This window comes from Candidatus Magnetobacterium casense (assembly GCF_000714715.1).
Lineage (GTDB): Bacteria > Nitrospirota > Thermodesulfovibrionia > Thermodesulfovibrionales > Magnetobacteriaceae > Magnetobacterium > Magnetobacterium casense.
Map to the genome: position 1 here is coordinate 1 of NZ_JMFO01000002.1, position 115,343 is coordinate 115,343.

95 protein-coding genes and 5 pseudogenes (1 of these 100 running past the window's edge) are annotated in these 115,343 nt (G+C 48.7%); 66 read left to right on the plus strand and 34 right to left on the minus strand.

Features of this window, described 5'->3' with window-relative positions; all coding sequences use genetic code 11:
* The 5 genes and pseudogenes from Mcas_RS18435 to Mcas_RS15990 all read left to right on the plus strand — a co-directional run.
* Positions 1 to 347 (plus strand): annotated as a pseudogene (locus Mcas_RS18435) (IS5/IS1182 family transposase); the annotation flags it as partial.
* Positions 348 to 1,056: 709 nt separating this feature from the next.
* Complete coding sequence (gene leuS / locus Mcas_RS01030; protein WP_040333535.1) at positions 1,057 to 3,579, plus strand: leucine--tRNA ligase; 2,523 nt, start codon at positions 1,057 to 1,059, stop codon at positions 3,577 to 3,579.
* A 191-nt stretch (positions 3,580 to 3,770) separates the two neighbouring features.
* Positions 3,771 to 4,175, plus strand: coding sequence for an LPS assembly lipoprotein LptE (gene lptE / locus Mcas_RS01035; protein ID WP_040333536.1), 405 nt, complete (start codon positions 3,771 to 3,773; stop codon positions 4,173 to 4,175).
* A 503-nt stretch (positions 4,176 to 4,678) separates the two neighbouring features.
* Entirely contained in the window at positions 4,679 to 5,719 is a 1,041-nt protein-coding gene (locus Mcas_RS01040) for an ABC transporter substrate-binding protein (RefSeq protein WP_040333538.1), read from the plus strand.
* A gap of 9 nt (positions 5,720 to 5,728) precedes the next feature.
* Entirely contained in the window at positions 5,729 to 9,445 is a 3,717-nt protein-coding gene (locus Mcas_RS15990) for a PAS domain S-box protein (RefSeq protein ID WP_052566664.1), read from the plus strand.
* An 18-nt stretch (positions 9,446 to 9,463) separates the two neighbouring features.
* On the opposite strand, the gene Mcas_RS01050 is transcribed toward Mcas_RS15990, so the two are convergent.
* The 9 genes from Mcas_RS01050 to Mcas_RS01090 form a co-directional block, all read right to left on the minus strand.
* Entirely contained in the window at positions 9,464 to 10,237 is a 774-nt protein-coding gene (locus tag Mcas_RS01050; RefSeq protein ID WP_156032981.1) for a hypothetical protein, read from the minus strand.
* Positions 10,234 to 11,238, minus strand: a complete 1,005-nt coding sequence (locus Mcas_RS01055) for a VWA domain-containing protein (protein WP_040333541.1) — start codon at positions 11,236 to 11,238, stop codon at positions 10,234 to 10,236. Before Mcas_RS01055 ends, Mcas_RS01050 begins: the two co-directional genes overlap by 4 nt.
* 227 nt (positions 11,239 to 11,465) lie before the next feature.
* Positions 11,466 to 12,281: a type II secretion system protein GspN gene (gene gspN / locus Mcas_RS01060; protein WP_040333542.1), complete on the minus strand. Its 816-nt coding sequence runs from the start codon at positions 12,279 to 12,281 to the stop codon at positions 11,466 to 11,468.
* Entirely contained in the window at positions 12,278 to 12,817 is a 540-nt protein-coding gene (locus Mcas_RS01065) for a hypothetical protein (RefSeq protein WP_040333543.1), read from the minus strand. Before Mcas_RS01065 ends, gspN begins: the two co-directional genes overlap by 4 nt.
* Entirely contained in the window at positions 12,814 to 13,935 is a 1,122-nt protein-coding gene (locus Mcas_RS01070; protein ID WP_040333544.1) for a hypothetical protein, read from the minus strand. The genes Mcas_RS01065 and Mcas_RS01070 overlap by 4 nt, the downstream gene beginning before the upstream one ends.
* Before the next feature lie 5 nt (positions 13,936 to 13,940).
* Complete coding sequence (gene gspK / locus Mcas_RS01075; protein ID WP_268748980.1) at positions 13,941 to 14,954, minus strand: type II secretion system minor pseudopilin GspK; 1,014 nt, start codon at positions 14,952 to 14,954, stop codon at positions 13,941 to 13,943.
* Positions 14,864 to 15,484 (minus strand): PulJ/GspJ family protein, encoded by a 621-nt coding sequence (locus Mcas_RS01080; protein ID WP_040333546.1) that lies wholly within the window; start codon positions 15,482 to 15,484, stop codon positions 14,864 to 14,866. The genes gspK and Mcas_RS01080 overlap by 91 nt, the downstream gene beginning before the upstream one ends.
* A complete protein-coding gene (locus Mcas_RS15995; protein ID WP_052566665.1) occupies positions 15,481 to 15,819 on the minus strand; it encodes a type IV pilus modification PilV family protein in 339 nt (112 codons plus the stop codon). The genes Mcas_RS01080 and Mcas_RS15995 overlap by 4 nt, the downstream gene beginning before the upstream one ends.
* Before the next feature lie 83 nt (positions 15,820 to 15,902).
* Entirely contained in the window at positions 15,903 to 16,214 is a 312-nt protein-coding gene (locus tag Mcas_RS01090) for a hypothetical protein (protein ID WP_040333547.1), read from the minus strand.
* A gap of 235 nt (positions 16,215 to 16,449) precedes the next feature.
* Here Mcas_RS01090 and Mcas_RS01095 point away from each other — a divergent pair, with 235 nt between their 5' ends.
* Positions 16,450 to 18,810 (plus strand): FAD-dependent oxidoreductase, encoded by a 2,361-nt coding sequence (locus tag Mcas_RS01095; RefSeq protein ID WP_040333548.1) that lies wholly within the window; start codon positions 16,450 to 16,452, stop codon positions 18,808 to 18,810.
* A 202-nt stretch (positions 18,811 to 19,012) separates the two neighbouring features.
* Here the strand turns inward: Mcas_RS01095 and Mcas_RS01100 are convergent, their stop codons facing one another.
* Positions 19,013 to 19,330 (minus strand): AbrB/MazE/SpoVT family DNA-binding domain-containing protein, encoded by a 318-nt coding sequence (locus tag Mcas_RS01100; RefSeq protein WP_156032983.1) that lies wholly within the window; start codon positions 19,328 to 19,330, stop codon positions 19,013 to 19,015.
* A 235-nt stretch (positions 19,331 to 19,565) separates the two neighbouring features.
* On the opposite strand from Mcas_RS01100, the gene Mcas_RS01105 reads away from it, so the two are divergent.
* Genes Mcas_RS01105 through Mcas_RS01115 form a run of 3 tightly spaced genes read left to right on the plus strand, consistent with a single transcriptional unit; the run spans position 19,566 to position 22,890 of the window.
* Positions 19,566 to 20,381 carry an ABC transporter permease gene (locus Mcas_RS01105; protein WP_040333550.1) on the plus strand — a complete coding sequence of 272 codons (816 nt, stop codon included), beginning with the start codon at positions 19,566 to 19,568 and terminating at the stop codon, positions 20,379 to 20,381.
* The gene (locus tag Mcas_RS16000) at positions 20,378 to 21,787 is read left to right on the plus strand and encodes an ABC transporter ATP-binding protein (protein WP_052566666.1); all 1,410 of its coding nucleotides are present in this window, start codon (positions 20,378 to 20,380) and stop codon (positions 21,785 to 21,787) included. The genes Mcas_RS01105 and Mcas_RS16000 overlap by 4 nt, the downstream gene beginning before the upstream one ends.
* Complete coding sequence (locus Mcas_RS01115) at positions 21,784 to 22,890, plus strand: polysaccharide pyruvyl transferase family protein (RefSeq protein WP_040333551.1); 1,107 nt, start codon at positions 21,784 to 21,786, stop codon at positions 22,888 to 22,890. Before Mcas_RS16000 ends, Mcas_RS01115 begins: the two co-directional genes overlap by 4 nt.
* 588 nt (positions 22,891 to 23,478) lie before the next feature.
* On the opposite strand, the gene Mcas_RS18440 is transcribed toward Mcas_RS01115, so the two are convergent.
* A complete protein-coding gene (locus Mcas_RS18440) occupies positions 23,479 to 23,628 on the minus strand; it encodes a hypothetical protein (protein WP_162176216.1) in 150 nt (49 codons plus the stop codon).
* A gap of 400 nt (positions 23,629 to 24,028) precedes the next feature.
* Here Mcas_RS18440 and Mcas_RS18445 point away from each other — a divergent pair, with 400 nt between their 5' ends.
* From Mcas_RS18445 to Mcas_RS01180, 12 genes are all read left to right on the plus strand, one after another.
* A complete protein-coding gene (locus Mcas_RS18445) occupies positions 24,029 to 24,451 on the plus strand; it encodes a tail fiber domain-containing protein (protein ID WP_162176217.1) in 423 nt (140 codons plus the stop codon).
* 26 nt (positions 24,452 to 24,477) lie between these two features.
* Positions 24,478 to 26,439, plus strand: coding sequence for an FG-GAP-like repeat-containing protein (locus tag Mcas_RS01130; protein WP_156032985.1), 1,962 nt, complete (start codon positions 24,478 to 24,480; stop codon positions 26,437 to 26,439).
* Between the two features lie 402 nt (positions 26,440 to 26,841).
* Positions 26,842 to 28,647 carry a BatD family protein gene (locus tag Mcas_RS01135; protein ID WP_162176218.1) on the plus strand — a complete coding sequence of 602 codons (1,806 nt, stop codon included), beginning with the start codon at positions 26,842 to 26,844 and terminating at the stop codon, positions 28,645 to 28,647.
* A gap of 273 nt (positions 28,648 to 28,920) precedes the next feature.
* A complete protein-coding gene (locus tag Mcas_RS01140) occupies positions 28,921 to 30,183 on the plus strand; it encodes a DUF262 domain-containing protein (RefSeq protein ID WP_040333556.1) in 1,263 nt (420 codons plus the stop codon).
* Positions 30,183 to 31,250: an AAA family ATPase gene (locus tag Mcas_RS01145; protein WP_040333557.1), complete on the plus strand. Its 1,068-nt coding sequence runs from the start codon at positions 30,183 to 30,185 to the stop codon at positions 31,248 to 31,250. The genes Mcas_RS01140 and Mcas_RS01145 overlap by 1 nt, the downstream gene beginning before the upstream one ends.
* 7 nt (positions 31,251 to 31,257) lie before the next feature.
* On the plus strand, positions 31,258 to 32,151 hold the full coding sequence (locus Mcas_RS16005) for a type II toxin-antitoxin system RelE/ParE family toxin (RefSeq protein WP_052566667.1): 894 nt from the start codon (positions 31,258 to 31,260) through the stop codon (positions 32,149 to 32,151).
* Between the two features lie 24 nt (positions 32,152 to 32,175).
* Positions 32,176 to 32,994 carry a tetratricopeptide repeat protein gene (locus Mcas_RS01155; protein ID WP_081853505.1) on the plus strand — a complete coding sequence of 273 codons (819 nt, stop codon included), beginning with the start codon at positions 32,176 to 32,178 and terminating at the stop codon, positions 32,992 to 32,994.
* 432 nt (positions 32,995 to 33,426) lie between these two features.
* Positions 33,427 to 33,813, plus strand: coding sequence for a hypothetical protein (locus Mcas_RS01160; RefSeq protein ID WP_156032987.1), 387 nt, complete (start codon positions 33,427 to 33,429; stop codon positions 33,811 to 33,813).
* The gene (locus tag Mcas_RS01165) at positions 33,814 to 34,971 is read left to right on the plus strand and encodes a DUF6575 domain-containing protein (protein ID WP_040333560.1); all 1,158 of its coding nucleotides are present in this window, start codon (positions 33,814 to 33,816) and stop codon (positions 34,969 to 34,971) included.
* A 167-nt stretch (positions 34,972 to 35,138) separates the two neighbouring features.
* The gene (locus tag Mcas_RS01170; protein ID WP_081853506.1) at positions 35,139 to 36,656 is read left to right on the plus strand and encodes an ABC transporter substrate-binding protein; all 1,518 of its coding nucleotides are present in this window, start codon (positions 35,139 to 35,141) and stop codon (positions 36,654 to 36,656) included.
* A 151-nt stretch (positions 36,657 to 36,807) separates the two neighbouring features.
* Positions 36,808 to 37,827, plus strand: coding sequence for a tRNA (adenosine(37)-N6)-threonylcarbamoyltransferase complex transferase subunit TsaD (gene tsaD / locus Mcas_RS01175; protein WP_040333562.1), 1,020 nt, complete (start codon positions 36,808 to 36,810; stop codon positions 37,825 to 37,827).
* A gap of 17 nt (positions 37,828 to 37,844) precedes the next feature.
* Positions 37,845 to 38,366, plus strand: coding sequence for a nitroreductase family protein (locus Mcas_RS01180; protein WP_052566668.1), 522 nt, complete (start codon positions 37,845 to 37,847; stop codon positions 38,364 to 38,366).
* A 148-nt stretch (positions 38,367 to 38,514) separates the two neighbouring features.
* Here Mcas_RS01180 and Mcas_RS19090 read toward each other — a convergent pair whose 3' ends face one another.
* From Mcas_RS19090 to Mcas_RS01215, 7 genes are all read right to left on the minus strand, one after another.
* Entirely contained in the window at positions 38,515 to 38,937 is a 423-nt protein-coding gene (locus tag Mcas_RS19090; RefSeq protein WP_353740377.1) for a type II toxin-antitoxin system VapC family toxin, read from the minus strand.
* Positions 38,885 to 39,115 (minus strand): AbrB/MazE/SpoVT family DNA-binding domain-containing protein, encoded by a 231-nt coding sequence (locus tag Mcas_RS01190; protein WP_040333564.1) that lies wholly within the window; start codon positions 39,113 to 39,115, stop codon positions 38,885 to 38,887. Before Mcas_RS01190 ends, Mcas_RS19090 begins: the two co-directional genes overlap by 53 nt.
* A gap of 138 nt (positions 39,116 to 39,253) precedes the next feature.
* On the minus strand, positions 39,254 to 40,063 hold the full coding sequence (locus Mcas_RS01195; RefSeq protein WP_052566670.1) for a slipin family protein: 810 nt from the start codon (positions 40,061 to 40,063) through the stop codon (positions 39,254 to 39,256).
* A 59-nt stretch (positions 40,064 to 40,122) separates the two neighbouring features.
* Positions 40,123 to 41,451 (minus strand): NfeD family protein, encoded by a 1,329-nt coding sequence (locus Mcas_RS01200; RefSeq protein ID WP_200873604.1) that lies wholly within the window; start codon positions 41,449 to 41,451, stop codon positions 40,123 to 40,125.
* An 89-nt stretch (positions 41,452 to 41,540) separates the two neighbouring features.
* The gene (locus tag Mcas_RS01205) at positions 41,541 to 43,841 is read right to left on the minus strand and encodes a hypothetical protein (RefSeq protein ID WP_040333565.1); all 2,301 of its coding nucleotides are present in this window, start codon (positions 43,839 to 43,841) and stop codon (positions 41,541 to 41,543) included.
* Positions 43,842 to 43,843: 2 nt separating this feature from the next.
* Positions 43,844 to 44,863, minus strand: a complete 1,020-nt coding sequence (locus Mcas_RS01210) for a hypothetical protein (protein WP_040333567.1) — start codon at positions 44,861 to 44,863, stop codon at positions 43,844 to 43,846.
* Positions 44,860 to 45,846: a hypothetical protein gene (locus tag Mcas_RS01215; protein ID WP_040333569.1), complete on the minus strand. Its 987-nt coding sequence runs from the start codon at positions 45,844 to 45,846 to the stop codon at positions 44,860 to 44,862. The genes Mcas_RS01210 and Mcas_RS01215 overlap by 4 nt, the downstream gene beginning before the upstream one ends.
* Positions 45,847 to 46,234: 388 nt before the next feature.
* Between Mcas_RS01215 and Mcas_RS01225 the strand changes: the two genes are divergently transcribed.
* The 12 genes from Mcas_RS01225 (at position 46,235) to Mcas_RS01280 (ending at position 57,385) form a co-directional block, all read left to right on the plus strand.
* Positions 46,235 to 47,491: a metallophosphoesterase gene (locus Mcas_RS01225; protein ID WP_040333572.1), complete on the plus strand. Its 1,257-nt coding sequence runs from the start codon at positions 46,235 to 46,237 to the stop codon at positions 47,489 to 47,491.
* Between the two features lie 5 nt (positions 47,492 to 47,496).
* The gene (locus Mcas_RS01230) at positions 47,497 to 48,654 is read left to right on the plus strand and encodes a glycosyltransferase family 9 protein (protein WP_156032989.1); all 1,158 of its coding nucleotides are present in this window, start codon (positions 47,497 to 47,499) and stop codon (positions 48,652 to 48,654) included.
* A gap of 134 nt (positions 48,655 to 48,788) precedes the next feature.
* Positions 48,789 to 49,082 (plus strand): nucleotidyltransferase family protein, encoded by a 294-nt coding sequence (locus Mcas_RS01235; RefSeq protein WP_040333669.1) that lies wholly within the window; start codon positions 48,789 to 48,791, stop codon positions 49,080 to 49,082.
* 81 nt (positions 49,083 to 49,163) lie between these two features.
* On the plus strand, positions 49,164 to 49,409 hold the full coding sequence (locus Mcas_RS19095) for a HepT-like ribonuclease domain-containing protein (protein WP_353740378.1): 246 nt from the start codon (positions 49,164 to 49,166) through the stop codon (positions 49,407 to 49,409).
* A gap of 76 nt (positions 49,410 to 49,485) precedes the next feature.
* Positions 49,486 to 50,718, plus strand: a complete 1,233-nt coding sequence (locus Mcas_RS01245) for a type I glyceraldehyde-3-phosphate dehydrogenase (protein ID WP_040333575.1) — start codon at positions 49,486 to 49,488, stop codon at positions 50,716 to 50,718.
* 194 nt (positions 50,719 to 50,912) lie between these two features.
* On the plus strand, positions 50,913 to 53,246 hold the full coding sequence (locus Mcas_RS16010) for a diguanylate cyclase domain-containing protein (RefSeq protein ID WP_162176219.1): 2,334 nt from the start codon (positions 50,913 to 50,915) through the stop codon (positions 53,244 to 53,246).
* 347 nt (positions 53,247 to 53,593) lie between these two features.
* A complete protein-coding gene (locus tag Mcas_RS01255) occupies positions 53,594 to 54,154 on the plus strand; it encodes an Lcl C-terminal domain-containing protein (RefSeq protein WP_040333577.1) in 561 nt (186 codons plus the stop codon).
* 16 nt (positions 54,155 to 54,170) lie between these two features.
* Positions 54,171 to 54,362 (plus strand): hypothetical protein, encoded by a 192-nt coding sequence (locus Mcas_RS01260; protein WP_040333578.1) that lies wholly within the window; start codon positions 54,171 to 54,173, stop codon positions 54,360 to 54,362.
* 114 nt (positions 54,363 to 54,476) lie between these two features.
* Positions 54,477 to 54,710 (plus strand): hypothetical protein, encoded by a 234-nt coding sequence (locus Mcas_RS01265; RefSeq protein ID WP_040333579.1) that lies wholly within the window; start codon positions 54,477 to 54,479, stop codon positions 54,708 to 54,710.
* Positions 54,710 to 55,135: a hypothetical protein gene (locus Mcas_RS01270; protein ID WP_040333581.1), complete on the plus strand. Its 426-nt coding sequence runs from the start codon at positions 54,710 to 54,712 to the stop codon at positions 55,133 to 55,135. The genes Mcas_RS01265 and Mcas_RS01270 overlap by 1 nt, the downstream gene beginning before the upstream one ends.
* A gap of 239 nt (positions 55,136 to 55,374) precedes the next feature.
* Positions 55,375 to 56,646: an HD-GYP domain-containing protein gene (locus tag Mcas_RS01275; RefSeq protein WP_040333583.1), complete on the plus strand. Its 1,272-nt coding sequence runs from the start codon at positions 55,375 to 55,377 to the stop codon at positions 56,644 to 56,646.
* 52 nt (positions 56,647 to 56,698) lie between these two features.
* The gene (locus tag Mcas_RS01280; RefSeq protein ID WP_040333584.1) at positions 56,699 to 57,385 is read left to right on the plus strand and encodes a glycosyltransferase family 2 protein; all 687 of its coding nucleotides are present in this window, start codon (positions 56,699 to 56,701) and stop codon (positions 57,383 to 57,385) included.
* A gap of 11 nt (positions 57,386 to 57,396) precedes the next feature.
* On the opposite strand, the gene Mcas_RS01285 is transcribed toward Mcas_RS01280, so the two are convergent.
* Positions 57,397 to 58,278, minus strand: coding sequence for a DUF58 domain-containing protein (locus Mcas_RS01285; protein WP_040333585.1), 882 nt, complete (start codon positions 58,276 to 58,278; stop codon positions 57,397 to 57,399).
* A gap of 54 nt (positions 58,279 to 58,332) precedes the next feature.
* Positions 58,333 to 60,099, minus strand: coding sequence for a PAS domain-containing sensor histidine kinase (locus tag Mcas_RS16015; RefSeq protein ID WP_162176220.1), 1,767 nt, complete (start codon positions 60,097 to 60,099; stop codon positions 58,333 to 58,335).
* Between the two features lie 390 nt (positions 60,100 to 60,489).
* On the opposite strand from Mcas_RS16015, the gene Mcas_RS16020 reads away from it, so the two are divergent.
* On the plus strand, positions 60,490 to 62,754 hold the full coding sequence (locus tag Mcas_RS16020; protein WP_052566673.1) for a protein kinase domain-containing protein: 2,265 nt from the start codon (positions 60,490 to 60,492) through the stop codon (positions 62,752 to 62,754).
* Between the two features lie 73 nt (positions 62,755 to 62,827).
* Here the strand turns inward: Mcas_RS16020 and Mcas_RS01300 are convergent, their stop codons facing one another.
* From Mcas_RS01300 to Mcas_RS01310, 3 genes are all read right to left on the minus strand, one after another.
* Positions 62,828 to 63,172, minus strand: a complete 345-nt coding sequence (locus Mcas_RS01300; RefSeq protein WP_081853510.1) for a response regulator transcription factor — start codon at positions 63,170 to 63,172, stop codon at positions 62,828 to 62,830.
* 57 nt (positions 63,173 to 63,229) lie between these two features.
* Positions 63,230 to 65,857, minus strand: a complete 2,628-nt coding sequence (locus Mcas_RS17295) for a response regulator (RefSeq protein ID WP_156032991.1) — start codon at positions 65,855 to 65,857, stop codon at positions 63,230 to 63,232.
* Between the two features lie 174 nt (positions 65,858 to 66,031).
* Positions 66,032 to 67,183: an amino acid ABC transporter substrate-binding protein gene (locus tag Mcas_RS01310; protein WP_040333587.1), complete on the minus strand. Its 1,152-nt coding sequence runs from the start codon at positions 67,181 to 67,183 to the stop codon at positions 66,032 to 66,034.
* A 174-nt stretch (positions 67,184 to 67,357) separates the two neighbouring features.
* Between Mcas_RS01310 and Mcas_RS01315 the strand changes: the two genes are divergently transcribed.
* From Mcas_RS01315 to hisH, 6 genes are all read left to right on the plus strand, one after another.
* Positions 67,358 to 67,648, plus strand: coding sequence for a two-CW domain-containing protein (locus Mcas_RS01315; RefSeq protein ID WP_040333588.1), 291 nt, complete (start codon positions 67,358 to 67,360; stop codon positions 67,646 to 67,648).
* 185 nt (positions 67,649 to 67,833) lie between these two features.
* Positions 67,834 to 68,130 carry a sulfurtransferase complex subunit TusB gene (gene tusB / locus Mcas_RS01320; RefSeq protein WP_052566674.1) on the plus strand — a complete coding sequence of 99 codons (297 nt, stop codon included), beginning with the start codon at positions 67,834 to 67,836 and terminating at the stop codon, positions 68,128 to 68,130.
* A gap of 11 nt (positions 68,131 to 68,141) precedes the next feature.
* Complete coding sequence (locus tag Mcas_RS01325; RefSeq protein WP_040333590.1) at positions 68,142 to 68,501, plus strand: DsrE family protein; 360 nt, start codon at positions 68,142 to 68,144, stop codon at positions 68,499 to 68,501.
* On the plus strand, positions 68,501 to 68,914 hold the full coding sequence (locus tag Mcas_RS01330) for a DsrE family protein (RefSeq protein WP_040333591.1): 414 nt from the start codon (positions 68,501 to 68,503) through the stop codon (positions 68,912 to 68,914). The genes Mcas_RS01325 and Mcas_RS01330 overlap by 1 nt, the downstream gene beginning before the upstream one ends.
* 28 nt (positions 68,915 to 68,942) lie before the next feature.
* Positions 68,943 to 69,194: a sulfurtransferase TusA family protein gene (locus tag Mcas_RS01335; RefSeq protein ID WP_040333593.1), complete on the plus strand. Its 252-nt coding sequence runs from the start codon at positions 68,943 to 68,945 to the stop codon at positions 69,192 to 69,194.
* A gap of 234 nt (positions 69,195 to 69,428) precedes the next feature.
* The gene (hisH, locus tag Mcas_RS01340) at positions 69,429 to 70,061 is read left to right on the plus strand and encodes an imidazole glycerol phosphate synthase subunit HisH (protein WP_040333594.1); all 633 of its coding nucleotides are present in this window, start codon (positions 69,429 to 69,431) and stop codon (positions 70,059 to 70,061) included.
* 38 nt (positions 70,062 to 70,099) lie between these two features.
* Here hisH and Mcas_RS01345 read toward each other — a convergent pair whose 3' ends face one another.
* From Mcas_RS01345 to Mcas_RS19390, 5 genes and pseudogenes are all read right to left on the minus strand, one after another.
* The gene (locus tag Mcas_RS01345; protein ID WP_052566675.1) at positions 70,100 to 70,339 is read right to left on the minus strand and encodes a type II toxin-antitoxin system HicB family antitoxin; all 240 of its coding nucleotides are present in this window, start codon (positions 70,337 to 70,339) and stop codon (positions 70,100 to 70,102) included.
* 205 nt (positions 70,340 to 70,544) lie between these two features.
* Positions 70,545 to 72,485 (minus strand): annotated as a pseudogene (locus Mcas_RS17300) (methyl-accepting chemotaxis protein); the annotation flags it as partial.
* A 15-nt stretch (positions 72,486 to 72,500) separates the two neighbouring features.
* A pseudogene (locus Mcas_RS19385) lies at positions 72,501 to 73,043 on the minus strand (MCP four helix bundle domain-containing protein); the annotation flags it as partial.
* A gap of 308 nt (positions 73,044 to 73,351) precedes the next feature.
* Positions 73,352 to 75,199, minus strand: coding sequence for a methyl-accepting chemotaxis protein (locus Mcas_RS01355; protein WP_435050987.1), 1,848 nt, complete (start codon positions 75,197 to 75,199; stop codon positions 73,352 to 73,354).
* Positions 75,200 to 75,346: 147 nt separating this feature from the next.
* Positions 75,347 to 76,120, minus strand: a pseudogene (locus Mcas_RS19390) (MCP four helix bundle domain-containing protein); the annotation flags it as partial.
* A 685-nt stretch (positions 76,121 to 76,805) separates the two neighbouring features.
* Between Mcas_RS19390 and Mcas_RS01360 the strand changes: the two are divergent.
* Genes Mcas_RS01360 through carA form a run of 3 tightly spaced genes read left to right on the plus strand, consistent with a single transcriptional unit; the run spans position 76,806 to position 80,152 of the window.
* The gene (locus Mcas_RS01360; RefSeq protein ID WP_040333600.1) at positions 76,806 to 77,720 is read left to right on the plus strand and encodes an aspartate carbamoyltransferase catalytic subunit; all 915 of its coding nucleotides are present in this window, start codon (positions 76,806 to 76,808) and stop codon (positions 77,718 to 77,720) included.
* A gap of 27 nt (positions 77,721 to 77,747) precedes the next feature.
* Positions 77,748 to 79,046 carry a dihydroorotase gene (locus Mcas_RS01365; protein ID WP_040333602.1) on the plus strand — a complete coding sequence of 433 codons (1,299 nt, stop codon included), beginning with the start codon at positions 77,748 to 77,750 and terminating at the stop codon, positions 79,044 to 79,046.
* Positions 79,043 to 80,152 (plus strand): glutamine-hydrolyzing carbamoyl-phosphate synthase small subunit, encoded by a 1,110-nt coding sequence (gene carA, locus Mcas_RS01370; protein WP_040333604.1) that lies wholly within the window; start codon positions 79,043 to 79,045, stop codon positions 80,150 to 80,152. The genes Mcas_RS01365 and carA overlap by 4 nt, the downstream gene beginning before the upstream one ends.
* Positions 80,153 to 80,234: 82 nt before the next feature.
* Here carA and Mcas_RS01375 read toward each other — a convergent pair whose 3' ends face one another.
* Complete coding sequence (locus tag Mcas_RS01375; protein ID WP_040333677.1) at positions 80,235 to 80,765, minus strand: Uma2 family endonuclease; 531 nt, start codon at positions 80,763 to 80,765, stop codon at positions 80,235 to 80,237.
* Between the two features lie 196 nt (positions 80,766 to 80,961).
* Here Mcas_RS01375 and Mcas_RS01380 point away from each other — a divergent pair, with 196 nt between their 5' ends.
* The 13 genes and pseudogenes from Mcas_RS01380 (at position 80,962) to Mcas_RS18620 (ending at position 100,777) form a co-directional block, all read left to right on the plus strand.
* Entirely contained in the window at positions 80,962 to 81,231 is a 270-nt protein-coding gene (locus Mcas_RS01380; RefSeq protein WP_040333606.1) for a DUF4160 domain-containing protein, read from the plus strand.
* Positions 81,232 to 81,244: 13 nt separating this feature from the next.
* The gene (locus tag Mcas_RS01385) at positions 81,245 to 81,493 is read left to right on the plus strand and encodes a DUF2442 domain-containing protein (protein ID WP_040333608.1); all 249 of its coding nucleotides are present in this window, start codon (positions 81,245 to 81,247) and stop codon (positions 81,491 to 81,493) included.
* Between the two features lie 299 nt (positions 81,494 to 81,792).
* Positions 81,793 to 82,251, plus strand: coding sequence for a cytochrome c3 family protein (locus tag Mcas_RS01390; RefSeq protein WP_052566677.1), 459 nt, complete (start codon positions 81,793 to 81,795; stop codon positions 82,249 to 82,251).
* A gap of 22 nt (positions 82,252 to 82,273) precedes the next feature.
* Complete coding sequence (locus Mcas_RS01395) at positions 82,274 to 83,680, plus strand: ammonia-forming cytochrome c nitrite reductase subunit c552 (RefSeq protein WP_040333610.1); 1,407 nt, start codon at positions 82,274 to 82,276, stop codon at positions 83,678 to 83,680.
* Positions 83,681 to 83,821: 141 nt separating this feature from the next.
* Positions 83,822 to 85,150 carry an ammonium transporter gene (locus tag Mcas_RS01400; protein ID WP_081853512.1) on the plus strand — a complete coding sequence of 443 codons (1,329 nt, stop codon included), beginning with the start codon at positions 83,822 to 83,824 and terminating at the stop codon, positions 85,148 to 85,150.
* A 50-nt stretch (positions 85,151 to 85,200) separates the two neighbouring features.
* Positions 85,201 to 85,809, plus strand: a complete 609-nt coding sequence (locus Mcas_RS01405) for a hypothetical protein (protein WP_156032993.1) — start codon at positions 85,201 to 85,203, stop codon at positions 85,807 to 85,809.
* A 118-nt stretch (positions 85,810 to 85,927) separates the two neighbouring features.
* Entirely contained in the window at positions 85,928 to 88,087 is a 2,160-nt protein-coding gene (locus Mcas_RS16030) for a DctP family TRAP transporter solute-binding subunit (protein ID WP_052566678.1), read from the plus strand.
* Positions 88,084 to 90,768 carry an ATP-binding protein gene (locus tag Mcas_RS16035; RefSeq protein ID WP_052566679.1) on the plus strand — a complete coding sequence of 895 codons (2,685 nt, stop codon included), beginning with the start codon at positions 88,084 to 88,086 and terminating at the stop codon, positions 90,766 to 90,768. Before Mcas_RS16030 ends, Mcas_RS16035 begins: the two co-directional genes overlap by 4 nt.
* 123 nt (positions 90,769 to 90,891) lie before the next feature.
* Entirely contained in the window at positions 90,892 to 91,206 is a 315-nt protein-coding gene (clpS, locus tag Mcas_RS01425; RefSeq protein ID WP_040333614.1) for an ATP-dependent Clp protease adapter ClpS, read from the plus strand.
* Between the two features lie 5 nt (positions 91,207 to 91,211).
* Positions 91,212 to 93,473: an ATP-dependent Clp protease ATP-binding subunit ClpA gene (gene clpA, locus Mcas_RS01430; RefSeq protein WP_040333616.1), complete on the plus strand. Its 2,262-nt coding sequence runs from the start codon at positions 91,212 to 91,214 to the stop codon at positions 93,471 to 93,473.
* Positions 93,451 to 94,154 (plus strand): annotated as a pseudogene (aat, locus tag Mcas_RS01435) (leucyl/phenylalanyl-tRNA--protein transferase). Before clpA ends, aat begins: the two are co-directional and overlap by 23 nt.
* Before the next feature lie 172 nt (positions 94,155 to 94,326).
* Positions 94,327 to 98,502: a BACON domain-containing protein gene (locus Mcas_RS01440; protein WP_156032995.1), complete on the plus strand. Its 4,176-nt coding sequence runs from the start codon at positions 94,327 to 94,329 to the stop codon at positions 98,500 to 98,502.
* A 391-nt stretch (positions 98,503 to 98,893) separates the two neighbouring features.
* Entirely contained in the window at positions 98,894 to 100,777 is a 1,884-nt protein-coding gene (locus tag Mcas_RS18620; protein WP_052566680.1) for a methyl-accepting chemotaxis protein, read from the plus strand.
* 14 nt (positions 100,778 to 100,791) lie between these two features.
* Here the strand turns inward: Mcas_RS18620 and kaiC are convergent, their stop codons facing one another.
* On the minus strand, positions 100,792 to 102,216 hold the full coding sequence (gene kaiC, locus Mcas_RS01450) for a circadian clock protein KaiC (RefSeq protein ID WP_162176222.1): 1,425 nt from the start codon (positions 102,214 to 102,216) through the stop codon (positions 100,792 to 100,794).
* 172 nt (positions 102,217 to 102,388) lie between these two features.
* Here kaiC and tyrS point away from each other — a divergent pair, with 172 nt between their 5' ends.
* From tyrS to Mcas_RS17305, 5 genes are all read left to right on the plus strand, one after another.
* On the plus strand, positions 102,389 to 103,588 hold the full coding sequence (gene tyrS, locus Mcas_RS01455; RefSeq protein WP_040333691.1) for a tyrosine--tRNA ligase: 1,200 nt from the start codon (positions 102,389 to 102,391) through the stop codon (positions 103,586 to 103,588).
* A 94-nt stretch (positions 103,589 to 103,682) separates the two neighbouring features.
* Positions 103,683 to 103,976 (plus strand): hypothetical protein, encoded by a 294-nt coding sequence (locus Mcas_RS01460; RefSeq protein ID WP_040333620.1) that lies wholly within the window; start codon positions 103,683 to 103,685, stop codon positions 103,974 to 103,976.
* Between the two features lie 10 nt (positions 103,977 to 103,986).
* Positions 103,987 to 104,751 carry a FlgO family outer membrane protein gene (locus Mcas_RS16045; RefSeq protein ID WP_052566681.1) on the plus strand — a complete coding sequence of 255 codons (765 nt, stop codon included), beginning with the start codon at positions 103,987 to 103,989 and terminating at the stop codon, positions 104,749 to 104,751.
* Complete coding sequence (locus tag Mcas_RS01470) at positions 104,741 to 105,361, plus strand: FlgO family outer membrane protein (protein ID WP_040333622.1); 621 nt, start codon at positions 104,741 to 104,743, stop codon at positions 105,359 to 105,361. Before Mcas_RS16045 ends, Mcas_RS01470 begins: the two co-directional genes overlap by 11 nt.
* A gap of 96 nt (positions 105,362 to 105,457) precedes the next feature.
* Complete coding sequence (locus tag Mcas_RS17305; RefSeq protein WP_081853515.1) at positions 105,458 to 106,882, plus strand: TRM11 family SAM-dependent methyltransferase; 1,425 nt, start codon at positions 105,458 to 105,460, stop codon at positions 106,880 to 106,882.
* A gap of 69 nt (positions 106,883 to 106,951) precedes the next feature.
* Here the strand turns inward: Mcas_RS17305 and Mcas_RS17310 are convergent, their stop codons facing one another.
* Both Mcas_RS17310 and Mcas_RS01490 read right to left on the minus strand, forming a co-directional pair.
* A complete protein-coding gene (locus tag Mcas_RS17310; RefSeq protein WP_081853516.1) occupies positions 106,952 to 108,508 on the minus strand; it encodes an FG-GAP repeat domain-containing protein in 1,557 nt (518 codons plus the stop codon).
* A 28-nt stretch (positions 108,509 to 108,536) separates the two neighbouring features.
* The gene (locus tag Mcas_RS01490; protein WP_040333624.1) at positions 108,537 to 109,466 is read right to left on the minus strand and encodes a tail fiber domain-containing protein; all 930 of its coding nucleotides are present in this window, start codon (positions 109,464 to 109,466) and stop codon (positions 108,537 to 108,539) included.
* A 98-nt stretch (positions 109,467 to 109,564) separates the two neighbouring features.
* Between Mcas_RS01490 and Mcas_RS01495 the strand changes: the two genes are divergently transcribed.
* The 3 genes from Mcas_RS01495 to Mcas_RS01505 all read left to right on the plus strand — a co-directional run bounded on the left by Mcas_RS01495 (position 109,565) and on the right by Mcas_RS01505 (position 111,728).
* A complete protein-coding gene (locus tag Mcas_RS01495) occupies positions 109,565 to 109,723 on the plus strand; it encodes a hypothetical protein (protein WP_156032997.1) in 159 nt (52 codons plus the stop codon).
* A 305-nt stretch (positions 109,724 to 110,028) separates the two neighbouring features.
* Positions 110,029 to 110,736, plus strand: a complete 708-nt coding sequence (locus Mcas_RS01500) for a coiled-coil domain-containing protein (RefSeq protein ID WP_040333627.1) — start codon at positions 110,029 to 110,031, stop codon at positions 110,734 to 110,736.
* A 119-nt stretch (positions 110,737 to 110,855) separates the two neighbouring features.
* Positions 110,856 to 111,728, plus strand: a complete 873-nt coding sequence (locus tag Mcas_RS01505) for a type II restriction endonuclease (protein WP_200873607.1) — start codon at positions 110,856 to 110,858, stop codon at positions 111,726 to 111,728.
* A 28-nt stretch (positions 111,729 to 111,756) separates the two neighbouring features.
* Here the strand turns inward: Mcas_RS01505 and Mcas_RS01510 are convergent, their stop codons facing one another.
* Complete coding sequence (locus Mcas_RS01510) at positions 111,757 to 112,224, minus strand: hypothetical protein (protein ID WP_040333629.1); 468 nt, start codon at positions 112,222 to 112,224, stop codon at positions 111,757 to 111,759.
* 18 nt (positions 112,225 to 112,242) lie between these two features.
* On the minus strand, positions 112,243 to 113,196 hold the full coding sequence (locus Mcas_RS01515) for a hypothetical protein (protein ID WP_156032999.1): 954 nt from the start codon (positions 113,194 to 113,196) through the stop codon (positions 112,243 to 112,245).
* Between the two features lie 411 nt (positions 113,197 to 113,607).
* Here Mcas_RS01515 and lsrF point away from each other — a divergent pair, with 411 nt between their 5' ends.
* Complete coding sequence (gene lsrF, locus Mcas_RS01520) at positions 113,608 to 114,492, plus strand: 3-hydroxy-5-phosphonooxypentane-2,4-dione thiolase (RefSeq protein WP_040333631.1); 885 nt, start codon at positions 113,608 to 113,610, stop codon at positions 114,490 to 114,492.
* Positions 114,492 to 115,343 carry the beginning of a bifunctional aldolase/short-chain dehydrogenase gene (locus tag Mcas_RS01525; protein ID WP_040333632.1) on the plus strand. It continues 1,248 nt past the right edge of the window, so only the first 852 of its 2,100 coding nucleotides appear in the window; it begins with the start codon at positions 114,492 to 114,494; its stop codon lies beyond the right edge, outside the window. Before lsrF ends, Mcas_RS01525 begins: the two co-directional genes overlap by 1 nt.

Genomic DNA, 115,343 nt, shown 5'->3' on the forward strand with positions numbered 1-115,343 from the left:
GTCAGGCAGCAATTCCAATGATGAAGATGGCAACAGATAGGGTGACATATTTCTATGACCTCATGGATTCAGCCTACGACGCAAAAACAATATACGATACAAGCAAAAATCTTGGACATGTACCAATAATAGACAAAAATCCTCGCCGTGGCAGCGTTTTACCAATGTCCACTGCAGAGGCTATAAGATATAATGAACGTACTACAATCGAAAGAGTCAATGGTAGATTGAAGACCGAATTTGGTGGAAATAATGTTTTGGTAAGGGGAAGCATGAAAGTAAAGATGCACTTGATGATCGGAATTGTTGTCTTATTTGCCGATCAAATGTTAAAACTGATAACCTAAACGATAAAAGATACCTAAAAAAAGGTTGTTTTAGCGGATGTTCTGCGCAAAAAAAGGCTTACTTCCTTTAAATATAAGGTTTTATAAAAGAAAATGTGTAAACACGTAGACACTAAAACTTGATTTTATTAGTGAGGCATGGTATAATACATTTCATGATAACTTATTAATATAGCAAAGAATTTTAAAATGTAGACACTATCAATTTTGAATAATCGTTTAGTGTCAAGGGGTTACACGATTTTTTACAGTCAAAACCCAGAACATCCGTTTTAGCATTATGAGGGAGAAATGCGTCTAAAATCAGAACAAATTGGCAATTATGTCCGATAAAATAGAAGATTTGGAGATTTTTATGTGAGTGAATAAAATTTAGACCTCATTAAAGATGAGAGAGTAGATATTTGTAGGGATTTTTGATTTCTTTTTGCAAGAGGCTCCATAACATGTACTTTTGCAAGAGGCTCGCTTGAAAAAACTTGACAATAGTACCTCCAGATGTGGTATGGTATTGAGTATGACATTGTCAGAATAAGCTTTAAGCAATATATAAAGAGGTCAAGGAGACTCCATCTGTGCCTCGATACCGCCCAAGTCTCCACAAGTAGGGGGGCTGAGTGGGGGGTGAGGGGGTCGTGTGCGACCTGGAGCGCCAAGGAGGCGGAGTTGCCCCCTTCTCTTTTTTGTAAGTCAGGAGGTTACCTGTACATTGGAGGAAAGATACAAACCAACGACAATAGAAGGCAAGTGGCAGAAATACTGGTCGGATAACAACGTCGATGTCACCGTAAAGGACCCTACACGACAGAAGTTCTACTGCCTGGAGATGTTCCCCTATCCATCGGGCAAGATTCACATGGGACACATCCGCAACTACGTCATAGGTGACGTCATCACACGCTACAAGCGCATGAGGGGGATGAGCGTGCTGCACCCCATGGGATGGGACGCCTTTGGTCTGCCTGCAGAAAACGCCGCAATCCTCAACAACGTCCACCCGCGGCAGTGGACACTGTCCAACATTGCCGCTATGAAGTCGCAGATCGCCTCAATTGGTTGCTCCTACGACTGGTCGCGTGAGCTGACCACCTGCCTGCCGGAGTACTACAAATGGAACCAGTGGTTCTTTATCCAGATGTACAACCGTGGGCTGGCCTACCGAAAGAAATCATTCGTCAACTGGTGCAATAGCTGTGGCACGGTTCTGGCCAACGAGCAGGTCATTGACGACAAGTGCTGGCGTTGTGACGACACGGTGGTGCAGAAGGAACTCGAACAGTGGTTCTTCCGGATCACCGCCTATGCCGAAGAACTCCTTCAGGGATGCGATACACTCAGCGGTTGGCCCGAGCACGTCGTTACGATGCAGAGAAACTGGATAGGCAAGAGCACGGGAGCAGAGGTCTTGTTTGCCGTGGAGGGCAGCGCCGAAACCATCAAAATATTCACGACGCGCCCTGATACGCTCTTTGGGGCAACGTTTGTCTGTCTGGCGCCGTTGCACCCGCTTACCAAAACCCTGACGGCGGACAAGGATGCCCTGAAACAAATCATCGACGCCTACGGCAAACCAGGTGAGACCGACGACGACGAAAAAATAGGCCTCTTCACCGGAAGCTATGCCATAAATCCCGTCAACAACGAAAGGATCCCCATATATATAGCCAACTTTGTCCTGATGGACTACGGTACCGGTGCCATCATGTCGGTACCGGCGCACGACCAGCGGGACTTTGACTTTGCCAGGAAGTATAATCTTCCGATCCGGCAGGTGATCGTGCCCCCTGGTGTTCAACCTGGTGCGGAGCTTACGGCGGCATACGAGGACAAGGGCACAATGCACAATTCTGGTGATTTTTCCGGCCTTGACAGCGAAGAGGTCAAGACTCTCATAACCAAATCACTGGAGAACCGTGGTCTGGGCAAGGCCGTCACCAACTACAAGCTCAGAGACTGGGGCATCTCACGGCAGCGTTTCTGGGGTACACCGATCCCGATTGTCTACTGCGACACGTGTGGCATAGTGCCGGTGAACCAGGATAAACTGCCGGTGATTCTGCCCGAGGACGTTGTCCTTACGGGCACGGGTGTATCTCCGCTTGCCGGGGTTGAGGGCTTTGTAAACACCGCCTGCCCCAAGTGCGGTGCAAGTGCCCGGCGCGAAACGGATACGATGGACACGTTTGTGGACTCGTCGTGGTACTTTATCAGATTCTGCTCACGGGCTGACGAGCCGCCGCTGAAGCAGGACAACATCGCATACTTTATGCCCGTAGACCAGTACATTGGCGGCGTGGAACATGCCGTGTTGCACCTGTTGTATTCGAGGTTTTTTACGCGCGTGTTGCGTGATATCAAGGTCGTCCGGTTTGACGAGCCATTTAAGAGGCTCCTGACCCAGGGGATGGTCTGCAAGGAGACGTGGAAGTGCCCTACGGATGGTTGGTTGTTCCCCGAACAGGTCAGGGATGGCAGGTGTCTGCTCTGTGACAGTGAGGTTGTGCGTGGCAGGACGGAGAAGATGTCCAAGTCCAAGAAAAACGTCGTAACCCCCGACGAACTCACCGCCAAGTACGGTGCTGACACGGCACGGGTGTTTTCGCTCTTTGCCGCCCCCCCCGAAAAGGACATCGAGTGGTCAGACCAGGGGGTTGAGGGCTCCTACAGGTTCCTAAACCGTTTATGGACTCTTATATACAACAACCTCGACTGCTTCACGGTCAAAAGCGCAGAGGCAACGGGCAAGATATTCAGAAAAACGCATCAGACTATCAGAAAGGTGACCACGTCCATCGAAAAGGACTATCACTTCAACACGGCTATAGCGTCGCTGATGGAGCTGCTCAATGAGTTGTCGGCCTTCAGGCCCGCAACGGATGAGGACCGTGCAACCATGGATGTGGCGCTGAGGTCGTTGATCCTGTTGTTGGCCCCGTTTGCCCCCCACGTGTGTGAGGAGTTGTGGGATGTGATTGGTGAGAAGCCGTCGGTCTTTAGTCATCCCTGGCCGCAGTGGGATGAACTTGCCGCCAAAGAGGAAGAGATCGAACTCGTCATCCAGGTCGATGGCAAGCTCAGGGCAAAACTGATGATCAGTGCAGACCTCCCTGACGACCAAAAAAAGGAACTCGCCCTCGGTAATCCAAAGGTTCAGGAGCACATCAAAGGAAAAACCATTAAAAACGTCCTCGTCGTGCGCGGTCGCCTCATAAGCATCGCTACCGGCGGTTAGCGACAGACATGAGAGAAAGAAAGAATGGAGGGCTCTGCTCCCCCTCAGACCCCCTCGTAAGGGGGATTGAGCCAGGGGCGGCTCGCCCCTCACGACCCCTTGACCCCGTAATGCTCACACGGTGTCTGATTATATTAGCCGTATTCATCATCTTACATGGCTGTGGTTATACGATTGTTAATCGAGGGAGTTTGGCTTTTGATACTGTAAGGATTGGCGATATAAGCAATGTTACGGTGGAGCCTAAGTTGCAGGACATGTTGTATTCGGCGTTGACGGAGCATCTTATGCGGCGTGGCGTTCGGGTCTCTGACAGTGCGGAAGCTGTTATTGAGGGCAGGATCAACTATTTTAATGTCTATACATTATCGGAGAAGAAGGGGTATGCCTCCGACTATGAGGTTATAGTCAAGGGGGATTTTACGTTGAAGCGGGACGGCAAGGATGTAAGGACGCTCAAGGGGGTGACGTCGGCGTTTTCGGAGACCTTTGACAGTGCGGAGCGCTTAAACAAGCTGGTGGCAAGCAAGGAGAGTGCCGATGCCAGGGCCATTGACAGCCTTGCCCTGCGCATTGTCATGGAACTGTTATACTAGGGGGATAATACTTAGTAACTGGGCATAAATAACTTACCCGTATCTATAAACTGCGTCTTTCTGTGGATGTTCATTTTCATAACTATATTGCAGTAACTCGTACATAGTCTTACCGACAAATACCATGACAAATATAAGTTTAAAGAGAAAAGTAGGAGAGAAACCTCTTACTTTCTTAAAATTAGACTTTTTATAATTGTCCCTATTTTGTATATAGTAAAGAATCTATCAACATAGGGTTTATGCTCTTGAGACTGTTGTAATGCTGTGTTCATTTTTTATACCTCTATTAGCATTAGTTTAATGTAATACTATTATACAACAAATAGAGATATACTTGTTATGTAATTCCTTATAGATAAAGAATGGATGCCTATTTTTTTAATGCTAAAGTTGAGTGTATATGTTATACTAAATATCAGGTGCAGAAAATGAATCTGTCTTTACGTATAAGATTTATTCTGTCAGTGTTTGTCGCACTGATGATAGGAGTAATTTGCTCATTGGGATTTTCCTATGCCTCATCAGATACTCCTGTTGACCCTCATTACTCGAAGTACGAATTTGTAAAAGGAGAAAACATCATAAACATGGGCGTTCAACCCATGGCATTGCCGGAAGTCATAACCACAGAGACCATGAGCCGTGATGTCGTGCTTTATGACATGCTCAGAGGGATGGGGCTTGAGATCAGATTTTTTCCATTCTTTAAGGGCGCTGATGTAAATCAGTTCCTCTTGCGGGGTGACCTCCAGGTGGGTGTAGGAGGTGATATGCCTGCCATTGTGGCTACTTCTACGGACAAGGTGGTTGTATCGTCTCTGATGCAGTATGGTTTAACCTCAATTGTTGCAAGGAAAAACATGAGGATAAAAGACTTGCGTGGTGCCAGAATAGGTTATCCCTTTGGCTCAAACGCCCACTATACCCTCCTTAGCGCCCTGGCCATAGGCGGCAATACGCCAAAAGACGCCCGACTTGTCAAACTGAATGTGACAGAGATGGTTGATGCACTTAAAACTCGCAAGATAGATGCCTTCTCCGCCTGGGACCCCGTAGTGACAGAGGCCCTGGTTACGCTGCCTGGTGTCGAGATTATCTACAACAAGGTTGTTTCCGGTTATCTCTATTTCAGGAAGGATTTCCGTAGCTCACATCCCGATGCCGTAGACGCCATAGTTGCCTCCGAGCTGAGGGCATTGAGATGGCTGCGAAAGAACAAAAACAACCTGCTAACGGCGGCGAAATGGGCATTAGATAAACAGGCGGCATTCAGCGGTGAGATATCACACGTAACGCCCGAGCAGATAGCCGCAATTGGCTTAAATGACCTGATCGGTATGAAGTCGGACCCAAGTCTGCCAATGGATGAATTTGCAAAGGGCGGCATGTTGCACGATGAGTTTTACTTTCTCAAGACGATAGGGGTTATACCACCCACGGCATCGCTGGATACCGTTTACAGGAACTTTGAGCCGGGCATTGTCGAGAGGATTACAAGCAATCCCACAAAATACAAGCTCAACCAATACCACTACAGGTAAGGCGGCGTTATGATAAACAGCATCCGTTTAAAGATCAGGGATACATTCAAGTTCAGTTTTAACATAAGAATATTCCTTGCGTTTGGTGTATTAATAGTCGTGACAATACTCAGCTCGGTATGCGTATACCTGTTTGGCATACCATATACGGGGATTGAGGGCATTTACAAGAAAAACACCTACCAGGCTGAGGACAACCTTAAAACATTTGCAGACCTGAAAAAACAACAACTGGTAGATTGGATAAATGATCGTATTGAGGATGCAGAGATAATATCCAAATCCTTTTATGCCGGGGCTACGTTGGAAAGATTTCTTCCCAGGATACAAGAATACAGACTCAGGTTCAGCATCCCGCAACTCTTTAAAGAGAAGCTCAGAGAGGATGAGGATTATAGACAACTGACACTATACCTTGATGAAATACAGTCTGTTTATTATGGTTACTATGAGAGTATATACATTGCAGATACGGTATCGGGGACTATCGTAGTATCAACCGAAGAGGACGAGATTGGCAGCCATGCCCATACAGACGAGCAAGACCTTAAGGCAGGGCAAGAGGGGGTGAGTTTAGTGAGAGACGCCCACGGCAATGAAGTTAATTTCGTCATATCCCGTATTATAAACACCTGCGCAGCTCCCCATACACCCTGTGCGGACAGGAGGTTTATGCTGCACATGCATGCCAACTTTAAAGGCGTCCTTGCGCCTGTCCTTGCTGCTAACGAGGGGTTAGGTAAGACCGCAGAGGTAGTACTCGTAGACAGAGGCGTGAGGACGTTGACACCACTGAAGTTTAAGCCTTCCGCCAAGGTGATGGAGTATCAGATTAGTGCCGCCCCGGCCAAACTTGCCGCAAGTGGCAATGAGGGCGTAATTGAGGCCATTGATTACAGGGGTAAATTAGTGTTGGCTGTCTTTCGGCATATATCCATTACGCCAAAAATAGCAATAGGCATGGTAGTCAAGATTGACAAGAAAGAGTTGATGGAACCGGTAGAGGATACAATTATTGCTACAATATGGTTGATGGTGTTTGGGGTGTTCTTGTTTACAGTGCTCACGTACTTTATTGCGCTGAGGATATCAAGGCCGATACTTGGACTGATTAAAGCGTCTAAGAATATCAAGAGTGGCGACTTAAGTATCCGTGCCCCAATTGATGTCTCCGGCGACTTGCAGATACTTGTTCATACCTTTAATGATATGCTTGCAAGCATTGAATATCAGCATAAAACCACGGAAACCATTGCCCATGTAACAAGAACCATACTTGATCCTAAATACGATAAACATGCCATCTCAAGGTTAGTGTACGATGAATCGTTAAGGCTTACGGACAGCAAACACGGTTATATCTCATTGATAGATGAAGGCACGGGCGATAATGGATATAACGCCATGTGGGGATACTCCTTAAATACGGCAGAGGGGTTTTACACAAACTCACCAAAAGAGCACACATCCTTTCGTGCACCAAAGGGGCACATAGAGATTAAGAATTTTCTGTCAGTGCCGGTAAAACTGGAGGACAGGATAATAGGACAGATAGCCTTGGCCGATTCTGCAAAGAATTATACGGAAATGGATTTGTCTGTCATCAACCGTTTGGCATTGATCTACGGTGTTGCCATAGCAAGAAAAGACGTTGAAGAGAGGCTGAGAGATAGCGAATACAGGTTTAGAACCATGTTTGAACAGGCCCCGGTTGGGATTGCCATCATCGCATCTCACACCGGTAATTTCATCCGGATAAATAAGACATATTGCGATATTGTAGGTTACTCTGAAAATGAGATGTTAAGCCTTGCGTTTCAAGAAATAACGCACCCGGAGGATATACAACCGGATTTGGACAACATGAGGCGTCTGATTAGTGGCGAAATATCTATGTTTAAGATGGAGAAACGATATATCAGAAAGGACGCAGAGGTAGTATGGGTGAACCTTACATGCGCCCCCCTATGGGCGGGAGAGGAGAAACCTGTATATCATCTTGCAATAGTTGAAGACATAACCGAAAAGAAGCAAATGTCAGAGACTGTAAAGGTGGAGAGGGATAAACTCAACGGGATAATGGAGACAATGCACGACGGCATATACATAGTAAACAAAGACTATGATATAGAGTTTGCAAACAGGGCAATAACAGAAGAATTCGGAGAGATAAATGCCTGCAAATGCTATGAGTACTTTCATAATGGGACAGGTCAGTGTTCGTGGTGTAAGAGAGATGAAGTGCTTGGGGGAAAGACTGTTACGTGGGAGTGGGATTGTCCAAAGAACCGTAAAATATACTCACACTTTGATACGCCGATAAGAAATATAGATGGTTCAATATCCAAGTTTGCAATCATCCATGACATCTCTGATATCAAGAATGCCCAGATGATAATGAAGAGGGAGCTTGATTTCCAGGCGGCAATAGCGGAGGTATCTGAAGCCCTGCTATCTCCTGGCAGGGACATCGTTGATATATCCCTTATAGTAAACAGACAGGCAATGAGTCTGACTGACAGTGTACACGGATATGTATCTGAGATAGACATAACAACAGGTGATGACGTAGGACATTCCATCACAGCGTTGATGAGAGACGGACAGTGCAACGTGGATACAAGACATAGAAGGTTATTTTTCCCAAAGGGTAAAGACGGCTATAATGCGCTATGGGGACATGCACTAAATACAAAGCAGGCGTTTTATACGAATAATCCTCAAGGACACATTGCATATGCAGGTTGTATTCCGGAGGGACATGTTTCATTAGAGAGATTTCTATCGGTCCCTGCAATCATAGGAGACAGGCTGATCGGCCAGATTGCCCTGGCAAATGCAGAGAGAGATTACATCGATGCTGATCTGGCCATCATAAAACGTCTTGCGTCTCTTTACGCTTTGGCGGTTGAACGTAAACGTATGGAAGAGGCACTGCACAGCTTAAATGACAACCTCAAAACCCTTGTACAGCAAGAGTCCTCAAAGAGACAAATGCAGGAGCAACTGCTGATACAACAATCCAAGATGGCGGCAATGGGAGAGATGGTAGGTCTTATAGCACATCAGTGGAAACAACCGCTAAACGCAATAGGGATAACAGTGCAAGACATGAAAGATGCCTATAGTTTTGGTGAAATTAACGAAGAATATATATGGCATACGGTTGATGTAACAATGGGTCAGGTCAACTTCATGAGTAAAACGATAGACGATTTCAGGAACTTTTTCAAACCATCAAAGCAAAAGGTACTATTTGACGTAAGGGAAGCGATCGATGAATTAATCTCAATGTTCATTGGAATATTTGCCAAGAACGACGTCAATATTAACCTGAGGGCTGACCATGGCTTAAAACTGAAGTCAGATGGCTACCCCAATGAATTTAAGCAGGTGATACTCAACATACTCAACAACTCCAAGGATGCTATTGTCTCTCTGCGAAGCAGCGGCAATAACATACAGGGTCAGATTGCAGTAGAGATAGCAAACGATGAAAGCAACGAGCGAATATTGGTTTCTATAAGGGACAACGGTGGCGGTATACCTGAAGACGTGACAGACAGAATATTTGAACCTTATTACACAACAAAAGGCTCAGAAGGCACGGGAATAGGGCTCTACATGTCCAAGACCATCATAGAAACAAACATGGGCGGCAGTCTTACAGTTAGAAATGTCAAAGATGGCGCTGAGTTTTTAATAACGTTACAGTCGTGTGGCTAAAGCAGCCATTTACAATACTTACCAGTCTTTTAGTACGGGGGGGGGGGTTKGCGTTTCCTTGTCTTTGAGGACGTTGCCTGATTGTTCGTACCGCAGCCCCTCAAGTAGCATTTCGGCCTCTTCCTTTGTCATAGTTCCCGGGGCACGACGGGAGGTGGCAGTGTCGGGGCGTTGGGCGTCATCCTTGCCCACCTGACCCTGCTGCTCATGCCTGGGGGATGAACCCTTGTCTTTACCTTCCGGGGATTTGTCCTGGGATTTGTCTTCTCCGGCGGAATCCTTGTGCCCTTTGTCCTTGTCTTTGTCATTTTGTTCTTTGTCTTTTTTACTCTTGTCGTTTTGAGCGGAGTCTTGTTTGTCCTGTTTTTTGTCTTGCTTTGGCTGGTTCTTTAACTTCTCTGACAACTCCCTTATCTTTTTATCGGTGAGTTCGTAATTGACCTTGGCATCCATGTCCTTTTCGTTAAGCTCAATGGCACGTTTGAAGTACTGCAGGGATTGTCGATACAGAGAAAGCGCATCGGAGGGGGCGGTCTGTTCAAGTCTTTTGCCGGCCATATATTTGGAGTTACCGATGTTGTAGTTTGCACGCATCTCCGCCGTGGGGTTTTTGCTAACGAGGGATTTGGTATAGTGCTCCACCGCCCCGACATAGTCTCCCTTGCGGTATGACTCTGCGCCTAGTCTGAAGTTTTGTACGTCAGAGCCAGTCCCGTCTGCTGTCGTCCCACAGAGAGCATTGCCCGCATACAGCACGACAGCCACAACAACCACGGCAACCCTCCACATCACGGCACCCTCCTGCGCTCCCCCAGCATCGACTCCACAATCAGCAACAGTACGGCCACGGCAAGGGGGATCTGAAAGCGTTCGTCATAGCGCTTTTTCATCTTTTCCTCGACACCCTTTTTTTCGGACTTGGACAGTCTGTCCCTGTAGATAAGGTCAAGGCCAAGGTCTGCCCCCCCTGCCCGGACGTAGGTACCCCCGGTGGCAAAAGATATCTGCTTGAGCGTCTCCTCATCCAGGGCCGTCTTGACGATGCCCCCTGCGGCATCCTTGACAAACGTCTTGCCGCCGCCGTCGTCGGTCACCTGGATAAGCTCACCCTCACGCGTACCGATGCCAATCGTGTAGATGACGATACCTGCCGATTTGGCCTTTTCTGCCGCCTCCAGGGCACCTCCCTCGTGGTCTTCGCCGTCCGTTATGAGGATGAGGGTCTTGTCCTTGGAGGGGTTGCCGGCATAGAGGGTGATGGCCTCGTCGATGGCGCTGCGTATGGACGTACCCCCCACGGGGATCGAGTTCACGCCGAGGTCGTTCAGGGCAAGCATAAAACCACCGTAGTCAACCGTCAGTGGCGAAAACACAAATGCCTCTCCCGCAAACCCGATCAGGCCAACGCGATCCCCCCTGAGTCGTTTGAGAAAATCCCCGATGGCCAACTTTGCCATTTGGAGTCTACTTGGTTTGATGTCGGTGGCAAGCATGCTCTTTGACGTATCCAGGGCGATCAGAATATCGGAGGAATACTGCCTGACCTCCTCAAGGTGAAAACCCCACTGTGGCCTCATCAGGGCCAGCGTGCAAAACACAAGTGCCGCTATCACCAGGGCGGCCTTTGCATGACGCATCCTTGCACTGACGGAGGGAGACAGGCTACTAAGCAGCGCCCTGGCACCAAAGCCGTCAAGCGCCTTGCCCCTGAGTCTCATTGCAAACACGTAAAAAAGGCCCACGCCACCTACAAACCAAAGTGCATGTGCCGCAGCTATATTGTCAAACCTCATCTTGTTTTTTATAACACAAATGCACCATCTTGTCAAGCGGGATTTCATCGGGGGGGTAGTACCACAATCAACCTTGGTTACCAAAGATTTAAGGCACTTTTATATTTTAGTAGTATGTCATTGTCACTGTGCTTAAGCGATCTGATCACGCCGGATTGGAGTGCTACCCAATACTCTATACATCACCCACGGTTGATTGGAGTGCTACCGATGGGTTTTGCCCAGCCTCAATAAAGCCATTTCTTTATCTCTATTGAGTACACACCAGGGGATACCTCATAGTTTTTTATAAGTGCCAGTTTATCTCTGTCCGGAAAGTTGTCATCTGGCATGATGTCTATCTTGATGTTGCTGGTGCCCTTTGCGATCTTGCCTTTTATGCGGGCATAGATGCCTTTCCCGGACAATGTTACAGACTCCGCCGTCAGTTGGGAATTTCTCAGGACAAACAGACCGTTTATGGCTTCAAAGTATTTCAGTGGCAGGTATATGCCGTGACTGTATATGTCGTTAAAGGCGAAGTCCATGATCTTGAATGACAACTCCCCAGTGTCCTTGTAAAAGGTGAAATCCCCCGATAAGGTACCATGCCCTTTTAAAGAGAACTTTTTCAGGTAATTAATCCCGGACAGCTCTATGTCATACATATTGCCACTTATATCTGCCAGGCCATCTTTTATAGTCCCGCTGCCATTTATGTGACCACCGCTTAAGCCGGCGTTAAAGGATACCTTCACGGTATTAAAGGGCAAAAAAACAGGATTGAGCCTTACCGTACAGTCCTGAAGTACAAGGATGTCGCTGTTTTTTGGCAATATCAACCTGATCTCTTTTATTCTGACGGCAAACAAGCCTTCCTTCCTGAGCTCGTTTACCTCTAGGACAAGGGGTCTCTCCACGGACGTCTTTAGCCAATTAACGATGAGTTCATCCGGGATGGCAATTGTCCAGACGCCAAAGAGTATGGCAGCGAATGTCACCGAAACAATTGCAATGCCAATAAATACCTTTGCAGTGAGAGTCATATTTTCAACTCTTTTCATTTCCGTGGCCCGGACGCCTCACTGACGTATGATACATCCACGGTGACGTCAAATTTCGTGGGGTCGGAGAAACCTTTTTTCATGTTCAGCCTCCTTATAAAAAGCCCTGTTGAGCCATGCTCCATTTTATACAGAACGTTTACCAGTTCATTGAGACTTACACCGTTTATCTTAAGCTCGGCATTTTCCTCCCTGAACTCCATAAACGCACGCTGCGCCTGCAGGGCAATGGTTGAACGCTTTTCCTTAAGCCCCAGTGAAGACACGACCTCGCCAATGCCTTGCAACAGCCCACCGGTACCAAGGCGCCTCCTGAGGGTACCCTGATCGCCTCTGAGACGTTCGTACTCGCTCAACAGGGCGTTGTATTGCAGAATGTTATCCTCTGTCCGCTTCAGCACGGACGTCTTTTGGTGCAAGACGTTAAGGGCAAAGATCAACAACAGCAGCAGCAGACATACCACGGCAGGGAGCACAACCACATTGCCCTTGAAATACTCACCCCCAAGCAGGGATGACTTCCATCTTCCCGTCATTGCCCCTGCCCCTCCGTATGCAGATATTCTGAAGTACCGGCGTGTATGCTAAAGATAACCTTGTTGTCGGTGGCAGTCTTGGTCTGCATTACGCTCACCTGCGACAATTTCACTGCAAGTTTGCCCTTGTACTGGTCAACATCGGATATCCTCAGGGCCTCACCCTTGAGTACCATCCCCTGAGACGACATGTCAACTTCGGTTAGCACCACACCGGAAGAACCAACGGAAGACAACACGGACAGATTTTGCAGCGGAGATATGCTTTCAAAAAAAGCCCTCTCTGCCTTGGCCTCCTTCACTTTGGCCTTGAGCTGGTACAACGGGTCAACTACCCTGGCGTCATCGACAAACACCCTCTTGTACGAAGTCTGCATATATGATTTTAACGTTTCAACGCGCTTGTTTACCAGATATATCTTGTAGCCCGTGTGCGATGCCACAAGAACAATAAGAAACGCCATCAGAAACAGGACTGTCCGCACCCCCCTCTGTGTCCTGACAACGTCCCTTGTGTATGCCAGCTCCCCCCGTGCCAGGTTCATCAGGGGGAGGTTCAACTCCTCCTGGCACATGTCCAGGCGCACACCCTCCGACAAACCAATATCATCATACAGGGAGTCAACCGAAAACTTGTTGATCTTGTACCTAAGCTCCAGCGATGTCACCACCTTAGGCTCTACGCCCAGCGCCTTCAACTCCGAAAGACGCCTCTGTAAAATCGCCTTGTCTATGTACACAACCAACACCTGAAACCTCTGACCACTGCCCTGTTGCCCCAGCACGATGCAGTCGGCTACGCAGGCATCATAGCTGCCACGGATAAGTCCCTCTATCGCGTAGGGCAGGGTCTCAAGTATCTTGTCCTTTTCCGAAAATGGCATCTCTATAATCCTGTAATTGAGGCTGTCTGCCCGTAAGCAGAGATAAGTGGTCAGTGTCCTGTCATTGAAGCGCTCCTTGAGTTCCCTGGGGGAATCACCTTCCCTCTGTAGGGTTATCGTCTGTTCGTGCGTGTATACCGATGCCTTGCGCCTGAATATATCCACGACAAGGATTGAGCCGGGGGTCGCTGACCCCGTGGTGTCTGCACCGGAGCTGATAAATGCCGCCTTCATTTTTTTTAAAACTCCTTCCAGTACAGGATCGTTTCCTTACTGCCCCCGATGATGGCCGTGGCCACGACATCCTTGACAATGTTGGCATTGGATGCCTCGGAGGTGATTGAGAAGGTGTCGCTCTTGACCTCGATTCTGCCAATCAGGGTCTTGCCGACGTGTTGCATCCCGGGGACGTTTTGTATGTCGGAGGTGATCGAAAACGGCGTCTTTTTGCGAAACTCCACGACGGCGTTGGCGAGGTTTTCATCGATGTCATCTGACAGACAGTACAGCACGGGTGGTTCTGCCGTGTTGATGTTTATCAGGCCGTCGCCATGGACGGTGATGTAGGGCAGGAGCTTTTTGTACGCATCGGGGGTGAGCTTTTTGATCTGCAACAGTTCGTCGGTGCTGAAGAGGTTTGCGTTTTTGGCGTCCTGTTCGGAGTTTGTGTATCGTTCTTCCCTGTCGGGGTCTATCCAGTCTGCTACGTAGTATGCGATATCCTGGTTGATGTCAAGGCGTTTGAGCAGACGCTTGAAGCATGTCAGGGCAAACTCGTTTGTCTTTCCGTTTTGACTGATCAGCGTGTTGACATTGAATCTGGCGTTTTCGTCCTTTACGCTGATAACGAGGTTGTCATTGCCCTCCGGGGTAGCGTCCTCGGCGGAGGCAATTGGGCCAACGGGGAGCGTGGTGGCATTGAAAGTGGTATATTTGACGGTTCTTATATAGTCCTGGAGGTATTTTATCGCCAACTCGACGCCGGAGGATGCCAGCAGGGAAAGCCTCTGTCCGTCACGATAGTTGTAGAGCAGGTTGGTGCCCACGTAGACGCTGTAGGCAAACTCCACGATCATCGTCAGCAACAGGGTCAGCACCAGCAGCGTCAGGATAACAATGGTGCCCTGGGACTGTCTCAGTGGTTGCGTTAATGCAGAGATGACTAAAACCTCCTGGTTATTCTGGGATAAAAGGTTTCGGACAGGGTCAGAGGGGCACCCCTGAGATAGATGGTAAGCGTGGTCCGGATGTATGTTGGCATTCTGGCATTGATGACCGTATCCCATGTCTTAACGGCGACCTTGGGGTCAGCGACCCCTGGCTCAATGTTTGCGGCACTGTCGTCAAAGACCTCCACCGTAAAGTCCCGTATGTTATCGACGACCTCGACCTTGACAGGGGGTATGTTGACCCCTGAGGGTTGGACGCTTTTGTACAGGGAGAGTTTTTTGTTTGTTTGCTCTTCAACGTAATAAGCCACGTGTTTATAGCTCGTTCCCGCCCCGGCAAACGTCGTCATGTATATGCCCGATGTCTGTTGCGCCCGGATGTCACGGTCGATTACCCTAAACCGTCCCATGTCCTTGTTGGTTGAGTAAAATGACGATTCGACTTCTTTTCGCATTGTCTCAAAGAGTTCCCTACTCTCCTGGAGTTTCCACATGTAATCGTCCATGCCGCCTATTGCCCGTTCAGACAAGAAATATGTATTATAGAGAGCCAGCGATATCACCGAAAACAGAGATACCGCCACCAAGACCTCAACGAGTGTAAAACCTCTCATTGTTTCTTGTAAAATGTCCTTAAAACAACATGTTCCTTTTCTTTCTTCACGATTATCTCCACCACCAGAACATCGGGCACGGGGCTGTCATGATTTTTCAGTTCAAAGGCATAATTGTCAAAAGGCGCAGGGAACCTACCGCTATCCTCTGTCACGTTTAACCTAAGCGATTGAGAGAGCTTCTCCCTTGCCAGCAGAGATGCCACCGTTATCACCTCATGTCGCTGCACAACGAACAGATTGTAGTTTAACGCATGAATCAGCGTAACTAATACGCCACCCAAGATCGCAAGGGCAATTAGTACCTCCAGCAGGGTGAAGCCATCTTTCCTCATTCATTAAAAAGCTGCTAAACTACCTGCTACACCCCCCAATTGACAGAACGTAACCACACAACACCCTTTCGGCACCCTTGATGTTAGACGAACTCTACCGACAGACGGTTGAGATAGTCTGTCAGTTCCGCTGCGACAGTCTTTATCCTGCCCGAATCCTTCAAAGCGGCAGCCGTCTCCAGTGCCTGCCCTAGCTGTGACAGGGCCTCCATGCCAAACCCCTCGGACATCTTCTTCATTCCACTACCAAGCATCTTGATAGAGTCATAGTCACCTTTGCCAACAGAACCGAGTACCTCTGAGATATCCCTGCGTCTTTTTTCAAGGAACGTGTCCACCTGTCTTTTAAACTTGGCCTCTACGCTTACAACAATCTTCTCTGCCTCTGCAGCCATTAAATACCTCCCAAAAAATATATTTCACCTGTATTGTCTCAACATTCAGGTAGGTATTATAACCAAAGCGGTCAAGTTAAAACAACAGAAAAAAACGGGTAGGTGCATAAATTTTTATATGAAACAATTTTGTGGATGTGGACTGGCAATTTGACAAAATGATGACAATTTATTATAGTAGAAGGCCAAACTGTTTATTGTAAAAGCCACTGATATGTAAAAGGAATTTAAGTATATGAATAAAGTAGTAATACACGGTACGAAGGATTCACAGCGGGTCTCATCGAGGGTGCTTGAGACTCGGATACAGGAAGCGGTCAGGGCCGGGGCGCGCGACATCGAGGTCATAGCGGACGGCCAACACGCCATCGGAGGGCGCATATGGCCCCGGGGCGAGACCGTCAGGTTCAGGGTCGAGGGACAGGCCGGGCAGAGGCTCGGCAGCATGGGGATGTTCGGCACGGAGATATTCGTTGCAGGAAACGCCTCCGACGACGTTGGATGGCTCAACTGCGGGGCAAACATAACCGTCCTGGGCGATGTCACAAACGGCGCTCACAATGCCGCCGCTCAAGGACGACTCTACGTTCAGGGCAGCGGGGGGGCACGGTGCGACACCATGACAAAGCACAACCCCAAGTTTGATCCGCCGGAGTCCTGGTACTTCAGGGACGTGGGTGATACCTTTGCCGAGTTCAAGGCCGGAGGGATTGCCGTGGTGTGTGGGGTCAATCCACGCAACCCAAAGAACATACTCGGCTATCGACCATGCGTTGGAATGGTTGGTGGTGTGGTCTATTTCCGTGGCCCCATTGCGGGCTACAGCGAGTCGGACGTCAGACTCCTCGAACTTACCGACCAGGACTGGCAGTGGCTGACGGAGCGCATGAGACCATACCTGGAGGCAATCGACAGAGTCAACTACCTCGACGAACTCACCGCCTCAAAGGGCGATTGGAGAAAACTCCTGCCATATACCGCCGCTGAACGCTCAAAAAAACGACCGTTTAAGATGACCATCGCCGACTTCCGCAAGGACGTCTGGGACAAGGGCGTGGGACAGGGTGGCATATTCGCCCCACATCTTAGTCATCCGCTGACCGTCCTGCCCTACGTGACAAGCGGCGCAGACAGGCGCAACAAACCACTGTGGAACAACAAAAAGTATGCCCCGCCGTGCCAGGCGTACTGCCCAAGCGGGATACCGACACAGAAACGCACGGCGTTGATCAGGGCAGATAAGTTGCACGAGGCCCTGGAGCTGATTCTTCAGTACTCGCCGTTGCCCGCAACGGTCTGTGGCGAAATCTGTCCCAACCCCTGCATGGATGCCTGCACGAGAAAACACCTCGACAGACCTCTGAACATCAAGGGACTTGGCAGGGTCAGCTTTGACGTCAAGGCTCCGGTTGCCGCACCAAAGACCGGCAAACGTGTGGTGGTAATCGGCGGCGGTCCCGGCGGCCTTTCGGCGGCCTGGCAGTTGGCACTCAAGGGACACGACGTAGACCTATACGAGGCCGAAGACAAACTCGGTGGCAAGGTCGAGCTGTGCATCCCCAGGGAGAGACTCCCGCATGAAATCCTCACACACGAGCTGGAACGGTTTAAGTCTGTCGGGATCAACGTGACCCTGAACTCCAGGGTGGATGCCGGTAAGTTTAAAGAGATACATGACACACACGATATAGTAGTTGTGGCCTGTGGGGCACACAGACCGCGCAAGTTAAACATGCCCGGAGTGGAAGACACCATAAACGCCTACGATTTCCTCAAGGCGATAAACATGAACTCACCAGAGCCAACATGTCGTCCCGACCTCAAGGGCAAGAGCGTGGTGGTCATCGGTGCCGGCAACGTGGGAATGGACGTAGCCGCCTCTGCCTATGCCTGTGGCGCTAAAGAGGTCACGGCCATTGACGTCCAGAGGCCTGCGGCATTTGGCAAGGAACTGGAGATCGCCGTGGCACTGGGGACAAAGGTCGTGTGGCCCAAGTTCACTCAGAGGTACGCAAAGGACGAAGGAAAGCTCTACGTTAGTGATAAAGAGGGCAATGAATCATCCATCGATGCCGACGTGGTTATTGTCAGCGTTGGAGACACGCCCGTAACCGATTTCCTGCCTCCGGGCGTACAGGTGGACAAAAACGGCTGGATACAGTCCGATGAGGCAGGCTTTACAAGCGACTCAAAGGTCTACGCCATCGGTGATGCCACACGCCTGGGACTGGTCACCCACGCCATCGGGCATGGCATCAAGGCCGCAGATGCAATAAACACCCTCCTGGCCGGACGCTCCTACTACAGACCACAGTCGAAGTTGCCCATCCCCTATGCCAGGATCAAGGAAGCCTACTACGAGCAGTGCAAGGATGATACCTTTACCTTTAAGGGTGAATCAAACCGGTGCATGTCCTGTGCCGTGTGCAGGGACTGTCACATGTGTGAGGCCGTATGCTATCAGGGTGCCATTAGCCGTAGGGAACCCGACAGCGGTGGCTACGAGTACGTGGTGGATGACAAGAGCTGTATCGGATGCGGTTTCTGTGCCGGTGTGTGTCCGTGCGGTATCTGGGAAATGGTTGAGAATATGTAGATACAGGCTGAATTATAAGAAAAGAAAGAAAGGGGTGGTTTGTGGCAGGGGTGCCCCACCCCCTCCGCCCCCCTTCAGAACCCCCCGCAAGGGGAGGGGCGAGGCGCCCCGGCCACGAAGAAGTCCCCTTGACCCCATAAAAATGCCGTGTGTTTTGTAGTTAATCAAATCGAAATCTACGATATATCATTTCCACTATTGACTATGCATGGTTTGTAATATCTTTCTTTTTTTCTTCCCTGGCTTGTTTAATTTGTTCGTTGACGATCGCCATAACTTGCTCTTCTGATAGATTGGCATAAGGGTTCTCAGAGATTTCATCATAAATCTCGTGGAGTTTTTCAACGACCTGTTTCCTCCTGATTGCTATCTCCACAGGACGAACTATGACCCCTTCTTCGTTTTCAACTACCTCAAGAAAATCACCTTCCTGTATATTGAAACGCTTACGAAACTCAGTCGGCAAGGTAATCTGAAAGTTTCTGTTAACCTTACTTAATGTTGCGTTTTCCTTATTCATAGTCATTTTCCTACAGTTATCGTATACATGATTATTATTGTACATAAGTTGAGCTTTGAAAGGCAAGGGTACTGTTATTTATGAACCAACTTTACTTGAAAATACACTAAATTATAGTGTTCAATATAAATTGTGAAGGGTAAGGATTTGATAAAGCAGCTCGTAAAGGCACCTCCTGCAGGCTGCAGGAGTCTCCTTGACAACAGACGGGGAATAGGTTTATATTCTATACAAAATGATTGGCTGGATAAACCGCTTTGCGGATAAACTCGTAACAAACAGACACATGATAAAATGTCTGGTGGTGCGTGAGCTGAAAAGTCGCTATGCCGATTCGCTCATCGGCTCTTCCTGGGCCATCCTGCATCCCGTTGCAACGGTGGCTACGTACACGTTTGTCTTTTCATACGTGTTGAAGGCCAAACTGGGGCAAGGTGCAGGAACCGGCAATTTTTTATTGTGGCTGCTCAGTGGCATCCTGCCGTGGTTCTTCTTTTCTGAGACCATACAGCGCTCCCTGCACATACTGATCGAAAACAAAACGCTTATCACAAAGAGCGTCTTTCCGGCGGAGCTTTTATTGTTGAGCAACCTGCTGGCCAACCTGGTAAAACACGGGATCATGTTTATCGTAGTAATGTTGCTGATACTGGTAACAGACAGGAGACTGCCGTACATGCTCTGGTATCTGCCTGTGTATGTGGTGCTTTTGAGTCTCTTTACCGTCGGACTGGGGTGGTGTCTCTCTGCGGCCTACGTCTATGTCAGAGACGTCGGACAGGTGCTCAACGTGGTAATTGGTCTGTGGTTTTTCTACACCCCCATTGTGTATGAGCCGTCCAATATTCCCGTGGGATTGCAGCCGCTTCTGAGGATAAACCCCCTGTATCACATCGCAGAGGGATACCGGGTTTCCATGCTGGGGGTGCAGATACCGCCGGAGGGATTTTATGGCGGATTACTATACCTGGGGGTGTTGAGCGTTGTCATCTGTATCGTTGGAGGCATCGTGTTTAAGTACCTCAAGCGGGACTTTGCGGAGATGCTGTGAACGCCGATACCCTCGTGCAAAACCAAAAGGCGATCTCTGTCATAGGTCTGAGCAAAAAGTACAGGATATACGCAAATGCCCGCGACAGGCTAAAAGAGCTGTTAAGTCTCAACAAACGCATCTGTCACCGGGAGTTCTGGGCGCTGAATAACGTAACATTTGACGTAAACCGCGCCGAGGCAGTGGGCATCCTGGGCAGCAACGGCTGTGGCAAGAGCACGCTGTTGCAGATCATCTGCGGCATACTGAGTATGACCTCCGGAGTGGTGATCAAACATGGCCGAATTTCGGCACTTCTGGAGCTGGGGGCCGCCTTTAATCCGGAATTCACTGGCAGATCAAACGTCTACGTAAACGGCGCCCTGATGGGTTACTCCAGGCAGGAGATGGACGCCCTGTTGCCCTCTATTGTGGAGTTTGCCGACATCGGGCAGTTCATAGACCAGCCAATGAAGATATACTCTACGGGGATGTACGTGCGCCTTGCCTTTGCCTGTGCGGTGGTTACGAGGCCGGACATCCTGGTCGTTGACGAGGCCCTGAGTGTGGGTGACATCTTCTTCCAGCAGAAGTGCTTCAGGGCCATACGTCGGATAATAGACGAGGGCACAACGTGCCTGTTTGTCTCCCACGACATGGAGGCGGTACGATTTCTGTGCGACAGGGCCGTGATATTAAAAAGCGGAGAGGTTGACTTCATTGGTCCGGCAGTAGAGGCCATCAATAAATATGCCGCATCTCTCAACGTAAAGAAGACGCATGTCAGCACTGCCCTTGTTACGCCGCCGGAGTCGGAGGCATCCTCCCGTATCGGGGCATTGATGACGCCCGAAGATATCTTGGCACATAACGTTCTTGACGATATATCCGTCGTTGATAATGGTGGCAGGGTTGTCAGACACGGAGCCGGCGGGATGTTGTTTCTTGCCCTGCGTGTGACCAATGAGGCCGGCCTGGATACGCTGGCCGTCGAGCTGATGCGGTATCTGGATTTTCACGTCCTGGTCAGGGCAAACGAGGCGATAGTTGACCCCAATGTGGCGGTTACGTTGTTTGACCGGCTTGGCAATTTCGTCTTTGCCGGCGGTGCCAGACAGGTTGGACACAGGTTGCCGGACATGTCTGCCGGTGATAGCCTGGTAGTGCGTCTGAGGCTGACCTTTACCGTAAAGCCGGGGTACTACACCTTTGGTATCGGGGCGTCAGAGCCATCGGAGTCGGGCGTCTGCCACCATGACAGGTTAGATGGTCTGGGTCCCGTCATCGTGACATTTGACGAAACCAATGAGTTGCCATTTCACGGCATGACAATGATGCCCCTTGAGGTGGGACATCGTGGGCAACGTCACTTTCAACATGGCAGTGCACCGATGCCTGAGATGAACCCAACGGTGTTGAGCCTGTGAGGATACACGTAGCATTTTCAGGGCTTGGCGCCGGAAACATCGGCGACGAGGCAATGATGCAGGGGTTTCTGTCCATACATCCGCTGCCGGAGGGAACCACCATAGAGGTCTGGGACAAGGATGAGCCGGCGCTCAGACAGTTCCCTGCCGGGTTAAGGTTTGTCAACTACAGGGATGAGGCAACGTGCAACAAGCTATATAAATCGGCCGATGTCGTACTTATAATTGGGGCCACGATAGTCAGCGAAATGCAGGGAACGGACTGGCCGCTGAGGATATTGGGGCAAAAGTACAAACGCTGCCACACATTGTCAGTGCCCTGTCATGCCGTGGCAGTGGGGGCAGACCTCATAAAATCTCACGAGGGCAGGGAGCTCTTCACTGATGGCTATTTGAATATAGCATCATGGACGCTACGCAGTACACGGAGCAGGGACAATATAGCAGGGCTTGGTGTTGCAAGGGAGTGTACCTTGGTGGCAGCCGACCTGGCCTGGTTGACCCCGCTTGAGGGTGTTGACAGGGATTGGGCGCAACGCTGCTGGCAGCGGATGGGGTGGACAATGGGCACTCCATTGGTTGGCGTTAACATGGTCAACGAGCGTTGGCATGACAACGACGTCATAAAGACACAGTTTGCACAGGCACTGGACAACCTGGCACAGGCAGACGCAATACAGACGGCGTTTCTGTGCAACGAGGTCCGTGATGAACAGGCTTATGATAAAGCGGCAGCCCTTTCGGTTGCATCCCGCATGAAGTCAAGGCCAATTTTGGTGCCCAATACATACTTTACGCCTCAGCAAATGATAGCCCTACTGTCCTTTTGTGATGTAACAGTTTCGTGGCGGTATCATTTCACGCTATTGAGCTTCCTGGCCGGTGCTTACCCGTTGTCTGTCATCAGGGGGGAGAAGCTGCAGGAGTTGTCTGACGATATCGGTACAATAAGCCTCGGTATACCGGAGTCTGTTACAGCGGAGGTACTTGCAGGCAACATACGTCAATCGCTATGCCGCAACGAGGCATCAATGACCAAACAGGCTGCTGTAATTGACATAATGCGTCAACGCAGTAAACTCAATGACCATTTTATTAAATAAAACGTAATAGATAAGCTATTAAAAAAAGCATGGTAAAATGGGGTCAAGGGGACTTCTTCGTGCCCGGGGTGGCTCACCCCTCCCCTTGCGGGGGGTTCTGAAGGGGCCAGGAGCGTCCTGGAGCGAAAAAGAAGCGGAGCCGCCCCTTTCTTTCTTTTTGAATCGTGCTATACATTATCATCACAGGATTTTTTACAGCAAGAAAAAATTTATGCGCCCATTGTTTTTTTTGCTATTGACTTTTCTGAAACACTTGTTTTAGGATAAGGCCATGATAAGTTTAAAGGACATTAGCAAAGCAAATTTTTTAATGTGCCATAGGTATAAAACGGCGCCTGATATGCCGGGATATCCCAATTTTGGCGCCGTTCTTGCTCTCTCTCTCTCTCTCTCTCTCTAACGCACCTTCAGCAACCTTAAGACTTAATACCCCAGCTTTTTTTCTTTTTCCCGATATTTTTGCGTCCGGTTGGATAACCGTGTATCAACGTCATTGTTTTATCTTGTTTGGCCTTTTTCATCAACTAGAGTAACGATCAAAGGGCGCTCACGCATTTTGCGTGTAAAATCAAAGCAGTTCGGAGGTACTTAGATGAGGTTTAAGAGCAAGGGTTTAAAGAATGTAGTTGGGGCAAACGTGGTAATCATTGCGCTGCTGTTTCTGACGTTGTCGGCATACGCGGGTTCGGTGCCAAACGTCTTCACGTCGGGGACGGTCGCCAAGTCCAGTGAGGTCAATGCAAACTTCACCTACCTGGGGGATCGGTGCTGGGATAAGTCGGGGAGTAATTTGTATTATGGCGGTGGAAATGTAGGCATTGGGACAAGTAGTCCTTTCACTTTGCTTCATGTAGTAGGTGGTAGAATGGTTCTTGAACCTAAGATACATTACTCTCCAAACTATAACTATGTTGATGGGTTAACCATAAACGCAGGTTTTACTGACGGAAGAGCAGGTATTGCAATGCATACACCTGGATCAGGCTTGTTATATTTAGGATACTCAAATGACACATTAGATGGCAAGGATATGGCGATTATAGGTACTGATGACCCATTAAACAGTATTGGATTTTTTACAGATTTAGGGTCAACTGTCGGTGCTGATAATCTAAATATTTCCTCAAAAAATCCTGTAATGGTTATCAAAGGCACAGGTCAAATCGGCATCGGCACACAAACCCCCACCTACCCCCTGCATATGGCCTCTGGTGCCTACGTAACCACCGGCGGAGTATGGACGAACGCGTCAAGCCGCGAGTACAAGAAGGACATCCAGAGCCTCACATCCGAGGACGCAATGCTGGCGTTTAACAAACTCGAGCCGGTCTCCTTCAAATACAAGACCAACGACGAACAACACATCGGCTTCATCGCCGAGGACGTCCCCGATCTCGTGGCCTCAAAGGATCGCAAGGGTCTGAGCACAATGGACGTGGTAGCGCTCCTGACCAAGGTCGTCCAGGAACAGCAGAAGACCATCGCAGAACTCCAAGAGCAGCAGAAGACCATAGTGGAACTCAAGGAAGAGGTCAGGGCACTTAAAGAAAGAACCCATTAGCAACAGCTCTTACAGGAGACGACAGAATGAGAAGAATTGTCTTAACACTAATGATATTGCTGATGGCGTCATCGGTATGGGCGATCAGCACGTGGGATGGCATGACATGGGATACGGGCTATTGGGACGTTTCACCAACGGCAACACCAACGCCCACCCCAACACCTACAGTGACAGCAACACCCACGCCTACACCGACAGCAACGCCAACACCAGCTCCAACGGCCACTCCCACATCAACACCTACTCCCACGTTCACACCCACCCCAACCCCGACGCCCACTCCTACACCAACTCAAACCCCAACCTGTACCTACACACTCACCCCAACAAGCAAGGATTTCCTTGCCGCAGGCGGCACCGGCGATGTAACGGTAAAGGCCTCAACAAACACCTGCCAATGGACGGCAACGAGCGGAGTTGGCTGGATCACCGTAACGTCTGGTAGCGCAGTGACCGGCTCCGGCGTGGTATCGTACAGCGTTGCGGCAAACACGGGTTCAACCACCCGCACCGGTACAATAACAATAGCCGGACAGACATTTACTGTGACGCAAGGCATCTGCACCTACTCAATCACACCAACGAGCAAGCAGATCGGAGGCTCCGGCGGAACCGACAGCGTAAACGTCACAGCAGCAAGCGCCTGCTCGTGGACTGCGACAAGCAACAACACCTGGATAACTATAACCTCCGGCAGCTCCGGTAGCGGCAACGGCTCGGTGTACTATTCCGTAGACGCCAACACAACCTCAAGTTCACGAACCGGCACGCTGACCATAGCTGGACAGACGTTTACCGTTACGCAGGACCCTGGAGGCTTTGTGACCCTCACCCTCAAGATAACTGGCAACGGCAGTGGTACCGTAACACCATCCAAGGGCACCCCCAACTGTAGCAGCGACGGCAAGACATGTCTGACGTCGTATGCTATTGGCACCGAGGTGATTCTCACCGCCACCCCCGCACAAGGCTCAACGGTAAAGGGCTGGACGGGTTGCAATCCAACAGTTACAGGAGGCAGCCAATGCACGGTCACGATGACAGCGGACAAGGACATCAGCGTTGAGTTTTCAGTCCCCATAACGCCGATCTACGATTTTGACGGCGACGGCAAGAGCGACGTCATCTGGCGTAGCAGTCAATCCGGCGATGTCTTCATCTGGCTGATGAACAAGTTCAGCCTGACCGGCGGCGATTACGTCGTCAAGGGTATCACGGCGGACTGGGACATCAAGGGAATCGCCGACTTCAACGGCGACGGCAAGAACGACATAGTCTGGCAGCACAAGGACAAGGGCGATGTCTACATGTACATCCTCAATGGCACGCAGATATCGGCCCACGATTATGCCCTGAAGGGTCTGCCCAAGGAGTGGGAGTTCAAGAAGGCAGGCGACTTCGATGGCGACGGCAAGGCGGACATCCTGTGGCAGAACACCGAATCTGGCGACGTGGCCGTGTGGTTGATGAATGGCAAGGACATCAAGAGCGGCGGCTTTATCGTCAAGGGGATGAGGCCGGAGTGGACGATCAGGGCCGTGGCCGATCTCGATGGCAACAAGAAGGCCGACATCATCTGGCAAAACACCGATGGCGACATCGTTGTCTGGCTGATGGACGGCACAACGATCTCAAAGATGGATTACTCGTCGCGTGGTATCCCAGGCAGTTGGCAGATAAAGGCGGTCGTTGACTTCGATGGCGATGGCAAGGCCGACCTGCTCTGGCAGGACATCACCTCTGGCGACGTTGCCATGTGGCTGATGGACGGGTTCAAGATAGTTGGCGGCGGTCTTGTGAGTCACGGGCTGCCCAACGTCTGGCAGATCATAGCCGTAGCGGATTACGACGGCGACGGTAAGGCCGACATCCTCTGGAAGAACACCGGCAATGGCGACGTCTATGCGTGGTTCATGGACGGCGTGGCTATATCCGACAAGGGTTACGTTGTGATGGGTATGCCCCCGGAATGGCAGGCTAAATAGTGGCAGGCTAAGTAAAAAAGGCAGCAATCGGGGGGAGGAGTATGTCCTTCCCCCTTCAACTAAGCAGAAGAGTATAAGTAGCTATCTATACTTTCGCACTTTTTTATAAACCAGCATTTTATGCAGTTCTTGAAAATGGATTCCCGTTTTCACGGGAATGACAGTAAATGGCGATTTTGGCTGTTCTATGTCATTCCTGCGTAAGCAGGAATCCAGAAAGTGCGAAACCATAGTAGCTATAACAACAGAAGAAAAGAAGGAGGGCGGCTCTTAAAAAAGCATGATAAAATGGGGTCAAGGGGACTTCTTTCCGGTCGGGGCGCCTCGCCCCTCCCCTTGACGCGCCGTAAAAATGCCATGTGTTTTGTATTTAATCCAATCGAAATCTGCTATAATAAGTACATGACAAGAGAGACCTTTATCAAAAACGCAACGGCGGTGGTTTTGATGTTATCGCTCATGTGTGCAAGTGCAATGGCAGAGGACGTATCCTTTGGGATTTCGGTTGAAAAGGAGGAGCTGCACGTGGGTGAGGCCACGCGCCTGAGGCTAACCTTCCAGGGAACCAGGGACGTGCCGGAGCCACACTTTCGGTACCTCGACGGTTTTGAGATCAACTACATAGGCCCCTCCACACGCATCGCCATAACAAATGGCCGCCATACGTCATCCATCACACACGAGTACCTCATAAGACCACTAAAACCCGGGACTTTTACGATAGGCCCCCTGGCCGTTACCTACCAGGGAAACACCTATAAGTCAAACGCTATAAACATCAACGTCCTTCAGGAGACACCCAACGCCCCCGCCAAATCCCCGCAGGAAGAGGTCTACGGCACCAAACCATACAAGAAAACTGAACGGGTATTTATCTCCCTGGTGCCCGAAAAAACCACCGTATACATAAACGAGGCCATCCCCGTAAGTGTAAAGCTCTTTGCACGGGACGCCGGTGTAAGGGACATCGAGTTCCCGGAGCTGTCAAACGTCAATATCTCCATCGGTCAGTTTGACAAGCCCATCTCCCAGCGGGTCAACATCGGGGGAGTACAACACGAGGTCATGGAGTTTAAGACGACGATGTTTGCAACCTCTACGGGGCAGTTCAAGCTTGGACCGGCCTCACTGGAGTGTACCGTGCTGACGAGGCAGGGTCTGCCGCGCCTCTTTGGGGATGACGACTTCTTTAGCGGAATGTTTAACACGGCCAAGCCCGTCACGCTCAAATCCGAGGCGTTGACCATCAGCGTGCTCCCCCTGCCGCAAGAGAACAAGCTGGCGGATTTCAAGGGCGCCGTGGGCAGCTTTGACCTCGAAGTTGGCCTCTCTGCCCCGGAGGCAAAGGTTGGCGACCCCGTGACCGTAAAAATGGCCGTAACGGGCAAGGGCAACCTCAATACGGTGACGATGCCGGCTATCTCAAACACCGAAAATCTAAAGCTCTACGACCCATACATCAAGCAGAACAAGGGTTCAAAAGTCTTTGAGCAGGCCGTCATACCGACAAAGAACTCGGTCAACTCAATTGGCCCGTTCAGGTTCAGCTACTTTGATCCGGCCACTCAGACCTATCACACCATAACAAGGGCTGCCCTGCCCCTGAAGGTTACAGGTTCAGAGGCCGATCTCAGGGCAAAGGCCATCGATGCCCCCTCAAAGGAGCAAAAACAGCACGAAACACTCGGAAGGGACCTGGCCTTTATCAAGGATTCCCACGGCTCCCTGCGAAAAAAGAACGAGCCACGATTTTACCAGAGTCCTCTGTACTGGCTCCTGTATGTGATAGGTGCACTTGCGTACGTTGCGGTGTTTGTGGTTTACAGGAGGCGTCAACGCCTGCAGAGCGATGAGGGTTATGCAAGGAGGCTAAAGGCACCCAAGAAGGCCAGGGCTGCGCTCAAGGCGCTCAAGGTGCTGCTGGATGAGTGCAAGCCGGTGGAGTTCTATGATGGCGTTTTCAGGCTGTTGAGCGAGTACCTTACCGACAAGTTCCAACTCGGTGGCGGTGAAATGACAAGCGACACCCTTGTCACAGTACTACGCGGCAAGGGGGTCAGGGAGGATATACTTACCATGCTTGGGGATATCCTGGGTATCTGTGACAAGGCACGGTTTGCGCAGATCGGCCTTGAAAAGGACAAGATGCAGGATACGTTTCAACTGCTTGAGGGGCTTATGCTCCTGATAGAGAAGGCTAAGTTATGAAGCTAATGATCAGGTATTTGACTATAATTATCCATCTTCTATACTTTCGCACTTTTTTATAAACCAGCCTTTTATGCAGTTCTTGAAAATGGATTCCCGTTTTCACGGGAATGACAGTAAATGGCTATTTTGGCTGTTCTATGTCATTCCTACGTAAGCAGGAATCCAGAAAGTGCGAAACCATAGCCATCTTATTTTATCTGGTTTTTCCTTGACAGTCCTGTTGTCAAAAGGGTAGAATATTAGCAGAAAAATAAAAAAAGGAGCTGTTTAATGGAACAACGTAGGTATGATGAAGAACCAACGGCTGATGGTCGCCCCAGCGGTGTTGAGGCAGAAGAGGAGATACGTAGTCAGGAACCTTTTGACCCAGAACGAATATCTATTGATGTAAAAAACGTGGCAATGGATGTTATTCTACGACGTCTGCTACAAGACTCCATAAGACTTGCTACGTCTTTCCAGAGAAAGGCAGTCTGGGATATTACAAGGAAGAGTCAGCTCATCGAGTCTTTAATGCTCAAGATACCCCTACCGATGTTTTATGTATCATCTGATGAAAAGGGTTACTGGGATGTTGTAGATGGCTTACAGCGGTTAACCACAATCAAGGAATTTGTCCTGGGCAATCAATTTATGGAGACACGCAATGAGGAAGACCGCGGTAAAGGGTTGCAACTTGTAGACCTTGAATTTTGGGGCGCAGAATACGATAAAGTTACTTTTAAAGAATTGCCGGAATTGATTAAAAATCGAATCTTAGAGACTGAATTCAGATTTACCATAATTCATCCAGGGACACCCGAAGCAGTTAAAAGAAACATATTTAAGCGCATTAATACCGGAGGAATGCCGCTGACATCTCAGGAGATAAAACATGCCCTTTACCAGGGAAAATCAACAAGGCTCCTGGAAGAGTTAGTGGAAACTGAGGAGTTTAAAAAGGCCACAGCCAATTCTGTTGATGATAGTCGTATGGCTGCAAGAGAGCTGGTTTTACGCTTCCTTGCCTTTTCAGTACGCAGTTACGAAAGCTATCCGAAGACTTCTGATATGGATACATTCCTAAGCGATACAATGAGACTAACAAATATTATGCCTGAATTAGAAGAAAAGGAATTCAAAAAGATTTTTAAGGATTATTCTAAACAACAAGAACATCTATCAGAGATACGGATCAAAGATATTGATACGTTGAAAAAACGATTTTTTGAAGGAATGAAACGAGCATGTGAACTTTTTGGTGAATACGCATTTAGAAAATCATTTTCTGATGATAACAGACGTTCTCCGATAAACAAGACACTTTTTGAGGTATGGGGAAATCTCTTGGCTGATTTAGATAAAGATAGCTACGAATCTCTATTAAGAAATAAAGCATCCTTTCTTAATGACTACAATGTTCTATTGAACGATCAGAAGTTTGAAAGGACCATATCAAGATATAGTTCGCAGTCTGCCAAAGTCAGAGACAGATATATTGATCTCGGCAAGATAATAGATAAGTATGCTAAACAAGAAGGAGAAAGGACATAATGTTAACTGAAATCAGCCTATCTAATTTTAAATCTTTTCCAGGTAAAACACTTCCTTTACTGCCAATGACATTGCTCACCGGTCTTAACAGCTCAGGCAAGAGCACAGTTCTGCAGGCTATACGGATGCTATGGAAATGGGCAACAGATGGCGAACCAACGCTTCAGGAACATGGTACGTTAAAGGATATGAAAAGCATAAAGGCTGCCGTGTCTGACCCTATGCAGATTGCCTGTGTATTAAAAAACGGGGAAAGTATTGAGATGAATGTAAAATTCACAACTTTAACCCAAACGGAGATAATTCCATGTGAACCGGTAAAATCCAAAATGCCATTTATGAGTTATATAAGTGCAGACCGCTGGGGACCACGTGTTTTCTTGCCTATGCACAATGCAGCAGGAGACTTGATCGACGTGGGGCAACATGGTGAGCACGTCATAGACTTTCTTTGGCGCCATGAAGGGGATATAATACCTCAGCAGCTTAGTCACCCTGACTCCGAGGGAACAACACTATCCTATAACGTAAGGGCATGGCTTAAAGAAATCTCTCCTTATACGGAATTTAAGTACAATGTTGACCATAGAAGGGATGTCTCCTATGCTGAGATTAACGATTTTCGACCAACAAACACAGGGTTTGGGTTGAGCTATACCCTTCCTGTTATAGTTGCCCTATTGGGGATGTCCGCTGAGTGGAATGATAAAGAAAAGCAAACGTTAAAAGAGACTAACGGGGCTATTGTCTTACTGGAGAATCCCGAGGCTCACCTTCATCCAAAGGCCCAGACTGCCATTGGACGATTGATTGCCCTGGCTGCTGCCTCCGGCGTTGAAGTCATAGTAGAGACGCACAGCGAACATCTGATGGACGGTATACGCATAGCGATTAAGGAAGGAGTGTTATCATGCGATATGGCAAAGTTCTATTATTTTTCCGTGGATAAAGACGGAACTACTATTGTTGAAGAACCAAATATCTATACCAATGGTGAGTTAGATTATTGGCCAGAGGGCTTTTTTGATCAGACAATGCACAATACAGCTATATTGGCAAGGGAATAGTGGTTCTATGAAATATTCACTGATGTTCAATCATTTAAGTGCATTGACAGTTGATCAAAACAATGCGTATAAGCTGTTGTTTGATGCATTTCAAGGGATTCTGCGTCTTAAACAAGATAACAAAGACACATTTGAACTGTATTTTGACATGGATAGTCCTGATAACATTAAATTATCTGAAGGTTTTACATACGCTGATTTTAAGGAAAATTTAAAACGTAAAAAACGTGATCTTTTCAGATTCATAAATGAAGCAATAAGACATAGGGCACCATTTCTTTATCATATTGACGAAGTTACTTACGAAAAGTTGTCTATACTAAGTTGCTATTTTCCCAACCGTCCATATGGAAAAAACCTGGATGTTTTCTGTCTGGCATGGTATAAAAATGCCATTATGCTCAGTATGGCAACGGAAGAATTCTGGAAAAAACATCATATTGTGTTTTGCTGCAACAACAACGAAGAAAATATCCCATCTGAGTATAGGGTGTATAACGTATCAAGGAAAGAACATGCGCAACTTATCCTGGCAGACTTAAAAGATAGCATCGAAAGTTGCGCCCCTAATGCTGTCTTCAGTAAACCTTTTCTACATTGGTACAATGACTGCAATGATGCAGATAAGTACAAGATAAAAACAAAAATAAAATATTGCGATGATAATGACTTTGCTTTAGGCCGTCCAATTATCGATACACTTCAAGACTCTCGGTTTACTAACATGAAAGAGATACGGGTTGGAACTCCCCATGCACAGAGGGGGCAGATTCGTATACTGTTTGCCAATGATTCCAACGGAACCCCTGTTATCCTGACAGGATTTATTAAGCACAGCAACGATTATACCGAGCATATCAACCTCGCTGATAAACTTTATTCTGAACATTCGACTAATTAGTAGATAAGCATTTGGACATAAATTATGTATAGCATCAGGGTGAAGAATTACGGAGTCAGGGGGACTTCTTTCTGGCCTGGAAAAGTGTTTATCTTGTTGCTTGTGGCTCTCCTGGTACCACTGACTTCCCATGCCGATGCAGAAACGGCAGCCGAGGTAAAGGAGGTCTTTCAACAGGCGTCGGTCTATTACGCCCAGGGCAAGTACGACGACGCTATTGCCCGGTACGAAAGTCTGCTTGCTACCGGCGTGGAGAGCGGAAACCTCTACTACAACCTCGGAAACTGCTACTTCAAGGCGGGTGACATCGGACGCTCGATCCTGTCCTATGAGAGGGCGATGAGGCTCATTCCCCACGATGCCGATCTGAAGGCAAACTACGAGTTCGTCCTGTCTCAGGTGCCAGGCAGGGATAAGGTTCAGCCGGAAGGTCGGATGAGGAGGTTCTTGGATACGGCGTTTGGTCTGTTGACGATCAATGGTATCTGTGTCATGCTTGTTGCGTTATATCTGCTAGCAATAGTGATCTTGATTGGCAAGCTATACGTTGAGGCAATCAGGCGGTATGCCGTGCTGTTGGTGTCGGTGGTCTTGTTGCTCTTTGTGGCGGCCTCTTATGTGTTATACGTGCGTGTTACGCTGCATGATAGTGAGGCGGTTGTGCTGAGGGATAAGGTGGAGGCAAGGTATGAGCCATTTGACAAGGCAACGGTGTTTTTCACCCTCCCCGTTGGGATGAAGGTGCACATACAACAGGCAAAGGACAATTGGTACAAGGTCAGCCGTCCCGATGGCAAACACGGCTGGATAAGCAAGGAACTCATCGGTGTCGTCAATCAGTAGGGGAACAAAGAGGGCGGCTCCGCCCCCTTCTTGACCTCCCCTGCAAGTGGACCAGTTACCTTGACCCCATACTGCGTAGACTTTAGATTGGGGTAGCGTTTACAGTCTCAGACAGAGAGAAAATATGTAGTTGCCTTATAATCTATATTTGGGCTAATTTGTTCTGTCTGAAGATCAAGATTGCAGGCTGTTTTTTTTTAGAATGACCCCCTCCCTTTTATCCCTCCCACAAGGGGAGGGAAATTTATGAGACACTAGCGCAATCCCCCTCCCTTTATGGGAGGGGCTAGGGGAGGGTGGGATGGGCAACGGCCACGGAGAACAAATTAGCCCTGATAATCTATACTTGGCTATTGACAATATTGTTATCTTTGTGCTAACTTAATTTATGTATTTTCTTTAAAAACTTAAATTGTAGGAAAATAGCATAAAATGGTTGCGAACAGAACAATGGAATATCTTGAGGTTCTCCCTGATGATTGTCCTCCGGATGATGCTTTCGAGCCGGAAGGAAAGGAGTTTTTTCGCTTGGTGAAAACAAATCCGCCAACTGAAACAGATTTCCAATCCCATAGGAAATTGCACCCAAATTATTTCAAAGCTGGCAACTGTCGAGCACATGCAGTGTCTATTTTTGACAAGGCTGAGGCTTGTAAAATACTCTTAAACAATCCTTCCCATAAGGGTAAAAGACTGGCAAAACTCTCGCTTGATTCAAGAAGTGGGAGATTAAAACAGACAGGAGATAATAAACATCATTTTTCATGGTGGATATATTCTGATTTTGTACCACTAGCAGTATGTGAGGTTATAGAGTAAATGAGTCGCTATGTTAAATATATCGAAGATCTGTTTTTTTACGACATACCAGAAGTATTTGTGGGAGAGGATCAGATAGGATGTTTTTATATGTGCTATCTACTGAGCGAGGGGGTGGATGGTTTCAGATATTTATGTACCCCTGTCAGGCGGAAGGACATAAATGACTTTAAATTTGGTAAAACATCACTCAGAGATATTTTTTTAGAGTCAAAGACAAAGGAATACTACACATGTAAAATAATAGATTTTTCACAAGACTCTATCCCAATTGAATTATATAAAGAAGAACTTACTGAAGATATACTTCCAGGTAAAGGGTTTATTCTGGATAATTTTGACACAAGTTCTAATGAATTAGTTACAGAAGCAAAAAAAAGAAATACTGCTTTAATAAAATTAGCAATAGAAGTACCTGAAGCTGAAGAAATACTGAAAATAGAGACTAATAAGTTAAGTAATTTTTTATCACTTTTCCAAAAACTTATTTACTATGCTTACAGAAAAGTCGTTATTACAAGTTCAAACAAAAAAGAAAAAAACGACTTAAACATTTATAGTCCCACAATGTACGTATCAGGATTTGCTAATGGCTCATTTATTGTAGAATTTGAGCCGCTCAAAGAAACCAATCTATTCGGTCAGTCTAAAATTTCAGGAGCATTTAGGAAATTAGATGAAGTGACCTCTGAGATTAAGGAACCGGAAAAAGCATTGGAAATTATTCAAAAAAATAAAGGTCACTTAGCAAATACATACATTAAATTACTTCAGTACATGGTTAAAACTGAAACTGGTCTAAGATATAATTGGGCAGAACCGGCAGATGAGGTATCGCATATGAGAACAATCAACTATAAAGAAATTAATCCTTTATTGAATGCATTGTCTGGTAAGAATGAACTATTAGAAGAGACTGTATCATTGACTGGTAAGATCATTAAGGCTGATTCTAAGAGGAATCAATGGACTATAGCAAATGAAGAAGACGGCAAAGATTATTCAGGCGGAGTCGCTCCTGGTTCTTTTGCTTCCCTGAGTGGTATAGTAATAGATAATAAGAGATATTTACTGGAATGTAAAGAGAAAATTGAAGAAACAACGTGGAACGGAGATGAGAAAAAAACTCTTTATCTGATAAACTATAAAGAAATATAATACGTTAAGTACATGGACATAAATATTTATATAAACTTAGAATTGAGCATTATGGGGTCAAGGGGATTTCTTCGTGGCAGGGGCGCCTCGCCCCTCCCCTTGCGGGGGAGGTTTGAGGAGAGGGTGGAGCCGCCCTCCTTTTTTCTTCTTTACGTGTAAAATTAATTATGGGCAGGTACTTAACAGCGTTGTTGCTGACCGTACTTCTCTGTAGCTGTACCGGTGGGGTAGAGAGGCTTGACGGTTACCTCTATGGCCGGATCGGCACCAACCCTACGACACTTGACCCCGCCTATGTTGTTGACGTCCTGGGGGGGATGATAGCCGCCAAGTTGTACAACGGTCTGGTGCGACTCGATGACGGTCTGCAGGTGGTGCCCGACGTTGCGCGGCAGTGGCGGGTGAGCGACGACGGTCTGACATACACGTTTGCGCTGCGTGAGGACGTCGTGTTTCACAATGGCCGGAGTCTGACCGCCGATGACGTAGCCTACTCGTTCAGTCGGATAATGAGTCCTCAGACGCACTCGCCAAACGCCTGGATGTTCAAAAACGTCGCCGACGTAAAGGTTATACAAACCGGTGAGATAGAGGTCACGCTCAAGACTCCGTTTGCGCCATTTCTAAAGAGTCTGACGATGCCGGCGGCCTACATAGTTCCAAGGGCGGAGGTGGAGAGACTGGGCAAGGACTTTGGCCTGCACCCTGTGGGAACCGGACCTTTTACACTGGCACGCTGGGAACCCGACAACGACATCGTACTCAAAAAAAACGACCTCTACTTCACTCGCCCCGCCAGGATAAACGGGATCGTCTACCGGATAATCCCCGAAGACATAACGGCGGTGACCGAATTCCTCACGAGTAACCTCGACGTCCTTGGTGTGCCGGCATCGGCGTATGCAATGCTCACAAAGGACACACGTTATGCGGGGCTTGTAGCTCACGCATCGGGGTTGAATACGTTCTACCTTGGCCTGAACAATTCCCGCAGACCCCTTGACAACCCCAATCTGAGAAAGGCCATTGCCTGCGCCATTGACAGGAAAAAGATACTCCAGACGTATCTGCAGGGACAGGGTAGCTATGCCACCTCTGCCGTGCCCTCCGTCCTGAAGAGATATGCGGTGGCCGATTATTACCCCTACGACCCTGACAGGGCACGGGCATTTTTGAGGGCATCGGGGATTGCGGCCAGCGTGAATCTGAAGTTTTACGTATCGGCCATCCAGGAGTCGATAGACATTGCCGAAATCATAGCGCACTATCTGCGGCAGGTGGGCATAGGGGTGGAGATTCGTATCCTGGAGTGGAGTGCATACAAGGTGGCTATAAACAATGGCGAACCTGATATGTTCTGGCTCAGTTGGTGGGCGGACTATCCCGATGCCGAGAACTTCCTCTATCCGATGTTTCACTCCTCAAACTTCGGCGCCGGTGGCAATCGCATCAGATACGGCAATCAGAAAGTGGATGCAATGATAGAGCAGGCCAGGAGGACACTCGCAGCGCCGCAGAGAGAGGCAATGTACAAACGCACAGAAGACGCCGTGGCCATCGATACCCCCGCCGTGTTCTTCTGGCACCGCAATGACTACATCGTCACACAGCCCTGGATAAAAGGACTCCGCCTCTACCCCATCTACAACATGGACAAGGCAACGGATATAGAAAATACAAAGTGAGCAGAAGGGTAAGGCTTATTTACGGTGTTGGCTACATGACCACGGTTGTTTGTAACACTACCCCTTATTATGCACCCGTAGCCTACAGGGTGTTTGTTATTTCCGGTCATATAAGGTTATAATAAGGCATGGATATGATTTACTTCAACTGATGTCTGATGTCGGTTGTCTCATTCTTGCAATAGATACCTCCTGTGACGACACCTCAGCGGCTGTGGTCAGAGATGGCAGGGATGTGCTGTCAAACGTGGTCAGCAATCAGAGTGCATTTCACAGTAAGTATGGCGGCATAGTGCCGGAGATAGCGTCTCGCCGGCACGTGGAGCAGATATGGCCTGTGGTGGATGCGGCGATGCAGGAGGCGCAAGTGGGGTTTGGCGATCTGTCTGCTGTGGCAGTGTGTCATGGGCCTGGGCTGATAGGGTCGTTGATAGTGGGGTGTGCCTTTGCCAAGTCTGTTGCCTATGCGTGCGGGCTTGCCCTGATAGGGGTGAATCACCTCCATGGGCACATCTGTAGCGTCAATCTCATTGAGGAACGCCCGATGAAGTTTCCCTACATTTCGTTGGTGGTTTCCGGCGGACACACCAGCATGTACAGGGTCGATGGTGATGGCCTGTACACGCTGCTGGGGGCAACGCGCGACGATGCCGCCGGTGAGGCCTATGACAAGGTTGCCAGGATGCTGGGGTTGGGGTATCCGGGAGGCCCGGTTATCGATACACTGGCCAAAGACGGCAACCCCAGGGCCATCAATTTTCCGCGGGCATACATGCCCGACAGCCTTGACTTCAGCTTCAGCGGCCTCAAGACCTCCGTGATGAACTACCTCCGTACCTCCAGGGAGAAAGCCCCTTTGGAGGACATCTGTGCCTCATTTCAGGCCGCTGTAATCGATTGTCTGCTCCGGAAGGTGCAGCAGGCGCTCGACAGTCAGGGAGCCTCCGCCGTGGCCATCACCGGTGGTGTAGCCGCCAACGATGCCCTCAGAAAAGCTATCCGCACCCTGTCCCCGGAGATCGAGGCAATCATCCCCCCAAAGGCCCTCTGCACTGATAACGCTGCCATGATTGCTGCCGCTGCATACATATCACTCAAAAAGGGTGAATTTGCCGATCTAACACTAAACCCCAAGGCATACATACCTATTGTAAACGGCTCAAAAAAATAAAACGACGTGAGGTGTCTATGGAAAACAAGGCATTGGATAATATCCTGACGCGGTGCAGCGTGAGGGTTTTTAGGGCGGATGCGGTATCCCGTGAGGATTTAACGAAGATTCTGATGGCCGGGATGGCGGCGCCCTCGGCAGTGAACATTCAACCGTGGGCCTTTGTAGTTGTCACCAAGCGGGATACTCTGGATGAGTTGTGTACCAGGCTGCCCTATGCAAAGATGCTCGATAAGGCGACAGCGGCCATCGTCGTCTGTGGAGTCCCCGATAAGGACCAACGATACAGCAGGGACTATTGGGTGATGGACTGCTGTGCTGCAACGGAGAACATCCTCCTGGCCGTGCATGCCCTGGGACTAGGTGCCGTCTGGACGGCAGTATACCCCGAGCAGGACAGGGTTGAAAGTGTCAGGGCAATATTAAACATCCCAAAAAACATCATCCCGTTAAACGTTATCCCAATTGGCGTCCCCAAAAACAAGGGACACGTCACCGACAAGTTCAAACAGGAAAACATCCACTGGGAGACGTGGTGACTATGAGCTTATAGAGCGTTTCGAAGGCGTGCAATACAAGAAAGGGGCGGCTCCGCCTCTTGGTACTCCAGGGGGGTAAAGTACCTCGGCTTCGTGGAGTCGCTCTACCAGCGTTGTTATGGCAGAGAGTTTGTCGGTCATGTTCGTTTTAACTCCTTAGTTTCTTGTCAAATGTAAAAATTGGGATGTTTAAACTCTTAGACTTAGCAAGTAATACGCAGTCAACAATATCAATGTTGCGGTTGGTAAATATCGTTAGCGCTTCAATGAGTTCTTCTCTATCGCTATTTATGATGCCCTTATAATGGAGAAGAGATATTAGACTTTTGCTTACTCTTTCCTTTGGAATATTATAAAATTTAGTCATAACGTAGACACATTCCACGACTACACTCTCAAGTATTATCGCTCTTTGGCGTCCAAGTCTTACCTCCTCGTAAAATACCTTGGATTGCTCGTGAAGCTCAACACTATCACCAATGAGATATCTGAGAATAGTGTTTGTATCAGGGAGTCTGTTAACTAAGACTGCCACGCACAACCTTTTCCCACGTCTCATCTCTTGCAACATCAAATGGTGTATATCCCTCTGAGTACTCGCTAAGAACACCGGAAACACTTTCGACGGGTTTGACAACAACATTACCATCTTTAAGCTCAAACTCCACTACATCGGTCTTTAATATATCCCTTATCTCCTTTGGGATCGTTACCTGCCCCTTTGATGTTATCTTTACAGGTATTGACATAATTATCCATCCTTACTTAATCTTTGATTAATTATATGTTAATACTGTCTGAGGTGTATTGTCAATTTTTAATGGGTTGGCAGTAGTAAGGAGGAGAGCAAGGAGAGGGGTCAGCGCCACCCTCCTTGTCTTTTTTCTTTATTGTTGAGGAGGTCGTGTTGGCAGTTTCACCGCCGGTGCTGGTCTTTCATCGTTGCGCTTGAAGAACTCAAGAAAGGGTGCAATTAAATCTATAGGCAGCGGGAAAATGATCGTGGAGTTTTTTTCGGCTGATATTTCAGTCAATGTTTGCAGATAGCGCAATTGGAGGGTGCCGGACTCCGACGCAATGATCTTTGCGGCATCGGCAAGTTTTTGAGCTGCCTGCTGTTCACCCTCGGCATGGATGATCTTGGCCCTGCGCTCACGTTCGGCCTCGGCCTGCTTGGCAATAGCCCGCTGCATTTCGGCGGGGAGGTCTACGTTTTTTGTCTCCACGGCGGTGACCTTTATGCCCCAGGGTTCGGTTTGCTGATCAATAATCCTTTGAAGCTCGGAGTTGATTTCGTCACGCTTGGACAACAGGTCGTCAAGGTGACTCTGCCCCAGGACGCTCCTGAGCGTGGTCTGGGCTATCTGACTGGTACCAAAATAGTAGTCCTCTATCTCCGTTACCGCTCGTATGGGGTCAATAACCCTGAAGTAGACAACGGCATTGACCTTGACCGTGACGTTGTCCTTGGTTATTATGTCCTGCGAGGGGACGTCCATCGTCACCGTCCTAAGACTCACCTTGACAAGTCTGTCGAGCACTGGCAGGATCAAGACCAATCCCGGCCCCTTGACCGGAACAACACGCCCTAACCTGAAGACAACCCCTCGCTCGTACTCATTCAATATCTTGATTGCACTCCACAGAAAAAACATCACTGCAAATAACAAAAACATTGCATACGATCCTGAAAACATTTATAAACCTCCCTTGTATATTTTTTATGGACTATCCGTCAAGCCCTGATGCACACCTGCTATAGCCGTTGCGGGTACCCGCTCGTACCCGTTTCCGTTACCTTGAGGGTTAACCCTGAGACACCAACCACGGTAATCTCCTTTCCCTTACTGATATGATGCTCACTACAGGCCCTCCACAACTCCCCCCGTATCATAACCATGCCCTCATGTGGCAGGATGTCGGTCTGCGAGCTACCCGTCATACCAATAAGGGTATCAGTACCGGTTAATGGTCTCCGCCTCCATGCCTTGTAGGCAAGCCCTATCAGGACGGCAAAAAATGCCGTCGTTGTCAACACCGCCAGTATCACCAGATGTATCGAGAGCTTTACGAAAGGCGACGACGACTCAAAGAGCATGAGAGAACCTATTGTCATTGAAATGATCCCCCCAATTGTGAGAACTCCGTGCGATGTTACCTTAATCTCCAGCACAAAAAGTATAACGGCAAGGATTATCAGCATCAATCCTGCATAGTTTACCGGCAGGTTCTGCAGGGCATAAAAGGCAAGGATGAGACATATGGCCCCAATGATCCCCGGCAGGATTGCCCCTGGGGTTGTCAGTTCAAAGAACAAGCCGTAAAAGCCCAGGATCAACAGTATATAGGCCACATTGGGATTGGTGATTGTGCTCAGTATAGACAGGCGCAGACCCATCTCTTCGTATGTCACCTTTGCATTTTTTGTACGGAGGGTGATGTCTTTATTGTCGATTTTTATGGATTTGCCGTCTATTTTTTTGAGGAGGTCGTTGACGTTTTCGGCCACGACATCGATGATGTTCTGTGCCAGTGCCTCGGAGGCGGTGATAGAGACGCTTTTTCTGACGGCGTCTTCGGCCCATTTAGCGTTTCTGCCGCGAGCGACGGCAAGGGACTTTATGTATGCCACGGAGTCGTTTGTGACCTTTTCGGCCATGGTGTCATCCATCTTGGATCCCATTGCCACGGGATGGGCAGCCCCGATGTTGGTTCCCGGGGACATGGCGGCTACGTGTGCGGCCATCGTTATAAAGACCCCCGCAGAGGCTGCCCTGGCCCCCGAGGGTGAGACAAATACGACAATTGGTGTCTTGCTTGCGTTGATATCCTTGACGATTGAGCGCATAGACGTATCCAGTCCCCCCGGTGTGTCAAGTTCAATGACAAGCGCCTCGTAGTGGTCTGCCTTGGCCTCGTTGACCCGGGCGATGCTCTTGGTGATGAACTCGGAAGAAACAGGGTCTATCACGCCATTGACCTTGATGGCCATAACCGATTCTCCGGCAAAGGCCGGTGTCGTTAGAATTATAACCAGGACAAGAAAAAAAAACCTCTTCATGCTTAATATTTTACAGTAAGACATACACAAAATTCAACCTCATGCAACAGAATTATTGCCTTTGACCTGGAGGCGTGATTGCAGCAGCAATATCGGGGGCGTCAGTAGGGACTTCAGTAGGGACTTTTGATGTGGTCCTTTATTATATCTATAAATAAGTCATAAACACGCTCATCATAGTACATCACATAGTAATCTTTAATATTATCTATAGTTATATCCTCTGGTATTTTTGAGCAGTCCTTAACTTGTGGTACATACTTATAATAGTGCTTGGCAGCTAAATAGACAGGGTGAGTAAAGCAGGTTATCGTACGACATACCTCGGAATCTAGGCCTAGTATAGAGTCAAATACAGGTAACCATTTTTCAGCTACCTTCTTTGCCTCTTCTTCTATTCCAGGTTCATTATCTTTGCACTGTCTCAGAAGTAAGGCATAGAAAAGATATACCAACAATTGTTTTTTTACCGTGATACAGATATATTCTTCTCCCTTATCTATTTGGGGATTCTCTAGGAGGCCTATAATCTTGCTTTGGCATTGGGAAAGATCAGGTATTCCCTCTGGGATTTCTTCTTCGATAAAGATTCTGAAAAAATGATAGGTCATGTCTATACCGATGAATTCACTTTCATAGCGAAAGTCAAATTCTTCACCAGTAGCTCTGACCTTTCGTGTCTTTGCCTCTTCCATGTATTTTTTAACTGTGGATAATTTTTCCGAGGTCTTTATTGTATGCCGTATTGCCCTGGCAAGCAGATAACAAGCCTCATTTCCTGTTATGGGTTCATGATCTTTAGGGAATTTGCTTTTCTTCTCATTATCATCTGCAATGTTTAGTGCGTATCTTGATAATATACTGCAAACATTCCAGCGCCCTTTGGCGCCGAAAGCAAGTGCGTGGATCAGAAATGCACTATAGCCGCTTTGTTCTATTTTAAGCATATTGTCAAATAAGAATTTTTGATCGGGGCTAATTATGTCTTGATGACGCAGTGTGCAGCAAAGTTCTCTTGCCATTGTTTTAAACGGCTCCACAGTAAGACGTAAGGCAGGTACCCCCCGTAAATGTAACTTACCTTTAATATTCTTATTTACTTCAAACATACCTGTAGATCCTAAACCAGCAATAGAGGCAAATTTCCAAAAATCTAACCAAACTTTTGAGGTCATCAACTCAATTTTTTCTTTGATTTGAGCCAGACCTTTTTCTTCGAGCACTTTCAAAAAGCTCTTAACCTGTTCTTCCTCAGAACTGAAGCTATATTTTATAGCGGTTAACTCTACGCATTCTTTCCAATCTCTTTTTAAGTTAACCATACAATTTGGGGCTTTTTCTATAAACTCTTGCACCAGTTCCTTTCTGTCTTTGTCTTTAAGTTGCTCTATTTCTTTCAGGTTTTTAGGATAATCACTATTATCTGTATAGTAACGGGCAAGGAAAACATCAAGCCAACCAATCAGATCATCTTTTCTCTCTGTTTTCTCATCTTTTATATCTTTACGGGTGTTCTTAATTCTTAGAAAATCAGATGATGCCATAAACACCCTGGGATCACGAATATAAAGGTCTGCAAATGTATGTTCATCATCAACATGATATTTTGCAGCTCTTTGTAATGCTGGATCACCGGTAACTAAAACTACACGAACTTTATCTTCAGCCATTTCGTTGTTCATCCAGCCTAAGCGAGCCATTACCATCGCATCATCCAATAGCAGAGGACGAGGTCGTAGCTTACTCTTTGTTTCACTAAGCCTTTCTGACCAATACTTGGCCAAATTCTTAAGTATGTCATCATCTGGTGGCATGGGTAAGACCCATTTACCTTCAGCTCGATCTTCTGCATAACGCTCAACATGGAGTATACAGTCATCCCTTAATAAATCTGTGATACGTGATAGTTCTGCAATGGCGCCCTTTCCTCCACCAAAGGCAAAAAGTAGTAAGTCAAGCGAACCTTCCTTAAGCTTGGAAATTAAGCTATCCAGATTGTTGTCTTGCCGATATTGCTCCACATACTTATTCATTATGGTCAGACTTAAGTCAATTTCTTCTTTTTCCTTCAAAGCATCGCGAGCTATACTCATAAACACGTTTTCAAGCTCCTGGTGATGAGGAGGGATAATCAAAAGCGGCTGGTTATCATCCGTTAATTGAGAAAAGATAAACCTGCCCAACGCCCAGGTTAAAATCTCACGTGTACGTTTGTCATCGCCAGGGAAAACAGTAGAGTATTTGCTCATTTTAGATGGATCAGAAAACATTTTAACAATATCGGTATCAACGGCATAAAAGATTTTGCCACCCTGACTCTTGAATTTCTGGTCAATCTTCCACGGTTCCAGCCTCAGTCTAAGCTCTGCGGCAGCCTTTATGTACGAAAAGTCGTCTGAGTATTGATCGGTCATGTTTAAGCCACCTCTTTTAAATCTGGATTTATTTTTTCCATATAACTCACAAGATTGTATATCTTATTGTCAGAATTACCCTTTTTTAGTTTGTTCCTGAGCAGTTGATTGTTAAAATCTATGCAACCATTCATGAAATTATACAAATCGTAATAACTGTCCAACGAGTCATATTTAATCTTAAAAAATTGTTTCTTTTTTCTGTCTGTACGAGCTATTCTAAAAATATCGTGCCGTTTTTGAAATTCCAATGAAGCTTTTTCTCCAACAAACAATGCCTTTCCAAGCCAGTTATCAGCTTCAAGATTATAAATATTTGTGAAATAAGAACAGCGATAAAGATTGTCGGCGATTATAGGCGTATCTACATAATGAGCAAATCGTCTGGCTGTTAAGTAGGCATCATCAGTACCCGTCTTTTTGTGCAAACTCATAAAGTTGCCACGAAGCAAAGCCAGATGTTCAGGGAACTTTTCAGGTTCTGCCCTGCATAGCCCTATAAACGTCATTGGTGCATATCCATCCCTAAAGAATCTGCTACCTGCCAATTTGTGTAATACGCCAACGACCTGCTTATCAGGTGACATACCGGCAACGATATCAACGGTTAGGGTGAATAATTCACGCCCCATATTATCTTTTTGGATGTCGAAAAAATTATCGTCGGCTTGCTTCATAACTGTTGGCAGAATTTCTGTAGCATGAATGCTTCCTGCCAAGTGTAACAACATTCTGAGAACAGGTACAGAGCGAGGTTTGGGAGGTAGTTTTGAAAGGGCTGTAACTATTCCAAGACGAAATTGCTCTTGGGTATTTTCCGATAGTAGTTCATAGATGTCCCTCAATTCGTCAATTAAGTCATCTCTCCGACCTACGAAATAGTGCAGAGGGGCAAAAGCCGCCAAACGTCTGGCACTGTGATTTGTATCCTCTATATCTTCAAAACCTCTGCGCAGCCATTGGGCAAATTTCTTGTCATCAAAACTCTCCAAAGCCTCTACGTGTTTACTGTCAGGCGTCATGGAAATAACCTCAATAATTCATCCCTTAAATAAGTCAAGCCCAAGGTAGTCAAGTCAGAAAGGAGGCGATCAGCAAATTCTGCGTCATTATCCTTAGCTGTATTACCTCGTGTAGTATCTGTAAAACCACAAAATTGAAATTCAGTTTCAAGATTTGCACCTAAACAGGCACTTTCCACCACACGTTCCTCTGCACCATCGACGCTGAAACCGCTCAGGTGAAATGGATGCAGGTCTACAGTCCAGCCCCAGGCTGGTTTTTTCTTGGCACGACCGGAACTTGTATAAATTTTAAAGCGTCTGTGTCCTCCGGCATCAGCAAAGGTAGGACGTGCATGTCTGAGGGACTGCAACTTGCTTCCGTGTATTCGGATTTCAACCAAAGGTACACCTTTTTTGTAGTGGATAAGTCCAAGTAAATCTCTGATTGTGTTACCGAGAGCTGTATAGGTACGATATCGCAGACGTTTTTTACTTATATTGTCAGATGGGGTGATCCAGAATAATGGTCGATTAGGGCTACCTCCAAGTTTGGCATTTGGTCGATATATGGATGGTCTGCCATTGAGTTTGCCAATAGCGTCTTCTAACGCTGGGTCCAATGGATCATGGTTGGATACAAATGCCTTGTGAGCTATATCCAAATCAGGATCCAAAACCAACCTCTTTTTTAGCGTGCTTACGCTTAAAATAGTGCTAAATTTGCCCTTACTCATATTGCCGACCCGTTTCCCACACGCAAAGTAAAATTGCCTTCTTTTGCCCCCAATTGGGCGCATTCCACTTGCAACGTCACTTAACTGTGCAACAAGTTCTGCTGTTGTTTTAACCCTGTCTTCTATAAACGCGTCAAGGGCATTTCCCATAAACTCTTTCAGTTCGTTGTTTTTTATTAGCTTCTCATGTGACGACTTTACTATGTTGCACGCCATAATCACCCCCACAGGTTCATTTAGCAACAAGTCAACCATATCATTTTTCATTCACTCTCCGCCTCCCTGTAACGATTAAATTATATTTTATTCCATACGTCCAGCTATAAAACAAAACCATATATTAGTTTGGTAGTCCTGCAGAAGTAGTGGTTAACCGTAAACTTAACACCCTTCCTTCACAATGGACATCAAGGGAGGGGTATTGAATATCACTATCTCTGCAGGACTACCATTAGTTTAGCAGAAAAAATAAAATTATGTCAATAGCAGATTTCTATTGGATGCATAAACTTTTCATGGGCAAAAGTATTACGGGGTTAAGGGGGCCGTGCTCTCTACAAAATATACTTGACATTTATGTATTAGACATGTTAAATTCTATAAATCAATATTGGACGGTGAGCAACAATCAAATAAAAAAAACGGAGCGACGCTAATGAAATTTGCGATCTTGTCGGATATCCACCTGGGGGATGACCAGTGCGTTATGGTAACAAAAAGACATGGCAACCCCGTCCCGGGGCCAAAGTATGATGCCTTTAAAACAGTCGTTGGAACCGAAAATGATTATCTCGTCCTCGCCGGAGACATCATAGACCTTTCAATTGCCCACTATGAGGACGTCTATCCATATGCAAAAATATTCTTCGAACAAATACAGCGGGACCGCATAGCCAAAGAGATTATCTATCTGGCAGGAAACCACGACGCAGATATATGGCACACGATTCAACATCAAAAGAGCGTTATCAAAAGACTCGAACGAGGATTGCTCCCTGAAAACTTTGACCACTCCGTGGCTGGCATCATTGATGACAGGGCCTCTGGCGGCAACACCCCCTTTATCCTCGACCTCAAGACAAAGAACCCTGTCCTCAGCAATAAGCACAGGGGTATGTTCCTTGATCGAATAACAAGTCCAACCCCTACCGTGTTCCAGTTTGCCTACCCAAACCTGTACATCGTCACGGACAAGGAGACCGTTCTGGTGACGCATGGTCACTACCTTGAGGCGTACTGGTCTGTCTTGGGCGAGACCATGGCCAAGGTGGCGTATGACGACCTGGAGTTAGGCACGGTCGATATAGAAGAGATGGTGGAGATGAATTACCCGCTGAATCAACTGGCCTGTACCGGGATTGGTCAGGCGGGCATCCTCACCAAGGTTGTCCGGCAGGTGGAGGTCGATGTAAAGGATGGCAATATCGGCAGGGTTGACAAGTACCTGAGCCGCCTTGATAACTACATCGATGAGTTGACAGGTCAGGGATGGCTGAAGGGGCTTGTCGTCAATTACGTAGCAGGCATAGTCAAGGATGATCTGTTAGACAGACTCAAGGATACGGAATTCACACGCTACAGCGATGAGTTTATATACAAGCAGGAGGTACGGCAACGGTTCAGGCGATATTACATGTCATCCCTGCTTGAGATCGGCGACATCAACGCCAGACTGGGGTTGGGGATTGCCGCCCCTGAGCGCGTGATCTTTGGCCATACGCATCAGCCTATCCCCTGGGACGACCACAACGCCCCACGGATTGATGCCGTATATACACCTGATTCGAGTGCTCCGTCAGTCATTACGCTGCACAACACCGGGGGATGGCTACAGAGAAACGGTGAGTTCTGCGGGGCTGAGATATTTCTGTATAACTCCGCAGACGGCTTTTCGTCGGTCAGCATTTTGTGAGACTCGTGTTCAAACGGTTTAAGATCATCAACAGGAGAAAGCTCCTGCTCACGGCACTGGCCGACCTTGTGGGCAATGCCATCTTTCTGCCTGGCAAACTGCTTGGAGCTCGCAGGGGAGTTCCCGCCCCGCTGCCGGGACAATCAGACGTCCGGGAGATACTCGTTGTGCGTACCAGCTACATAGGCGACGTGATCATGACACTGCCGATACTGCGTCCGCTCAAGGAGCGGTTTCCACAGGCTCGGGTGACGTTTCTGACCTCAAGGGCCGCCTCGGAGGTGCTACGGACCAACCCTTATGTCGATGAGGTCATTACCTTCGATCCGTTTTGGTTCTATCCTTCCTCCAGACTCGATTATGTCAGGTTTATGCGGGGGCTGCGAGGACGCTCCTTTGACCTTGTGATCGAGGCCCGCGGAGATATTCGTGAATTGCTGCTTTTGGTGGGGCCGCTCAAGGCCACCTGCAAGGTGAGTTACGACGTCGGTGGCGGGGGATTTCTGCTGACCCACGTCGTTCCATACGAGGGGTTGCGGCACAAGGTGCTCTATCACATGGGACTGGTCGGGTATCTGGGGTGCAGGGTTGACAGGATCGACTGGGGGTTTTATCTGACCCCAAAGGAACGGGCCAGGGCGTTGGAGATACTCAATGTCCACGGGATCGAGCCGCCCTTTTTGGCCCTGCATCCGGGCAGTCGTATGCCGCTTAAGCAGTGGCCTGTTCATCGCTATGCCATGCTCTGTGACATGCTGGCGGAGGAGTACGCAATGCCAATTGTGGTCTTTGGTTCGAGGGCGGACAGGGACAGCGTTGCCGGTGTCAGGCGCCGGGTCAGGCACGGTGTCGTTGACCTTTCGGAGGCGCTTACGTTGAGGGAGTTTGCGGGTGTGATTGCCCACGGCAGACTGTTGGTGTGCAACGACAGTGCCCCCATGCACGTGGCCGCCTGTGAGGGGGTCCCAACGGTGGCCATCTTTGGACCGTCCAAGAGCGTGGAGACGGCCCCATATGGCGATATTCACACGGTCGTAGAAAAGGACTTCCCCTGCAGGTACTCCTGCGACGAGGCCATCTGTCGTCACCGCCACCATCACGCCTGCATGTTGGACATAAGCGTACAGGACGTCTTCGATGCCGTGAAGAAACTCTTGCTGTAAAAACAGACAATGGCTGTGGCGGCATGACCACGGTTGATTGGGGTGCTACTAAATACCCTAATGTGAAGAAAAATGCTATAATAGATATAAGAGTGGAGCTTAACGACATAATATACAAATAAACAACGCAAGTGATGAAAAGCTTAGAAGAGATAAAAAACACTATTAAACTGCATAAAGAAGAGCTTGTTAATAAATACAAGGTGAGGGAAATAGGAATATTTGGTTCTTATGCAAGGGCAGAACAAACAAGGAGAAGTGATATTGATATCCTTGTGGAGTTTGACGAAGTGCCTGATCTGTTAAAGTTTATAGAGATTGAACGATACCTTCAAAGAATTCTGAGAAAAAAGGTTGATCTTGTCAGGAAAAGCGCTGTACGGCCTGAGTTAAGAGAACGCATACTCAATGAAATGGTCATAATATGAATAGAGATTCCAGCCTTTATATAAAAGACATACTTGACTGTATACAAAACATTGAAGTTTTTATTGCCGAAATGAGTTATGATGAGTTTGTATCTGACATTAAGAACATCAATTGCGATAATAAGGCAACTTGAAATAATTGGCGAGGCATCTAAAAATATACCGGTAAGCATGAGACGTCAATATGATACTGTCCCGTGGAGCGATATGGCAAGGATGAGAGATAAACTTATCCATTTCTATTTTGGTGTCGATTACGAGATCGTATGGAAGGTTATTAAGTTACAGTTACCTAAGATTAAAGACTCTATCTCAAAAATGCTATAATAGATTAAGAGCGGAGCTTGATTTGACAATGTCAAAATGCTTCTTTATATGGATAGAGATGGAGGTTGTATAGAAAATGGGCACGCGTATAGGTATAAATGGTCTGGGCAGGATCGGCAAGCTGACCCTGTGGAACCACGTTGCAAATAAGGATTTTAGTGAAATTGTGGTCAACGTTGGACGTGCCGTGGGGACATCCCTTAAGGATGTAGCATACTATATAGAGAGAGATTCCACGTATGGTTCGCTCAAGCGATATCTCCATGGTTTTGCAGACAGGCCGGTCATCACCGAAATCAACGACCAAACCGGAACGATGTTGATAGACGGCGTAAAGGTCACGGTCTTGAGGAAGGCCAGAAATCCTAAGGACATCGCCTGGGCAGACAACGGGATTGACCTTGTGGTTGATGCCACGGGGTCATTTGTAGACCCGACGCGTCCCGGGGATGACCCCAAGGGTGCGTTGGCGGGGCACTTTGATGCCGGAGCCAGGAAGGTGATAGTTTCGGCCCCGTTCAAGATCAAGGACAAGGTCAGCCCCATGCCCGCAGATGCCGTTACGGTGGTAATGGGCGTAAACGAGCACGATTATGACTCCTCGCGTCACAGGCTGATATCGGGGGCGTCGTGTACGACCACGTGCCTTGCACACATGTTCAGGCCGCTTATAAACGCCATAGGCCCCAAGAACATCCTTACGGCGTCGATGGCAACCGTTCATGCGGCAACGGGTTCGCAGGAGGTACTGGACAGGCTTGCCAAGGCCGGTGACAAGGACCTCAGGAAAAATCGCAGCATCTTTAACAACATCATACTGACAACCACAGGTGCCGCCGATACGCTTGCACTGGTCATACCGGAACTTGCCCAGATAGGCTTTATCGCAGAGTCCGTGCGAATTCCAACGACAACGGGTTCCCTGGTCATTCTGGTTGTGAACATCCAGGAGGAGGGTTCACGGATCACGATAAGCAGGGAGTACATCAACGGCATATACAAGGAGGCCGCTGCCCTGCCCCACGGTTATGTTGTGTACTCGGAGGAGCAGAACGTCTCCTGCGATATAATATCGACCCCTCGTGCCGCCGTCGTGATCGAAGGCCATGAGACCCACACGCGCACTGCCGAGGTTACGATTGACGTCACAAAGCTCATCGGTATAGACCGTGCGATAGTCGATGGCCTCAAGAACACGGTCATCGGTATCCCGCTAACCCAGGCGGTGATCTACGGCTGGTACGACAACGAAATGGGAAGCTACGTAAACATGCTCGGTAAGTTGACAAGACTGGTTGCAGAGGGATAAAACAGAAACAGGGCAATCGCTAAGAAAAAAAAAGGGGCGGCTCCGCCCCCCTTTAGAACCCCCCGCAAGGGGACCAGTCCCCTTGACCCCATAATTAACTCTTACCAACCAAAAATTTATGCACCCCACTTGATTTGCGTATTTTTTATTTATAATGATATTATTAACAAGTGGTGGAATGCATGAAAGATTTTATGGAAAAGAATCTTACTGTTAGCGAAAAGATATTGAAAAAGCTAACCTTTGTCGCACAGGATGCCGTTGTCATGATGGATAGCGAAGGTCTGATATCTTTCTGGAACAGGGCAGCCGAAAACATCTTTGGATATACAAGTGAAGAAGCCATTAACAAACCGCTGCACACCCTGATAGTCCCACGGGTTTACTACGATGACTTCGTCAGGGGGTTTGACAAGTTTCAGACAACCGGCATCGGTAGCGTAGTGGACAAGACGCACGAACTTGTCGCAATAAGACGCGATGGGACAGAGATACACGTAGAGGTATCCATATCGGCCATAGAGCTGGAGGGGTTCTGGCATTCAATTGGCATCATCCGCGACATAACCAGCCGAAAACTGCTGGAACAGGAACTGTACGCCCACCGTCAACACCTCGAAGCACTCGTACAAGAAAGGACTCTGAAACTCAAAGACGCCAACGCAGACGTCGAACAGGCAAACGAGTTTCTACGGCAGGAGATCATTGAACGCACACAATTAGAGACAAAGCTCCACCACAACTATTACATGCAAGAGGTGATAAGCACCATGCTTCAGATTGCATTGGAGCCAATCCCTCTGAAAAACAAGCTTGAAAGCTCCCTTGACCTGATACTCTCCGCCCCGTGGATAAAGGTTCAGAAGAAGGCCTGTATATTTCTCACGCATGCCAACGCCGATACGTTGATCATGGTTGCTCAACGGCATCTGCCCAAAGCCCTGCAGGTTGATTGCAAGGAGCTGCCTTTTGGTAAATGTCTCTGTGGTCTGGCGGCATCCACGCGCAAGGTCATGTATACAAATCATGTAAATGAGCTGCATGAAGTCAGCTTCGAGGGAATGACCGAGCACGGGCATTATTGCATACCGATAAAGTCCGGCAGTGTAATCCTTGGGGTACTAAATCTGTACGTTGATGCCGGTCACAAGAGGGATAAGCCCGAGGAGGACTTTCTCATTGCAGTGGCCAACACCCTGGCCGGGATTATTGAGCACGGCAAGGCAGAGGATGCCCTTAAGCAGTCAAACGCCTTTATACATACCGTCTTAAATAGCATGAACGATGCCGTCATCGTCATTGACGTCAGAGATTTGAAGATAATCGAGGTCAATCAGGTGTTCTTGAAAGAGTACGGTTTCCTGGAGTCCGAGGTCAAGGGTAATACGTGTCACACGCTGATCCACAAGAGCCCCTTGCCTTGTCATCAGAGGAATATACAGTGTCCGATCCTGATCACCGCCGAAACCGGTAAACATGCAAAGACCGAACACATTCATCACGACAGGGATGGTAAAGAGATATACATAGGATGCAGTTCCTCACCCATACGAGACGAAAACGGACAGGTCATACAGTGTGTGTACGTGCTGAGAAATATATCGGAGCGAAAGCACTTCGAGAGTCAACTCCAGCGTCTTGCACACTTTGATACGCTGACCTCCCTGCCCAACCGGATGTTGTTCCATGATCGCTTCAACAACGCAATTGAGATGGCAAGGCGTGATAAGTACATGTTCGCCCTACTGTTTATAGACCTGGACAACTTCAAGATAATCAACGACACACTCGGTCACGACTACGGAGATATCCTGCTGCAGGAGGCGGCAAGCAGGTTGCTGGAAAACCTGCGTAAATCCGACACGGCTGCACGCATGGGGGGCGATGAGTTTACCGTCATACTTGCAAGGATAAAGGACCCCGAAGATGCCGCCGTGGTGGCTGAAAAGATCATAGAGTCCCTGAACAGACCATATCACCTCAAAGACAAGGTCTGCACTATAAGCGCAAGTATCGGGATCAGCGTTTATCCCTTTAAGAATAACACCGAGTACAGAATCAACAGCGAACTGTTGCTGAAACAGGCAGACATTGCCATGTACAGGGCTAAGAAGCAGGGCAAGAACGGCTTCCAGTTCTACACCGACATAATAGCCAGGGTTGAGGACCTCGTAGACGTCGTTGTCGGGTTCATCACGGCGCACGGGACAGCATGGGACCATCAGGCATGGGTGGAGCTGCTCTTTAAGGTTCAGGAGAAGGGGTTTGAGTTGTCAGACAGCTTGAACAACAGGATCGGAAGCATACTTGAAACCGCACGAACCCTCTACAGACTGCTTGAAAATAAAGATGATATCCTGACCATATCAGAGTTCATTAAAGGGGTCATAAACATAGACGAAAGCAGGGAACAGGCAATAGAAAGGGATACGTGGTTTAAGGAAATGGCACTATCCTTAACGGATGATATGGTTACGTGTATCAATGATCTGTTCAGGTTGCTGGAACACCTGAAAATAAATATGTAAGTGAGATATGATATTTTTCGAGAAATGCCCCCTTTAATGGGGATTTGATTCAAGTTTCCCTTAACATGATGATACGATACTGAGCAATCTTTTCAGATACTCTTTTTACCTATCTTTTTTGAGTAGTCCTGAACAAGTAGTGATGCCAGTAGACTAAACCCTCATTATCCAATAGTCCATGAAGCCGAACATCACCTGCCCTTTGCACTTCTGGATTCCTGCTTTCGCAGGAATTCAGAAAGCTTGAAAGCATAGTTACCATGAAACACAGAGAAGATAATTTTTTTCATAATTACTTCATATTTTTGTGTTTTAATAGAAGCATAAAAAAATTTAAGGAGGTTGTTATGAAAAAACTTTTGACTCTCGGAATATGGAGTTTTCAAGGGAGGCACAATATGTCAGTGATTAGTCGCAATATAAGGAAGGGAGCACGATACACAAGCATTGTTATTATGTTAATCTTAGGTCTTGTTGTCAGCTCTATATCATTCTTCCCGTCTGTTATTGCATTAGCAGAAGAGTCAAGGTTCTCTATCCTTTCAGAGTTTACAGTGAAGGATAACAAGGCGGGTCTTACATGGACAAGGAGTGCTAATATTGCAGGCAAGCCCCTAAGTTACGATGGCAGTATTGAGTTTATAAAAAAATTGAATAAGCAAAACTATGCCGGCTTCAGTGACTGGAGGTTGCCAAGCGTACATGAGTTTATTAACCTAATGGATTACTCACGCTACAAACCGGCTCTTCCGGGTGTACATCCCTTTATAGACGTACAGGTGACAGAATATTGGACGTCAACTCATTGCGCACATCATCACGATAACGTATGGACTGTAAGTGTAAATCATGGTAACGTAAGTCTGCGCGAGAGGACAATTAGCGCTAATATATGGATAGTACGCTAAAAATGCAGGAGGCAGAATGAATAGGTTTATAGTATCATCTTTAATGATTTTGTTTTTAAGCAATCTGACAGGATGTATGGGGATGATGGGATGTATGGGGATGGGTCACACAATGGATAAAGAAAAAGCTCATGACAAGACTAAAGGCAATACAAGCACAGACGATGGTACGGAGAAGGATAGCGAAAGTGGCTCTCATAATCATTAATCAATATTCAAATGAGGAAAGCACTTTTCATATTTTCTTCATAAGTTTTGAAGTACTATAAAGTTATGGCGATAAAGTCTAAAGTGCAAACGTTTAAAGGATGGAGGAGTGGATATGGCAATATCGGTAAATAATCAGTTGCAACAAGCAGTATCATGGCAAGTCGTGGCTGTAAATCAAGCACAATCTACAGCCACGAGGGGTATGATGGGTAGTGGTGGTGGTATGATGGGTAGCAGCGCTGCTGCTGCCGGTGTTGTTGTAAGCATATCAAGCGATGCAAGAAATGCCCTGACAAATGGAGTAGTTGACACTACGGCCAAAACTTCAAAAACAGGAGGTAAGTGATGAGGAAGGCGTTTTTTATAGGTATAGTGATTCTCATTGTAGCGTGGGGTGCTGACTATGCCTTGGCAGGGGATAAAACCCACGTACATTCTGGTGGGCATACCGGCACAGAGCAAAAGGACGGGGATGGTTCAATGATTAAGATGACACATAATCATGAGGATATGCCGGGGATAATGTATAAAATGGGCGAGGTTATGGAAAGAATGCAGGAAATTATGCAAAACGAACCACCAAAGCATCAACACAAACAAGATACTTTGCATGAAATAACTGAATCGTTGTCTGAAATGGCAGCATGTATGAAAGAGATGTCACAGTTAATGAAAAAGACGGACGTTTCTAAACAAGAATTAGAAAAGATAGAGTATAGGGTAATAAAGATTAATGACAAGCTAACTATCCGCTTACCTATACGAAAATGAACAACACTTTACAAATTTAACAGTTGTAAAACCTGTGGGAATGTGGGAAACCCAAAAGGCTTTCCAATGGGCTGTTGGTAACGCTTAAGAAATTATCAATAGCCCATTTCCACATACTTTCCTAGTCCAGGGATTATCCACACGGAAAGAGAGATAGCCATTTTCACTAACTGTAACTATTAGAAAAAAACTGCAACACTCATTGACTAAAAAGGATTGTTTATTTTATCTTAGTTATTATGGATAAAGTCAAGGGTATACATAAGCGTTTAATCCTGAGGTTGTTTCTTGGATGGATAGTCATCTCCATTGTTGCCGGCGCCGTAGTCTTTTTTCTTAAGCTGGAGGAGATAGACGAGTTTGTCGAAAGGCTGGCCGTTGCAGAGTCAAGGTCGCTTATAGATGACAAGAAGGTCTATCTTGAGAGTTCAGACCCACAGAAAAAAGAATATCTTGTCCGGTTATTGAGGGAACACATAGTGAAAGGCCATTTTGTCATCGTTGAGGTCTATGACAAGGACAAGCAAAAACGTGCAGAGGTAATAGCCACTGCAAGTGACAAGATAGAAAAGCATCTGACGTCTCTTGACAAATACCTGAGTATTCATCAGCTCTCTGACGAGGTTACTTACAACAGGGTATATTTTGACAGCCGTATATATCTACAGGTGTTTGTACCGCTGTTTGCTGACGACTCCAAACTGATAGGCTATTTCGAGGGTGTCTATCAAGTGGATGACAAGACGATGGACGACATAAAGAACCTCATCCTGTATTCCCTTCTGCATGTAATAATCTCGGTATTTGCCACGACGGTTCTCTTGTATCCGATAATCATATCGATGAACAGGGACCTGATTAAGTATTCGGTTGAACTTGCGGATGCAAACATAGGGATACTGCGTGCCCTGGGTGGTGCCATAGCAAAGAGGGACAGCGATACGCACATACACAACTACCGTGTCACTATCTATGCCGTAAGGCTTGCAGAGGCCCTGGGCGTGGAATCGACGACAATAGTTCGTCTGATAAAGGGGTCATTCCTGCACGATGCCGGTAAGATTGCTATCTCGGACAATATCCTGCTAAAGCCTGGTAAACTGACGGATGATGAGTTTAATCAAATGAAGACACACGTACAACACGGCGTGGATATCATTGGCAATACCGCATGGCTTCAGGATGCCGTGGAGGTCGTCCGGTACCATCACGAGCGGTATGACGGCACGGGTTACCTGGCCGGCTTCAAAGGTAATGACATCCCCCTGGGGGCCAGGATTTTTGCCATCACGGACGTCTTTGACGCCCTTACCTCAAAGCGCCCATACAAGGAGCCTTTCAGCTACGATAAAACTATAGATATACTGAAACAAGCCAGAGGCAGCCACTTTGATCCCGATATCCTTGACGTCTTCCTGACGATATCCAGGGACCTCTACGAGCAGGTAAGCAAAGGCGAAGATACCGCCTTGATAGACACCCTCGACAGACTGACAAAGAAGTACTTCTGAGGTCTGCTTAACAAAACGGTTTCATCACAGAAATATTAACAGGAGGGAAATAATGCGATTGTCGGTAATCATCCCCTGCTATAACGAGGTAAATACTATTTCGGATATCCTAGAGGCGGTCATCAGTGCGCCCTACAGTGACAAAGAGATCATCGTCGTAGATGACTGCTCCACCGATGGTACCAGGGAGAAGCTCAAGGCATTTGAGGGCAGGGTGACACGGGTCATCCGCCACGAACGCAACAGGGGCAAGGGGGCGGCACTGCGCACCGGGATAGCCGCTGCCACGGGCGATATCATCATCACCCAGGATGCCGATCTCGAGTATAACCCCCTGGAGTATCCCATGCTCTGTGAGCCTATCATCCGGGGGCAGGCAGACGTCGTCTACGGGTCGAGGTTTATGGGTAGCGGCCCGCATCGGGTGCTGTACTTTTGGCACAAGGTGGGAAACGGTTTTCTCACCACGCTGTCAAACATGTTTACCAACCTGACCTTTACGGATATGGAGACCGGATACAAGGCATTTAAAGGTGAGATCATACGACAGATACACATAGAGGAAGACAGGTTTGGTGTTGAACCCGAGGTCACGGCAAAGGTGGCCAGGTTGCAGTGCAGGGTCTATGAGGTGGGCATCTCCTACTTCGGACGCACCTACAGGGAAGGCAAGAAGATCGGCTGGCGTGATGGCGTCAGGGCTATCTGGTGCATCCTGAAATACAACGTCGTCAGGTAGCTACTTGTCTTCTACCGATTGAGCCTCTTTTCCCGCATCCTGAAGAACCTGGCCAATGTCTTTATGTATGGGATGTTGGTTGAGACCTCAACGTGGTCAACGTTGATGGAGCGCAGGATGCGCTTTCTCTCGTGTACCCTCTTAAGGGCGTCGTTGCGATAGCGGTTGCGGACCGACTTGCTTGATGTGTCAACGAGGAAGACCTCACCCGTTTCGGCGTCTTCAAGCTCGATGAGGCCTACGTCGGGCAGGTCAAGTTCCACGGGATCGGTAATAGACAGTGCTATAACGTCATGGCGTCTGTTGGCCACGGAGAGGGGTTTTATGTACCCTTGGGTGTAGAAGTCGGACAAAATAAAGGTTATAGTCCTACGCTTGACCACCCTGTTGAGGTACTCCATGACCGTGGCGATATCGGTGCCCTTGCCCTGTGGGGTGAAGTACATGGCGTCTCTGACTATTGCCAGGGCGTGTCTGAGGCCCTTGGCCGGTCGTATGAATCTCTCCACTCTGTCGGAGAAGGCTACAAAGCCAACCTTGTCGTTGTTTTTGACCGCAGACAGCGCCAACAACGAGCATATCTCCGCTGCTATGGCGCGCTTGAAGCGATTGACCGTGGCAAACTCGCATGAGGCAGAGACATCGAGCAAGAACATGATAGTAAGCTCCCGCTCCTCGACAAACTTCTTGATAAACGGCTCCCCCATCCGCGCCGTGACGTTCCAGTCGATGCAGCGGATGTCATCGCCGGGCAGATACTGGCGCACCTCGTCAAACTCTATCCCCCGACCCTTAAACACGCTGTGGTAGCGTCCGCAAAAGAAGTCCGAGGCCAGCCGCCCCGTGGTGATCTGTATCCTGCGGATGTTTTTGATTACCTCAGAGGGTTGCATGGCTTATGTCTGGTGAACCTCCAGTTTCTTGACTCCAGGACTAATCCGATTTGTTCAGGCAGACTCCCTGCATGTTAGTTCAATTTTAAACATGGCCCCGTTTGGTATGTTCTCCACGCTTATAGTTCCGGCCATGTGTTCCTCGATAATGATCCTTGACATGTGAAGGCCAATTCCGGTGCCCTGGTCTGGCTGTTTTGTGGTAAAGTAGGGGTCAAATATCCTGTCGATTACGGTGTTGTCAATACCTCCGCCGTTGTCGCTGATCCTCAGCACTGCCCTGTTGTCTTCCCTGTTGAGTTTGATGGAGATCAGGCCCTTTTCCTTGCCCATATCGCCCTTTTCCCTTCTATGTAGTATGGCGTCACGGGCGTTGCCTATGACGTTAAGCATCACCTGCTTGAATTCATTGGGCAATCCGCTGGTTATCAGGCGAGTCAGCCCATGGCTGTCAACCGTAATGCCTATGTAGTTATGCCTCAACTGATCACTGACCAGGGAGATGACCTTGCCTACGGTTGAGATTAGCTCAAAGTCCACCATCTCTTTGTCGGCCCGGAAGAAGTTTCTGAAGTCGTCGATGGTCTTTGACATGTCGTAGATGATCTCCATGCCACGCTTGATGTTGGTGTCAATGTATTCCTTGTTCAATTCTCCAAAGGTAAAGGCATCTTCAAAGTCCTGAATAATCATCCCTATGGCGTTGAGAGGTTGCCTCCACTGGTGGGCAATGGCCCCGATCATATCGCCCATGGCAGCGAGCTTTGACTGATGTATCAGCATTACTTCCTGCTGTCCGCGCTTGTCCGTTTCCTTGCGAACCCTTGCCTCAAGGGTTGCGTTGAGTTCCTCCAGTTGTTGTGTCTTTATGGTCAGGGAGGTCTCTATGCGTTGCCTAAGTTGTTCACCCTTATAGGCCATTATAATGTTTCCACAGGTTGACATCAGAGGCTGGAGAAACTCCACGTGTTCATCCCTGTACCCTCCCTGTTTGTTGGTGATACCCACCATCCCCACCAACGTGTTGCCACCATAAAACGGGATGCCAAGAAATGACCTGATAGGTGGATGCCCCTCCGGAAGTCCTCCGCTGCGGGGGTCACTCAGGGGAGCATTGGATATAACGGCCTGACCCGTTGTCAGTACCCGACCATAGAGGCTGTTGACATTGGAAAATTCTATGACCTTGGGCGATTTATCATTGTAGTAATCCCTCATTTCCTCTGTCCATGCAGTGCTTGTGATGGCAAACGTCCTCATGTATGGTTGTCCCTGCCTGTTTTGAAGCACCTCGCCTATAAATCCATATTCGCTTTCGGTCAGCAAGAGGAGGTTGTTTAATATTTCGGTAAATAGTTTGTTGGGCTCCACGGATAAGATAAACTGCGATTGTATATGTCTTATGAGTTCCAGCAACTGGTTGGTCTGTCTGAAACTGTCTGCCATATTCCTTATATCGGTGATATTGGTAACAAAAGCCACACTGCCAATGATGTTTCCCTCTCTGTCTCTTAACGTATTGGCATTAAATATGGTGGGGATCATGGAGCCGTCTTTGGCCCTCAGGGTGATTTCGTAGGTGCGGTGTTGCCGGCGGGGGATTTTGGCGGTCTGTTGTCTGAATATCTCTTCGTTTTTCTTGTCAACGAAATCAAATGGCTGTTTACCCAGCATTTCGGACCGCTGATATCCCAACAGGTGGCACAGGGCGTCATTGACATCCACCGTCACAAGGTCTTTGTTTATCCTCCAGAAGCCCTCCGCTGTAGCGTTCATAATGGTGCTGAATAGCCACTCGTTATCTTTTTGCGTATCTACCATCTGATATCCTTTTGCCGTATCCTTCATGTTAACTGCATAGGGAAGACTTAAGAGCCTCCCTCTTCTATTATGATGAAATGCTAAAATTATGTCAAAACCCCCGTGTTTCAGATTCGGCTTTTTTTTACTTAAGTTAAATGGTATCCTCTTCATATTTCATGGTAACTATACTTTTACGCATACTGGATTCCTGGTCAAGCCAGGAATGACACACTTAGAAAACGGCTGTAACTGTCATTCCTGCGAAAGCAGGAATCCATGCCTTTTAACCGTGAAATAAATTTTACCCTGCTTTTTTAGGAGGATAAGTTAAATGTTTGTTGTATGTTATAATACAGCAGAGTAATAATCGGCGATGTCTGCGATACGTATCAATGGAGGTAGAGGCATATGATACTTAACTTGGGAAGGTATATAAACCTCACGGAGATAGGGCGTGGGGCACAGGGTGTTGTCTACAAGGGCTATGACACGGTCATAGAGAGGATCGTTGCTGCCAAGACCGCCGGAAATCTCGACGAGGCAAAGAACCTCGGTAAACTCCACCATCCAAACATAACCATGATCTACGATGTGGAAAAGTTTAACGACACACACTTTATATTCATGGAGTATGTCAACGGTGTGACCCTCAAGGGCATCATAGCGGAGCAACACCGACTTCCGCTTAAGGAAAAGATAAAGATCATCATCCTGATTGCCAGGGCGCTGCACTATGCCCACCAGAACGGCATCATACACAAGGACATCAAACCGGCCAACATCATGGTAATTGACGACAGCCAGATAAAGATCATGGACTTTGGCATCGCCACTGCCGAAACCAAGTCCAACGACAGCTCAAGGACATATCTCACCGGCACGCCGCACTACATGTCACCGGAGCAGCTCTTTGGACAACCCCTCAACCGACAGACCGATATATACTCGCTCTCCGTCCTGGCATACGAAATATTTACGGGCACAAAGCCGTTCCTTGCCGAATCTCTGAAGGCACTGTTTAAGACCGTCCTCAATGACACCCCCACACCGCCGCACGAACTCAACCCCGATATCCCACAAGAAATCAGCAGGATCGTCCTGCGCGGCCTGGAAAAAAACAAGGAAGACCGCTATCCCTCAGCCGCCGACATGGCCGATGACCTCGAACTCTTCCTGCACGCCATCGAAAAAGAGGAGTGCGCAGACCTCCCCGAACTCACGGACAACGACATGCGGGCACTAATCATCTCACTCAAGGACAGCTACACCTTCTTTTGTGACTTCACGCCAAACGAAATATACCAGATCATGAACATGAGCACGATAGTCTACTTCCCGCGTGGCGAGGTGATCTTCAAAGAGGGCATGGTAGGTCAGAAGATGTACATAGTTGTCAGTGGCAGTGTCACCATATCGAGAAACGTTGCCGGAGCGGAGGAGGCCATCGCTACGCTGGGACAGGGTGCCTGTTTTGGTGAGATGGCCATCCTGGACCAATCCCTGCGGTCGGCCACGGCCACGGCCCAGACCGATTGCACGGCCATTGAGATCAACGAAGTGGTACTCAGAAAGACCAGTGAAAGCCTGTGCTTTAAGCTCTACAGGAATCTCTCATCGGTAATATCCGAACGACTTCGCCAGGTCAATGCCAGGTGTACCGAAATGGAGATACAACTGCGGCGCACCAAGACCCGGCAGATACGCTGTGCCATAGCAACGAGCCTTCTGGACACGGGATGCTTTGAAGACATAATCCCTGTGTATGCACGAAAAGAAGGGACAGAGATACACGTATTGCCGGTCTCTTCGGGATTGGCCGTGGAACTTGGCAGGCGTGGACATATTGACATGGTCTTTGCCGCTCTCACCGCCGAAGAGGGCGATGATATGGCCAAGTCTGCCTCCTGCGGGAACGATAAATACAGGTGCTTTGTCGAGGTGCACAGGCTCAAACGGAACGACCTCATGTTGGTAGGTCACTACACCAATCCGGCGAAAATCCCACCTGGCATCTCTGCACTTGAAGCATTGCAGGCAATAGCGCACTGTAACGGCTGTCTGTTCATATCGCGCGGAGACCACTCCGGGGTCTATATGCAGGAGATGGCCCTGTGGAGGGCGCTGGAAATCGACCCAACCTCACAGCCGTGGTACATCGAAACCAGGCAACTCATGGCCGATACCCTCAGATTGACCGAAAGTCTCAAGGCTTACACCATCACCGATAAGGCCACGTTTCAATATCTGACCTCCACGGAGGGCATTAAACTGGATGTACTTGCAGAGAGCGGCTTGAGCAACTATAACTATGTCATGGCGGTAAATCCGCTGGTTCACCCATCGGTAAACTACCGTGACAGCATTGAGTTTATCCGCTGGCTGACATCCGACCAGGGCAGGGAGGCCTGTGCCAGACTCACAGCCGATACGCCACAGCAGTCGGCCATTGAGCCTGTCATCGCAGAGACTGAGGCTGTGGTGTCCCCCAGTGAGGAAGTCGGTGAGAATTCCAACGGCGACCGTGACTTACACAACGACAACTTAGGCGGACACCGGAAGGAGACCGAATTTTCACGCTCCGCATATGAGGCTGGACACTCACACCCGGACAGAGGCGATGTACAGGGCAATGGCGATACCCCAACGTTGATCGACACCTCAATGGACATCTGAATCTTGGTCAATACCAACTTAACCCACATCTCATCTGCCTGTACATGTTTTAATATCTATAATCCAAACCAATCTAATCCTGTATTAAACCATGCTTCTTCATGGCCTCCTTCAGGATGGCAGGTGTACATCCCTGGCCTTTAACAAAGTACTCGTTTGCCCCTTTTTTGTAAGCCTCTTTTTTTTCATCAATATCTTCAAACCCTGAGACCATAAAAACAATGGCAGGGGAGGCTTTTACTGTGCCTTCTTCTTTTCTGATATCATCGAGGGTATCCATGCCACAGTAAGGCATCAGGTTATCCAAAACAACAAGGTCAAATTTCTTACCCTTCATGTGGTGTTTAAATAAAGAAACGGCTGGTTTGCCATCGTCTGCGTCATATACATCACCAAATTTAAAAAAAACTTTTTCAATTTATCCCTGTGTACTTTATCGTCATCAGCTATTAAAATCTTCATACTTATACTCCTGTCAGTGTAAATTAAGTTGCTGAGTTGATATTTGGAATTCATTGAGCTTTTTAACGAATTCCTCATCCGTTGCAATGTGCAAAAACTCCTTTGCCTTACTGAGTACTTCGATAGTTTTTTCATATTCACGGCTAATATCTTTCACCATATCGTGTGCATCTGAGCTTATATGCTTATTTTTTGCCATTTGCTCCAGTTTTTCAACCAGTTTTGACATTTGCAAGGCACCCACAGAGGCGCTGCCTGACTTCAGATCATGGGCAGGCATGAGGAGACGCTCTACATCGTTGATACCCACCGCAGCTTCAATCTCTTTTATGTGCCGGGAAAACTTCTCTATGTACTTGTCGATAAATTCGGCCCCTTCGTCTTCCCACCACTGCCTTTCCTCAGCCAATACCCTGGCGTCAACAGACAAGGGTGCCGGCACGTTTGTATCCTCATCGGCACTCTTTTTTTGATTTATAGCAACTACTTTTTCTTCCGTGACTCTGTTGATTTCAGCGATAAGCTTATCGACCTTTATGGGCTTTGAGACGTACCCGTTCATTCCCGACTCCATGCACCTGTCAATATCACTTTTCATGGCATGGGCCGTTATCGCTATTATGGGAATATATGCACCACCCTCTTTTTCCCCTGCACGGATGATTTTCACTGCTTCAAAGCCGTCCATCTCTGGCATCTGTACGTCCATCAAGGCCAGATCAAAGGACTGTTCCTTCAACATCCTGACAGCATCCTTGCCGTTGTTTGCTATTGAGGTGTCATGTCCATACCTCTGGAGCATTTTTACTATTAACTTCTGATTTATCTCATTGTCTTCAGCTATAAGAATGTTAAACCTTTTTTTGTTTTCCCTGAGTTTATGACGGGTAAGCAGAGATGGTTTTGAATCCACTGAATGCTCCCCCATGACTCTCATGATAGCGTCCAGGAGTTCGGACTGTTTAATGGGTTTTATCAGGTAAGCGGAAATGCCAAGTTCCCTGCATCTGGCTGCATCTCCCCTCTGTCCTGAGGAGGTAAGCATTATTGTGGGAGGCCTTTTGTCCTTACATGTCTGTATGATCTTATTCACAAGGCCAAAACCATCCATATTCGGCATATTTGCATCGGTGAGTATGAGGTCAAATGCCCTGCCCTCATCTGTTATCGTTTCCAGTATTTTAAGTGCCGCCATGGCATCCTCTGCAAGAACGGGAACCATGCCCCAGTTTATGATAATATCCTTAAGAATACGTCTGTTTGTTGCATTATCATCTACAACCAGGATCGACAATCCCTTTAAATTGTCAAAGTTTTTTGGGCCCGGTTGCTTATGCGGCTCGGTCTGCACCCCGAAAATGGCCGTAAAATGAAAAACAGAACCCTTTCCAGGCTCGCTTTCTACGCTGATATCACCGTTCATCATCTCTGCAAGTTTGCGTGATATAGTCAACCCCAGGCCGGTGCCGCCGTATCTCCTGGTAGTTGAACCATCAGCCTGCGAAAATGACTCGAATATCTTTTCTCTTCTGTCCTGAGGGATACCAACACCGGTATCCTTTACGGAGAAACGCAGGCATATCTTATCATCCATATGGGATTGCGTTGTTACATCTACAATAATCTCTCCTTTTTCCGTGAATTTTATGGCATTGCCAACAAGATTTACTATGATTTGCCGTAGTCTTCCAGGATCGCCTATGATAAAGTCTGGCGTCTCCGGTGGTACTGAATAAGCCAGCTCAAGCCCTTTCTTATGCGCCCTCAGGGCAAGTGTCTTTAATGTATCGCCGATATTGTCACGCAGGCTGAAATCTATAGGCTCAAGCTCAAGCTTTCCAGCTTCGATCTTGGAGAAGTCCAGGATGTCGTTTATCACCCCCATGAGCGAGTCGGCAGACCTCTTTGCCATGTCAAGATACTCCCTTTGTTCATGGTTCATCTCCGTGTCATACATGAGTTCTGTCATTCCTATTATGCCGTTTAATGGAGTGCGTATTTCGTGGCTCATGTTGGCAAGAAATTCACTCTTTGCCCGACTTGCTTCCTCTGCAGTAACCCTGGCGCTATGCAGAGAGTCCATCATCCGGCTTATGCAGTCACTCAAAAACTCAAACTCAGATATGCCCCTATACTGCGGCCTTTCACCCTTTCTAACCGGACCGATAATCTTTTGCAGAGGGTTGTTTATTGTCATTTTCAAATAGTAGGCAAGCAAGAAAAATGCTGCCGCCAATATAATGCCGGTTATCCTGTAAGCTTTTTTTACCCTGTCCAATATAAAATCATACTCTTTTACATCTTTGATCAGTACGACTTGCCATTGCCAAGGCTCAAAATGAAAATGATAGGCATAAAAATCACCTTGTTTAAACCTCATTAGAATTATCTTGTTCTCTTGCGTTGTCTTGTCTGTAATCTCCATTGACTTGCCCGAAAGGCTCTCGGATACAAACAGTTCCTTGTCTTTCTCCATTACAACAGCCATCAGGTTATTCTGCCTCATATAGTCCTCGATTACTCCCAATGTCAGCATCTTATTGATTTTTACCTTGCTCTCGTCAGATGAAAGACCGGTCTTGACAAGCTCGTCTGTAGCTTTATTTGCAATGTTATATATGTCGTGTGATAGTCTTTCCATATCTTCTTTTATACTGCCTTCCGAAAAGTCAGTGATTGAACTCAGTACAAAGATGTAAAGACTCCCACCCATTAGTGCTATAAAAAAAACAATAGGCGCTATAATCCTGATAGAAAGAGTATTGGTTATTTTGTTTAAAAACCATCTCATATCAAGGCTCAAAACTGCGGATATCTATTCAAATACAGGTGTCGAAGTCATTAGCTCTTTTGGCCAGACGACTTCTTTTCTACCATTTTGCCATTGAATTGTAATGGTAAAGTGTTTTATCTGCATACCTGTGCTGTCAACACCATATTTTCCCAATATACTCATAGTGTTCATTTTTGATAACAGATGTCTTATTTTTTTTCTGTCAGTGGTCTTGGCCTTTGCGATAGCCGCCTCAAATATTTCACCCGCAGCATATGCCGTTGCAGCATGATATGAAGGAGGTGTCCCATAAGTGTTTATAAAGGCACGATAAAATTCCGTGCCGGCAGGCATATTTAAACTCTCATGATACTCCCACTGTGATGACGAAAAGGTATGATTTGCCTTCGTGCCCAGCTTGTCATAATATGCCTGAAGAACAGGGCCAACTGAGGCAAAATATGCCTTTGGGATCCACCGGACATTTTCCAGGGATAAGCGCATTGCTACCGCTTCGTTAAAGTGTCCGCATACGATAAGACCTTTTGCACCGGATGCCTTTGCCTCTGATGCTATATCATCGAGGTTTTCTTTTCCCTTTTTGAATTCCTTATATAAAGCGATACGCAGCCCAAACCTTTCAGCCCATTCCTTAGTGCCGGACGCTATACTCTTTGAGAATGTGTCATCAGCATAGACAATGGCAATGTCGGTTACACCTCCGCCGGCCGCCACCTCTAAAAAACCGACTGCATATCTGCTTGCAGGTATGAAAATACCAAAAACGTACTTATACCCCTGTTTCCATAATTCATCAGCCGATGCGCCTGAAACAAGTACCGGGTACTCGTATTTTTCCGTTATGGGAAGTATGGCCCCGGTTATACCGCTTGAATATGGGCCAAACAGAAGGTCCACCTTATCTTTTAGTATAAGGGTTTCGTAAAGCAATTTTGCGGTATCTTTAGTGTTATTGTCGTCATATACAATAATCTCAACGTTTCTTCCGAGTATTCCGCCGCGTTTATTGACATGTTTTTGCCAAAGCAGGAACCCTTTCTTTTGCATATCAGCCAGTTCGGCATCTTTTCCAGTTAAACCAAGCGTCACGCCAAACCTTATGGGCTCTGCCGCTGTTAAGCCCAACAGGGGTAACAGTAAAAACAATAATATGCGTATAAACAGTCTTAGCATTTAACTGTGTTTATGGTACTATAGTTACACCAATTGTGTCAACAGTACGTTAAAAGACCCAGGGCAATCGTATCCAGGAGAGAATGGGGGATTTGATTCCGGTTTTTTTCTGTATCCTGCTGACATAATTATCACGGAAGTTATGGTACAATAGATAGCAGAAATTTAAATGTGATGGAAAAGGTAAAGAAAAAACCATGTCCCGGTCGTATGGCATATGAGACCTTGGTAAAGGCCTTTGAGAAGCTGGATATAAGCAAGAAGGAGAGGGAACCTTGCTGGCAGGCCATGAAGTGCCCCTCGCAGACATATACGCGCTGTCCCGCCTATTTGCATGAGGCAGGCAGGAGATGTTGGCTGTTGGCGGGAACCTTTAGCGGCAAAGACCCCTACTGCATCTACTGCGTAACGGTCAGGGACTGCCGGGAGTGCAGGTTCTATAAACTGGTCAGGCAAAATCTCTGATCTCCACGATCTCTCCATCTTGTCTGCATAGCTCAATAGCGATTTTTTTCTAATGTGATAGTTCTGAGTCTTGCAGTTGCCGGTTGACAAATTATCCGGCTATCTGTTATAAATGTAGACTATAGGATTTTATAGATGAAATTAACTTACAGATTTATATCACTGGATATAAAGGGGGTGGATTTATGAAATTAGGGGTATTTGTCAGTCAGTACAGCAAAGACAATGATACCCTCAGCAGGCTGAAGGCTGAAAAGCTCGGAGTAATACTCGTACAAAACGGAGTGTACAACGCAGCCCTGAAGGAAGATGGCAAGTCCTCGCCGATCCTCAGTAAGAACGCTACGATATATGCGCTTTCTGAGGATTTGCAGTCACGGGGATTGAGTGTTGATAGTGTTGACAGCAAGGTCAAGGTAGTTGACTATGACGGTCTTGTTGATCTGATTTTCAATGAATATGAAAAGATAATTTGGCTATAGGAGAACGACAAATGAGCAAATTAACTATAGGCTGTTTTTCATCTCTTGTGGGGTCAATGACCACCGATTTTGTTGTAAAACTAGCCGAGGCAACCAGAAAGAAAGGCCATAACGTAGATATTTGGTTATCGGGAAATGGCACAATGCTTTCCAAGAAGGGGCAGCGCTCCTTTAAAGATTACTCGTCATTGGAGAAGACTATCAAGGACCTGGTTGCGGGCGGCGTTAACGTAACCGCATGTGAGGCCTGTGCCGAGGCCAGGGGATACCACAAGGAAGACCTCATCGATGGCTTTGGCAGAAAGAGTATGGACTGGTACCTTGCCAGTTGTTTCAGCGCCGACAGGGTATTGCACATAGGAGGTGAGTAATGGCGATAAAGAAAGTAGCCTTCGTGGTAGATAAGCTGCCATATAAGACGGAGACCTCGAGACTGGCATTGACTCACGCCATATCAAGTCAGACGGTGGAGATACACCTCGAAGAAGACGAAAATATCACCCCGGTGCTGGCGTTCATCGGGGAGGGCGTATTAAACTGTGTAAAGAACCAAAAGGCACCCGATATCTACGGTATAACGAGCATTGAGTCGCACATCAAAAATGCCCTGCTGACAGACATCAGGCTCCTCATCTGTGCCGAGGACGTCAAGCGATTTGGCCTCAGCAAGGATGCCCTCATCATGGACGCAGAGGACTTGGGTGCCGATATAGTTTCCGAAGTAGTACCCTTTGATGACATCATGGAAGAGATGAATACCTCTGACCATATATTATTTTTCTGATTCAGTTGAAAAGGAGGTCTTTTAAGATATGTCTGACTTGAGAAACGAGCAACCCAACGAGACCCTGGACGTCCTGGGGAGGGTGTGCCCATATCCGCTGGTGTTGACAAAGAAGAAGCTCGAAAAATTGCCCAGTGGCACCCTGTTAAAGGTGCTCTGTGACGCCCCGGCATCGGCTGAGGACTCCATACCAAAGTATGTCAATAAGGAAGGGCATGGCTTTGATTCGGTCAAGGTAGAAGATAAGGGACATTGGGAGTTATATATCAAGAAAAAGTAGCCCATAGATCACAGCAACATCAGGGTTGAAACACCGCAAGTGTGGGAGGCAGGGGTACATTTTTGAAGGGGTCAAGGGGGCTGGCCCCCTTGCAGGGGGTTCTGAAGGGGGGCGGAGGGGGTGAGGCACCCCTGCCACAAACCGCCCCTTTCTTTCTTGCCTTAAAGTATAGTTACCATGAAATATAAAGAGGATACCTAATTTTGGTGTTTTGACGGCGGACGGCGGGATATTATGATAGCAATTGTTGATTATGGAATGGGCAACCTCAGAAGCGTTGCCAAGGGGTTTGCCAAGGTTGGCGCCGAAGCGGTGGTAACCAGTACAGTTGGGGATATAGAAAACGCCTCCGGTGTGGTGTTGCCCGGAGTCGGGGCATTCAGGGATTGCATGGCCAATCTTGAGGGGTTATCGCTGGCAGAGGTCGTTGTGCGCTGCATAGAAAAGGGCAAGCCGTTTCTGGGCATATGCCTGGGGCTTCAGTTGTTGTTTACCGAGTCGGAGGAGTTTGGCCATTGCAAAGGGTTGAACGTATTTGACGGCAAGGTGGTGAGGTTTCCAGTAAACGACCTCAAGGTGCCACACATGGGATGGAACCGCGTCATGCCAACTAAACACACGCCCCTGCTCAATGGCATTGCCTCCGGTGACATCCCCGATGGCGGAGGGTATTTTTACTTTGTACATTCATTCTACGTAGCCCCCACGGATGAGTCTATCGTTGCCGCCACCACCCAATACGGCATAGAGTTTACGTCTATGGTTGCACGAGACAATATCTTTGCAATGCAGTTTCACCCGGAAAAAAGCCAGAAACTCGGTCTGGGTATATTGAAAAACTTTGCCGCCTTCGTAAAAAAAACCTGAGTTTTCAGAATGTCCCAGGGCAATCGCATTAGAAAATTTTATAAATTGTTATACTTAAATGACACAGGTTTTTTCAGGCATGATATAAGTACTTCAAGCTGATCCTCCGGGACATTCCTTTCGTCCTCTCTTAATACTTCAATGTATAGGGCTATTGCCTCCCTGATGTTTTCAATGGCATCCTGCCGTGTCCGTCCCTGGCTGATGCACCCCGGCAGACTTGGACATTCAACAACCCAATAGCCATCTTCACCCGGATATATAATAACCTTCCGCATGTTCTATTGTAACATAAGCACAGAATCTTTGTATCCTCATTTAAAAAGCAGGTTATTTTTTATTTCACGGTTAAACCCTCATGAATAGGGAGCATATTCACCCCCGCACATGAAAATGTATTTTCACGGTAAAAAGAGGCGGAGCCGCCCCTTTTTTTTTCTTACGGTCAAATGCTATTGCCCTGCATAGCGTATGTCAGTAACCTCAGAACCTCTCAAATTCACTGCCGTGCTCATCGTCCTCACCGCCCTTAATGGCAAGTGAAACGCCTCCTGTGCCTTTTTTATCCGTGCGCAGCTCTCTTGATTTAAAGCGAGGTTCCGGCCGTTCGACATCCTTCCTGGTAACGTGTGTAACCCTTGCCTTTTGCGTGGGAAGTGGTTTTCTCTGTACAGGGGCTTGGAATCTGGTATCATCGGCGGTCTTGAAAAACGATATGATGGATTGCAACTGTTCGGCCTGACTTGACAGCTCCTCGGAGGTCGAGGCCATCTCTTCGGAGGCTGAGGCGTTTTGCTGAATGACCTGGTCCAGTTGCTGGATGGCCTTGTTTATCTGATCGGCGCCGGAGTTTTGTTCAGTGCTTGCCGCGCTTATCTCCTGCACCAGTTCTGCGGTCTTCTGTACGTCGGGCAAGATGGTGGCCAGCATCTGTCCGGCCTTGTCGGCAACATCAACACTTGTGGATGCCTTTTGGGTAATCTCCCCGGCTGCAACCTGACTCCTTTCGGCCAACTGTCTGACCTCGGAGGCAACCACGGCAAACCCCTTGCCATGCTCCCCGGCACGGGCTGCTTCAATGGCAGCGTTGAGGGCGAGCAGGTTTGTCTGTCTGGCGATCTCCTCTATAATCGTTATCTTGCTAGCGATCTCCTTCATTGCCACTACGGTCTCTGCCACTGCCTTGCCGCCTTCCTGGGCATTGACGGCGGACTTTTGAGCCATCCGTTGGGTCTGTTGGGCATTGTCTGCGGTCTGCCTGATATTGGCCGTCATCTCCTCCATGGAGGCCGATGCCTCTTGGGCTGCAGCCGCCTGTTCGGTTGCACCCTGCGACAACTCCTGGGCACTGGCACTGAGTTGCGCACTGCCGGCTGATACGTTATCTGCTGCCGATTTTATCTCCGTCACCACGTCCGTCAATCTCTGAACCATCTGTCCCAAGGCCCTCATCAACTCGTCCTCTGCCGACCTCTCTTTTACCTCGACGACAAGGTTGCCACCGGCTATTTCCTTTGCTATACCGGTTATGTGGTTGCTTGCCTTTATCAGCACGTTGAGGTTACTCTTGATAACATTGAAGTCACCGTTATAGCTGTCGGTTATAGCATCGGGGATATCGCCCTTGCTGATCCGCTCGACATAGTTTGCTGCTACGTTTAACGGCCCAATCACGGCATCAAGGGTCTTGTTTACACCGTCAACGATCTTTCTGTAATCGCCACCGTGTTTTGTGACATCTGCCCTGGTTGCCAGCTTACCTGCTACCGCCGCCTCGACAAGGCTGTTGGCGTCGGATACGAGGGTATTGATGTTTGCTATGCAGGCATTGATATTGTTCTTGATGGCGTTGAAGTCGCCGTTGTATGTATCCGTAATAGCGGCAGGGATATCGCCCTTGCCGATCCGCTCGACGTAGTTGGCCGCCACGTTTAACGGCCCGATTACGGCATCAAGGGTCTTGTTTACACCATCAACGATCTCCCTGTAGCCGCCATTGAACTTTGAGGCATTGCCCCTGGTGGCAAGACTGCCATCAACCGCCGCCTTTGTCAGTGCCGCCATCTCTGCCACCAAATTGCGCAGGGTCTCAACAACCATGAGCATACTTTTGCTGAGTACGTCCTTGGCTGACTTTGCTTTAACCTCGACAGTCATATCCCCGGCGGCAATCTTTTCAGCCGCTGAGGCGGATTCACGTATGTTTTCTATAACAAGCCTTAACGAGTGAGCAAGTACCCCTATTTCGTCCTTTGTATCCTCAGCGATCTCTACATCCACGTCACCTACGGCCAACCTGTTGGCGGCATCGACCATTTTCTTCACCGGTCCGGAGATTAACCTGGCGATGACCATACCCAAGATGATGGCAACAAATACACCAACTGCCGTAAACGTGATGATCATCGTTGTTACCGTCCTGGCGTCTTTCTTGTTCCTGTCGTTTGCAGTACTGGCTGCTTTTTTGTTATTGTCAATGAGCTTATCCACTGCATCTTCTTGTACCCTGGCTGCCTTGAGCACCTCGGTTGCCACAACGTTGATTGCCTCGGTCTGTTTACCGGCAGATGTCAACTCAAATACTCTGTCCACAAGCGGCTTTAGCGCTGCTTTGGCATCAACGAGCTCCTTAAAGGCCGCCCTCTCTTCCGTGTCATCGGTTATTGTCTTTTCAAAATCCTTGGACAGTTTATCCGTCTCTTGCATCAGCTCCTTTATGGTACTGGAGAGCTTTAGCTTATCCTCCGTTTTTTCAGTAAGCAGCAAATCCCTCAGGTTAGTTTGAGCCATCTGGAACTTGTCATTGATATCGCCCATAATAGTAACCGGTATAAGCGATTCCTCATACATCACGTTACTTGCTTCGGCCAATTTTTGGACATAGGTAATGCCCAGATAACCTATGCCGCCCGCAATCATGGCCACCAGGATAAAGCCGGTTAATAATTTCGTACTGATCTTCAGGTCATAGAACCATTTCATAACAATCCTCCTATCTGTATTGTGTTTACATCGTTTATTATAACATTGTGGCAGGATTAAAAGGTATCCACCTAAAAAAGCATGGTAATAAGCAGAAGAGTATAAGTAGCTATAACAACAGAAGAAAAGAAGGAGGGCGGCGGAGCTTATTTTCCGCTCCAGGTCGCACCTGGCCCTCCTCAGACCTCCCCCGCAAGGGGAGGGGTGAGGCACCCCGGCCAGAAAGAAGTCCCCTTGACCCCATTATGCGCAGGCCTTGATTTTTAAACATTAATGATTATACTGTTTTACCGCATATGGCGCTGATCTCAGAATCTCTCAAATTCCCTGCTGTCATCATCGCCATGTTCATCGGTCTTAATGCCCAGGGAGACACCTATTCGTTTTTTTTCCGTATGTAGCTCTTTTTGCTTGGGATGAAGCTCCGGTCTTTCAGCGTCTTTTCTGGTAACGTGGGCAACCTTTGCCTTTTGTATGGGGATGGATTTCCTCTGTGTAGAGGCCGATGCCCTGGCATCGTCTGCGGTCTTGAAGAACGAAATGATCGACTGCAACTGTTCAGCCTGGCTTGACAGCTCCTCGGAGGTTGATGCCATCTCTTCGGAGGCGGAGGCGTTTTGCTGAATGACCTGATCAAGTTGTTGAATGGCCTTGTTGATCTGTTCGGCGCCGGAGTTTTGTTCAGCACTTGAGGCGGTTATCTCCTGCACCAGCTCTGCGGTCTTCTGTACGTCGGGCAATATGGTGGCCAGCATTTGTCCGGCCTTGTCGGCTACCTCGACACTGGTGGTGGCCTTTTTGGTAATCTCCCCGGCGGCCATCTGACTCCTTTCGGCCAACTGTCTAACCTCGGAGGCAACAACGGCAAAGCCCTTGCCATGCTCCCCGGCACGAGCGGCCTCGATGGCGGCGTTGAGGGCGAGTAGGTTTGTCTGTCTGGCGATCTCCTCTATGATCGTTATCTTGCCGGCTATCTCCTTCATTGCCACAACGGTCTCTGCCACCGCCTTGCCGCCTTCCCGGGCATTGGTAGCGGATTTTTCGGCCATACGTTGGGTCTGCTGGGCGTTGTCTGCGGTCTGCCGGATATTGGCCGTCATCTCCTCCATGGAGGCCGATGCCTCTTCTGCCGCAGCCGCCTGTTCGGTTGCACCTTGTGACAACTCCTGGGCACTGGCGCTGAGTTCCATGCTGCCGGCTGATACATTATCTGCGGCTGACTTTATCTCCGTCACCACGTCAGTCAGTCTCCGAACCATCTGCCCCAAGGCCCTCATCAACTCGTCCTCTGCCGACCTCTCACGTACCTCGATAACCAGATTGCCGTTGGCTATCTCCTTTGCTATCCCCGTTATGTGATTGCTTGCCTTTATCAGCACGTTGAGGTTGTTCTTGATGGTGTTGAAGTCGCCGTTGTAGCTGTCGGTTATAGCATCGGGGATATCGCCCTTGCTGATCCTGTCAACGTAGTTGGCTGCCACGTTTAACGGCCCTATTACGGCATCGAGGGTCTTGTTTACACCGTCAACGATCTTTCTGTAATCGCCGCCGTGCTTTGTGGCATCGGCCCTGGTTGCCAGTTTACCGGCCAATGCCGCCTCAACAAGGGTGTTGGCGTCGGATACGAGGGCATTGATGTTTGCTATGCAGACATTGAGGTTGTTCTTGATCAGATTGTACTGCCCCTTGTATTCTGACGTAATTGGCTGTGGAATGTTGCCCCTGGATATCTTGTCAACGTAATCTGCTGTCACCATCAGAGGGTTGACGATGTTGGTGATCGTGTCGTTGACACCGGAGACGAGCTTTTGCCAGCCGCCCACAAAGAGCTTGTCGTTGGCACGTTTGTCGAGTTCACCGTTGGCTGCGGCATTGATTATGGCATCCGTCTCTGCCAACAGCTCGCTCATCATCTTGACCATGTTGTTGAGATTGCCCTTGATGGTGTTGAAGTCGCCGTTGTACGTATCCGTAATCGCAGGCGGGATATCGCCCTTGCTGATCCTGTCAACGTAGTTGGCTGCCACGTTTAACGGCCCAATTACGGCATCGAGGGTCTTGTTTACACCCGTAACGATCTCTCTGTAGCCGCCGTTGAACTTTTCGGCGTTGCCCCTGGTGGCAAGCCTGCCCTCAACAGCCGCCTTTGTCAGCATTGCCGCCTCTGCCACCAGATTGCGCAGGGTCTCAACGACAAACTGCATGCTCTTGCCAAGCACGTCCTTATCCGATCTTACCTTGACCACGACACTGAGGTCGCCCCCGGCAATCTTCTCGGACGTTGAGGCGGACTCCCTTATGTTGTCTATAACAAATCTGAAGGCTTGAGCAAGCATTCCAACCTCATCCCTTGAGTTATACTCAACGTTGACACCTACATCGCCAACGGCAAGACCATCAGCCGCCTTGACCATAGCCTTTAACGGGTTGCTTATTGAACGCGATATAAACATACCCAACAGTATAGCTATGATAAACCCGATTATGGTTATGGCAATTACCATGTTTGTAACCTTATTGGCAAGGACAGTGTTTGAATCGGATGTCTCTTTCGCCTGTTTTACCTTGCTTTCCTGGAGGGCGTCTATTGCGCCCTGTTCTGCCTGGGCTGCCTTTTTCCCCTCATGTCTCATTAAAACTAAGGCATCTGCGTCTTTTCCTGCTGCATCAAGTTCTACGACTCTATCTATAACTGAGCTATATGCCTTCCTGGTATCTAAAAAATGGTTGAATAGTTTTTTCCCTTCTTCTGTGAAAATAGTTTTTTCAAACTCCGAGGATAGCTTGTCTATATTGTTTCTAAGTTCACTTATCTCTTTAAGCGCTTCGGCCTTCTCCTCTTTTGTTGTTGACTCCGCAAAATCTCTCAGATTTATCCTTACTCTTTGAAAATCCTGTGTTATTTCGGCAAGCTGACTTATCGGTATCGTAATTTTCTCATACAGGAATGTGTCGGCATCGTCCAATTTTTTGAGATTGACAATACTGAATACCCCTACTATTACTGTTATACACGCGACAAGTATAAAGCCGCCTACCAGCTTCGTTGCTGTTTTCATGTTGTAAAACCAACTCATAACATCCTCCTTTTGATATTCCTTGTTAGCTGTCTTTTTAAATTAGCCTTTACCTGATCCTAATTTGTGGTTCTTTCGTACTTCATAGGGGTAATTTTTTCTACCCTTGTCCAAGAACCCTCCCCTAACCCCTCCCATAAAGGGATGGGAATATAAAGAGCCAGAATATATATAGCATTCGATGTCCTCCCATCTTTTCGAGCCTCTTGCAAAGTTGTTGATAAGTTTAGACTCCACCCATTTTAATAGTAACACAACTTAATAGTAACTACAACCCATCTGAAAACACAACGTAGAAATCAAACAAAAACCAGCAGAGAGTAGGAATTTTTTTGCGTTTTATCTGTTTTACTCTTGCAATTGGATTATCTTATCATTTACTGTATTTGGTAGCGCTCCAGTCCGGTGTGGTCTCATCGCTTAAGCACAGTAACAATGCCATACTACGAAAATATAAAAGTGGCTTAAATACTGGCAACCACGGTTGATAGTGGTGTTACCATCGCACCTGCCCCTGCCACAAACCGCTCCTTTCTTTTTCCTTACGGTCAAATGCGATTGCCCTGGGTGTAAAGCATGGTTGTCAAATATCTGGGGGAAATGCTATCTTAGTAATTAATGACAGCGATGAATATTAACAGCGACGACAGAAGCCGGATTGCCTCCAACGTCTTCAGCGGGGAGCATGAATAAGAACCTCGTATCTATCCGGGATACCTCAACGGAGGATATAGAGCTGATCATAAATACGGCACTATCATTTAAAGAAGTACTCGGACGTGACATCAAAAAAGTCCCCACGCTCAGGGGTAAGACAGCCGTAAACCTCTTCTTCGAACCCTCCACCCGAACCAAGACTTCCTTTGAACTGGCACAAAAAAGACTCAGCACCGACGTCGTAAACTTCACCGTCCCAACCAGCAGCGTGGTCAAGGGGGAGAGCCTCTTTGATACCATCAGAACGATAGAAGCATACGGTGTTGACTTCATCATCATCCGGCACCAGTGCAGCGGTGTGCCATACATGGTGTCGCGCTTTGCCAGGGCGTCGATTATAAACGCCGGAGACGGTATCAACGAACACCCGACCCAGGCGCTCTTGGACGCATTCACGATCATCGAAAAAAAGGGCGCCATCGCCGGCCTTAAGATCGCCATCGTTGGTGACATCTTTCATAGCAGGGTAGCCAAGTCAAACATCTATTGCCTGACCAGACTTGGGGCACAGGTCAGACTGATTGCCCCAACCACGTTTTTGCCAAAGGGGATAGAAAGCCAGGGCGTTGATATCTGCAACGACCTCAACACCGGACTCAAGGGCGTTGACGTGGTCATGGTACTGAGGATACAAAAGGAGAGACAAGGCAGCGGTTTTTTCTCCACGGCTCAGGAGTATTTCCGGTTCTGGGGGGTAACGCACAAGGCACTGGCAGCCGCCACCCCCGATGCAATTGTGATGCACCCCGGCCCAATGAACCGCGGTGTGGAAATAGCCTCCGACGTTGCAGACAGCGCACATTCCGTCATCTATGACCAGGTCTTAAACGGACTCGCCATCAGAATGGCCGTCCTTTATCTGTTAAGCGGTGCAAGACCGTGAGGAACACAACAGGAGCTTTATTCTAAAATGGAGATAATCTTAAAAAACGGCCATATCGTTGACCCCTCATCGGGAGTTGACACCATGGGACATGTCGTAATACGGGACGATAAAATAGCGCAAATAGCCCCGCTTTCTGAAGAGCCGCAAATATCGCCACAGACTCAGGTAATTGATGTCGGTGGACTGTACGTATTTCCGGGGCTTATTGATATCCACGTCCACCTCAGAGAGCCGGGATACACACACAAGGAGACCATTGTCAGCGGCAGTCAGGCCGGAGTCAAAGGCGGCTTTACAACCCTGTGCTGTATGCCGAATACGAATCCGCCCAACGACAACGAAACCATTACCCAATACATTGTGCAAAAGGGACTCTCAGAGGGGACCTGTAACGTCCACCCCATCGGGGCAATAACCAAGAAGCAGGAGGGCAAGGAACTGACAGAGTTTGGCCTGATGAAGGCAGCCGGCTGTGTTGCCTTTTCCGACGACGGCAGACCGGTCACCAACTCCCTTCTCATGAGACGGGCGCTTGAGTACTCAACGACCTTTGATGTCCCCGTAATATCTCACGCCGAAGACGTCTGGCTCTCCGGGGATGGGGTGATGAACGAAGGGCAACTCTCAACGCTCCTGGGTCTGAGGGGGATACCGGCAGAGGCGGAGGTTATCATGATACGGCGCGACATAGAGCTGGCAGCCCTGACCGGTGGGAGGTTGCACATCGCACATGTCTCCACGGCGGGCGGGGTCAGGGCCATCAGAGAGGCAAAGGTCGCAGGGATCAACGTCACGGCTGAGACCACCCCGCACTATCTGCACATAACGGAGGACTGCGCAGATGGCTACAACACGCTGGCCAAGGTCAATCCCCCCCTGCGCACCAAAAAGGACGTTGATGCCATCAGAGAGGGCCTCTGTGACGGCACCATTGACTGCATCGCTACGGACCATGCACCACACCACAAGGACGACAAGGAGTGTGAGTTTGACGTGGCCGCATTTGGCATATCGGGGCTTGAGACCGCACTTGCCCTGGGACTGAAACTCGTACAGGAAGGGGTGCTGTCATTAAGCGCCTTGATCGAAAAAATGACCGTTAAACCATCCGACATCCTAAGGCTTGGCAAAGGTACCCTGAGGGAGGGTGCAGTGGCCGACGTCGTGGTGGTTGACATAGACAGGGAGTTTACGGTGGATATGAACAGCCTTGTATCAAAGGGCAGGAACACGCCATTTCACGGTTGGCAGCTCAGGGGACTCTGTGTGCTGACAATTGTTGGTGGTGCAATCAGGTACGACCAACTGCGGGGCAACCTATGAACAGGGTGTTGCTTGTACTTGCCGATGGTACGGTATTTGAAGGTGAGGCATTTGGGGCAGAGGGTGAGGCCGTTGGAGAAATCGTCTTTAATACCGCCATGAGCGGCTATCAGGAGATATTGACCGATCCATCCTACAAGGGACAGATCGTTACTATGACCTACACGCAGATAGGCAACTACGGCATCAACCCACAAGATGCGGAGTCGGTGGCAGGCCCCAAAGTGGAGGGCTTTATCGTAAAGGAGTCCTTTGGGCGCTGGAGCAACTGGCGCGGCAATCAGTCCATAGACGACTATCTGCGGCAACACAACATAGTGGCCATCAGCGGGATTGATACACGGGCGCTTACCGTACACCTGAGAACATCCGGGGCAATGATGGGCATAATCTCAACGCATGAAGCAGACCCACGGAGACTCTATCAACGTATAAAGGGACACCCCGGCATCGGCGGCATTGACCTGGTACAAGGCGTAACGGCGCGAAAACCTTACCGCTGGAGCGAACCGCTTTGGTCGCTCAATAGTAAACAGGATACTCCTACAGCAAATAAAAAGGTAGTAGTGTACGACTTTGGGGTAAAGCTCAACATCCTGCGCAGCCTTGTGAGTGTTGGCTTTGATGTGCAGGTGGTACCGGCTGCCACCAGTGCCGATGAGGTTTTAAAACTCGCACCCGATGCGATATTTCTCAGCAACGGCCCCGGCGACCCCGAGGCGGTTGGCTATGGCATAGAAAACGTAAGAAAACTCCTGGGCAAGAAACCAATCTTTGGGATATGCCTTGGACATCAGATACTGGGCCTTGCCCTTGGCGGCAGGACGTTTAAACTCAAGTTCGGTCATCACGGCGGCAATCACCCCGTCAAGGACCTCCAAACTGGCAGGGTTGAAATAACCTCACAAAACCACAACTACTGTGTCGATGTCAATAGCATCAGCAAAGAGGTCGAACTCACACACGTCAATCTCTATGACGGTACGGCTGAGGGCATGAGACACATGCACTTGCCGGTCTTTTCCGTGCAGTATCACCCCGAAGCCGGCCCCGGCCCTAACGACTCACGGTATCTCTTTCAGCGCTTCAGAGACCTTGTGGGGTAAGGTGGCATCGTGGATAGTAAGACAGGGTATACCCGGTTGTCAAGGGCGATAGGCTGTGTTTGTTGCTGCATCCTGCACATGCTTAAACGTAGAAACCTCCAAAGAGTTCATTTACGTCTATCTCCAACCCTTCAATAACCCTGGACCTTACAACCCCTTCTCCCTCGGCTGAAGAAAATAGTTCGTATGCGTCTCCTTCAATGGTCAGTATCTCAATAGTCTCCAGTTCGGGGATGACTATCCAGTATTCAGGCACTTTATAGTGTTCATATATCGCTTTCTTTGTAAGAGTGTCTTTAGCAACCGACCCCCTGGAGACAATCTCACACACCATGTCAGGCACACCACGTATCCAGTCCTGAAAGATACCCATATTCTCTTTCCTGATAAACAAGATGTCAGGCTGTAACCTTTGCTGCCCTTCCTCAAGGATCACGTCAAGCGGGGCATTGTAGACCTTCCCTGTCTTGTTGCTTTCCAGGTGCAAGATTATTTTTCTCACTATCCTTATACTAATATCCTGATGCTTTCCAAACGGACTAGGTCCCATAACCTCCACCCCATTGATAATCTCAGTTAAATCAAAGTCCCTCTCCAATGTCTGTGCCTTCATAATGGTATTATACCACAAGCTATTATGATTTTCAAACGCCTTGACAATAATCTCCAAGTTGTGGTATGGTATAAAATGTAGTATTGTCAAAACAAGTAAATAATATCGACGACTGTTTAATTACTCCGGGCCTGAAGAATAAGCAGTGGGGCTGATAGCAAGATAATGCTAAAATATAACAAGGGATGGCATATTAATGGCAATTATTTCAATGTTTTATGGCATAATTGTTTCTCTGTATTTTCTTGATAACAGACAGCATAAATTGCCACATATTCATGTTCGTTATCAGGGGCATGAAGCCGTATTTTCCATTCCGGACGGAAATTTGATAGACGGGGAAATACCCCAAAACAAGGTTCGGCTCGTTCAGGCGTGGATAGAAATACATAAAGAGGACTTGATGGCAGACTGGGAACTTGCTTCATCAGGGCAGGAAATATTCAAGATAGAACCTCTCAGATAATCAAGAGGCTAAAATGAATCCGAGAGTTACAGAAGTTCATCCAAGAGAGGATTATACCTTGACACTTGTATTTGATAATAATGAAGAGAGAGTCTTTGATGTTAAACCATATCTGAATAAAGGCATTTTCAAACAATTAAATGACATCCGTATCTTTAATTCCGTAAAACCATTCCTTGGCAGTATTCAATGGATGAATGGATTGGATTTTTGTCCAGACACGTTATATTTAGAAAGCAAAACACCCGAAGAATTTTCCTAATGCCGTGCAAAAAAACTTCATACCTTTGATTGCTTCCTAATGGTATCCTCTTTAAATTCCATGGTAACTATACTGTAAGACAAGAAAGAAAGGGGCTGCTCCGCCTCCCTTCAGAACCCCCTGCAAGGAGAGGGGCGAGGCGCCCCGCCCGGAAAGAAGTCCCCTTGACCCCTCTTCCTACACAATTGTAGCATTGGTTACAATTCTGAATGATACCCGTATCCTGATCTCCTGTTTCTATCAGATATTGCCGCTGGCACGATATTAGCTACAGGACAAATAAAAAGACAGGAGGCTCCATGAAGACAGTAGTAAGAAAGAACCCCCTTGGTTTGTCCTGGCGCGTGTTTATAATACTTGGCATAGCCGTGGTTATCTTAGTGCCGCTTATCCCATTGGGAGTAAGGTCTGCCTGGGTTTATACCAGTACGCCGGAGTTCTGTGTTTCATGCCACATGATGACAACGCAGTACAGCAACTGGTCTCACTCGGCTCACAGGAACTGGGCCACTTGCAGCGATTGCCACCTGCCTCAACAGAGTCTCACACTGAAGGTCGCTGCCAAGGTCAGGGAGGGAATCTACCACGGGTATGCGTACATGTTGGATAAAGACGCCACGTCTATCAGAATTTCAAGGCTTGGCGGCAAGTCCGTGATGAGTAACTGCATACGGTGTCACGGGGAACTCGTTCAAGGCGTCCATAAAGACAACAGAAATTGCTGGCAATGCCATATAGGGCTTGCACACGGATACTAATCTAATTAAGGAGGAACGACTTATGAGACAACTACTGATGTTTACGCTAATTGTTGTTTTTACAATTGGCTGCACGCGACAACCAAGTACACCCACATCGGCCATTACAATTGCGGACGATGAAAAGGACCCCGCCATATGGGGAAGAAAATACCCGAACCAGTTTGACAGCTATCGCAAGAACTCGGAGCCTCAAAAGGGCTACAGCAAGTACAGGGACGACAACGCATGTCGTTTAAGCCCGTGGCCGTTCCAACTGGTGCTCCTTGAGGGATGGGGCATGGGGGTTGAGTACAACGAACCAAACGGGCATACGGAGATGCTCAGGGATCAGTTGAAGATTGACGCTTCCCGGTATAAAGCCGGCGGTGTATGCCTGAGCTGTAAATCCCCTTTTGCGGCTGAACTTATGGCTACAATGAAGGGTGATTACTACAGACAGCCATACAACGACGTGATCAAGAATATACCGGAAAGGCACAGACAGATGGGTCTGGTCTGTGCGGATTGCCACGACGCCGCCACCATGGATCTGAAGATAAAACGTCCAGCCCTGATAGAGGCCCTCAAGGCAATCGGCAAAGATACGGATAAACTCACACGCCAGGAGATGCGCAGCCTGGTCTGTGCACAATGCCACGTTGACTACAAGGTTACAAAAGACAGCGAGGGGAAGTCAAGTGGCCTGTTGTACCCGTGGAAGAACGGCAAATGGGGAGATATCACAATAGAAGCCGTAATAAAGCAAATAAAGGACGAGGGCCTCCTGGAGTGGAAACACAAGGTCACGGATCAAAAGATCGGACATATACGGCATCCTGAGTTTGAGCTGTTTTCCTCTGCCGGCAGCGTGCATTGGGCAGCCGGGGTTGCCTGTGCGGATTGTCACATGCCGTATGAGCGTGTGGGGAGCGAAAAGATGTCCTCACACAGGTGGGAGAGTCCGTTGAAAAAGGACATGAGGGCGTGCATGCAGTGCCATAAGCAACAGCCTCAATGGTTAAAGCAACAGGTACTAAATATCCAGGACAGGGTAAATCACGCATTTACAAAGGCAGGTTACGAGTTGGCCACTGCCGCCCTCACAATCGAGGCAGCAAATGGTACGCCCGGCATTGACAAGACGCAACTGCAAAAGGCCAAGGACATCTACGCGGAAGGATACTACCGCAGCACGTGGATAGGGGCTGAAAACAGCATGGGGTTTCATAACCCGCCAGAGGCATTACGTGTGCTTGGGGATGCCCTGGATCAGGGACACCGGGCGACCCTGCTTGCCAGAGAGGCAATTCTGAAAGCCGGGTCAATCCCACCTGACCTGGATATGGAAAAAATAGATGCAATAGTGGCCAAAAGATATGGCAGCAAGGACGGAAAGACCGGCTTCAAACCAGATGTAAAAAAGAAGGCAGCGTTAATAGTACATTAAAGGTGCCGCAAGTAAGGGGTCAAGGGGACTTCTTCATGGCCGGGGTGCCTCACCCCTCCCCTTGCAGGGGGTTCTGAGGGGGGGCAGAGCCGCCCCTTTCTCTCTCTTTCTTCTCTTACAGAGTATGGAGGTTTTTGAGATATGCAAAGACGACTTATAGCGACGATAACAGTGCTTATTGTATCAATGATGTTGAAGCCATATGTTAGCTGGGCCGACCTGCCCTATATACAGGTGCCAGGCAGTTTTCGCGTTGATACCGGTGACACGGCATGGATGTTGTTTTCAACTGCCCTTGTAATGCTGATGGTACCGGGACTGGCCTTCTTCTACGGTGGACTGGTCAGGAGAAAGAACGTCCTGGGGACTATCATTGAGGGTTTTGCGGTTCTGTGTGTGATCAGTGTGGTGTGGGTGTTGTGGGGATACTCGCTGAGTTTTGGCGGGGATATAAGCGGATTCATCGGCGGTGGTGATTTTCTTGCCCTCTTGGATGTCGGACAAACCCCCATGCAAAGGGCGCCGTCATTGCCGCACTACGTACCGATGGCATTTCAGGGGATGGTTGCAGTGGTAACCGTGGTACTGATAACGGGTGCATTGGTTGAGCGGATGAGGTTCTCTGCCCTGTTGCTCTTTGCGGTGTGTTGGCATACGCTGGTGTACTGTACGGTGGTACATTGGGTGTGGGGCGGGGGATGGCTTGGCGGTACGCTTGGGGCACTTGATTTTGCCGGCGGCATCGTTGTAAATATAAGTGCAGGGGCAGCCGCTGTTGCCGCCCTGATGGTTATCGGCAGGCGTCAGGGGTACGGAGTAAGCGGTATGACGCCGCATAACCTGCCAATGGCGATCACGGGTGCAGCGTTACTGTGGTTTGGATGGTTTGGGTTTAACGCAGGCAGTGCCCTCAGGGCCGGGGCAACGGCGTCTGTTGCGTTGATGACCACCAATACGGCTGCTTCAGTTGGGGCGCTCACCTGGATGACCCTGGAGTGGCTGCACGCAGGCAAACCAACGGCACTGGGTATCATATCGGGTGCAGTGACGGGACTCGTTGCCATCACTCCAGCCGCAGGGTATGTCACCCTCGGTCCGGCAATGATTATAGGAACGGTTGCCGGTGTGCTTTGCTACGTGGCTGTAAACCTCAAACACAGGTTACATTATGATGACTCACTTGACATCATCGGTATACACGTGGTTGGTGGGATGTGGGGGGTATTGGCAACGGGCCTTTTTGCCTCAACAGCGGTCAACGCTGAGGTCATAGACGGGTTGTTTTATGGCAATCCGCCGCTTCTTGCCATACAATCGATAGCGGCTGTCACCGTCTTTGTCTTTGTCCTGGTATCAACGTTGTTGCTATTAAAGGCCATAAACTGTATAATAAAGTTACGCGTTGAAGCCGAAGAAGAGATTACAGGGCTTGATCAGTCACAACACGGAGAGAGCGCATACAGGCTGTGAAGAGATGAAAACAAAACGAATTTTTAAGTTTGACGGTCCCGGGCGGCATCGTGGATAACGAGCCAAGTTATCGCCTTGAGATCGATGGTGATATTCTGCGTCTTGAGACGGGGTCGTTTCAGACACACAAGGGCAGCGTGCTCCACAGCGGTGTCTACAACCGGGAACTGTCCAGCCTCTTTGTCAGCGGGGGGGTAACGATGGCCTGGCTCACGCTTGTGGCATCAATGCACTGGTCGGGATATATACACTTTGTCATCAGCGCCGTGTTGTTTATGCTCTGCTACCCGCTGTGCAGGGCATACGTCTTTAGTGAATCCCTCCTGCAGGCTATCATCGACAAGAGAGAAGACCTCATACTGCTCACCAGACCGATGCTCATTGGAAGCCGTAAGAGCAGGATGCGGCTTTCCAACCTCAGAGACATCCGCATAGAGCACATCGTCACGCAACCACACAACCCCGACGGTGCGGCCTTTGTCCAGAAGATCGCCTCACATCACGGGGCACCGATCCCAGGCCTTGGGCAGACAGAACACTACGATGCCGTTGTGTTGTCCTTTGACGCGGAGCAACTGATCATATTTTCATCAACGCAGAGGGCTGAGTCGGAGGCACTGTTAGCGCAAATCGAAGGATTCCTGCACCCGAATAGATAGGTTAATTGTGAAATTCGTTGTCCTTATGCTATCATAATAAAATGTTTAGTCCTGAAGAATAAAAACAATACTTGAGGCGGATGCAGTGCATGTGCCTGAGGAGCATCAGGAGGCGTGTATGAAGGATAACGTTGCCAAGGCCATCAACATACGGTATGTGATAGGTGGCGTCATCGTTCTATGTGTTGCAGTTGGAGTGCTGTTTTATATTTATGCACCTAAGTCCGCCCCTGATGGGAAGGATGCAAAGGTCTATGAGTTGAGCCTTGGCCATAACATGCCCCCGGGCAGCGCCATGTACGTAGCCGCACAGAAATTTGCCTATACCGTCAGGGACAAAACCGGCGGACGTGTGAAGATCAACATATCCCCGGCCCAACAGCTTGGGGACGACTACAAGATGATCGAAATGGCAGTAAATGGCCAACTGGATATACTGATTTCCCCTGCGGCCAAGTTAAGCGTGATCATGCCGGGTATGCAATATGCGGATATCCCTTTTTTGTTTCCGCATATTGAGGATGCCTATGCAATGCTGGATGGTCAACCTGGCGCCCTGCTACTGGAGAGGCTAAAGCAGGAAGGCCTTATCGGGGTAGCGTTTTGGGGCAACGGGTTTAAGCAATTCACCGCAAACAGACCCGTGTACTCCCCAAAGGACTTTGCCGGTATGAATGTCCGAATAATCAATAACGACCTTGTATCAGATCAGTTCATTACCCTTGGGGCAAAGCCTGTCCCGATAGACTTGTACAAGGCCTACGATGCACTAAAGAACAGAGAGACTGATGCCCAGGAGAACACTATCGCTGCCATATACGGCTTTAAGTTTTACGAGGTTCAGTCCAACCTGATAATAAGCAATCACGCATACATGGCCTACGTCTTTTGCTTTAGCAAAAAGACCCTCGGTTACTTGCCTGATGACATCGTGCAAACCCTCATGGAGACGGCTAAGGAGTTGAAATCGTTTGAGAGAGAGCTGGCAACAAAAACGGAAGGTGACTACATCAAGGCCATAAAAGAAGCAGGCGTCAATGTCATATATCTCAGCGAACCGCAGATCAAGGGTTTTCAGGAAGCAACCAGACACATAATCGATAAATACAGAACCATCGTAGGCCAGGATGTCATCGACCTTACGCTGGAATATCTCAGAAAAAAGTACAACTACAGTAAAAATGACGATATCATAATCGGTCTCAATGCCGACATGAGCATGGGCGCTGCCCTGACAGGTATGGCCATAAGGCGCGGAATGGAGCTTGCCGTAAACGAAGTCAACGCACGGGGAGGACTGCTCGGCAAAAAGCTGTCCATGGTGTTGATGGACCATAAGGTGTCATCTGACCTCAGTGAGAGAAACGTAAGGGCCTTTAGCAAGATGAAAAACCTGGTGGCTATAATGGGCGGAATCCACGGTATGCTGATCATGGGAGACCTCGAACTTATACATAAGGAAAAGATTATATATCTCGTCCCATGGGCCGCCTCAGACAAGATCACCAATAACTCGTACAACCCTAATTATGTATTCAGGGTTTCTATCAATGATGAAAAGGCAGGCGATTTCCTGATACAACAGGCACTAAAGAAGTCTGAAAAAATAGCCTTTTTACTTGTAAATAATAATTGGGGTCAAGAAAACGGCAGGATAATGACAAACTGTCTCCGTCAACGTAACCTGACGCCGTTTGCGGTGGAATACCTTAACATGGGCGAGGAAAATATAGAACAACAAGCGTATAATATCGAAGATTCCGGCGCCGAGGTATTGATCGTTATCGCAACTGCATTTGACAGGGCGGCAATTATGAAAGGACTGGCACGACTCAGAAAGAAAATACCCATCATCTCTCATATGACTTTTATCACCGGGGGATATGTACCGCAACAGCTTAAAGGCATGGATTTAAGCTTCATACAGACATTTTCTTCTTTCTTAAATCCCAGGGATGAATTGACCAGGAGAGTGCTCGGAGAATATCTTGATACCTATAACATTAACACGGCACAGGAGATACCCGTACCGGCAGCAACGGCGCAGGCCTATGACCTTGTCAACCTCCTGGTAATGGCGATCAATAAAGCCGGAACCTTTGACCGTCCAGCCGTACGTGATGCCCTTGAAGATATCAAAAGCTACAGCGGACTGGTAAAAACATATTCCCCTCCATTTACAAAGACAAGACATGATGCCCTCGATATCTCTGACTACTTTATGGCCAGGTATGACAACAACGGAATAATAGTACCCATTGACAAGAGGTCAAGGTGATTACCCGGGCTCCCGTGAAGAGCCTGAAAAAACGGCTACTGCAACAGTATATAATGGTCATAACAGGCTTGCTGTTTTTTATTACCATTGTGGTTGCCATTCTGTTGGAAAGAACCCTCACAGGCGATTTAAATAAGTATCTGCTGTTACATGGCGAAAATTGCATGGAGAAGCTTGAACAACGCCTGGTATATGCCTTTGAGAACGTTCAGAGCTTTAGCAAAAACCCGCTTTTCCTTGGATTCATTGTCTATAACAAGATCAGATCGGAGTCCCTGCCAAAGTTGCTTGAGAGTTTTGTGACAAAAAATGTCCTGTCTGTAACCATGGTGCGTCTTGACAGAAGTATAATTTACTCAACGCTAAAGGAGCCGCCTGATTATTCAGGGGTAATACATCTGAAAATGGCAATGGCTGTCGGTGAGCCAAGATTTTACCTCTCCAGCTACAAGAATCTGAGCTACATAGTGCCTATTTATTTATACAAACACGTTCAGGCAGCCATGATCATCGAATATGACCTGGCTGACATCTTTGATAAAATACAGCTCAAAGACACCTTCGCTTACAGACTGTATGCCGATAACGTCATTGTATCAGAAAAGGGTTTTAAGGCAAAAGAATCCCATATCTTATTCAGAAATTATGCAACCGGAGACTATCCTACCCTTAACCAACTGAAGATATCAATAGAGCTTGGTGCGCTCAGGTCCCAGTACAGAGAGGTCATCTTTGATGCCATCACCAAGCTGCTCTTTGCAGGGATGTTGTTTATACTTGTTGCTATTTTCATTGCCGTCAGAATGGGTAACGGCATATGCAGGCCAATCCTGACGCTGTGTGCCAGGGTTGAGAGGTCCTCGGAAGACGGTGTCAGATGCAGTCCGCTGGGGACTGACGATGAGCTGGAACTCCTGGCCGGTATCTTTGACACCAGGACAGAGCAGATGCAACAGGAAATAGCACAACGCAAACGTGCCGAGGCAAACCTCCAGAGCGCCCACGATGACCTGGAGGTGCGTGTGCAAGAGCGCACGGCAGAGCTTGCCAGAGCAAAGGAGGCCGCCGAGGTATCTGCCAGGGTCAAGGCCACATTTTTGGCAAACATGAGCCACGAAATCAGAACCCCTATGAACGCAATAATAGGCTTTGTCGAACTGCTCATCGATAGCTCCAGCCTAACAGTCACAGAAACAAAACGCTACCTAAGTATTATAATGAACTCGGCACATACCTTACTGGGGCTGATAAACGACATCCTCGATATCAGCAAGCTGGAAAGCGGTAAGATGACCATGGAACTGAGGCCCTTTAACCTTAGCGATTTGCTCGGGAGTCTGTACCAGATGTTTGACATCAAAGTGCGTGAGAAGGGACTCGATTTCACCTGTAACATTGACTCCAGGCTCGCCGGGGGCAATTTCACAAGCGACCCCTTGCGCCTGATGCAGATACTAATAAATCTTACAGGGAATGCCATTAAATTCACAGAAAAAGGCAGCATACGCATACATGTATATCCATACACGGAGGCAGACCTCGTCTGCTTTGACATCATCGATACGGGGATCGGTATACCCACTGAGAGGATAGGTAGTATCTTTGATGCCTTTACGCAGGCCGATAGCTCAACAACACGACGTTTTGGTGGCACGGGCCTTGGCACGACAATCTCCAGGCAACTGATTGAAATGCTGGGAGGTCGCATATGGGTGGAAAGCCAACCCGGCAAGGGGAGTACATTTCACTTTACCGTCAGCATGAAACGGACAGATGAACCTGCACAGTACCTGTTCAGAGGCGTGGATGTCACCGATGGCAGCGTGCATACGGCAAAACCACACAGGGGCTTTCGGATACTGGTTGCAGACGACCTTGAAGAAAACATCGTCTTGCTAAAGACTCGCCTGGAGCGTGAGGGACATACCGTATTGGTGGCCAGGGACGGCATAGAGGCAATTGAATGCTTTAAGGGTAATCCCGTTGACCTTATCCTGATGGATATACAGATGCCCAATATGGACGGAGTTGAGGCCACAGGACATATCCGTACCCTGGAAGCAGCATTATCAGCGACATCATCGGCTTCATCATCTGCTGCCAATGTGCAGATACCAATTATCGCCCTGACGGCAAGTGTAATGAGTAACGAGGTGGCCGGCTATATACACAACGGCTTCAGTGCCGTCATTGGCAAGCCTGTCAACTTCAGGCAGCTTTTTAATACAATAGAAGACGTAATCCCGCAGGGGAGCGTACAGGTGTCCGTTGACAGGGCGGATGGCGAAACGTTGCCTATGCCAACCACCCTTGAGGGTATCGACGTGGAAAAAGGTATCGACAAGTGGATGGACCCTATGGTCTACATGGAAGGCTTGACGGGGTTTTCGGACAAGTACGGCAACGCAGCACAGATAATATCATCTCTGCTTGATGATAACGATATGGATAAAGCCGGCAGACTCCTGCATTCCATAAAAGGTCTGTCGGGAAATCTGGAACTGCCCCAGGTCTACAGGATTTCCAAAGAAATAGAGCATAGTCTCAGGGAGCATGATATTGACCGTGCCAGGACGTTGCTGACAGAGTTTATGGAGGCGCTCAGTACGGTTGTTGCATCTATTGCCAGAATCGGCGTGCAGCAACCACATAGAGGGCAGCAGAAAACCGTAAAGAGATAGTGCATTCAGCCATGGCGTAACCGCTGCCCTGCTCTCGTGCCGGATAGAAAAGAAGAAACCGTTTATGCTAAAATAAAAGCGTAATGAATAACAACTAACAACATACTTAGGAGTGCATCACTTATGGGACAAAGTAAAGGTGAGTTTCAGGAGGCACCTGAAGGTTCGGTCAACGAAGAACTACGGACCCCGACGATGTATAAGGTGTTCATCCTAAACGATGATTATACAACAATGGAGTTTGTTGTCAATGTACTTGAGACCATATTTCACAAGACCTCTGCGGAGGCCACACAGTTAATGCTGCAAATCCACCGCAGCGGTTCAGGGCTTTGTGGCATCTACACGCGGGATATTGCCGAAACAAAGGTGGCCGCAGTGCATGAGATGGCCAAAAATAACGAGTTCCCGTTAAAGTGTGTAATGGAAGAGGAGTAAACAGCATGATAAACAAGGACCTTGAAATAAGCATAGAGGCAACGATCAATGAAGCCAAACGCCGCGGACATGAGTACCTGTGCATAGAACACATACTCTTTGCCATCCTCCACGACGACAAGGGTATTGACATAATAACCAATTGTGGGGGCAGCATTGCAAATCTGAAGTCTGCGCTAAATGATTTCTTTGGCAAGAAGGTCCCAAAGCTGCCCAAGAGCAAGCGCGATATCCCTCAACCCACGGTAGGCTTCCAGCGCGTGCTGCAACGGGCGCTGTGGCACCTCCAGTCCTCGGGCAAGGACGAAGTGGATGCCGGAGACCTCCTGGCCTCCATCTACATGGAAGAGGATTGCTATGCCAGCTACTTCCTCCAGCGTGAGGGAGTGACGCGCCTGGACGTCCTCAACTACATTTCACACGGGATAACCAAGATTGTCGGCGACTCTGATGCCTCCGAACATCCCGGTGATGATGCCTATCACTCCGACAGCAAGAGTCAGGCCGATGCCCTGAAACACTTCACCGTCAACCTCATAGACAAGGCCGCCAATGGCGATATCGACCCCCTAATTGGCAGAGAGACTGAAATCCAACGCACAATCCAGGTGCTGTGTCGCCGACGCAAGAACAATCCCGTCTTTGTCGGTGAACCAGGTGTTGGAAAAACGGCCATCGTGGAGGGATTGGCCCTGAAGATATTTGAAGGAAACGTCCCCGATGCACTGAAAAACACCCACATCTTTCTCCTTGACATGGGCAGCATGCTTGCCGGAACCAAGTTCAGGGGCGAGTTTGAGGCACGCCTGAAGTCAACCATTGATGCCCTTAAGAAGATAAAAAACGCCATCTTCTTCATAGACGAAATACACACCATCGTTGGAGCCGGCGCTACCAGCGGCGGGGCACTGGATGCCTCCAACATCCTCAAGCCCGTCCTGAGTACCGGAAAACTCCGGTGCATTGGTGCAAGCACATACGAGGAGTACAAGAACTACTTCGAAAAGGACCGTGCGCTGTCAAGGCGATTTCAAAAGATAGAGGTACACGAACCCTCAATCGATGAATCCTGTCAGATACTGCATGGTTTGAAGTCTTATTATGAAGCCTTTCACGGTGTGAGCTTCACGGACGATGCAATAAAGAGCGCGGTTGAGTTGTCGGCCAAGTACATCAATGACCGTTACCTGCCCGATAAGGCCATAGACGTCATGGATGAGACCGGGGCGCTAGTGAGGCTCTCCGGCGAAAAACACAAGACCGTGGACACGCTTGATGTGGAAAACGTCGTGGCCAAGATCGCCAGGATACCCGTTCGCACCCTCTCCGTGCCCGAGGCGGACAAGCTCCGGGGACTGGAGACCGACCTTAAGCGGCGCGTCTTTGGACAGGATGAGGCCATCGTCTCCGTAGTCACGGCGATAAAGCGCTCACGTGCCGGGCTGGGATTGACCGAAAGACCAACCGGGTGTTTCCTGTTTACCGGACCAACCGGCGTGGGAAAAACCGAAATCGCAAAACAGTTGGCAAACATCATGGGCGTTAAGTTCATACGCTTTGACATGAGCGAGTACATGGAAAAACATGCCGTGGCCAGGTTAATCGGTGCCCCTCCGGGGTACATTGGCTTTGACCAGGGCGGACTGCTCACCGACGAAATCAGAAAACATCCATTCAGCGTCGTACTCTTTGACGAAATAGAAAAGGCACACCAGGACGTCTACAACATCCTCCTGCAGGTCATGGACTACGCTACGCTCACCGACAACAACGGTAAAAAGGCCGACTTCAGAAACGTGATAGTCATCATGACATCCAATGCTGGCGCCCGCGATATGGACAAGAACGCCATCGGCTTTGGCGACAGAACCATGGATACCGCAACAAAGGGCAAGGATGCCATCAAGCAGGTCTTCAGTCCCGAGTTCAGAAACCGCCTCGATGACATCGTCTTCTTCAACCCCCTGGCCGATGAGACGATGGCACGGATCGTTGACAAGTTCATCGGCGAACTGGCCGGGCAGTTGAAGCAGAAGGGCGTTGCCCTGGCAATCAACCAGGACGTCCGGAACTGGCTGTGCAAGAAGGGCTTTGATGCACACTTTGGGGCGCGTCCCCTTGCGCGTCTGCTGCAAAAGGAGCTTAAAACAGTCCTGGCCGATGAGATACTCTTTGGCCGACTACAACAGGGCGGGGACGTATGCGTGCAACTCGCCGACGATAAGCCGGAGTTTGTATACGGCGATGCCTGTATTCAGGCTGACTGAGGAGTGCGTCTTTCCATCTCCCGCACTCGCGCGTTGGGATGGCCTGCTTGCCGTGGGGGCGATCTGAGTGTGGAGCGTCTGTTGGCGGCTTATCGACTGGGGATATTCCCTTGGTATGGCCCCGACAGCCCCATGTTGTGGTGGTCGCCGGACCCACGGATCGTACTGATCCCACAGGATATCAGGATATCGCGCAGCCTGCGGCAGACCATAAAAAAAGGCATCTTTCAGGTAACCACCGACAAGGCATTCGTCGATGTCATTATCAACTGCTCTCAGGCCAAAAGGGGTAACGGGGGCGATACCTGGCTTAACAGGGAGATGATTGAGGCCTACGTCAGATTGCATAAAGCCGGCTTTGCGCATTCCATAGAGAGCTGGTGCGACGGCGAACTGACAGGGGGACTCTATGGGGTTGCCTTGGGGGGGGTGTTTTTTGGCGAATCCATGTTCTTCAAAAAGAGCAACGCCTCCAAGGTGGCATTTGCAACCATCGTACCAAAGCTCATAGAATGGGGCTTTGTGCTGATTGACTGCCAGGTCACCACACAGTATCTTGTGAACTTTGGTGCCACGCACATGCCACGAACGGACTTCATGCGCATACTCAAAAGCGCCACCCGTATAGACACCAGTTGCGAGAGATGGAAAAATAACGACTATATACACGATATTGTCTGATTTTCCGCAATAAACCTGTATTTCAAGAACTTGACTGCCCAAAAGCCTGTATGATATCTTAATGACTGTTAGGGTTGGCATCTGTAAGAAAAGAAAAAGGAGGTAGTTTTTCTGTTGAGACAGTAGTCTAAGATGTAGACTTACCAAACAAATCAAGAAGGAGCTCTAAGCAATGAGAAGCAAAAAAGTTTTTTTGAGTTTGTTGGTTGCGTTGCTGTTGATTACGGCTAACGTAGCACATGTAGCAGAAGCTTGTACGATTACGCTTAGTCCGGCGAATGTGACGGTTGAGGCCTATGCAACCTCCGGTACCATTAGCGTAACGGCAAACAGTGGTTGTTCGTGGATCGCCTCGACGGTTGACTCATGGGTAACTATCACCTCCGGTGCTTCGGCCACTGGTAGTGGAACAGTAAACTACAATGTGGCGGCAAACACTGGAGCATACCGCGTCGCTAACATCAACTTTGTCGATGCAGACACTGGAGGCAACGCTGTAGCGGTATTCAGCGTTCGTCAGAACCCTCCAACGACACCAACACCGACACCGTCGGGTACTCCTCAGCCAACACCGTCGGGTACTCCTCAACCAACACCGTCGGGTACTCCTCAACCAACACCGTCGGGTACTCCTCAACCAACACCGACACCAACCTGCACGGTTACAATCAGCCCAATGGACAAGCAATTCCCACCATCAGGCGGTACCGGCTCCTTTAACGTAACGGCGCCAGGTGGATGTGCATGGACGGCCACAACCGGCGATACATGGGTAACCATCACCTCCGGCAATTCCGGTACGGGTGGCGGGGTTGTAAACTACACCGTGGCATCATACACGGGTACAACGGCCCGCACCGCTATGATCAACCTCCCCGGAGCAACACATAAAGTCAAACAGGAAGCTGCAGGCACACCAACACCAACGCCATCGGGTACACCGGGACCAACGCCATCGGGTACACCAATGCCGACGCCATCGGGTACACCGGGACCAACGCCGACACCAACCTGTACGGTAACAGTCAGCCCGGTGAGTATGACCTATACCTCCGCCGGTGGCAGTGGCTCATTCAGCGTAACGACAAACAGTACTTGTACGTGGACCGCTTCAACCGTTGATACCTGGGTGACTATCACATCGGGCGCTTCCGGTACCGGTAACGGGACGGTAAACTACACGGTGGCCTCACACACGGGTACAACAGCACGCACCGGTATTATCAACCTCCCTGGAGCGTATTTTAAGGTCCTCCAGAACGCCCCCACTTCCAACTGTACGGCAACAATCAATCCTGCGTACAAGCAATTCATGGCATCCGGAGGTAATGACCACTTTGACGTAATCTCGCCAAGTGGCTGTACATGGAATGCCTCAACTACCGATACGTGGGTGACCATTACCTCCGGTGCTTCCGGTACCGGTAATGGGGTTGTAAACTACACCGTGGCAGCAAACACGGGTACGTCGGCACGCACCGGTATTATCAACGTAGGCGGAGTTGGATTTACTATCAAGCAGGACGCTGCCACATCCAACTGTACGGTAACACTCAATCCGGTAAACAAACAGTTTCCGCCATCGGGAGGCAGCGGCTACTTCAATGTAAACGCACCAGGTGGATGTACATGGACGGCCTCAACCGTTGATACCTGGGTGACTATCACCTCAGGCAATTCAGGTACCGGCTATGGGACGGTATATTACACCGTGGCAGCAAACACGGGCACAACGGTTCGCACCGCCATGATCAACGTAGGCGGAGCGGTATTTAAGGTTGTCCAGGACCCTCCTGCGTCAACCTGTTCCGTTGGGATCAACCCCACAGGCAAGAAGTTCATGTCCTCCGGCGGCAGTGACCACTTTGATGTAACGGTATCAGGTAGTTGCACGTGGACGGCCACAACTGCTGATACGTGGGTAACCATCACCTCGGGTGCTTCAGGCACCAGCAATGGTGTGGTAAACTACACCGTGGCACAGAACACGAGCACATACCCGCGCACCGGTATAATCAACGTCGCAGGGAAGGCATTTACGATTCTCCAGGACCCCGCTACGTCAAGTTGTACCATTACAATCAGCCCTACCAACATGAACTATACATCCACCGGTGGCAGTGGCAATGTCAACGTAACGGCGTCAAGCAGTTGCGCATGGACGGCTATGACGGCTGACTCGTGGATAACCCTGAACTCCGGCACCTCAGGCACCGGCAATGGCGTGGTGGATTACACGGTGGCGTCGTACACTGGCACAAGCGCCCGTACCGGCATTATCAACATAGGCGGAGCGGCCTTCACGATTGTACAGAACCCTTCCACGTCAACCTGTACGATTACAGTCAGTCCAACGAGCAAGAGTTTTGCCCCATCAGGCGGCACCGACAGCGTCAGTGTAACGGCTGACAGCGCTTGCGCATGGACGGCCTCAAGCAGTGACAGTTGGATAGTCATAACTGCCGGCAGTTCGGGCAGTGGCAGCAGCACTGTAAGTTACACGGTAGCTGAAAACACAGGCACAACCCAAAGAACCGGTACGATGACCATCGGTGGTCAGTCCGTCACGGTTACTCAGGAAGCTGCAACAGGATGTACCTTCTCAATCTCTCCTCTCAGCAAGCAGTTCCAGTCATATGGCGGCAGTGATACCGTAAGCCTAGTGGCAGATACGGGATGCACCTGGTCGGCAACCAGCAACGACTCCTGGATAACCATAAATGCCGGTAGTACATCCGGTTCGGGTAGCGCCACTGTCTCCTACTCGGTAGCATCAAACTCGGGGGCCTCACGCAGCGGTACAATGACCATAGGTGGACAGACCTTCACGGTGACTCAACTTGGTAGCGACTGTTCAACCGGTATGTCGATAAATCCGATTACTAAGGAATTCCCCTCCGCCGGTGGTGACGACATAGTAGAGGTAGCAACGCCAAACACCGGCTGCACCTGGACGGCAATCAGCAATGACTCCTGGATAAGCATTGTATCAGGCAGCTCAGGCACCGGCAATGGCATCGTAGATTACACCGTGGCAGAGAATACAACCTCAAGCTCACGCACCGGTACCATGACCATTGCAGGACAGACCTTTAAGGTAACCCAGAAAGCGGCAGAGGCAGACCAGGTGACCCTAACGGTAACAATGGCCTATCCCGCTAGCAGCTCAATAAATGCAGAGTCGAAGATAGCAAATCCCATGCAGGGTTCCGTCTATGGCATTGTGACGGTATCCAGTGGAAAGTTCTCCTGGAGCCAGGACGGCAAGATCGGCACGGCATCCTTTAAGAAGGACCTGGTGGTTGTGCTCTCGGCACAAGAGGGCTTAGGTTCAGCGATCAAGGGTTGGACTGGCTGCGACCTCAACATCGGAACCAACCAGTGCATGGTGAAGATGACCGAAAACAAGAAGATAACAATAGCGTTCTCCCTGTCCAGGAAGGCCGAATACGACTTTGACGGCGACGGCAACAGCGATGTGATATGGAGAAACTCCACCAACGGAGACGTCTACATCTGGTTAATGGACGGTAAGACCATAAAGGGCGGCGGCTATGTTGTCAGAAACACGGGGCTTGATTGGGATATCAAGACCGTAGGCGATTTTAATGGCGATGGCAGGGCTGATATCCTGTGGCAGCACAAGACAACCGGGGATGTCTACATATACATTATGAGTGGTACCGAGATATCAACCGGTGGTTTTGCAGTAAGGGGTATGCCGTCGGAGTGGGTAGTCAAGGCACTTGGCGATTTCGACGGTGATGGCAAGATTGACATCATGTGGAGAAATAAAGACAAAGGTGATGTCTACATCTGGTTAATGGATGGTAAAGATATCATCGGTGGCGGCTACATACTCAGAGGCATGACGGCAGATTGGACCATAAAGGTCATAGCCGACTTAAACGGAGACAAAAAGAGCGATGTAGTATGGCAAAATTCCGTACACGGCGATATCTATGTATGGCTGCTCAATGGTCTGACTGTATTAGGCCAGGGTCATGCTGCCAGGGGTATCCCAAACAACTGGGTGATCGAGGCCATCAGCGACTTTAATGGCGATGGCAAGGCCGATATCCTGTGGCATGAGACATCAGCTCACGACTACGCGCTCTGGTTTATGGATGGCGCCACTATCGTTGGTGGTGACTATGTAACCCGAGCAATACCCGCTAAATGGCTTCTGATGAAGGCCGGAGACTATGACGGCGACGGCAAATCTGACCTGATCTGGAGAGACTCCATCACTGGAGATGTCTACCTGCACATACTCAATAACGGCACCACTATAAGGGACCATGGGTTTGTCGCAAACGGTGTCCCCGCAGAATGGGAAACCAGGTAGTTGTCTTTGTCGGTGAATACCTGATATAAACCAAAGAGTTTAACTCGCAAACGGGGGGGCTGGTAAAACAGCCCCTTTTATTTTCTTGTATCGCACACAACCGCAACGTGCTATGCTGTATTACCACAGGATTTCTGTATCTTCTTTATATTTCATGGTAACTATGCTGTTACGCATCCTGGATTCCTGGTCAAGCCAGGAATGACACACTTGGAAAACGGCTGTAACTGTCATTCCTGCGAAAGCAGGAATCCATGTCTTTAAACCATGAAGTTAATTTGCCATGCTTTTTAAAGAGGATACGGATTTTTTTACAGCAAGTCTTTTTCTGTGAGACAAGAGTGTCTTGTTTTTGCTATCATACTGAATCACAATATATAGGAGGCATACTATGAGATTTATAGAGGAAGCTAAATTTAGGAATAAGCTCATTATTATATTGATACTGCCGCTTTTGAGTCTGTCTTATCTTTCGATCAGCGAGGTGCTCAGTAAATACAAGGTGGCCCGACAGATGGGGGCTATGCAGGGCATGTCGGAGCTTGCCGTAAAGATAAGCGCCCTGGTACACGAACTTCAGAAGGAGCGTGGTGCATCGGCGGGGTTTCTTGGCAGCAAGGGTGCGAAGTTTGGCCCGGAACTCAAGGAGCAATACACAACCACCGACAAAAAGCTGAAGGAACTTGAGGCGTTTGAGGCAACGGATGCCAAGACCGCCTTTAAGGCCGAAATGGATGCGGCAAACAAACAACTCCAACAACTCAATGGCAACCGGGAACTGGTAGGTGGCCTTAAAATATCAGGCGGGGAGGCCATCAAGTATTACACCGGTATGATATCCGACCTCTTACATGTCATAACCAGGATGGGCAAGTTAAGCAGCAACGCGGAAATTTCGACACTTGCCATTGCCTACGTCAATTTCCTGCAGGCAAAGGAGCGTGTAGGGCAGGAGAGGGCTGTTTTGAGTAACACCTTTGGTGCCAATGCGTTTGCTACGGGGATGTTCGTCAAATACTGTTTTCTGTCCTCGGCGCAGGAGACCTATATGAGGTCTTTCCTTTCGCTGGCCGATGAGGAGCAGAAGCAGTTTTATACCAACAAGATGACAGGACCGGTCGTTGAGGAAGTAGAGAGCATGAGAAAGGTAGCCTTTGATAAGGCCATCGTTGGAAACTTTGGTATAGATGCGGTGCACTGGTTTAAGAAGATGACGGAGAAGATAAATATGCTCAAGGAGGTTGAGGACAAGCTCTCCGGCGACCTCAGCGCAAAGGCGCATAGGCTTCAGGCATGGGCAAGGACGGAACTTGTGTTGTACATAGTGTTGACGGTAGTGGTGTTGGCGGTGTCGATTTTTTGGGCATACGTGGTAATAGTCGGGATATTGAAACAGTTAGGCGGTGAGCCTGCCGTGGTTGTTGACATTGCCAAGAGGATTGCCGATGGCGACCTGACTATTGACTTCACGGACGACAAGCCTGGTCGTGGCACCGGCGATACGGGACTGTATGCCGCCATCAAGGACATGGTACATAACCTCAGGGAAATTGTATCGGAGGTGAAGGAGTCTGCCAACAGCGTATCGGTGGGCAGTCAGGAGTTGATGACCTCCGCTGCGCAGACCTCCGAGGGGGCGACGGAGCAGGCGGCCTCTATCGAGGAGACGTCGTCGTCGATGGAGGAGATGGCCTCCAACATAAAACGAAATGCCGCAAATGCCCACCAGACGGAAAAAATAGCCCGTGACCTGGTGGGTGAGGCACAGCAGGCTGGCAAGGCCGTTTCACAGAGCGTTGTGGCCATAAAACAGATAGCCGAAAAGATAACCATCATAGATGAGATAGCGCGTAAGACAAACCTGTTAGCCCTCAATGCGGCAATAGAGTCGGCAAGGGCCGGGGAGTTTGGCAAGGGTTTTGCCGTTGTCTCAGCCGAAATCAGAAAGCTGGCTGAACGTAGTCAGGAGGCCGCCGCACAGATAAACGAACTGTCCAATTCAAGCATTAAAATTGCCGAATCAACTGGTAAGATGCTGGACAAACTCGTGCCGGATATAGAAAAAACCGCATCCCTGGTAGAGGAGATCACGGTATCGAGCAAGGAGCAGGACATCGGCGCCGAGCAGATAAACAAGGCCATACAGCAATTGGATAAGGTGGTGCAGCAAAACGCCGGCACTGCCAATGAGGTGTCTTCCACGGCAGAGACACTGGCTGGTCATGCGCAACAACTGCAACGCTCGGTGACCTTCTTTAAGACCGGCCAAGGGTAAGGCTCAGTCAATAGTCAATCTGTTATTCCCTGGTTGCCGAGGGTGAACTCCACGGGCTTTCGTGCGTGATTCATCCCCCTGGACTTCACGATTCGGAGTGTCCTTTTGGCCTCACCATCGTAGTACAGGTCTCCGAGAACGATCCAGACATCCATCAGGGCTGAAATCCCTGAGTCGATTTGCCCGCAGTTTTTGTCATCAGAGACATGGTCAGTGCATAGTGTTGTTACGTTGTATTGTCTGAGGTAATCAATCAGGTTGACAAATAGATTGCCGGCATCCTTTGAGGCTGTCCTTGAGGTAAAAAACGATATGTGATCCAATACCACCACGGCAGGCTTAAAGGATTCGATAGCATTACAGATAACGGTAAGGGTCATCTCCGGGCCATCGAGGCTTGGGCGGGATGTGTAAAACTTCAGCAATCCGCTTTCTACGTGTCTCTCCAAATCCATTCCAACAGAGTGCATGTCTCTCACGATCTGGCAATGCAACTCGTTAAACGACAAAAACAGACACCTGTTGCCACGTTGGCAGACACTATCTGCAAAACTCGCCGCAAAACTGGTCTTGCCCGTGCCTGAGCTGCCGGTTATCAGTATACTGCTTGCACGATAAAAGCCTCTGCCGTCTAACATGTTATCGAGCATTTCAATCCCCGACGATATGCGTTCTGCCGTTAGCTCATGGCATAGGGATTTTACTGCAAAGATATTGATACCATTGCTGTCTATAAAGAACAAATGCTCATTGGTTGCGTGGCAGGAGCCACGATACTTTAATATCCTTAAACGCCTTGTTGACACCTGTTCGTCCATTTTACGGTTAAGAAGGATAACGCAATCGGAGAGATATTGCTCTACGCCGTTCATGTTAACCACTCGCTCGTGCCGCTCGCTCGTAAAGACCGACGTAACACCAAGCCCCTTGAGGTGGCCAAAGAACCGGTACAGCTCCGGGCGTACACCGGGGTTATCAAGCATCCCTGTTAAGAGAGGGTCTATGCTATCGATTAACAGTCTCTTGGCCCCAAGCCTCTCAACGGCATTTTTTACCAGGACAAAGAATCCGCCAAGGTCGTAAGTATTAGATTTTGTAATGTCGTCTCTTTCTATAAACAAGTAGGAAACATAGATTTTATCTTCTTTCTGGAGTTGAACCAAGTCCCAATTGAATGATGAGTAGTTTTGATTGAACTCTGCTTCGTTTTCTCCAAAGCATATCATGACTCCAGGTTCGTTGTAATGGCGGGCACCACTGACAATAAACTCCAGGCCAAAGATCGTCTTTCCGGAACCAGGGCCGCCATATATCAGAGTTGTCCGTCCCCTGGGCAGACCACCCCCGCTAATATCATCAAAACCCCTTATAGACGTTGGACACTTTTCAACAGCCGTTGAATACTCCTGTGGCATGAACCCTTTAGCTATATATTTCATAAGCCCTCCATCAAATCTATCTGCCATATTCTAACACGGAATCACTCATGGTTGCAAATACAGGGCAATCGCAATTGGCTGTAAGAAAAAAAAAGGGGCGGTTTGTGGCAGGGGCGGGTGCGAAAAAACCCCCTTGACGCGATGCACCGACAATGGGTATCATATGGACACAATGTTAGCGCCACAGCAACAACTTGAGGTCATCAAGCGTGGGACGTCTGATATCATCCACGAGGCGGAGCTGCTGGAAAAGCTCCGGCTGGGCAGACCCCTGCGGATTAAGGCCGGCTTTGACCCCACGGCTCCGGACATACACCTGGGACACACGGTGTTGATCGAAAAGATGAGGCAGTTCCAGGAACTTGGCCACGAGGTGACCTTCCTGATAGGCGATTTCACCGGCATGATCGGCGACCCCAGTGGTAAAAACGAACTGCGCAAACCCCTTACCAGCGAAGAGGTCAGCCAAAACGCCGCCACTTATCGGCAACAGATATTCAAGATACTCGATGCCGACAAGACGCACGTCCGTTTCAACAGCGAGTGGCTTTCGGCAATGAGTGCCATGGATATCGCAAAGCTGGGGGCAATGCAAACGGTTGCAAGAATGCTTGAGCGCGACGACTTCAAGAAGCGTTTTGAGAACCACAACGCTATTACGCTGCTGGAGTTCTACTACCCGTTATTTCAGGCCTACGACTCCGCACACCTTATGGCAGATGTCGAGCTTGGTGGCTCAGACCAGCGGTTCAACCTCCTGATGGGCAGGACGATCCAACACCAGTGCAATCAACCCGAACAGGTTGTCATCATGATGCCCCTGCTGGAGGGCCTCGATGGCGTCAACAAGATGTCAAAGAGCCTGGGCAACTACATCGGGATCAACGAACCGCCAAAGGAAATTTTTGGTAAACTGATGTCCACGACGGACGACCTGATGCTGAGGTACTACGAGTTGTTGAGCCACATCTCCGTCGGGGAACTCAACGCCCTAAAGGTCGGCATAGCGGATGGCTCCGTGCATCCCAAGAAGGCCAAGGAGGCCCTGGCCGTCGAGCTTACGGCGCGGTATCACTCCATGAGCGAGGCCATGCGGGTGCAACAGGAGTTCGACCAGGTGTTTAAGTCACGGCAACTGCCCGATGAGATCGAGGAACGCTATATACCATGGAGTGCTGCACAGATGTGGGTGCCACAGATAATGAAGGACTCCGGCCTTGTCACAAGCACCGGGGAGGCCATGAGACTCATCAAACAGGGCGGGGTACTCATCGATAACGCAAAGGTCACAGACACAAAGGCCACTCTGCCTCAGGGCCAGTACGTATTCAAAGTCGGCAAGCGAAAGTTCCTGAAGATCAGCCCCAAATGACAAAACTTAAGTTTTGAAACCAAACTACAGATATATAATGTTAAGTAGGCTGGTATAGGCTGATGTATTTATTTATGCAACGGAGGTTGTTCTGATGAAGAGAGTGGTTTTGGTGTTGTTTGTAAGCATGTTGCTTGCAGGATGTGCGGTATATCATGATGCTTCGCTCATTGACCCGTACTACAAGGGTTGCCATTATGAGGCTAACGGCAGTTGGGTATGCGGCTATGACAGAGGCTACAGCATAACGGCTGATACGTGCTGTGATTATCCGGTGGCTTACAGGACAAAGATGCGTGAGTATGAGGTGCCGGTCTATCGGCCATATACGTATGGTCCTTACTATGGCCCGTATTACCCATATTATGGTCCTTATTATCCTTATTGAGGTGAGTTGAATGAACAAGATCGATACAGGTATGTTTTGGAGAATAGTCAATCTTATAGCCGTGGTGATTTCCGTGTTTATAATGTTATCGTTTATGAACGTCTTGCCGTCCTTTGGTGAGCAGATCGAAGAGAAGGATACCATCTACGTAGAGGACACAAGAGGGCCGGTGCTAAGACCGGTGGCGGATAAGGTGGTCGTACACGATGGCCAGCGTCATGACCCCTACAGGCCATATACGAGAAGATTTGCAGAACCTATCCCTCTTGAAATCTACAAGAGCGTCAATCCCATGGGCAATCTCAACGCCAATATGATATATCTTGCAGACCAACTCAAGCGTAACGTCGATATGCAAGACGTTAATCTCCCGATCATTGTGACGTCGTTTCAGAACCTTGACAATCTCAAGGAGACAAACCGCCTGGGCAGACTCATAGCCGAAAGCCTGATCCACGAGTTTCAGGTCAGACACTGGACGGTCATAGATATCAGGCTGGTAACGGACGTGATCATGAATGAAAACGGCGAGTTCTCACTGAGTCGGGATATCAAAAAGGTCAAAGACCTCTACAACGTAGGCGCCATTGTTACGGGCACGTACAGCATAGCCGAGGACTGCATAGTGGTCAACGCCCGCCTGATGAACATCAATACCGGCGTGGTACAGTCCAGCGGTCAGGTGGCAATCCCGTTTGGTGGCATCGAAAGCCTCCTGCAACGATACACGCAGCCAAAGACGATGAAGATAAAGGGCGAGAGCTTTGAAAAATAGAGCACTGCTCTCAATCGTCCTTGGAACCCTGCTGATGCCGGCGCTGTTACTGACCAGTGGATGTGGCGGTGTACTCAATGAGGTGTCATCGACGTTTCGCTGCCGGGACAGGGCCGCCTACAACGATGATATAATCGTGCAGTTGAAGCTCAAGGACGTCTTTGACGAAGTGGCGGCGGAACTCTGTAGTGCTTCCTGTGCGCAGGGTTGCCTGCCAAACACCCCGGGATGTGTCGGAAAGACGATCATAGTGACCGACTTCGTTGACATCGTGACTCTCATGCCACGCGGAGCAGGACTCTTTATGAGCGAGTTGATGAGAAACAGTATCAACAACACCTGCTGTTACAAGGTCGTGCAGGGTGAGTTCCGCAACTACTTCAAACTCTCACCCGATGGCCTGGTGGCTCTGACAAGAAATCCCAACGAAATAAAATCCGACGAATACGCACACAGCGAAAGCATCGTCGGCACCTACAAGCTCACCGATGGCAGGCTGTACCTGTTTGTGCGTCGCATAAACGTCCACACGGGCAATATTTCCAAATTCGTCACCAAGGAGATATCATACAAGTGCATGGGCGATATGATCATAAAATCCGTAAACTAGGTGACTGATTCCAGACTGTCGCACAGTTTTATTGCGCTGATTCCAATCCTTAATATACAATAGACGACATCGGGGGGCATTGTCCCCCCTTATTAAATGAATCAAGACATAGAAAAACTAATCTTACAAGATAAGAAAAAAGGCCTGTCTGATAAAGATATTGGTAACAAATACGGGGTCACACTCAAGGCCATTGAGAGGATTGTTACCAGGGAGTTTGGTGTAAACATATCCAATACCGCCAATCAGTTGCTCCCTTCCACCAAAAAAGAAATAAAGACAATTACCCCAAAGGGCTTTGCCGTTGAAAAGACAACCGTCTGGAGCTTTAAGTCACGCGGCACCTGGGCCACACACAATGGCAACTACCGTGGAAACTGGTCTCCTTATATCCCGCGAAACGTTATCCTGAAGTATTCAAAGATGCACGACCTGGTGCTTGATTGCTTCTGTGGCGCCGGTACCACTGGGGTTGAGTGCAAGCTGCTCGGCAGAAACTTCATCGGGATAGACATCAACGCCGCTGCCATAGGGCTTGCCACCGAAAACATGGACTTTGACCCGGGTCAAGACCATGACGATGCCAACGCGGAGCTTTTTGTTGGCGATGCAAGGGACCTCAACGGCATCGGTGATGCCACCGTAGACCTGATCTGCGCCCATCCCCCATATGCCGATATTATCCGCTATACCCACGATAACGACAAAGACCTGTCGGCTTACGGTGTCGGCAGATTCCTCGATGAGATAGACAAGGTGGCACGTGAGAGCTATCGGGTGTTGAAGCGCAGCGGCCATTGTGCAATCTTAATCGGGGATATGCGCAAGAATAAAAATGTGATCCCACTTGGCTTCCGGACCATAGAGAGATACTTAATGGCCGGTTTTGTACTAAAGGAGCTGATCATAAAGAGGCAACACAATTGCAAGACGACGGGATTTTGGTACAACAACAGCGTAAAGTACAACTTCCTGCTCCTTGCTCATGAGTATCTTGCCGTCTTTGTAAAGAAGAAAAGGGATATCCGAACCGGCAAAGAATCACCCCCTGCATCGTTGATATGCTATGACGGAGATTTGATCGATGATATAAAAATCCTGGAGTCAACCACGGTGTGGATATTTAACGAAAAAGAATGGCAACACGATGTCATCCTTAACCTGATAAAGAGGTACTCCTCAGGGAATTACGTCTTCTTTGGCAAGGATGCAGGAGGCATTACCGGCATTGATCTGATAATCGCCCTCTGTTGGGACGACATCGATGACGTAAGTTGCTTTGCAGAGGAGGCACTGTCCGAAGGCGGGATACTTGCAATTATCTGCGAGGATAGCCGTGGGCGGGACGGCCTGATAATTGCCACCACCATGAAAACGGAACAACGTCTCAGAGGCAACAAGACCCTTGAAATAAAGGAATTGGTGGTGGTCTCAATTGAAAATGGTACAAAATCCACAAACGGTGAAAGTCTTGAGATTACCCACAAATACATACTGATCTACAGAAAGGCTGGCACATGAGAAAGTCATGGATAGTCTTTAGGAAAGAAAAGGGGGGGAGGAGCGGTGCCCCTCCCTCGTCTTTGTTCTTTACTTATTCTTCCACTCAGGTGGCATACCGTTTACGACGTAGCCCTTATCGGATATCTTTGAGCCGTCCATAAACCACGCATAGACGTCGCCATTGACGGTGTTCTGCCAGAGGACGTCGGCCTTGCCGTCGCCGTTGTAGTCCGCCACCGCAAGCAACTGCCAGAGAGCTGGCATACCGCGGACCACAAAGCCGCCGCCGACAATCCCGGCCCCGTCCATCAGCCATAGGTAGATGTCGCCAGTGGTGGTGTTCTGCCAGAGGATGTCGGTCTTGCCGTCACCATCGAAGTCGGCAATCGCCTTTAGTTGCCAGTTGTCCGGGATGCCCAGGGAGGCGTAGTCGCCCTTTGAGATGGTTGTCCCGTCCATCAGCCAGACAAAGACGTCGCCGGTGTTGGTGTTTTGCCAGGTGATATCGGCCTTCTTGTCGCCGTTGAGGTCGGCCACGGCCCTGATCGTCCACTCCGGTCGCATACCCCGGACGATAAAGTTGCCGCTCTTAATGTCCTTGCCGTCCATCAACCACACGGCCACGTCGCCGGTTTCGGTGTTCTGCCAGAGGATGTCGGTCTTGCCGTCGCCATCGAAGTCGCCAAGGGCCCTGAACTCCCACTCCTTGGGCAGACCCTTGAGGGCATAGCCGTGGGTGGATATATGCGTCCCGTCCATGATGTACATGTAGACGTCGCCCTTGTCCTTGTGCTGCCAGATGATGTCGGCCTTGCCGTCGCCGTTAAAGTCGCCGATACCCTTGATGTCCCAGTCGGCGGTGATCCCCTTGACGACGTAATCGCCGCCGGTGATGCTGGTCTTGTTCATCAGCCAGATGAATAGATCACCCGTTGTTGTATTGCGCCACAGGGCATCGCTGTTGCCGTCGCCGTCAAAGTCGTTTTGAGGCTTCCTGGAAGAGGCAAACTCCACGCTGACGTCCTTGTTCGCGGTCATCCTGACCAGGCATTGGGTGTTGCCCATGTTGTCGTCGCATCCCGTCCAGATTGCCTTTAACCCCGCATCCGGTTTAGCAGTGATCGTGACGTCCGTGTTGAGGGCATACGAGGCCGTGCCCGTCTTGCCATCGGCGCTCCAGTTGAGGGTTCCGGGCGCTGCCGTTACAGTGCCGTTGCCGGTTCCCTTGATCGCAACAGTCAGAGTTACCGGCGTGGGGGTTGGAGTGGGTGTAGGCGTAAGAGTCGGGGTGGGTGTGGGAGTTGGTGTTGGCGTAGGTGTGGGAGTTGGTGTTGGCGTTGGAGTTGGTGTTGCTGTAGGGGTTGGAGTAGGGGTAGCTGTTGGCGTAGGAGTGGGTGTTGCAGTTGGCGTAGGTGTGGCCGTTGGTGTGGGAGTAGGCGTTGGTGTTGGGGTGGGTGTTGCAGTTGGCGTAGGTGTGGCCGTTGGTGTGGGAGTAGGCGTTGGTGTTGGGGTGGGTGTTGGTGTTGCCGTTGGTGAAACGTCCCAATAGCCCGCATCCCACGTCCTGCCGTCCCACGTGCTGACCGCCCATACCGATGACGCCATCAGCAGCGCTATCATTAATGTTAAGACAGTTCTTCTCATTCTTGTCGTCTCCTGATAGGGATCGTTGTTATTGGGTTTTTTCTTTAAGTGCCCTGACCTCTTCCTTTAGTTCCGCTATAGTCTTCTGCTGCTCCCGGGTTATCTTCTGCTGCTCTTGAACAGTCTTCTGCTGTTCCTGGACGACCTTGGTCAGGAGTGCTACCACGTCCATTGTGCTCAGACCCTTGCGATCCTTTGATGCCACCAGATCGGGGACGTCCTCGGCGATGAAGCCGATGTGTTGCTCGTCGTTGGTCTTGTATTTGAAGGAGACCGGCTCGAGTTTGTTAAACGCCAGCATTGCGTCCTCGGATGTGAGGCTCTGGATGCCCTTCTTGTACTCGCGGCTTGACGCGTTGGTCCATACGCCGCCCGTGGTTACGTAGGCGCCGCTACCCATGTGCAGGGGGTAGGAGGGGGTTACTGTGCCGATACCTACTTTCCCTGTATTTGTAATTGTGAAAAGTGCAGGATATGTATTTACTCCATCAGGATTACCATTTGCATAACCAATTCCAAACTTATCTTGAATGCAACCTGTTCCTGCTCCTGGTCCCAATATCCAGAAATGATTGTTTTGACCAATGAATCCCATTGAGGTTTCATCGCAAACACCACCATTGTAAACACTCTTAAGCCTAAATTGGGCATTAAAATAATTCCCAGATTCAATCATCACTTTTCCATTAGGGTCATAAACATGAAATTTTACGGCAGGACTATCTGTCCCAATCCCCACATTCCCACCGTTGAAATACAAATTACTCCCCGATTTATCCCAGCACCGATCCCCCAGGTAGGTGAAGTTGGCATTGACCTCACTGGACTTGGCGACCGTCCCAGACGTGAACACGTTTGGCACCGAACCAGCGTATACCGACAACGTCAGAAACAGCAGCGCAATGATTACCACGTTTGCCCCAACTACATTCTTTAAACCCTTGCTCTTAAACCTCATCTAAAGTACCTCCGAACTGCTTTGATTTTACACGCAAAATGCGTGAGCGCCCTTTGATCGTTACTCTGTTGATGAAAAAGGCCAAACAAGATAAAACAATGACGGTAGTCCAACCGGACACAAAAATACCGGGAAAAAGAAAAAAAGCTGAGGTGGTTAAGGTTACTGAAGGTGCGTTAGAGAGAGAGAGCAAGAACGGCGCCAAAATTGGGATATTCCGGCATATCAGGCGCCGTTTTATACCTCTGGCATATTAAAAAAATTGCTTTGCTAATGCTCTTTAATTCTATCATGGCTTTATCCTAAAACAAGTGTTTCAGAAAAGTCAATAGCAACTATACTTTCGCACTTTTTTTATAAACCAGCCTTTTATGCAGTTCTTAAAAATGGATTCCCGTTTTCACGGGAATGACAGTAAATGGCTATTTTGGCTGTTCTATGTCATTCCTGCGTAAGCAGGAATCCAGAAAGTGCGAAACCATAGTAGCAAAAAAAGTGCATAAGAAATTCCGGTGATTTTTGCACTTGAATTTTTTATACCAAGTATTGTACAATAAATGCCATGTATAGAAAGATAGAACTGTATAACCTGCTCAAGGACAAAATCGGGGAAGATGGGACTATTGCCATCATCGATGCAATTGACGATGTGGCCGAACATGCAAAAACCGAGATGGCGACAAAGGTCGACCTGATGGCGCTGGAAGGCTCATTAAAGGCCGACCTGATTATCCTCGAAGGCAAGATTAAAAACGACACAACGGCGTTAAGAACCGAGATGAAAAACGACTCAACGACGCTAAGAACCGAGATGAAAAACGACTCAACGGCGTTGAAGGCCGACATCGTGGCGCTGGAAAATTCGTTAAAGTCTGAATTAGTGGCGCTGGAAGGTAGGATGAAGGCTGACTCAACGGCATTGAGGACAGAGATGGCGACGTTAAGGACTGAGATGAAAAACGACTCAGCGGCGTTAAGGACTGAGATGAAGGCCGAGTCAGCGGCGTTAAGGACAGAGATGGTGGCGCTGGAAAATTCATTAAAGGCCGAAATGATGACGTTAGAGGGCAAGATTGTGGCGCTGGAAGGTAGGATAAAAGTTGAGATAGTGGCGCTAGAAGGAAGACTCAATGAGCGTATCACCACTGAAGTAGCCAAGTTAGAGCAAAAACTCTCAGAGACTAAAGCGGATATTACCAAGTGGATGTTTCTGTTCTGGATAGGACAGATAGCGGTTATGATCGTTATTCTTAGGGCGTTTGCAAAGTAGCGGTAGTTTTTTGCCCCCTTGACGCGCTGTAAAGGGTGGTTCATGTATCCATAGAAGGCATCCAATTGAGATATTCCAGGCATTTTCAGGACAGGATAAACTGCCCTGATGCAGAGTCAGTGTTTGCCTATTTAATCGAAACCCTTAAGGATACCATTCACAGGTGGGACTACTTTGTCAACTGGGGTAAAGTGCTTGAAAACGTCAGAGACATCGAGGACTCACTCAACGCCATGAATTCCCTGCTCGGCACGGATGATATTGAAGGCAGGTTTTCGGGGTTGCTGAGGACACGGCCCGCCATTGCATCGATCATCCCTGTCCTGATAGGTCTGCACCAGAGTGATTTTAAGGTTCTGAGTGACTTTAGCACCGATAAATTCTCCTATAAACAATACTCCTTTGTCTACAGGGCCATACTGACCGATGACGACATAGCGGACGTGGTTGAGTTTGCAAAGTCTGTGGGGTTGCTGGATTTTCTCAAAAACAGCAGGATATGTAACCTCGCAGATTATGTTGCCGGCGTTGAGGTTGGACTGGACTCCAACGGGAGGAAAAATCGTGGCGGCACGGAGATGGAAGACATTGTCGAGGGCTTCGTAAAGGACATCTGTCTGAGAAACGGCCTGGAATACATAAAGCAGGCAACGGCCTCAAAGATCAAAGACCGCTGGGGGGTAAGGCTGGTTGTAGACAAGTCATCAAGGATCATAGACTTTGCCCTGTACAACGGCAGCAAGCTATATGTAATAGAGGCCAACTTCTATGGCGTTGGTGGCTCAAAGCTGAAATCCACTGCCGGTGAATACAAAGCCATGCACGATTTCTGGAAACGAGCAGGTTACGGCTTTATCTGGATCACGGACGGCATGGGTTGGCGCCACACAACGCTGCCCCTGCAAGAGACGTTCAACCATATAGACTGTGTCTTGAACCTCGACATGGTCGCACACAAACTACTGGAAGACATGGTCTGCAACAACCTGTAGCGAATTGGGCAAGGTGAACTATTACAAATTAACCGTGATTTGTGTGCCAATTGTTTATTGCGCTGTTGAGTTCATCGCTCCAGCATTCACATTCTACTATATCGCGATGGTGTGATTTTATATATAACAGGACGTCTGATATACAGGCAACCTGTTCATCCGATAACAGCTCAAATCTATCGGCTTTGGGGCCGTCTGCTGACAAGTTTATGAATCTTATCAGTATGGGGGTATTGTCGGCGTCTGTTTCGTTATTCAGTGCCAGTTCAATTATCCTTGGCAAGAAGTATGCGATTGCCTCTGCTGTCATGTTCCACAGCGGTGTGTATACTGCAGTGCCAAAATCTGAACCGGATAGCGTCTCCCTGTCCAACCCCCTGAGCACAGCCTCGTGGTCATCACATTCCGGGCAATTATAGTGGATTGTATACTTTAACGGTTCGTCAAAGTCGGAGAATAATTCATACGCCCTGTTTATTAGCGTATATTTATCCATGGCCGTACTGACAACCCCTCACATTTCCACCCGAAAGGTTGAGAAGACAATGGGCCACGTGCAGATGGCGACAAATGCTGCGATCCCTGCGGCAGCCAACACCAGCCAACCCCTCTGCATTACATCCACGGTTGCGGTAAGCGATGGTATTTTCGCAAACGGTTGTACGACCCCTGAGATCAGGCCAAAGAACACGCCTATAAACAGGCTCGCATACAGGGGATAGCCCACGTAGCCATATGTCTGCTGAAGGATGTCAAATGGACAGTGGTGCGTAGGCAACTCGTAAAAATAGATCGATACAAACGATACTATCGACAGTAACGCTATGAAGAAGAATATAAACGACCCGATGGACACTATATATCTAAAGACAGGACGCCTTCGTACAATCGCCACCGTGATCAGGGCGAGCAGGAAGGTCGCCGACGCGTAAAATGCGGTCATCATCCCCATGATTGGCAGTGCGGAGAGGTCCCCTGCCACCTTTTTGCTTTCGTCGCCAAACAACGACCCACAGCACGACGTTATTATATCAGGCTCAAGTCCCAGAAAATAGCGCATCAGCAACACGCCGTTGATTACGATAACGGGCGTTATACAGAGCAACAGCCTGTACTTGGTCTTGATCAGCGGATAGTCCTCTGCCCTGTTGTCTATGTAGTTGATGGCAATCCAGGAGGCAGAGAGAAAGAACAGCACAATCTTCAGGTACAGGACGTACCATCCCACGTCGTTGGCATTGAGCGAGCCGGTGGCACACATGGCCCCAACAAAGACGATGTGTACGGAGTCCAGGGTGTATATGTACAGGAATACCGACAGCACTTCGTAGAGCATAACGTAGGTCATCAGCGTGGAGATCAGGTAGGTGCGCCGTTCAAGTTGCAACTGTCCTTCCGAGGAACTGTTGATATTCCAGCGTCTTAGGAGCGTTCCTCCCAGTGCAGAGGCATACAGTGACATTGCCATAACCAGTCCTTCCCCGATAAAGAGGGCAATGGCCCCCGGATGAAGGATCACGGCTGTACCGCGTGGTGAGACAAGCCGGAGTTCATCAGGCTTAGTGTCAGGGCCAATAGTAACATCAGCGGTTTGTTGGTATGCAAAAGCCGGTTATGTGTAGTCATTGTTCCCTCTTTTTAGCGCTGATTAAAACTTATTTACTGTGGCATATCTGAGCATGTTAAGTCAAGGTATTTTTTCGACGGGTGCATAAAAAAGGTAGCACCACAATTAACCGTGGATGCAATGTCACCAGGAACCCCTGTCCATCTTTAGATACATTGCCACCTTTGAACCATTATGTTATGATAATCGCACAACATAGCTGTAACAATGCTTTTGCATTACATGCAATAATAAAACATAAGGAGAAGACACATGGCCGACACAGACAGTGTAAAGGAAGGAAAGCTGTTCTATACCGACGTCCCCGCCAAGAGCGAGGCGTATTTCCTGAAGGGTTCAAATTCCCTTGACTGGGGGATGAAGAACAGGTTATCGAACATCTTTAATCCGACATCGGGCAAGACCGTGATGCTTGCCATTGACCACGGATATTTCCAGGGGCCTACGACGGGGCTTGAGCGCGTGGATATAAACATCCTGCCGCTGTTGCCCTACACCGACACCCTCATGCTGACCCGTGGGATACTGCGCACAACCGTCCCCCCGACCTACACCAAGGGGATCGTGATGCGTGCCAGTGGGGGGCCAAGCATCCTCAAGGAACTCTCCAACGAGGAGATAGCCGTTGACATCGAAGACGCAATCCGCCTTAACGTGGCGGCAATGGCCGTCCAGGTATTTATCGGCGGGGAGTACGAAACGAAATCGATCCACAACATGACCCGGCTGGTTGACATGGGCAACCGTTACGGGATACCGACCCTTGCCGTGACCGCCGTGGGCAAGGAGCTGGTCAGGGATGCCAGGTACCTGCGTCTGGCCTGCAGGATATGTGCGGAGCTTGGTGCCACATACGTCAAGACCTACTATGTGCCGGAGGGGTTTGACACGGTGACGGCCTCCTGCCCCGTGCCGGTTGTTATGGCCGGTGGGAAGAAGCTCCCCGAACTCGATGCCCTGCGGATGTCCTATAACGCCGTACAGCAGGGCGCTTTTGGGGTTGACATGGGGCGCAACATATTCCAGTCAGACGACCCAATTGCCATGATCCAGGCAGTGCGCAAGGTAGTCCACGAGGGCGTCACCCCCGAGGAGGCCTACGAGTTCTACAACACACACAAGAATGCCAAGGCCTGATGATAAACAGATGGTCTGCCAAAAAGTCTGATACTGAAGCGCCTCCTGTTGGTGACCTCGAACAAAGGGTGTATTCAGGCAGGCTCATCGGGGCAGAGAGCCGGCTTGTCCTGCATGGCGGTGGCAACACTTCCGTCAAAACGACACACACGGACATTCTTGGACAGCAGATACCCGTTATCTACGTCAAGGCCTCCGGGGCCGACATGGCCACAGCGGCAGAGGAGGGATACGTTGGGCTGAGGCTTGAGTATCTGCAACGATTGAGTGTCCTGAAGGCTATGTCAGACCAGGAGATGATAACCGAAATCAGGACACAGATGCTCGATTATCGTTGTCCAAACCCATCGCTTGAGACCCTCATGCACGTCTTCGTCCCGTTTAAGTACGTTGACCATACCCACCCGGATGCAATCCTGACCCTAACCAATCAGACAAACGCCCAAACACACATAAGAAACGCCCTGGGCCAGGTGCGACCTGGAGCGATAAATAACAACGACATCGTCATACTCGACTACATAACGCCCGGCTTTAAGCTGGCCAAGGCAGTGTATGAGGTGTTTTCGGACAATCCGGGCTGTCGTGCGATTGTGCTCATGTATCATGGGTTGATAACCTGCGGGGAGAGCGCTCGAGAGTCCTACGACCTGACCATAGAGCTGGTCAGCAGGGCAGAGAGGTACATCGAATCTGCTCAGAAGTCCCGGGTCAGTGTTACACCTGCCACAACGGTCTCAGAGGCCAGGCAGCGATACAGAACAATTGCCCCCATTGTCAGGGGGATGCTTGCCTCAAAAACGGAGGATTCCTGTCAGCGGGTGATACTCAACCACCTTGCAACCGATGAG

Excerpts from the sequence above, each read along its gene's own strand:
- Mcas_RS01310 (WP_040333587.1), bottom strand. The coding sequence starts at position 67,183 with ATGCTAAGACTGTTTATACGCATATTATTGTTTTTACTGTTACCCCTG.
- Mcas_RS01160 (WP_156032987.1), top strand. The coding sequence starts at position 33,427 with ATGGTTGCGAACAGAACAATGGAATATCTTGAGGTTCTCCCTGATGAT.
- Mcas_RS01285 (WP_040333585.1), bottom strand. The coding sequence starts at position 58,278 with ATGCAACCCTCTGAGGTAATCAAAAACATCCGCAGGATACAGATCACC.
- Mcas_RS16030 (WP_052566678.1), top strand. The coding sequence starts at position 85,928 with ATGAAGGATAACGTTGCCAAGGCCATCAACATACGGTATGTGATAGGT.
- Mcas_RS01205 (WP_040333565.1), bottom strand. The coding sequence starts at position 43,841 with ATGACCGATCAATACTCAGACGACTTTTCGTACATAAAGGCTGCCGCA.
- Mcas_RS01070 (WP_040333544.1), bottom strand. The coding sequence starts at position 13,935 with ATGAAGGCGGCATTTATCAGCTCCGGTGCAGACACCACGGGGTCAGCG.
- Mcas_RS01275 (WP_040333583.1), top strand. The coding sequence starts at position 55,375 with ATGGATAAAGTCAAGGGTATACATAAGCGTTTAATCCTGAGGTTGTTT.
- tsaD (WP_040333562.1), top strand. The coding sequence starts at position 36,808 with ATGTCTGATGTCGGTTGTCTCATTCTTGCAATAGATACCTCCTGTGAC.
- Mcas_RS01395 (WP_040333610.1), top strand. The coding sequence starts at position 82,274 with ATGAGACAACTACTGATGTTTACGCTAATTGTTGTTTTTACAATTGGC.
- Mcas_RS01065 (WP_040333543.1), bottom strand. The coding sequence starts at position 12,817 with ATGACGGGAAGATGGAAGTCATCCCTGCTTGGGGGTGAGTATTTCAAG.
- Mcas_RS01130 (WP_156032985.1), top strand. The coding sequence starts at position 24,478 with ATGAGAAGAATTGTCTTAACACTAATGATATTGCTGATGGCGTCATCG.
- Mcas_RS01080 (WP_040333546.1), bottom strand. The coding sequence starts at position 15,484 with ATGAGAGGTTTTACACTCGTTGAGGTCTTGGTGGCGGTATCTCTGTTT.
- Mcas_RS01095 (WP_040333548.1), top strand. The coding sequence starts at position 16,450 with ATGAATAAAGTAGTAATACACGGTACGAAGGATTCACAGCGGGTCTCA.
- Mcas_RS01360 (WP_040333600.1), top strand. The coding sequence starts at position 76,806 with ATGAATAAGAACCTCGTATCTATCCGGGATACCTCAACGGAGGATATA.
- Mcas_RS17310 (WP_081853516.1), bottom strand. The coding sequence starts at position 108,508 with ATGAGAAGAACTGTCTTAACATTAATGATAGCGCTGCTGATGGCGTCA.
- Mcas_RS15990 (WP_052566664.1), top strand. The coding sequence starts at position 5,729 with ATGATAAACAGCATCCGTTTAAAGATCAGGGATACATTCAAGTTCAGT.
- Mcas_RS01100 (WP_156032983.1), bottom strand. The coding sequence starts at position 19,330 with ATGAATAAGGAAAACGCAACATTAAGTAAGGTTAACAGAAACTTTCAG.
- Mcas_RS01055 (WP_040333541.1), bottom strand. The coding sequence starts at position 11,238 with ATGAGGTTTGACAATATAGCTGCGGCACATGCACTTTGGTTTGTAGGT.
- clpA (WP_040333616.1), top strand. The coding sequence starts at position 91,212 with ATGATAAACAAGGACCTTGAAATAAGCATAGAGGCAACGATCAATGAA.
- Mcas_RS18620 (WP_052566680.1), top strand. The coding sequence starts at position 98,894 with ATGAGATTTATAGAGGAAGCTAAATTTAGGAATAAGCTCATTATTATA.
- Mcas_RS01210 (WP_040333567.1), bottom strand. The coding sequence starts at position 44,863 with ATGACGCCTGACAGTAAACACGTAGAGGCTTTGGAGAGTTTTGATGAC.
- Mcas_RS16015 (WP_162176220.1), bottom strand. The coding sequence starts at position 60,099 with ATGGTAGATACGCAAAAAGATAACGAGTGGCTATTCAGCACCATTATG.
- Mcas_RS01105 (WP_040333550.1), top strand. The coding sequence starts at position 19,566 with ATGATTGGCTGGATAAACCGCTTTGCGGATAAACTCGTAACAAACAGA.
- Mcas_RS01495 (WP_156032997.1), top strand. The coding sequence starts at position 109,565 with ATGACGGTAGTCCAACCGGACACAAAAATACCGGGAAAAAGAAAAAAA.
- Mcas_RS16045 (WP_052566681.1), top strand. The coding sequence starts at position 103,987 with ATGAACAAGATCGATACAGGTATGTTTTGGAGAATAGTCAATCTTATA.
- tusB (WP_052566674.1), top strand. The coding sequence starts at position 67,834 with ATGAAATTAGGGGTATTTGTCAGTCAGTACAGCAAAGACAATGATACC.
- Mcas_RS01315 (WP_040333588.1), top strand. The coding sequence starts at position 67,358 with ATGGAAAAGGTAAAGAAAAAACCATGTCCCGGTCGTATGGCATATGAG.
- Mcas_RS01135 (WP_162176218.1), top strand. The coding sequence starts at position 26,842 with ATGACAAGAGAGACCTTTATCAAAAACGCAACGGCGGTGGTTTTGATG.
- Mcas_RS01255 (WP_040333577.1), top strand. The coding sequence starts at position 53,594 with ATGAAAAAACTTTTGACTCTCGGAATATGGAGTTTTCAAGGGAGGCAC.
- Mcas_RS01365 (WP_040333602.1), top strand. The coding sequence starts at position 77,748 with ATGGAGATAATCTTAAAAAACGGCCATATCGTTGACCCCTCATCGGGA.
- Mcas_RS01380 (WP_040333606.1), top strand. The coding sequence starts at position 80,962 with ATGGCAATTATTTCAATGTTTTATGGCATAATTGTTTCTCTGTATTTT.
- Mcas_RS01140 (WP_040333556.1), top strand. The coding sequence starts at position 28,921 with ATGGAACAACGTAGGTATGATGAAGAACCAACGGCTGATGGTCGCCCC.
- Mcas_RS01145 (WP_040333557.1), top strand. The coding sequence starts at position 30,183 with ATGTTAACTGAAATCAGCCTATCTAATTTTAAATCTTTTCCAGGTAAA.
- Mcas_RS01170 (WP_081853506.1), top strand. The coding sequence starts at position 35,139 with ATGGGCAGGTACTTAACAGCGTTGTTGCTGACCGTACTTCTCTGTAGC.
- carA (WP_040333604.1), top strand. The coding sequence starts at position 79,043 with ATGAACAGGGTGTTGCTTGTACTTGCCGATGGTACGGTATTTGAAGGT.
- Mcas_RS19095 (WP_353740378.1), top strand. The coding sequence starts at position 49,164 with ATGAGTTTGTATCTGACATTAAGAACATCAATTGCGATAATAAGGCAA.
- Mcas_RS01330 (WP_040333591.1), top strand. The coding sequence starts at position 68,501 with ATGGCGATAAAGAAAGTAGCCTTCGTGGTAGATAAGCTGCCATATAAG.
- Mcas_RS01260 (WP_040333578.1), top strand. The coding sequence starts at position 54,171 with ATGAATAGGTTTATAGTATCATCTTTAATGATTTTGTTTTTAAGCAAT.
- Mcas_RS16020 (WP_052566673.1), top strand. The coding sequence starts at position 60,490 with ATGATACTTAACTTGGGAAGGTATATAAACCTCACGGAGATAGGGCGT.
- Mcas_RS01500 (WP_040333627.1), top strand. The coding sequence starts at position 110,029 with ATGTATAGAAAGATAGAACTGTATAACCTGCTCAAGGACAAAATCGGG.
- Mcas_RS01235 (WP_040333669.1), top strand. The coding sequence starts at position 48,789 with ATGAAAAGCTTAGAAGAGATAAAAAACACTATTAAACTGCATAAAGAA.
- Mcas_RS16010 (WP_162176219.1), top strand. The coding sequence starts at position 50,913 with ATGGAAAAGAATCTTACTGTTAGCGAAAAGATATTGAAAAAGCTAACC.
- Mcas_RS01440 (WP_156032995.1), top strand. The coding sequence starts at position 94,327 with ATGAGAAGCAAAAAAGTTTTTTTGAGTTTGTTGGTTGCGTTGCTGTTG.
- Mcas_RS01225 (WP_040333572.1), top strand. The coding sequence starts at position 46,235 with ATGAAATTTGCGATCTTGTCGGATATCCACCTGGGGGATGACCAGTGC.
- Mcas_RS01270 (WP_040333581.1), top strand. The coding sequence starts at position 54,710 with ATGAGGAAGGCGTTTTTTATAGGTATAGTGATTCTCATTGTAGCGTGG.
- Mcas_RS01355 (WP_435050987.1), bottom strand. The coding sequence starts at position 75,199 with ATGCTGACAAAGGCGGCTGTTGAGGGCAGGCTTGCCACCAGGGGCAAC.
- Mcas_RS01390 (WP_052566677.1), top strand. The coding sequence starts at position 81,793 with ATGAAGACAGTAGTAAGAAAGAACCCCCTTGGTTTGTCCTGGCGCGTG.
- Mcas_RS17295 (WP_156032991.1), bottom strand. The coding sequence starts at position 65,857 with ATGGAAAGACTATCACACGACATATATAACATTGCAAATAAAGCTACA.
- Mcas_RS19090 (WP_353740377.1), bottom strand. The coding sequence starts at position 38,937 with ATGTTGCAAGAGATGAGACGTGGGAAAAGGTTGTGCGTGGCAGTCTTA.
- Mcas_RS18445 (WP_162176217.1), top strand. The coding sequence starts at position 24,029 with ATGGTTATCAAAGGCACAGGTCAAATCGGCATCGGCACACAAACCCCC.
- Mcas_RS01335 (WP_040333593.1), top strand. The coding sequence starts at position 68,943 with ATGTCTGACTTGAGAAACGAGCAACCCAACGAGACCCTGGACGTCCTG.
- Mcas_RS16005 (WP_052566667.1), top strand. The coding sequence starts at position 31,258 with ATGAAATATTCACTGATGTTCAATCATTTAAGTGCATTGACAGTTGAT.
- Mcas_RS15995 (WP_052566665.1), bottom strand. The coding sequence starts at position 15,819 with ATGAGGAAAGATGGCTTCACCCTGCTGGAGGTACTAATTGCCCTTGCG.
- clpS (WP_040333614.1), top strand. The coding sequence starts at position 90,892 with ATGGGACAAAGTAAAGGTGAGTTTCAGGAGGCACCTGAAGGTTCGGTC.
- Mcas_RS01190 (WP_040333564.1), bottom strand. The coding sequence starts at position 39,115 with ATGTCAATACCTGTAAAGATAACATCAAAGGGGCAGGTAACGATCCCA.
- Mcas_RS01155 (WP_081853505.1), top strand. The coding sequence starts at position 32,176 with ATGTATAGCATCAGGGTGAAGAATTACGGAGTCAGGGGGACTTCTTTC.
- Mcas_RS01345 (WP_052566675.1), bottom strand. The coding sequence starts at position 70,339 with ATGCGGAAGGTTATTATATATCCGGGTGAAGATGGCTATTGGGTTGTT.
- Mcas_RS01510 (WP_040333629.1), bottom strand. The coding sequence starts at position 112,224 with ATGGATAAATATACGCTAATAAACAGGGCGTATGAATTATTCTCCGAC.
- Mcas_RS01385 (WP_040333608.1), top strand. The coding sequence starts at position 81,245 with ATGAATCCGAGAGTTACAGAAGTTCATCCAAGAGAGGATTATACCTTG.
- Mcas_RS01180 (WP_052566668.1), top strand. The coding sequence starts at position 37,845 with ATGGAAAACAAGGCATTGGATAATATCCTGACGCGGTGCAGCGTGAGG.
- gspN (WP_040333542.1), bottom strand. The coding sequence starts at position 12,281 with ATGAAAAGAGTTGAAAATATGACTCTCACTGCAAAGGTATTTATTGGC.
- Mcas_RS01200 (WP_200873604.1), bottom strand. The coding sequence starts at position 41,451 with ATGTCTTACTGTAAAATATTAAGCATGAAGAGGTTTTTTTTTCTTGTC.
- Mcas_RS01400 (WP_081853512.1), top strand. The coding sequence starts at position 83,822 with ATGCAAAGACGACTTATAGCGACGATAACAGTGCTTATTGTATCAATG.
- Mcas_RS01375 (WP_040333677.1), bottom strand. The coding sequence starts at position 80,765 with ATGAAGGCACAGACATTGGAGAGGGACTTTGATTTAACTGAGATTATC.
- Mcas_RS17305 (WP_081853515.1), top strand. The coding sequence starts at position 105,458 with ATGAATCAAGACATAGAAAAACTAATCTTACAAGATAAGAAAAAAGGC.
- Mcas_RS01280 (WP_040333584.1), top strand. The coding sequence starts at position 56,699 with ATGCGATTGTCGGTAATCATCCCCTGCTATAACGAGGTAAATACTATT.
- Mcas_RS01515 (WP_156032999.1), bottom strand. The coding sequence starts at position 113,196 with ATGGCAATGTCACTGTATGCCTCTGCACTGGGAGGAACGCTCCTAAGA.
- kaiC (WP_162176222.1), bottom strand. The coding sequence starts at position 102,216 with ATGAAATATATAGCTAAAGGGTTCATGCCACAGGAGTATTCAACGGCT.
- tyrS (WP_040333691.1), top strand. The coding sequence starts at position 102,389 with ATGTTAGCGCCACAGCAACAACTTGAGGTCATCAAGCGTGGGACGTCT.
- Mcas_RS01325 (WP_040333590.1), top strand. The coding sequence starts at position 68,142 with ATGAGCAAATTAACTATAGGCTGTTTTTCATCTCTTGTGGGGTCAATG.
- Mcas_RS01195 (WP_052566670.1), bottom strand. The coding sequence starts at position 40,063 with ATGTTTTCAGGATCGTATGCAATGTTTTTGTTATTTGCAGTGATGTTT.
- Mcas_RS01490 (WP_040333624.1), bottom strand. The coding sequence starts at position 109,466 with ATGAGGTTTAAGAGCAAGGGTTTAAAGAATGTAGTTGGGGCAAACGTG.
- Mcas_RS01460 (WP_040333620.1), top strand. The coding sequence starts at position 103,683 with ATGAAGAGAGTGGTTTTGGTGTTGTTTGTAAGCATGTTGCTTGCAGGA.
- Mcas_RS01165 (WP_040333560.1), top strand. The coding sequence starts at position 33,814 with ATGAGTCGCTATGTTAAATATATCGAAGATCTGTTTTTTTACGACATA.
- Mcas_RS01265 (WP_040333579.1), top strand. The coding sequence starts at position 54,477 with ATGGCAATATCGGTAAATAATCAGTTGCAACAAGCAGTATCATGGCAA.
- lsrF (WP_040333631.1), top strand. The coding sequence starts at position 113,608 with ATGGCCGACACAGACAGTGTAAAGGAAGGAAAGCTGTTCTATACCGAC.
- Mcas_RS01245 (WP_040333575.1), top strand. The coding sequence starts at position 49,486 with ATGGGCACGCGTATAGGTATAAATGGTCTGGGCAGGATCGGCAAGCTG.
- Mcas_RS01215 (WP_040333569.1), bottom strand. The coding sequence starts at position 45,846 with ATGAAAAATGATATGGTTGACTTGTTGCTAAATGAACCTGTGGGGGTG.
- Mcas_RS01090 (WP_040333547.1), bottom strand. The coding sequence starts at position 16,214 with ATGGCTGCAGAGGCAGAGAAGATTGTTGTAAGCGTAGAGGCCAAGTTT.
- hisH (WP_040333594.1), top strand. The coding sequence starts at position 69,429 with ATGATAGCAATTGTTGATTATGGAATGGGCAACCTCAGAAGCGTTGCC.